The following is a 112,238-nucleotide window of genomic DNA, read 5'->3' as shown; positions in this document are numbered from 1 at the left end:
GGCCAGCTGGTTCTGCGACGCCGCCTGCATGGCGATGCCCAGCTTGCTGTACTTGAACATGGCGAACAGGCCGCCACAGAGCACGGCCGTCACGCCGATGATCACCAGCTGCTCCGCGGCGAGCACCAGGCCGCCCATGTTCAGCACCTCGCCCGCGTAGGGCACGGCCAGCGAGTGGGTGTCGGTGCCGATGTTGGGGATCATGGTGATCACGCCGCGCAGCACATAGCCCACGCCGATGGTCAGCATCACGATGGAGAAGGCCGGCTGGCCCAGGATGGGGCGGATCACCAGGCGCTCCAGCAGCACGCCGAACAGGCCCATGCCGATGACCGCAGCGAGCACCGAGACCCAGAACGGAAACCCAAGCAGCGTCATGGTCAGCAGGCCGCCGAAGGCGCCCACCATCATCAGGTCGCCCTGCGCGAAGCTCACCGTTTCGGTCGCCTTGTAGATCAGCACGAAGCCCAGGGCGATGAGGCCGTAGATGCATCCCTGGGCCACACCGCCGATCAGCAGTTGCAGCAGTTGCACGCACTGTCTCCTTTGTTGTTGTGGACACAGGGCGCTGCAATTGCTGTGGCGCAGGGTCCAACTGTGGTGCGGGTTTTATATCGGCCTTGCCTGAAACCGGCGTCAGGGTAGACCCGAGCCCGAGTCGCGCAGGCGGCAGCTTTTCTGCGTCATATTTTTAGCAAGCAAACGCTTTGCAAAAATAGGGAATGCCCGTATGCTGGCCGCATGAAATCGATCCGCATCGGCGCCGGCCTCGGCTTTTATGGAGACCACTGGGAACCGGTGGTCGCCAGCATCGAACGCGGCAGCGTGCAGTTCATCGCCAGCGACCACCTGGCCGAACTCACCCTGGCCATCCTGCAGAAAGACCGGCAGCGCGACCCGTCGCTGGGCTACGCGCGCGACGTGGTGCCCATGCTGCTGCGGCTGTGGCCGCTGATGCAGGCGCGCGGCGTGCGCTTCGTCTGCAACGCCGGCGGGCTCAACCCCATGGGCGCCGCGCAGGCGGTGCAGGCCGCACTGGCGGCCAAAGGCATGGCGCCGCGCATCGCGGTCGTGACGGGCGACGACGTGCTGCCGCGCCTGCTGGACCCCTCGGTGCCCGGTGCGGGGCTGGGCCACCTGTTCACCGGCGAGCCGGTGTCAGCGGTGCGCGAACGGCTGGTGTTCGGCAACGCCTACCTGGGTGCGGCGCCCATCGTGCGGGCGCTGGAGCTCGGCGCCGAGATCGTCATCACCGGCCGCGTGGCCGACGCGGCGTTGTTCCTCGGTCCCATCGCCCACCACCTGGGCTGGGACCTGAAGGCCACCGACGCCGCCGGTCTCGACCGGCTGGCGCAGGGCCTGACCGTGGGCCACTTGCTGGAGTGTTCCGGCCAGGGCAGCGGCGGTAACTTCGGCAGCCAGGGTGTGTGGAAGGACATTCCCGATCTCGCGCACATCGGTTTTCCCATTGCCGAGGTGTGGGACGACGGCACGGCGCTGATCACCAAGGCGCCGGGCACCGGCGGGCGGGTCAACTTCGACACCGTGCGCCAGCAGCTGCTGTACGAGGTGCACGACCCGCACGCCTACCGCTCGCCCGACGTGGTGCTGGACATGGGCGGCATCCACCTGCACGACGAGGGCCACGACCGGGTGCGGCTGACCGGCGCGCGCGGATCGGCGCCGGGCGAGATGCTCAAGGTGGTGGCGGGTTTCAGCGACGGATACAAGGCCGAGGTGACCTGGGGCTTTTCCTGGCCCGACGCCTGGGACAAGGCGCAGGCTGCCATCGCCACCATCCGCGCCCAGCTGGCCGAGCGGCGCGTGCCGCACGAGGAGCTGTACGTGGAATACCCGGGCCTGAACTCGGCGCACGGCCCGCTGGCGCCGCTGCCCCTGCCGGCGCAACTCAACCAGATGAACGAGGTCTGGACGCGGCTGGTGCTGCGCACGAACGCGAAGGCTGCCGCCGACGGCTTCGGCCGCCTGTTCCCCTGGATCGGCCTGAGCGGCCCGGCCTACACCTGCGGCTTCACCGGGCTGCACAACACCAGTGAGCTGCTGGGCATCTGGCCGACCCTGATTGCGCGGGCGGAGGTGGAACCCCATGTGCAGGTCCGGTTGCTGGAGAACACGCCATGAACCGGGTCCGCATTCCCCTGGTCCGCATCGCCCACGCGCGCAGCGGTGACAAGGCCGACTGGGTTGACTTCGGCCTGTTCGCCTGGAACGAGGCCGGTTACCGCATTCTCGAACGCGAGGTCACGGCCGAACGGGTGCGGCAGCACTTCGCGCCCTGGCTGCCTGGCGAGGTGGACCGCTGGCCGCTGCCCAACATCCTCGCGCTCAAGCTGGTGCTCAAGGGCGCGCTGCAGGGTGGCGGCGCCCGCAACCTGCGGCTGGACAACCTGGGCAAGTCGATGGCGGGGGCGCTGCTGCGCATGGAGATCGAAGTTTCCCCGGACGAACTGGAGGCGGCCATGAGTGAGCAACGGATCGGTTGGTGGGGAGAGCAGGCATGACGGCTGTCACCACCGAGGTGATCGACGACATCCACGTCGTCACGCTCAACCGCCCCGAGGTGCGCAACGCGGTCGATGGCGACACCGCACAGGCGCTGCACGCCGCCTTCCTGGCCTTCGAGGACGACCCGGCCGCCAAGGTCGCGGTGTTCCACGGTGCGCACGGCCACTTCTGCGCCGGCTGGGACCTGCAGCACGGAGCCCGCCTGGCGGCCTCGGGTGGCGCGGGGGGGCTGGACGCGCTGGACTTCCACAGCGACGACGCCCGCGCCGTCGGGCCCATGGGACCCTCGCGCCTGCGCCTGTCCAAGCCGGTGATCGCGGCGGTCAGCGGCGCGGCGGTGGCGGGCGGCATGGAGCTGGCGCTGTGGTGCGATCTGCGGGTGGTGGAAGACGACGCCTACTTCGGTGTCTACTGCCGGCGCTTCGGCGTGCCGCTGATCGACGGCGGCACGGTGCGCCTGCCGCGCCTGATCGGCATGGGCCACGCGATGGACCTGATCCTCACCGGCCGCAAGGTCGAGGCGGCCGAGGCGCTGCAGATGGGTCTGGCCAACCGCGTGGTGCCCACCGGACAGGCGCGCGAAGCCGCCATCGCGCTGGCGCGGCAGCTCGCCGCCTTCCCGCAGGCCACCATGCGCGCCGACCGCGAGAGCGCCTACGCGCAGTGGGACCTGCCGCTGGGCGAGGCGCTGCAGCAGGAGTGGCTGCGCGGTCGGGCGCGCATTCCCGATGCGCTGGAAGGTGCAACGCGCTTCGCCAGCGGCGAGGGCCGGCACGGCACCTTCTGAGCGGCGCCGATTGGCTCCCGGCCAAGCTGGAGGGCTGGCGATCATCCCGGCCATGAACGCTGCGATTCCCCACGACACCGAGGTGCTGGTGCTCCAGCACCTGCACGAGGACGGCCCCGGCCACCTGGGCGACTGGCTTGATGCGCAGGGCGTGCGCTGGTGCGTGCGCTGCACCGAGGCGGGCGAGGCCTACCCGGCGACGGTGCGGGGCCTGAAAGGCCTGGCCGTGCTGGGTGGCGCCTGGAGCGCCAATGACGACCGCCCCAGCCAGCGCCAGGCCGAGGCCCTGATCCGCGAGGCCGACGCGCTGGGCATCCCGGTGATCGGCCACTGTCTGGGCGGGCAGCTCATCGCGCGCGCTTTCGGTGGCCGGGTGCAGACGCTGGAGGCTCCGGAAATCGGCTGGCTGCCGATGCGCCACGATGGCAGCGCGGCGGCGCGCGACTGGCTGGGCGATGCGCCGGACGCGATGGTCTACCAGTGGCACTACGACAGCTTCACCGAACTGCCGCCAGGTGCGCAGCCGATCGCCGGCTCGGCGGCTTGCCCGCACCAGGCTTTCGTGCTGCGCCAGCACCTGGCGATGCAGTTCCACATCGAGATCACGGCGCAGAAGGTCGAGGACTGGATCGCCGCCCCGGGCGAGGGCTACGCACCTGCCTGCGCGGCGCACCCGGCCACGGTGCAGACGCCGGACGCCATGCGCGCAGGCACCCGGCGCCACCTGGCCGCCAGCCAGGCGCTGGCCGGGCACATCTACGACCGCTGGCGCGAGCGCTGGCCGCACTGAGGCGCGGCTGCATCTGCCCCAGGGCCGCAGAGCCCGGTACCTATACTGCGCCGGGGGGAACGGGCATGCCGCCCGCGCCACACATTCATCAATCAACGGAGTGGAGGAGTGATGCGAAACATCGCCGTCTTGCGAGGCGCGTTCGCCTTGTTGTTGGGTTTCATGGGCCTGTGTGCCGCGACGCTGGTCAGCGCGCAGCAGCCGGCAGCGGATGCGGACGACCCTTGGGAGGCCGCCAAACAGGCGGCCCAGCAGGGCCCGCTGGACATCCCTCTGGCCGGTCAGGCGAAGCTTAGGTTGCCCGCCGACCGCGTCTTCATTCCCCAACCCCACGCGACGAAGCTGCTCAATGCCATGGGCAACCCGGGAGAAGATCCCAGACTGCAAGGCCTGATCTTCCCGGCAGAGGACAAGGCCGGCTGGTTCATGACCGTGCGATACGAAAGCTCGGGCTACATCAAGGACGACGACGCCAAGGACTGGGACGCGGACGAGCTGCTCGACAGCTACCGCGATGGGACCGAGGAGAACAACAAGGAGCGCGCCAAGATGGGCGTGCCCGAGATGGAGATCCTGGGCTGGGCGCAGCCGCCGGCCTACGACGCGGTCACACACCGTCTGGTGTGGGCCATGAAGTCGCGCGACAAAGGCGACACCAGCGACACCGATCTGGGGGTGAACTACAACACCTATCTGCTGGGTCGCGAGGGCTACTTCAGCCTGAACCTGGTGACCGATCTCAACTCGCTGGAGGCGGTCAAGCCCCAGGCGCACGCGATGCTCGACGCCGTGAGCTACGACGAGGGCAAGCGCTATGCGGACTTCAACGCCAGCACCGACCATGTCGCGGAATACGGCCTGGCGGCGCTGGTGCTGGGTGTCGGCGCCAAGAAGCTGGGGCTGCTGGCCGTGATCGCTGCCTTCGTGGCGAAGTTCGCCAAGGTGGGCATCCTTGTTCTGGCTGGCCTGGGCGTGGCGCTCAAACGCTTTTTCGGCAAGAAGAGCGAGGCCTGATCCCGATCCGTCGGGGCCGGCGCCGCCGACGGATTCAGGCCATGCCCGCCGGCAGGCCCTCGCGCGGGATCGGCCGGGGCCGGCCCTCGTGGTCGATGGCGACGTAGGTCAGGCTCGCCTCGGTCACCTTCACATACTGCCCCTGGGCCGAGAAGCGTTCGGCGAACACCTCCACCTGCACGGTGATCGAGGTGTTGCCCACGCGGGTGACGTGCGAGTAGAAGCTCAGGATGTCGCCCACCCGCACCGGCTGCTTGAAGATGAACTGGTTGACCGCCACGGTCGCCATGCGGCCCTTGACGTAGCGCGCCGGCAGCACGGCGCCGGCCAGGTCGACCTGGGCCATGACCCAGCCGCCGAAGATGTCGCCGTTGCCGTTGGTGTCGGCCGGCATGGGAATGACCTTGAGCACCAGCTCGCGGCCTTCGGGCAGTTCGGTGTGGGGGCGGGGGCTTGATTCGGTGGACATGGGCACAATCTCTTGAAAACTCCCACGATTGTCCCGCATGCGCCCTTCGTCCGTCTCCCGGGCCGCCTATCCCGTGCCCACCGCCGACAGCGGTCCCGCGCCCGCCCGTTCCGACTGGGCGACCCTGCGCCGCCTGTTCCCTTACCTCTGGCAGTACAAGTGGCGCGTCATCGCGGCACTGGCCTTCATGGTGGCCGCGAAGGGCGCCAACGTGGGCGTGCCTCTGCTGCTCAAGGAGCTGGTGGACGCGATGACGATCAAACCCGGCAGCGCCATGGCGCTGCTGGTGGTGCCGCTGGGGCTGATCGTGGCCTACGGCCTGCTGCGTCTGTCCACCAGCGTGTTCACCGAGCTGCGCGAACTGGTGTTCGCCAAGGCCACCGAGGGCGCTACGCGCTCGATCGCGCTGCAGGTGTTCGGCCACCTGCACGCCCTCTCGCTGCGCTTTCACCTGGAGCGCCAGACCGGCGGCATGACGCGCGACATCGAGCGCGGCACGCGCGGGGTGCAGTCGCTGATTTCCTATTCGCTCTACAGCATCTTCCCGACCCTGATCGAAGTCGTGTTCGTGCTCACCCTGCTGGGCACCAAGTTCGACATGGGCTACGTCTGGATCACGCTGGTGGCGCTGGTGCTGTACGTGGTCTTCACCGTCACGGTGACCGAGTGGCGCACCAAGTTCCGCCGCGAGATGAACGAGCTGGAGTCCACCAGCCAGACCAAGGCGATCGACTCGCTGCTGAACTACGAGACGGTCAAGTACTTCAACAACGAGGCCTTCGAGGCGCGGCGCTACGACGAGTCACTGGAAAAGCTGCGCAAGGCCCGAATCAAGAGCCAGACCACCCTGTCGCTGCTCAACACCGGGCAGCAGCTGGTGATCGCAGTGGCTCTGGTGCTGATGCTCTGGCGCGCCACCCAGGGCGTGGCCGACGGTCACATGACCCTGGGCGACCTGGTGATGGTCAACGCGTTCATGATCCAGCTCTACATCCCGCTGGGCTTTCTGGGCGTGCTCTACCGCGAGATCAAGCAGAGCCTGACCGACCTCGACAAGATGTTCGTGCTGCTGGAGAAGGAGCGCGAAATCGCGGACGCGCCGGGCGCACAGCCGCTGATGCTGGACGGGCCGCCGGCGGTGACGTTCGAGAACGTGCGTTTCTCGTACGAGCCGGCGCGCGAGATCCTGCATGGCATCAGCTTCGAGATCCCGGCCGGCAAGACGGTGGCGGTGGTCGGACCGTCGGGCTCCGGAAAATCCACCCTGGCGCGCCTGCTTTACCGGTTCTACGACGTCACGAACCATGAGCCCGGTGGTCCCCATGGCGGCGGCCGCATTCTCATCAACGGCCAGGACATCCGCGAGGTCACCCAGTCCAGCGTGCGCCAGGCCATCGGCATCGTGCCGCAGGACACGGTGCTGTTCAACGACAGCATCGAATACAACATCCTCTACGGCCGGCCCGACGCCGGGCACGAGGCGGCGGTGGAGGCCGCCAAGGCCGCGCACATCCACGCCTTCATCGAGAAGCTGCCCAAGGGTTACCAGACCACCGTGGGCGAGCGCGGTTTGAAGTTGTCAGGCGGCGAGAAGCAGCGCGTGGCGATCGCGCGTACCCTGCTGAAGAACCCGCCCATCGTGATCTTCGACGAGGCCACCTCGGCGCTGGACTCAGCCAACGAGCGCGCCATCCAGGCCGAGCTCAAGAGCGCGGCGCGCAACAAGACCTCGCTGGTGATCGCGCATCGGCTCTCGACGGTGGTGGACGCGCACGAGATCCTGGTGCTGGTGCATGGCGAGATCGTCGAGCGCGGCACACATGCCGAGCTGGTGGCGCGCGGCGGCGTCTACGCCGATATGTGGGCTTTGCAGCAGTCCGGCTCTGATTAAGGCTTCATGCTGCCGGTGCGCTCGTACCGGGCGTGCCAGCTCAGCGCTTCTTCCAGCAGGTGCGGCGTGTGCATGCCCGCATGACCGGCCTTGGCATTGGCTTCGCTGCGCTCCACGTAGTCGAGCAGGGCAGGTTTGAAGTCGGGGTAGGCGCAGCGCTCGATGATCAGGCGCGAGCGCTGGCGCGGTGACAGGCCGCGCAGGTCGGCCAGGCCCTGCTCGGTGACGATGATCTGCACATCGTGTTCGGTGTGGTCCACGTGGCTGACCATGGGCACGATGCAGCTGATGCTGCCGCCCTTGGCGGTGGATGGCGTCATGAAGATGGAGAGGTAGGCGTTGCGCGCGAAGTCGCCCGAGCCGCCGATGCCGTTCATGATGCGCGTGCCCATCACGTGGGTGGAGTTCACGTTGCCGTACAGGTCGGCCTCGATCATGCCGTTCATGGCGATCAGGCCCAGGCGGCGGATCACCTCGGGGTGGTTGCTGATCTCCTGCGGGCGCAGCACGATGCGCTCGCGGTAGAAGTCCAGGTTGGCGTTGAACTCCTTCATCACTTCGCTGGAGAGCGAGATCGCGGTCGACGATGCCATGCGCATCTTGCCGCTCTTGAGCAGGGCGAGCATGCCGTCCTGCAGCACCTCGGTGTAGCCCTGCAGGCCGGTGAAGGGGCCGTCGTTCAGGCTTTCCAGCACCGCGTTGGCGATGTTGCCCACGCCCGACTGCAGTGGCAGCAGGTCCTCGGGCAGTCGGCCCTGCTTCACCTCGTTCTGGAAGAAGTCCATCAGGTGGCCGGCGATGCGGCGCGAGGCTTCGTCCGGCGCCGAGAAGCGCGTGTCGCGATCGGGCAGATTCGTTTCCACCACGGCGATCACCTTGGCCGGGTCGCAATGCAGATAGGGTGTGCCGATGCGGTCGCCGGCGTCGGTCATCGGAATCGGCTTGCGGTGCGGTGGGCGCTCGGTGCCGTAGTAGATGTCGTGCATGCCTTCCAGAGCCAGCGGGTGGCCATGGTTGACTTCCAGGATCACCTGGTCGGCCTGGTCCAGCCAGGTCTTGTTGTTGCCGACGGAGGTAGCCGGGATCAGGCGGCCGTCTTCGAGGATGCCGGCGACCTCGATCACCGCCACGTTCAGTTTGCCGAGAAAGCCGAACCAGACGTACTGCGCCACGTGCGAGAGGTGGATGTCGGTGTAGGCCATGTCGCCGGCGTTGATGCGCGCGCGGCAGGTCGGGTCGGACTGGTAGGGCAGGCGCATGTCCATGCCGCCCACCTTGGCCAGCGCGCCGTCGAGTTCGGGCGCGGTCGAGGCACCGGTCCACAGGCCGATGCGGAATTCGTGCCCGGCGTCGTGCTGCTGCTGGATATGCCGGGCCAGGGCCTGCGGCACCAGCTTGGGGTAGCCCGCGCCGGTGAAACCGCTCATGCCCACATGGTCACCGTGGTGGATGAGGGCGGCGGCCGCGTCGGCCGACATGATTTTCTGGCGCAGGCCGGGGTGGGCGATGCGGGAGGGGTGGATGGCGGGAGGGTTCTGGGTCATGGGTCAGTGATATTAGGGTTAACCCTAGGTTTTGGATATCGTAATGGAACCGGGCGGGCGCCAAAACCCGGAAAAACAGGGGGATGTGCACTCATGCACGGCGCGCATAATCCGCCGCCATGGAAACCAAGTGGCTGGAAGATTTTGTGAGCCTGGCTGAGACACGCAGCTTCAGCCGCTCGGCGCAGCTGCGCCACGTCACACAACCCGCGTTCTCGCGCCGCATCCAGTCGCTCGAAGCCTGGGCCGGCACCGATCTGGTGGACCGATCGTCCTACCCGACACGCCTGACCCCCGCCGGCCAGACCCTGTACGACCAGTCGCTGGAGATGCTGCAGGCGCTGCAGAGCACGCGCGCCATGCTGCGCGCCCACACGGCTGCGGCGCAGGACGTGATTGAGTTTGCCGTGCCACACACGCTGGCCTTCACCTTTTTCCCGTCCTGGCTCTCGGGCCTGCGCGAAAGCTGCGGGCCGATCAAGAGCCGGCTGATCGCAATGAACGTGCACGACGCGGTGATGCGGCTGGTCGAGGGCAGCTGCGACCTGCTGATCGCCTACCACCACACCTCGCAGCCCATCCAGCTGGACGCCGCGCGCTACGAGATGCTGCCGCTGGGCCGCGAGACGCTCTCGCCCTACGTCAAGCCGAACGACCAAGGCGAGCCCATGTTCCGTCTGCCAGGCACCACGGCGCACCCCTTGCCCTATCTGGCCTATGCCCCCGGCGCCTACATGGGCCGGGCGGTCGAGCAGGTGCTCAAGAGCAGCCCGACGCCGGTGCACCTGGACCGCATCTACGAAACCGACATGTCCGAGGGCCTGAAGGCCATGGCGCTCGAAGGCCACGGCATCGCCTTTTTGCCGGCCAGTGCGGTGCGGCGCGAGCTGCGCGCCAAGCGGCTGGTGAGCGCGGGCGAGGGGCTGGACACGACGCTGGACATCCGCATCTACCGCGAGCGCCCCGGCACCCGCAAGGCCAAGGGCTCGGTGGACGCGTTCTGGAACGATCTGGAAGCGCACCTTGGCCGCAGCGGCGGTTGAGCCGCTGGGCCGGCTCTGCCGCGGTGGGGGCGTCAGGCGGTGGCGGCCAGAGCCTCGCCCACCGCGTTGACCAGCGAGTCGATCTGTGCGGGTGTGGTGATGAAGGGCGGCGCGAGCTGGATGGTGTCGGCCCCGTAGCGCACGTAGAAGCCATTCTTCCAGCAGTGCATGGCCACCTGGTAGGGTCGCTTGGCAGGCTCGCCTGGCGCGTGCGCGATGGTCAGGCCAGCGGCCAGTCCGTAGTTGCGGATGTCCATCACGTGCTTCGCACCCCGGAGGCTGTGCACCGCCTGCTCGAAATGTGGTGCCAGCGCGCGCACTTGTGCCGGCGCGTCTTCCTTTTCAAGCAGATCCAGCGTGGCCATGCCGGCGGCGCAGCCCAGCGGGTGTGCCGAGTAGGTGTAGCCGTGCGCGAATTCGACCATGTAGTCGGGGCCGCCCGCGGCCAGGAAGGTGTTGTAAATCTCCGAGGTGGCGACCACGCCGCCCAGGGGCACGGCGCCGTTGGTGACCTGTTTGGCGAAGTTGAGGATGTCGGGTGTGACGCCGAAGGCTTCGGCACCGGTCCAGGCGCCGCAGCGACCAAAGCCCGTGATGACCTCGTCGAAGATCAGCAGGATGTTGTTTTGCGTGCAGATCTCGCGCAGGCGCTGCAGATAGCCCACGGGCGGAATCACCACGCCTGCCGAACCCGAGAAGGGCTCCACGATCACGGCCGCGATGTTGCTGGCATCGTGCAGGGCAATGATGTCCAGCAGGCGGTTGGCCAGCGCCTCGCCGCCTTCGGCGGGCATGCCCTTGACGAAGGAGCCGGCCACCGGCTGGGTGTGAGGCAGGTGATCGGCCTCAATCCCCTGGCCGAAGGTTTTGCGGTTGCCGCCGATGCCGCCGACCGAGATGCCGCCGAAGTTCACGCCGTGGTAGCCCTTTTCTCGACCGATGAAGCGGGTCTTACTGGCCTGGCCCTTGAGGCGCCAGTAGGCGCGCGCCATCTTCAGCGAGGTGTCGGCCGATTCCGAGCCCGAGCCTGTGTAGAACACATGGTTCAGGCCTTCGGGCATGTGCTGCACGATCTTCTCGGCCAGCTGGAAGGCGGCCGGGTGGCCGAACTGGAAGGCTGGCGAATAGTCCAGCGTGGCCGCCTGCTGGGCGATGGCCCGGCTGATCTCGCTGCGGCAATGCCCCAGCCCGCAGGTCCACAGCCCCGACAGGCCGTCGAGGATGCGGCGGCCCTGGGCGTCGATCAGGTGCACGCCTTCGGCGCCCGTGATGAGACGCGGGTCGGCCTTGAACTGGCGGTTGCCCGAGAAGGGCATCCAGTGGGCGTCGAGCTGGGCGGCGGTCAGGCCGGCGGTGGCTTGCAGGTCGGTCATGTCCATGGTGGCAAATCCTGTGAGGGGCAAACAGTTTGGTGATTGTGAGGCGGCCACGGTATTCTTCAAACTGCAACATGGCGCTGTTCAGTTGCAGATAAATGAAACATTGAAGGGTGGTCTTCGTGGCGCAATCCAAGGCGTGGCTGGGGCAGGTCGGCGACACCGACATCCGGCTGCTCAAGGTGTTCAAGGCGGTGGTCGACTGTGGCGGCATGGCGGCGGCCGAGCTGGAACTCAACATCGGCCGTTCCACCATCAGTCGCCATGTCAAGGACCTGGAGCAGCGGCTCGGGCTGGTGCTGTGCCGGCGCGGGCGTGGCGGCTTTGCGCTGACCGATGAAGGCCGGCGGGTGCATGCCGACACCCTGAACCTGCTGGGGGCGCTGGAATCGTTCCGCAACCACGTCGGCCAGATGCACGGTGAGCTGACCGGGACTTTGCGCATCGGGCTGTTCGACAAGACCGTCACCAACCCGGCGGCGCGAGTCGACCGGGCCCTGCGTGCCTTTCGCGAGCAGGCGCCGCAGGTGCGGCTGGACTTGACCGTGGGCGCGCTCAATGTGCTGGAACCCGGTGTGATCGATGGCCAGCTGCATGTGGCCGTGGTGCCCGACCACCGGCGTTCGCAAAGCCTGCACTACACGCCGCTGTTCGACGAGCAGATGCACCTGTACTGTGGCCGCGAGCATCCCCTGTTCGAGCAGCCGCAGGCGACGCTGGACGATGTGCGCCAGGCCGACTGCGCCGGCCTGGCCTTTCATTCGCCGAATATGGAGGTCACGCGCCGCTTCGGCCTCAAGCGCAGCGCCATGGTCAACGACCAGGAGGCCGTGGCCTTGCTGGTGCGTTCGGGCTGCTGCGTCGGTTTCCTGCCCGACCACTATGCGGCACCCTTTGTGGCGCAAGGCCTCATGCGCCGCGTGGCCCTGCCCGAACTGGGCTATACGGTGGATTTTGTGGCCGTCACCCGGGGCGCTTCATCGTCCGATCGGCTGGCGCAGACCTTCCTGCGCTGCTTGGAAGTGGCGCACGGCCTGTAGGTCCCATGGGACAATCCGCGCGATCTTTGAGCAGCCCCATGACACCCGATACCCTCACCATCACCCGCCCCGACGACTGGCACCTGCACGTGCGCGACGGCGCCGCCCTGAACACGGTCGTGCCGCACACAGCGGCCCAGTTCGGCCGCGCGATCATCATGCCCAACCTCAAGCCGCCGGTGACCACCGCGGCCCAGGCCACGGCCTACGCCGACCGCATCCGCGCCGCCGTGCCGGCCGGCGTGGCCTTCGAGCCGCTGATGACCCTGTACCTCACCGACAACCTGCCGGCCGACGAGATCGCCCGCGCCAAGGACGCCGGCGTGGTGGCCTGCAAGCTCTACCCGGCCGGCGCCACCACCAACAGCGACGCCGGCGTGACCGACATCCGCAAGACCTACAAGACCCTGGAGGCGATGCAGAAGGCCGGCGTGCTGCTGCTGGTGCACGGCGAAGTCACCAGCCCCGACATCGACCTGTTCGACCGCGAGGCGGTGTTCATCGAGCAGCAGCTCGAACCCCTGCGCAAGGACTTCCCGGGCCTGAAGATCGTGATGGAGCACATCACGACCAAGGAGGCCGCGCAGTACGTGGCCGAGGCCGACGCCAACCTGGGCGCCACCATCACCGCCCACCATCTGCTCTACAACCGCAACGCCATCTTCACCGGCGGCATCCGCCCGCATTACTACTGCCTGCCGGTGCTCAAGCGCGAAACCCACCGCCAGGCCCTGGTGGCCGCGGCCACCGGCGGCAATGCGAAGTTCTTCCTGGGCACCGACAGCGCGCCGCACCCGGCCCACCTGAAGGAGCACGCCACCGGCTGCGCCGGCTGCTACACCGCGCACGCCGCCATCGAGATGTACGCCGAGGCCTTCGAGGCGGCGGGCGCGCTGGACAAGCTCGAAGCCTTCGCCAGCTTCAACGGCCCGGCCTTCTACGGCCTGCCGCGCAACACCGGCACCATCACCCTGCGCAAGCAGAGCTGGACGCCGCCCGAGAGCTTTGCCTTCGGCGAGGCCGAGCTCAAGCCGCTGCGCTCGGGCGAGGCGCTGCCCTGGCAACTGGTGGGGTGATCGGGGCATGTGCGCCGTCGGCAACGCCGTCGCCGGCTGGCCCGCGCCCGACTGGTCACAGCCCTGGAACGCACCCTTCGCGGCCGACGGGGCGGCGGTGCGTGCGGCCTGTGAGCAGGGCGTTCCGCTGCCGCAGGCGCTGAACCGCCACATCGGCGCCGCCGGCCCGCGCTTCGTGCCGCAGGGCGATCTGCCCGAAGGCGTGGCCTACGAGCAGTTCATCTTTGAGACCGGTTCGGTGCCAACGCGCGAAGGCTTGCACGACTTCTTCAATGGCCTGGTCTGGCAACGCTTCCCCGCCACCAAACGCCTGCTCAACCGGCTGCAGGCGGCCGAAATCGCCCAGGCCGGCGTGGGCCAGGTGCGCGGGCCCGTGCGCGACGCGATCACCCTGTTCGACGAAAACGCGGTGCTGCTGCAGGCGCCCGACGCGATCTGGGAAGCCCTTGTCGCGCGCGAGTGGATCCGACTGTTCGTGGGCCTGCGGTCCCTGTGGGGGCAGACCCGGCTGGTACTGTTCGGCCACGCGCTGACCGAGAAGCTGGTCTCTCCCTACAAGTCCATCACCGGGCATGTCTACCGGGCGCCTGTGCCCCCTGAACTGGGGGGCGACGTGGCGGCCTGGGACCGCTGGCTGGCAGCGCAACTGACCTCGGCCAAGCTGGCGACCAAACCCTTCACCCCGCTGCCTGTGCTGGGTGTGCCGGGCTGGTGGCCGGCGAACCAGGACCCGGCGTTCTACGACGACGCCACCGTGTTCCGGCCGCCCCGAACCGCTTTTGCCCCGACGACATGACCTCTTCCGTCTCGCCCAACTGGTCTCACCTGAACCTCTCGCTGGACGTCGACCGCGCCACCCTGGCCGCCCACTTCCGGGAGACCGGTGTGCGCGACGTGGAGTGCCTGTTTGCCGACGTCACTGGCTACCCGCGCGGCAAACTCATGCCCGCCGCGAGCTTCGCCGGCGGCTCCGAGCTGCGCATCTGCCAGGCGATTCCGATGCAGTGCGTGACGGGCGATTACAGCTACGACCCCATCTTCCCGGACAGCGACCCGGACGTGCGCCTGGTGCCCGACCTGGCGACGCTCAAGCGCTCGCCCTGGGCCAGCGTGCCGCGCTATCTGGCGGTGCACGACGCCTACGAAATGGACGGCAGCCTGTGCGAGTTTGCGCCGCGCTCGGTGCTCAAGAACGTGGTCGCGCGTTACGCCGCGAAGGGTCTGACCCCGGTGGTGGCGCCCGAGATCGAGTTCTACCTGACCGCCGCCATGACCGACCCGGCGCAGCCGCTGGCCTCGCCCACCGGCAAAGGCGGCCGGCCCGAGGTGGGCCAGTCGGCCTTCAGCCTGAACGCGCTGAACGAGCTGGCGCCGTTCTGGGACGCCTTTCACGCCGCCATCGACGGCCTGGGCATCCGCGCCGACACCTGGCTGCACGAGGTGGGCGAAAACCAGTACGAGATCAACCTGCTGCATGGCGACCCGGTGGCGGTGGCGGACCAGGCCTTCCTGTTCAAGACCGCGGCGCGCGAGATCGCGCTGCAGCACGGGCTGAACGCCGTTTTCATGGCCAAGCCCGTCGCCGGCCAGGCAGGCAGTTCGATGCACCTGCACCAGAGCGTGGTGGATGCGCAGGGTCGCAATGTGTTCAGCCAGGCCGATGGCTCGGCCAGCGAGGCCTTCTTCCACTTCATCGGCGGCCTGCAGATCTACACGCCCGACCTGATGCTGGTCTACGCGCCCACGGTCAACAGCTACCGCCGCTACGTGGCCGGCAGTCAGGCGCCGACCAATGTGCAGTGGGGGTTCGACAACCGCACCGCCGGCCTGCGCGTGCCGGTCAGCGGCCCGGCTGCGCGCCGGGTGGAAAACCGGCTCGCTGGCGCCGACGCCAACCCCTACCTGGCCATCGCGGCCACGCTGGCGGCCGGTCTGGCCGGAATCGAAGAGCGGATGGCACCGTCCGAGCCGGTGAACGGCAACGGCTACCACCAGGCGCGCAGCCTGCCGCGAACCTTTGACGGCGCACTGGATCAGATGGCTCGGAGCCAGACCGCCAGCCGGCTGATGGGCGAGCGCTTCGTGCGCGGCTACCTGGCGGTCAAGACGCTGGAACACGACCATTTCCTGCGTGAAGTGACCGCCTGGGAACGGCGCTACCTGCTCCCGCAGGTCTGATCCCGCGCTTGAAACGGGGGCAGGGGCCCCCACTATGATCCGACCCTTGTTTCAATCCTTGGAGCCTGCATGAAACGCATCTTCCTGTTCGTTCTGACCAACGTCGCCGTGATGGCGGTGCTGATGGTCACCTCGCGCATCCTGGGCGTGGACCGCTACCTCACGGCCAACGGCCTGAACATGACCGCACTGGCGGGCTTCTCGCTGATCATGGGCTTCGGCGGCGCAACCATCTCGCTGCTGATGAGCAAGACCATGGCCAAGATGAGCACCGGTGCGCGCGTCATCAACCAGCCGCAAACGGCCGACGAGGCCTGGATCGTGCAGACGGTGCAGAAATTCGCCGAAAAGGCCGGCATCGGCATGCCCGAAGTCGCCATCTATGAAGGCGCCCCCAACGCCTTTGCCACCGGCGCCTTCAAGAACTCCGCCCTGGTGGCGGTGTCCACCGGCCTGCTGCAGAACATGACGCGGGAAGAGGTCGAGGCCGTGATCGGCCACGAGGTGGCCCACGTGGCCAACGGCGACATGGTCACCATGACCCTGATCCAGGGCGTGATGAACACCTTCGTCGTATTCCTCAGCCGCGTGATCGGCTACGCGGTGGACAGCTTCCTGCGCCGTGGCAGCGACAGCAACTCCGGACCCGGCATCGGCTACATGGTCACCACCATCGTGCTGGACATCGTGCTGGGCTTCGTCGCCGCCATCATCGTGGCCTGGTTCTCGCGCCAGCGCGAGTTCCGCGCCGACGCCGGCGCCGCCCAGCTGATGGGCCGCAAGCAGCCGATGATCAACGCGCTGGCCCGCCTGGGCGGCCTGACCCCGGGCGAACTGCCCAAGACCATGCAGGCCATGGGTATCACCGGCGGTCTGGGCAAGCTGTTCTCCACCCACCCGCCCATGGAAGAGCGCATCGCAGCGCTGCAGAAACTGTGATGTTTTCCTGGCCATGAAAAACGCGACCCAAAGGTCGCGTTTTTTGTTGGCTGATTTGCTTGGGACTCAGCGGTAGTAGCGGTCCCACTGCTCGTCGTCGCGCTCGCGCCAGCGGCGGTCGTCGTGGCGGTACGGGCGCTGGCCACCGATGCGCACCACTTCCGGCGCGTTCGAGGCCTGCGGGCGGTAGCCGGGGCCGTAGGCCGGTGCAGCACCGACCGGCATCACGCTGACCGGGACCCAGCGGCCGGGGTCCTGCGGCATCTGGGTGCTGTACTGGCGGCCTGCGTATTCGTAGACCACGTTGTAGGCCACGACGCGGTTTTCCATCACGTTCTGCGTGCTGCACTCCTGCACCGTGCGGGTGTGTGCCTGGCCTTTGCCTTCGATCTTGTTGCCCAGGATGGCGCCACCGAACAGGCCGATGGCGGTGGCCGCGGCGCGGCCGTTGCCGTCACCGATGGCGTTGCCCATCGCGCCGCCGGCAATCGCGCCCATGATGGCGCCGGCACCGGAGGTGCGGGCCGGCTCGCGCACGGTCACGTTCTGGCAGACCTGCTGCGGCACGGCAACCTGCTGGATCACCGGGGTGCTGCTGAGCACGCGACCTCGTTCGTCCTGCGCCTGTGCGGCGCTGGTGCCGGCGAGGGCCATCACGCCGGTCAGGACGGGGATCAGGAGGGAACGGGGGGAGGAGTTCATGGAGGTCTCCGTGTGTTGAAGGAGCCTCCACTGTGCGGGGCCTGTGTCAAGCCGGCCTGCACCCGGTGTAAAGCTGGCGAGCCAGTTGTAACCAGCGGTGTTCAGCCGCCGAGAACGGCTTTGCTCACCGCCTCGGCCACCTTGATGCCGTCGACCCCTGCGGAGAGGATGCCGCCCGCATAACCCGCGCCCTCGCCGGCCGGGTAGAGGCCGCGCGTGTTCAGGCTCTGCAGGTCGTCGCCACGCGTGATGCGCAGCGGCGAGCTGGTGCGGGTCTCGACGCCGGTGAGCATGGCGTCGGGCATGTCGTAGCCCTTGATCTTGCGGCCGAACACTGGCAGCGCCTCGCGCATCGCTTCGATGGCGTAGGCCGGCAGGGCCGGGGCCAGATCGCCCGGTTTCACGCCGGGCTTGTAGGACGGCAGCACTTCGCCGAAAGCCGTGGATGGTTGGCCCGCCAGGAAGTCCCCGACCTTCTGGCCCGGCGCCTCGTAGCTTTGGCCGCCCAGCTCGAACGCCCGGGCTTCGAGCTGGCGCTGCAGCACGATGCCGGCCAGCGGGTGCGTCTGGCCTTTGGCGGCCAGGGACTCAGCCTCTTTCGCGTAGCGCGGGCCGTCGGTTTCGCCGAAGGCGGCGGTCCACAACGGCAGATCCTGCGGGAAACGCGTCGGGTAGTCGGCCAGGTCGATGCCGACCACCATGCCGGCGTTGGCGTTGCGCTCGTTGCGCGAGTACTGGCTCATGCCGTTGGTGACGACGCGGCCGGGCTCGCTGGTGGCGGCGACCACGGTGCCACCCGGGCACATGCAGAAGCTGTAGACCGCGCGGCCGTTCTTCGCGTGGTGCACGAGCTTGTAGTCGGCGGCGCCCAGCAGCGGGTGGCCGGCGTGGCGGCCCCAGCGCGCGCGGTCGATCACGCCCTGCGGGTGCTCGATGCGGAAACCCACCGAGAACGGCTTGGCTTCGAGGTAGACGCCCGCGTCGTGCAGCATGGCAAAGGTGTCGCGCGAACTGTGGCCGAGCGCGAAGACGGCGTGGCGTGCGGGCATTTCGATGGCGTCGCCAGTGTCGAGCCGCTGCACGCGCAGGGCGGTGAGCCGCTGCTGGCCTTCGCCGGCCGGCGCCAGCACCACGCCCGTGACCTGGTGCTGGAAGCGGATTTCGCCGCCCAGCGCCACGATCTTCTCGCGCATGGCCTCGACCACCTTGACCAGCTTGAAGGTGCCGATGTGCGGGTGCGCCTGGTAGAGGATCTCGGTCGGCGCGCCGGCGTCCACGAACTCCTGCATCACCTTGCGGCCTAGGAAGCGCGGGTCCTTGATCTGGCTGTAGAGCTTGCCGTCGGAGAACAGGCCGGCGCCGCCCTCGCCGTACTGCACGTTGCTCTGCGGGTTCAGTACCTTGCGGCGCCACAGGCCCCAGGTGTCCTTGGTGCGTTCGCGCACCGGCTTGCCGCGTTCGAGCACGATGGGCTTCAGACCCATCTGCGCCAGCGCCAGGGCGGTGAACAGGCCGCAGGGGCCCAGACCGATCACCACCGGCCGGTCGGCCTCGTCGGCGGGCCAGCCGGCCGGCGCATGTCCGGGTGGGTGCCAGGCCATGTCGGGCGTGGGAAGGATGTGGGGGTTTTTCTCGTGCTGCGCCAGCAGGCGCGGTTCCAGCGACGGGTCGGCCAGTGCCACGTCCACGATGTAGACCGCCAGCAGGTCGGCCTTGCGCGCATCGAAGCTGCGTTTGAACACCGACAGTGTGGCGATGGCCTCGGGGGCCACCTGCAGCGCTTGGGCGGCCAGGCGGGTGAGGGCGGCCGCCGGGTGCGGCGGCGGCACGCGATCCTGGTCGGTTTCGGTGGGGGCGTCGGCGGCGCGGCGGTGCTCGGCGGGCACCTCGGCCAGGGGCAGTTTGAGTTCGGCGATGCGGATCATGGTCTCGTGGGGCTTGTGTTCATCAAGCAGAGAAGGCCGTTATTGTCGCTGGGCGTCCACAAGAACCGCTGTCACCAAATTCACCCGGGTAAAATAATTTACCCGGGTAAAATAAACCATGTCCCAGACGTTCGACCCCTCCCATCCGCCCGCCACCAAACCCCTGTGGCGCATTTATCTGTTGTTCCTCGTGCCCATGGTGCTGTCGAACATCCTGCAGGGCCTCTCGGGCACGCTCAACGGCATCTACATCGGCCAGATGCTGGGCACCCACGCGCTGGCGGCGGTCTCGGGCATGTTCCCCATCGTGTTCTTCTTCATCTCGCTGATCATCGGCCTGGGCGCCGGAGCCTCGGTGCTGATCGGCCAGGCCTGGGGCGCGCGCGAGCCGCACAAGGTCAAGGCCATTGCCGGCACGGCGATCACGCTGGGTGCAGTGATCGGCCTGGTGGCCGCGGTGGCCGGCACAGTGTTCGCGCGCGAGGCCATGGTGGCGCTGGGCACGCCCGCCGACGTGCTGGACGACGCGGTGGCCTACGCCCGCATGATGATGCTGTTCATGCCCCTGCTGCTGGTGTTCATCTTGCTCACCCAGCTGCTGCGCGGGGTCAGCGACACGGTCTCGCCGCTGCTGGCGCTGCTCATCTCGACCACGGTCGGCCTGGCGCTGACCCCGCTGCTGATCAAGGGCTGGATCGGACTGCCGCCCCTGGGCATCCGCAGCGCGGCGCTGGCGGGCTTCGTGTCGCAACTGGCGGCCTTGACGTTTCTAACGCTGCGCCTGCGGGGGCTGAACCACGTGCTGGCGCCCGACCGCCAGCTGCTGCACGCGCTGAAACTGGACCGGCCCATCCTGGGCAAGGTCTTGCGCATCGGTCTTCCCACGGGCCTGCAGATGGTGGTCATCTCGCTGTCCGAGCTGGTGATCCTGGCCCTGGTCAACGGCCACGGCTCGCAGGCCACGGCAGCCTACGGGGCGGTGACGCAGATCGTCAACTACGTGCAGTTCCCGGCGCTCTCCATCGCCATCACGGCGTCCATCCTCGCGGCGCAGACCATCGGCGCGGGCCGCACCGAGCGCCTGGGCGCCATCCTCAAGACCGGCCTGGGCCTGAACGCCGCGCTCACCGGCGGGCTGGTGCTGCTGGGCTACGCCATCTCTGGCTGGGCGCTGGGCCTGTTCCTCACGCAGGAGAGCGTGCACGCGCAGGCCCAGCACCTGCTGCACCTGATGCTCTGGAGCATTCTTGTGTTCGGCTTCCAGGCGGTGATCGGCGGCATCATGCGCGCCAGTGGCGACGTGCTGGTGCCGATGGCGATCTCGGTGTTCTGCATCCTGGGCGTGCAGCTGCCGGTGGCGTATCTGCTGGATGCGCGCCTGGGTCTGGAGGGCATCTGGATCGCGTTCCCCGTGGCCTATGTGACCATGCTGGTGCTTCAGAGCGGCTACTACCAGACGGTGTGGCGGCACCGCAAGATCAGAAAACTGATCTGAACAGGGATAATCGTGTCCGTGAAGCGCGCCAGACCGCCGCTGGCACGAGACCCGAAAGGGTGTGCTGGAGGAACGTCCGGACTGCACAGGACAGCGTAGGAGGTAACACCTCTCCACCGACCAGTCGGGCAGGGCAACCTGCAAGGCCCTAAGGTGAGGATCAGAGCAACAGAGACGAGTCCGGTGGGAGTGCCGCAAGGCAGACCAGCCGGGGTGAAACGGGCAATCTCTACGCGCAGCAATACCAAATAGGCCAGCGTTGATGTGGTTCCGCGGAGCTGGCGGGTAGGTAGCACCGAGCCGGGTGGGCGACCCCCGGCCCAGAGGAATGGCGGTCACATCCGGGGCAACCCGGGTGCACAGAATCCGGCTTATCGGCGCGCTTCACACTTTATTTCTGCATGACCAGCGCACCGTGCTTGCGCGCGGCTAGGCACGCGGCCAGGCTACTTCAAGGCCGCTTTGAGTTCCCTGATGCGCTTTTTGTAGGCCTTCTCAAGGCAGACCGGTGAGTCGCACCGCTGTGCGATGGCTTGCTGCCACGCGCGTTGGGCGTCCCCGTGTGGATTGGGTGCCGGGTGGTCGATCTCCATGAGCATGTGGTTCACCTCGAGTTCCACCACAAGCTGTTTCAGCTCGGCGTCCAGTTGTGTGAGCCTGGGGGAGCGCGCGATCATCTGTTCGGTTCGATCCGGGGGCGCCGCTCGGCCGGTGGATGCCGCTGGCTGCAGCCACTGTTTGCAGGCCGCGCTCAATGCGCCGCGTTGGGTGACACCCAAAAAGATTCGTCTGCCTGCGCAGTCCGCCACGGTCTCGCCCCAGTCGCCCGCCTCTGCCCGGTTCAGCATGCTGGGAATACGGCGCGCATGTTCTGCCAGGCATGCCTGTACTGCGTCAGTGGCCAGTTCCGAACACTGGGACGGGGTCGATGTGCATTCGACGAAAGGTGAAGGGGCTGCGCAGAGCTGGCGCGGCAGGTGCTCCTGCATGTAGACCATCCAGTCGCCGCTATCTGCCGTGCATCCTGGTTCGCTGGGCGTGCAGGCCATGGAGGCGCTCGCACAGCAGGCCAAGAAGAGGCCTGCTGCTGCGTCCAGTCGTTGTTTCCAGGGTTGTTGTTTCATCGGGGCGCATCTGTTGACGTGGGGATGCTGTATAGCAGACGTGCCAAGGGTGTGCCTGTGCGCTGCTCCGGCGTTCAGCGCGGCATCCAGCCCGTGCACAAGGCATGCGACCAATCTGTGCGCTGGCGCAGGTCGGCCTGCTGTGCCGCCGACTCGTGGTCATAGGGCACGCTGACCAGCTCGCAGAACCACCGGCCATCGCGCTTCTCGGCGATGGCGTAGCGCGCATCCGGGCTGCCGGTTTCGATGCGGTGGTAGGTCGATTGCGGGTACGGGTGGTCGTCGTCGTAGGCCGGCAGGCCCACGCTGCCGGGGTTGACGATCAGCAGGCCGCTGCCCAGACGCACCAACCGCGGCACATGGGAATGCCCGCAGGCCAGCAGGGTGATGTGAGACGGGATTCGGCCGTCCAGCCGTCCCATGATCTCGTCCGGCGTGGCCAGCCGCGCTTCTTCACCGACCGGGGTTTCCAGCAGGTACTCGATGTCGCTGCGCGGGCTGCCGTGGCACAGGGCCACGTCACGACCCAGGCGCTCGGGCCAGACTTCGCCGCGGTGCAGGCGGGGGTCACACGGGTCGGCATGGCTGGCCAGCCAGGACTTGTCGGCTTCTGCCAGCTGACTGCTGGTGTAGGCGTCGGACGGATTCTGGCGTTCCAGCGGCAGGCGCAGCACCTGCCGCTCGTGGTTGCCGGCCACATGCAGCCAGGGCAGGGGGTGCAGGCGCTGGGCTGTCTCCAGCGGTAGCAGCGGGCCGCTGAGCGTGTCGCCCAGGTTCACGACTTCGTCGACCTGGCGCCGGGCGATGTCGTCGATGACCGCGTCGAGTGCGGCCAGGTTGCCATGGATGTCGGAGACGAAGGCGATGCGCATGGGGTGGTCTTTCAGCGGCCGCCGTCGACCAACCAGCGCACGAAGCGCTCGGCCTCTTCGGCGCTCAGCCGCTCGTGGGCTGGCACGCCGCCGAACAGGTGGTGTTCGCGCAGGTGGGCCGTGAGTTTGGTGATTTCCGCTTCGTTGCCCTTGGCGGACGCGTAGCGGCTGGCGAGCTCGGCCATGGTCGGCGCCTTGCCGCGCGGCGGCGTGCCGTGGCAGCTCAGGCAGCCTTTTTCAAGAGCCAGGTTCATGCTGGCGGACGCGGTGACGGGCAGGGTGATGGCCAGAAGCAGCAGCCGGGCTGCACAGTCGCGGGGTCTCATGCGTTGAATCCTCCCAGGCTCTGGATGTGTTCGACGTGCGCCAGCATGGAGCGTTTGGCCACCGGCCACAGACGCTCGGGCACGTCGTCGTAGGCAATCTTCACCCAGTCGTCCATCGTGCCGTCGGGCATCGTCTGCATCGCGCGCGCCACCTTGGCTTCGCGTGCGAGGCGGTGGGCTTTCAGGTGGGCGATGGCAGCGCGTGCGCCGCCGTGTTCGGGCGAGGCCGGGTTGTCGGCGCTGCGCGGGTGGTCGCCCAGCACGTAGCCGTGCGCGGGCAGGATGAAATGCACACCGTGTTGCTCGCACAGCCGGTCGAGCCTGTCCAGCGAATCGAGGTAGTCGCCCATGTGGCCGTCGGGCGGGTCGATCACGGTGGTGCTGCCGTTGAGGATGTGGTCGCCGGAAAACAGCAGGCCGTCTTCCTCCAGCAGCAGGCAGAGGTGGTTGGCTGCGTGGCCGGGCGTGTGCACGACCTGCAGGGTGTGGCTGCTGAGCCGGTCACCGTCTGCACCGACCAGGACCAGGCGTTCACCGTCGGCCAGCGCGCGTTCCGGCGTGAACTGGCTGCCGGCGCGCGCGGTGGGGGCGCTGGGCAGGCCCAGGATGGGCGGTCGGCCGAGGTCGGCTGCCGCGCACAGCGCCTGCAGTCGGGGCGCGCCGGGCGAGTGGTCGGCGTGCGAATGGGTGCAGACGATGGCCCGGATGTCGCCGCCCGCAGCGCGCCAGAGGCGCTCGATGTGGCCTGCGTCGTCCGGTCCGGGGTCGATCACGATGTGACCGGTGGCCGGGTCACCGACGACGTAGCTGTTGGTGCCGGGTCCGGTCATGAAGCCGGGGTTGGGTGCGGTCAGGCGCTGCACGTTCTTGAGCAGCGGCACCGGGCGCTCGGTCTGCCAGGACAGCTCGTGCACGATCAGACCGTCGGGGCAGACCAGGGCGAGTTCGCCGAACGGCGCCTCGTGCTCCATGTGGCGCGACTCGTGGGCGTTCATCAGGCCGGCGCGCGGGCAGCTGGTAAACAGCGGCTCGTCGTTGATCGCACAGGCCTGCAACACAGCGTCCACGGTGGGATAGGCCTGCAGCCGTTCCAGCGTGCGGATGGTCGGGAAGATGATGAAGAACTGGCCGGCGGCGTGGCGCGCCAGCGCGTCGGCCGGGCGCACCCACAGCGGTTCGAACTGCTCCGATTCGTCTGCCACCGGTTCCTGGCCCTCTGGCATGCGCGCCACGAGGAAAGGCACGTCGAAGCGGCGTGGCAGGTCGCGGTCGGTGATCCAGTGCGCGAGCACGAAAACCTCCGCACCCGAGAGTGTCAGCCCTTGTTCTGCGCACTGCGCTGCGAACGGGGCCTGGCGGTCGAGTGCCGCGATCTGCGCAGTGGACAGGTGCGAGCCGTCGGCCCGGCGCGCGAGCAGGATGCCCAGTTCCTCGAAGCTCTCGCGGATGGCGGCGATGGCCTGCGTGAGGTGAGCATCGCTTTGCGTAGCCCTGCGGGTGGACTGGCCGTGCGCCTGCTCGTCGTCGGCGTCGATGCCACCGCCGGGGAACACATAGGCACCAGGCGCGAAGCTGGCCGTCATCGAACGGCGCGTCATCAGCACCTCGATGCCCTGCGGCGAATCGCGCAGCAGCAGCACGGTGGCGGCGGGGCGCACCGGGGCGGGTGCGCGCTGGGGGTGGAGCAGTTGTGTGGGGCGGACCATGCGCACATTGTGCGTGGACCGCGGGGTGATTGCCGTCGCGCGGGCTTGGGGTTTGCGAGAGCCCCTGCCGGCAGGTTCCTGGCGGATGAACTGCACCCGCTATGCCATTTGAATAAATTCAACCAGTTGGTTGACAAAGGTCGATTCGCGTCATACATTCAACCACATGGTTGAACTTCAAGAATCCCAACTCGATGCCGTCTTCCACGCCCTGGGTGACCCGACACGGCGGCAGATGCTCCATCGCCTGGCGCAGGGCGAGCAGACCGTTGGCCAGTTGGCCGAGCCGCTGAGCATGTCGCTGGCGGCGGCGTCCAAGCACATCAAGGCGCTCGAAGGCGCCGGCCTCATCTCGCGCGAGGTGTTGGGCCGCATCCACGTGTGCCACCTGAATGCCGCTCCCCTGCGCGCTGCCGACGAATGGCTGCGGCGATACGAGGCCTTCTGGAACGCCCGCCTGGATCGGCTGGAAGCGCTGTTGCTCGAAGAAGGCGCCGCGGCCTCGGCCAGCGATGCGGCGCCCTCCCGTCGGCAGCGAAGCACCGCCCCGAAAACTTCCCCCCCACCCAAACGGAGTTCACGATGACCGACTCGCATTTCAACGACCTGCGCGGTACCCTGACCGACGCGAACACGCTGCTCCTGCAGCGCCAGCTGCCCGGCTCCATCGAGCGGGTGTGGTCCTACCTGACCGACAGCGATCTGCGCCGCCGCTGGCTGGCCAGCGGAACCATGCCGCTCCACGCAGGCGCCTCGTTCGAGCTGGTGTGGCGCAACGACGACCTGTCCGGATCCAGCGCTGAACGGCCGGACGGATTTCCGGAAGAGTCCCGGGCCACCTGCCAGTTCATCGACGTCGATCCCCCGCGGCGGATGCGCTACATCTGGCCCGGCGTGGGCGAGGTGTGCATCGAACTGGAGCCGCGCGGCGACGGTGTGATGCTGACCTTGACGCACAGCCAGCTGATCGGTGAGCGCCTGATCTTGAACGTCTGTGCGGGCTGGCATGCGCACCTGGCGTTGTTGACTGCTCACCTCGAAGGCCGCCGGCCACCCTCGCTGTGGAGCACCTGGGCGCGACTTCGCCAGGAATACGAAGAGCAGCTCTGCGCCAGCGGACAGTGACCCGAGCCACCACGCCCGCGGTCAAGTCAACTGCCAGGGCCGAGCCGGGTCATTTCCGGCGAGAGGCCCTGCCACGCGATTTCGAAGCCCGGCGTCTGGCGCACCGGTGGCAGCGGTGTGGTGCGCAGTGCCCAGTGGGTGCCGGCGGTCACGCTGTCGATCACCGGCACGGGCACCTGGGCCTGCACGACCGCGGCCATGCCGGCAAGACCGGCACCTCCCAGGATGACCGCCTGCACGCCCAGCTGGTGGGCCGCGTCGCGGCAGGCCTGGGCCAGCAGACGGTGGGCGGCGGCCGGGTCCGCGGCCAATTGCGCGCCGGTGGGGGCCACGGTGTGGATACCGGCCAGCTGCTGCGCCTGACCCAGGGCCTGCGCCAGTCGTTGCAGCATGGGGCCCCAGCGCTCGCCGCCGGTGACGATGGCGTAGCGCCCGTGGCGCGCGGCCTCGATGAAGGCGGCCTCGGCCAGACCGGTGACGGGCGCCGGACTGGACTCGCGCAGCGCCATCAGGCCGGGGTCGCCGAAGCAGCCGATGAGGACCGCGTCCGGTGGTGACTGAGGTCCTGCGAGGTCGACAGCCCAGGCGTCCAGCGCCGCGTGCGCAGCCACCGCGTAGCTGGCCTCGTCGGCGATGTAGGGCGCGCCGAAGCGGGCGGTGACGGTGCGCACCGCCACGTGCGATCCGGCAGCGGCCTGCACGTGCTGCTGCAGCAGCGCGCTGACACGCTCCGAGGTGTTGGGGTTGATGACCAGCAGCCGTTTCATGAACCGAACAGCGCCAGCAGGTCCGGTGCCGCCTCCGGTGTGGACGTGAAACTGAGTTGTGATTCCAGCCGCTCCAGGTGCTCGCGCATCAGGCGCGCGGCTTCCTTGGCGTCGCGCAGCTGGATGGCGGCGAGCAGGGCGCGGTGTTCCTGGCAGCCGCAGGCGGTGGCGTCCTCGCGCGCCTGGGCGTGTGGCGCGCTGTAGGCCATGAGGATGAGCGAGGTGCGCGAGACCAGTTCGCGCAGGATGCCGCCCAGGGTCTGGTGGCCGGCGTGTTCGGCGATCTGCAGGTGGAAGTCGCCCGAGAGCCGGATGGCGCGCCGCATGTCACCGGCCTTGCGCGCGGCCTCTTCGTCGCGGATGCAGGTCTTGAGCGCCTGGATCTGGGCGGTGGTGGCCTGGGCGATGAAGCGCTCGACCAGCAGCGGCTCGATCATGCGCCGCACCTCGAACACTTCGTGCGCCTCCTGCTCGCTGGGCTCGGCAATCGCCGCGCCCCGGTTGGGCGTGAGCGTGACCACCTTCTCGTTGGCCAGCCGCACCAGCACCGGCCGGATGCGCGTGCGCGAGACGCCGAAGGCCGCCGCCAGCCGGTCCTCCACCAGCTTGGTGCCGGGCGGCAGCTGGTGGTCGAGGATGGCTGAGACCATGCGCTCGTAGATCGCCTGGTCGGACAGCGGCGTCGCGGCGGTTTTCATTTCTTCTTCAGCCAGAGGGCGAGGCCGACGGTGATGCCCATCACGGCGAAGGACACGACCGTGGTCACTGTGCCCAGCGCGTAGATGGCCGGCGTGGTGACGGTGGCTGTGAGGCCTTGCAGCTCCAGTGGCAGGGTGTTGACATCGCCGATGGCCTGCGATGTGCGGGCGATTTCGTCCCAGCTGAGGGTGAAGCCGAACATGCCCACGCCGACCACCGAGGGGCCGATGAGGGGCAGCACGACGTGGCGGAAGGTCTGCCAGGGTGTGGCGCCGAGGTCGCGCGCCGCCTCTTCATAGGCCGGGTTGAAGCGGTTGAACACCGCGAACATGATCAGCAGGCCGAACGGCAGGGTCCAGGTCAGGTGTGCGCCCAGGGCCGAGGTGAACAGGCCCAGCGCGGTGCCGTATTCCTCCAGCGTGGTGGTGGCGCCCGCGGCTTCGAGCAACCATTTGAGCCCGCCGTCGAGCAGGCGGAACTGCAGGCCGATGCCCAGCGACACGATGATGGACGGCATGATCAGGCTGGCCACGGTCACGTAGAACAGCGCATTGCCACCCGCGAGCTTCTTGCGGAAGGCCAGACCCGCCAGCACCGACAGCAACACGGTGAAGGCCATGACCACCGCGCCCAGCATCAGCGAGCGGGTGAAGGCGGCGCCGATGTCCACCGTGCCCAGGCCCTCTGCGAGCTGGCGGAACCAGTGCAGCGACCAGCCCCGCATCGGGAAGGTGAGTCCGCCCTCCGGCCCCTGGAAGGAGAGCACGAAGATCACGAACATCGGGCCGTACATGAACAGCACGAACAGGGCGAATACGATGGCCAGCGGCCAGAAACCGGCGGCGCGCGCATCGGAGACTCGGGCTTGCATGATCAGAGTTCCTTCCGGATGTCCACGAGGCGCGTCAGGCCCCAGATGATCATGAGCACCACGGCCAGCAGGATCACCGCGTTGGCCGCGGCCAGCGGGAACTGCAGGTAGCTGGTCTGCACCTGGATGATCTTGCCGACCGAGGCGATCTGCTGGCCGCCCATGACACCGATGGTCACGAAGTCGCCCATGACGATGGTGATGACGAAGATCGAGCCGATGATGATGCCGGTCTTGCACAGCGGCACGATGACGTTCCACAGCGTCTGCCAGGCGCTCGCCCCGGCGTCGCTGGCGGCTTCGAGCAGGCTGCGGTCGATGCGCATCATGCTGTTGAAGATGGGCACGATCATGAACATGGTGTAGAGGTGCACGAAGGCCAGCACCACCGAGAAGTCGGAGAACAGCAGCCATTCGATGGGCTGGTCGATCAGGCCGATGCCCTGCAGGCTCTGGTTGACCAGGCCGTTGCGACCCAGCAGCGGCACCCAGGAAATCATGCGGATGACGTTCGATGTCCAGAACGGTACGGTGCACAGAACGAAGAGCGCGGTCTGCATGCCCGAGGAACGCACGTGGAAGGCCAGGAAGTACGCCACCGCAAAGCCCAGCACCAGCGTGATCAGCCAGACCAGGAAGCTGAACTTCAGCGTGGACAAATAGGTCGAGAGCGTGACGCAGAAGTCACCGTGTTCGGTGAGCGCCGAGCAGCCCTCGAAGATGGACAGGTAGTTGCGGACCGTGAAGGCCGGGATCAGTTCGTACTCGTTGAAGTCCCAGAAGCTGACCATCAGCACCAGGCCGAGCGGGATCAGGAAGAACAGCACGAACACCAGCGTGTACGGCGCCGCCTGCCACCAGGCGTGCAGCGTTCGGTTGGGGCTGTCGGTGACGGGGGCCGTCACGGCGGTGTTCGTGCTCATGGGCTCAGAGGGCTGGGTTGTCAGGCGGCGACGAATTCATTCCACTTGCGGACCATGTACTCGTTCTCGTCCATGACCGCGTTCCAGCAGGCGATGCCACCCATGCGCGCTTCGTAGCTGCCGCCGTCGCGCACCGCACCGGCCTTGGCCAGCACGTCGCCGTTGGGGCTCTTGATGTCCTGGGTGGCGGGTTTGCCTTCCATCCAGTAGGCCCACTCGTAGGCTTCCATCTTGGACTTGGCGGTGTCCAGCACGGCGCTGTAGTAGCCCTGGCGGTTGAGGTACGCACCGGCCCAGCCGTCGAGGAACCAGTTGATGAACTCGTAGGCACCGTCGAGCTTGCGGCCCGACAGGGTGGCCGGCAGACCGAAGCCGGCGGCCCAGGCGCGGTAGCCCTCCTTGAGCGGCTGGAAGTTGCAGGCGATGCCCTTGGTGCGCACGGCGGTGACAGCCGGGCTCCACATCGACTGGATCACCACTTCGCCCGACGCCATCAGGTTCACGGACTCGTTGAAGTCCTTCCACAGCGCGCGGAACTGGCCGGCCTTCTTGGCCTCGATCAGGGTCTTGATCGTCAGGTCGATCTCGGCCTTGGTCATGTTGCCCTTGTCGGCGTACTTGTGGATGCCCATGGCCTCGACCACCATGGCGGCGTCCATGATGCCAATGGAGGGGATGTTCAGGATGGCGGCTTTGCCCTTGAATTCGGGGTTGAGCAGTTCCTTCCAGCTGTCGATCGGGCGCTTGATCAGGTCGGGGCGGATGCCCAGCGTGTCGGCGTTGTAGACCGTGGGGATCAGCGACATGAACTGGGTCGGGCTCTTGGCGAAGACCTTGCTCTTCTCGCCTTCCAGGAAGATCACCTTCTTGGGCGCGGTGCCCTGGTCGCCCACGGCCTTGCCGGCCACGGTGCCGGTGGTGAACAGGCTGGTGATCTTGTCGGCGTTCTTGATCTTCTTGACGTCGATGCCCTTGAGGTTGCCGGTCGGCACGATCTTCTTGAGCGAGAAGTACTCGGTGTCGATCAGGTCGAAACTGTTGGGCGCGGTGACGGCGCGCTTGGTCACGTCGTCGGTGGTCACGGCCACGTACTGGATCTTGATGCCGGTGTCCTTCTCGAACTTCTCGGCGATGGTCTTGTCCTGGTTCACCGCGGTGCCCAGGTAGCGCAGGGTGATCTTTTCCTGTGCGATGGCCGGCGAGAGGCCGCTGGCCAGGATGCCGGCCAAGCCGGCGGTGCCTTGCAGCAGGCTGCGGCGCGACAGGCCGTCTTGCGGGAGGTCGGTGGAATCGGACATGGAGAACTCCTTGGGTTCAGGTGGGGAGGGACAGGGGAGGGGAAAGGCAAGCAGACGGGTTCAGGCGGCGAGGGCGTGCGCCTGGGCCGGGTTCCAGCTCAGGTCGGCGCGCTCGCCGGTGGTCCAGGGGCGGTCGACAAAGCTCGCTTCGGGCAGCATCACGGACACACCCCGGTCGCCACCGTCGCCGTCGAGCTGCAGGCCCAGCAGCACGTAGGTGCCCTGGTACTCCACGTCGCTCACGGTGGCGGTCCAGCCGGTGCTGCCGGCCTCGGTCAGGCGGATGTGGTCGTTGCGCACAGCGACTTTGCCGTCGGCGGTCTGCAGCACGTTGTGGCCGCCCATGAAACGGGCCACGAACTCGCTGGCCGGCCGGTTGTAGACGGTGTGGGGCGGTCCGGCCTGTTCGATGCGGCCGTGGTTCATCACCACCATGGTGTCGGCCAGCGCCATCGCCTCTTCCTGGCTGTGAGTGACGTGGATGAAGGTCAGACCCAGCTCCTTCTGCCAGTGGCGCAGCTCGGCGCGCATCTGGATGCGCAGGAAGGGGTCGAGCGCGGACAGCGGCTCGTCCAGCAGCAGCACGCGCGGCTGGGTGATAAGGGCTCGCGCCAGCGCCACGCGCTGCTGCTGGCCACCGGAGAGTTCGCCGGGTTTGCGGTGCGCCAGGTGCCCCATGGCCACGCGCTGCAGCAGATCCTGTGCGCGGGCGTGGCGCTCGGCCTTGGCCACCCCTTTCATCTTCAGGCTGAAAGCGACGTTGTCCAGCGCCGAGAGGTGCGGAAACAGCGCGAAGCTCTGGAACATCATGGCCGTGCCGCGCGCCGCGGCGGGCAGGTTGGTGATGTTGCGGTTCTCAAGCAGGATGTCGCCGCTGGTGGTGCTCTCATGCCCCGCGATCATGCGCAGCGTGGTGCTCTTGCCGCAGCCCGAGGGGCCGAGCAGGCAGCAGTAGCTGTTGGCGGCGATGCGCAGGTTGATGGCGTCGACGGCCACGGCGCCCGGACCGTACTGCTTGGTCAGGGCGATCAGTTCGACGGCGGCGGGGGCGGGGGTTTCTGCGTCCATGCCGAGCCTGTTGCACGAGCCGTGCCAGCTGTTTTGTATGCAATTTGCACAAGATTGCATACAAAACAGCACCGGCTTTGTGCGCAGTGTGGCGCGCGAGGTGCGTGCCGGTCCGCGGCGGTGCGCATGCACCGGCACGGCGCGCACCGGGGTGGGCGGATAATCGAACCATGCGAGTGCACTTCACCAAAATGCAGGGCGCGGGCAACGACTTCGTCGTGCTCGACGAGACCCGCGGCCGCCTGGGCCTGAGCGCGGCCCAGTACCGTTTCCTGGCCGACCGCCACTTCGGCGTCGGCGCCGATCAGATCCTGTCGGTGCGCCCCGCGCCGTCGGACGGCGTGGACTTCGAGTACGTGATTCACAACGCCGACGGTGGCGAAGTCGAACATTGCGGCAACGGTGCGCGCTGCTTCGTGCGCTTCGTTCGCGACAAGGGCCTGACCGACCTGAACCCGGTCCGCGTCAAGGTGAAGCACGGCGAGATCAGCCTTTCCCTGAATGAAGACGGCCGCGTGACCGTGGACATGGGGGCGCCCATCTTCGACCTGACGCGCGTGCCCTTCGACGCCGCCGGCCAGGCGCCCACGCCCATGGGGAACTTCGAGCGCTGGACGCTGCCGCTGACCGGCGGCGACGTGGCGCCTGTGGCCGTGCTGTCCATGGGCAATCCCCATGCGGTGCTGCTGGTGGACAACGTGGACACGGCGCCCGTGTCCACCTGGGGTCCGCAGATCGAGCGCCACGTGCAGTTCCCGGCGCGCGTCAACGCTGGCTTCCTGCAGGTGGTGGACCGTACGAACGTGCGACTGCGTGTGTATGAGCGCGGCGTGGGCGAAACCCTGGCCTGCGGCACTGGCGCCTGCGCGGCGGTGGTGGCCGGCATCCGCCTGGGCCTGCTGGACGAGCGCGTCGACGTCGAGACGCGCGGCGGCCGCCTGACCATCGCGTGGCGCGACAATGCGGCGCATGACGCCCCGGTCTTCATGACCGGACCGGCCACCTCGGTGTTCGAGGGCGACATCGACGTCCCCGAGCTGGCCTGAACATCAGGATCGACACACTCCAATGACCGACCCGACCATTCCTCCGATCACCGAAGACGACATCGCCAACTACCTGGCCAACACACCCGACTTCTTCGAGCGCCATGCCGGCGTGCTGGCGGCTGTGCAGCTGAGCAGCCCCCACGGCCAGCGCGCGGTGAGCCTGCAGGAGCGCCAGGCCGAGATGCTGCGCGAGAAGATCAAGGGCCTGGAGCTGCGCTCGGCCGAGATGATCCGCCATGGTCAGGAAAACTCGGCCATCGCCGACCGCCTGCACCGCTGGACCCGCGAGCTGTTGATGACCCGCGACACGCAGGACCTGCCGCTGGTGGCGGCGCGCGAAATGGCGGCCCAGTTCAATGTGCCGCAGGTGGCGATCAAGCTGTGGGGAGTGGCGGAGGACTTCTCCGGCCAGTCCTATGCCCAGGGCGCCAGCGACGATGTGCAGGCCTTTGCCTCGTCGCTGCCGCGCCCTTACTGCGGCGCCAATCCGGGCCTGGAGGCGGCCGGCTGGCTGGTCGATCCGGGCGCGGTGGCCTCGCTGGCCCTGATTCCTCTGCGCGCCGGCGAGGGTCAGGACGCGTTCGGCCTGCTGGTGCTGGGCTCGCCCGACCCGCAGCGCTTCGCCGCCGACATGGGCACCGAATTCCTCGAACGCATGGGCGACCTGACCAGCGCCGCCCTCTCGCGCCTGCGCCCCTGAACAGGGCAGAGCCGTGGGCAGCGGTGCCGTGTCCATGAACCCTGCCGATGACGCGGCGCTGGTCGAGGCCTACCTTGCCCATGTGCGCATCGACAAGCGGCTGGCGGTGCGCACCGTTGAGCTTTACACCGGCGACCTGGCCCGGCTGGCGCAGAACGCGCAGTCCGCGGGCGTGGGCCTGCGCCAGGTGCAGAGCGGGCACGTGCGGCGCTGGGTGGCCCAGATGCACAGCGCCGGCCGCAGCGCGCGGGGCATCGCGCTCATCCTCTCCGGCTGGCGCGGCTTCTATGTGTGGCTCGGACGCCAGGGCCTAGTGACCCAGAACCCGGTGCAGGACGTGCGCGCGCCCAAGGCCGGCAAGCCCTTGCCCAAGGCTCTGGGTGTGGACGAGTCGGTGCAGCTGGCCTCGCACGTGGAAGAGGGCGACGACCCGGCGCTGGAGGCGCGCGACGCCTGCATCACCGAACTGCTCTACGGCTGCGGCCTGCGCATCGGCGAACTGGTGGGGCTGGATGTGGCGGCCAGTGGCACGGCGCGGGGCTGGATCGACCTGCAGGCGGGCGAGGCCCATGTGCTGGGCAAGGGCGCCAAGCGACGCAGCGTGCCGGTGGGCCGCTCGGCGCTGGAGGCGCTGCAGCGCTGGCTGACGGCACGCCCGGCCATGGCCGGCGACGATCCGGCGCTGTTCATCGGGCGCCACGGCACGCGCCTGACCCCCCAGCACATCCGGGTGCGGCTCAAGCGCCGGTCCCTGCTGGCCGGTCTGTCGACCCCGGTGCATCCGCACATGCTGCGCCACTCGTTTGCCAGCCATGTGCTGCAGAGCAGCGGCGACCTGCGCGCGGTGCAGGAGCTGCTGGGCCACGCCAGCATCGGCACCACACAGGTCTACACCCGGCTGGACTTCCAGCACCTGGCCCGTGCCTACGACGCAGCCCACCCGCGCGCCAAGGGGCGCGGACCCGCCAAGTCCTGACAGTGGGCCCTCAGCCGACCGGGAATACCCGCTGACGAAACAGAGCAGGGCGATTGAAAATGTTATTTGCAAATATCATTGCTCGCTTCTTTTGATTGCGCTTGCTGGCGCACACCACTGGAGACACACCCATGCCCCGACTGTTTCTGGCCTTCAAGGCTGCATTGCTGACCCTCTTTCTTGCAATGTCTGCGCCGTCGCACGCGGCCGATGACGTGATCAAGACGGTCTATCACATGAGCGAAGGCATCCCGCAGGCCTCGCGCGCCATCAACAACATCCGCAACCACCTGGCAGCCGACCCCAAGGCCAAGATCGTGGTGGTCACGCACGGTCTGGGCATCGACTTCCTGCTCGACGGCGCGACCAACCAGATGGAGCAACCCTTTGCCGGCGCCATCGGCGAGCTGGCGGCCAAGGGCGTGGAGTTCCGGGTCTGCAACAACACCCTGGTCTCGCGCAAGATCGACGCCTCCAAGGTGGCGATGGAAGCCAAGATCGTGCCGTCCGGCGTGGCCGAGGTCGCTCGGCTCCAGGCGCGCGAAGGCTTCGTCTACCTGAGACCTTGACTTCACGCGGGGCACAATCCCCGCATGAAGATCATTCGACTCAAGCCCGGTAAGGAGCGCTCGCTGCAGCGCCGCCACCCCTGGGTGTTCGACGGGGCCATTGCCAAGGGCGGCGCCGATGCCGGCGAAACCGTGCGCGTGGACAGCGCCGACGGCCAGTTCCTGGCCTGGGGCGCGTACTCGCCCAGTTCCAAGATCCGCGTGCGCGCCTGGAGTTTTGACCAGGCCCAGCGCATCGATTCCGCGTTCTTCCGCGACACGCTGCGCCGTGCCATTGCGCTGCGCGAGCGCATGGGTATCGCCAGCAACGGTCTGCGCTTGGTGCACGGCGAGTCCGACGGACTGCCGGGCCTGGTGGTGGACCGTTACGGCGACACCCTGGTGGCGCAGTTCGGCGCTGCGGGCGTGGAGCGCTGGAAGGATGTGATTGCCGATGCGCTGCTGGAACTGACCGGCTGCCCGCGCCTGTACGAACGCTCCGACGCCAGTTCGCGCGCGCTCGAGGGCTTGCCCGCGGTCACGGGCTGGCTGCGCGGTGACGGTCCCACGGCCTTCGAGCTGCAGGAACACGGCTGGCGCCTGGGCCTGGATATCGCCCTGGGACACAAGACCGGCTATTACCTCGATCAGCGCGACAGCCGCGGGACGCTGCACGACTACACGAAGCGCCTGAAGTTTGCGCAGGTGCTCAACTGCTTCAGCTACACCGGCGGCTTCTCGGTGGCGGCGCTGGCGGGCGGGGCAGGGCATGTGACCAGCATCGACTCGTCCGGCCCGGCGCTGGAACAGGCGAGCGCCAACCTCCTGCTCAACGGGCTGAATCCGGCGCAGGCCACATTCATTGATGCCGACGTCAACGCCTCGCTGCGCCAATTCGTGTCCGAAGGCCGGCAGTTTGATGCCATCGTGCTCGATCCGCCCAAGCTGGCCCCCACGGCGGCGCACGCCGAGCGTGCGGCGCGCGCCTACAAGGACATCAACCGCCTCGCGTTCAAGCTGCTGCCGCCGGGCGGTGTGCTGTTCACCTTTTCCTGCTCGGGTGGTATCGGCGTCGAGTTGTTCCACAAGATCGTGGCGTCCGCAGCCAGTGACGCCGGTGTGGACGGCGCCGTCCTGCAGCGGCTGGGCGGCGCCTGCGACCATCCGATGACCACCGCGTTCCCCGAGGGCGAATACCTCAAGGGCTTGGTCATCATGAAAAAGCTGTAGCCCCAACAAGGTCGCCCCGCTGCACTACACTCCCGGCCTGCTTTTTGCATACGGAACCCGCCATGTCGCTCATTCCCGCCACCATCCTCACCGGCTTCCTCGGCTCGGGCAAGACCACGCTGCTCAAGCGCGTGCTGACCGAGGCGCACGGCCAGAAGATCGCCGTGGTTGAGAACGAGTTCGGTGAAGAGAACATCGACAACGAGATCCTGGTGGCCGACACGCAGGAAAACATCATCCAGATGAGCAACGGCTGCATCTGCTGCACCATCCGCGACGACCTGCGCGCCACCCTGGCCGACCTGGCACAGAAAAAGCGCAAAGGCGAACTGGATTTCGAGCGCGTGGTCATCGAGACCACCGGCCTGGCCGACCCCGGCCCGGTGGCGCAGACCTTCTTCATGGACGACGAGGTGGCCGAGCAGTACTTGCTGGACTCTATCCTGACCCTGGTGGACGCCAAGCACGCCGCCGACCAGCTCAACGACCGCCAGGAGGCGCGCCGCCAGGTGGGCTTTGCCGACCAGATCTTCATCAGCAAGGCCGACCTGGTGTCCCAGGACGAGGTGGACGCCCTGATCCACCGCCTCAAGCACATGAACCCGCGCGCGCCCATGCGCCCGGTGCATTTCGGCGAGGTGGCGCTCAAGGAGGTGTTCGACCTGCGCGGCTTCAACCTGAACGCCAAGCTGGACATCGACCCGGACTTCCTGAGTGTGGACGAGCATGATCACGGTCATGACCACCACGACCATGACCACGAGCATGGCGAGCACTGCAACCACCCCTCGCACCAGCATGGTCACGCCCATGGCCACCACCATCACCACGACGACGATGTGAAAAGCTTCGTCTACCGGGCCGACAAACCGTTCGATCCGGCCAAACTGGAAGACTTTCTGGGCGCGATCGTGCAGGTCTACGGCCCCAAGATGCTGCGCTACAAGGGTGTGCTGAACATGAAGGGCACCGACCGCAAGGTGATCTTCCAGGGGGTGCACCAGCTCATGGGCAGCGACCTGGGGCCGCTGTGGGCCGAAGGTGAGGCCCGCACCAGCAAGATGGTGTTTATCGGCATCGACCTGCCCAGGGACATCTTGGTCCAGGGTCTCGATCAGGCGCTGGTCTGAGCGGGCAGCTGCGTCACAGAAGCGGAAACGGAACCCCTGATGCTGTTGGTCTCGCTTCTCCAGAGCCTGGGTTTTCCCTCGGATCCCGCGTCAGTGTCTTCGAGGGCTGCGTCGTTACAATCGCCGCCCAAGTCGGCAGCCCGCCGCCCACCCGAGTCTTCTGCACACCAGCAGAAGCAGGCCGGCGCTACCGACGTCCGCAAACGGGGTATAACCACAAACCAGCCGGTTTCGGCCGAGCAAAGCGATGCGGTCAGGGGCTCCACCCCGTCCAGCGCGCCACCCCGCCACCAGGCAGCGTCAGGCACTGAGAGGAGATCCTTTGTGAAAGCCCCGGCCCCCCCCACCGCGAAGAATCGCCAACCCGCCGCGTCAGCTGGCAAGGGGCGGTCTGCGTCTGCTGTGGCGCCGGCTTCCAAGGCAGCTGCGAAAACCGCGGCAAAGCCGGCCAGCGCCAAGACGGTGGTCGGCAAGCCCGCGGCCAAGGCCGCCACCAAAACAACTTCCCCCGCGGTGAAAAAAGCAGCTGTGCCCAAAGCTCAGGCTGCTGCCAAGCCGGTGGTGGCCCCCAAGGCCGCAGCGAAATCGGCCAGCAAGCCGGCCCCTGTCAAGGTGGCGACGCCTTCGGTCAAGGCCGTGACCAAACAGAAGGCGCCGGCCGCGCCTCCTCCCGTGGCCGCCCCGGCGCCCATCATCATCGAGCCCACGCCACGCCCCTTGGGCAAGCGGGCTGCCAAGAAAGTGATGATGGAACAGATGACACAGGCTGCGGTCGTTCCGACCCATGCCCCCAACGCCGCCAAGGCGACCTTCTCTTTATCGAACGAACGTGTGATGACTGCTCCCGCGCCCACCGCCATCCAGAAAGACCCGAAACGTGCCAACAACTGGAAGTCCCTGCCGGTCGAACAACTGACCGACCAGGACGTTCAGTCCATGCCCGATTCGGAGTACATGAACGACGTGCAGCTCGCTTTCTTCCGTCGAAAGCTGTCCCAGCTCAAGGAAGACATGCTGGCCAACGCCGGCGAAACCACCGAGCATCTGCGCGAAGACACCGTCGTGGTGCCCGACCCCGCCGATCGCGCGACGATCGAGGAAGAACACGCCCTGGAGTTGCGCACGCGTGACCGGGAACGCAAGCTGCTCAAAAAGATCGAGCAGGCCATTGCCCGAATCGACTCGGGCGATTACGGGTACTGCGAAGAGACGGGTGAGCCGATTGGTGTTGGCCGCTTGATGGCGCGCCCGACAGCCAGTCTGTCGCTGGAGGCACAACAGCGGCGCGAACTCAAGCAGAAAATGTTTGGCGACTGACAGCGACTTTTTCAGCGGAACACACTCACACCCTGATCCATGTCCAAGGACGATTCCAGCGGCGGCTTTCTGTCCAAGGTGGTGAAGTTCGTGCGTCATCCGACCACGAGCTGGGCGGATCTGGATACCCGCAGCGCCGACCGGGAGAGCGAATACAACAAGGCCGCGCTCAAGGAGATGATCGAGCGCAAGCGCCGCAACGACTTTGTGCGCAAGCGCGAGTTCGACATGCTGCGCAAGATTCGCAGCCGCGAGGGCGCCGTGGACGGGGCACAGGGCGTCCGGCCCTCCTTCTTCCAGAGCAGTCTGCCTTCCAAGCCCGACGACCGGGCGATGACGCTCAAGAAGATCGACGAGATCGAAGCCCAGATGTCGATGCAGTGGTGGAAGACCAAGGGGCCGGATTCGCTGGTGACCGGAGGGCCCAACTCCGGGGCTCACACCACCGGGGGAACGCCCCTGGAGCGCAAGGCGGACAAGCCGCTCCCCCCCAGGGAAACGGAAGAGCAGAAGCGCCTGAAGGCTCAGTACAACGAAACCGAAGCAGCGACACTGAGTGGCGGTGAAGCCACCACCTCGCCACCCCAGCCGCTGTCGGTGCCTGCAGCGAAAACGCCAGCCCCTGTACCAGCCCCGGGCAATGTGCCAGTGCTTCGCGAAACGGTTCCCCCGCCCAAATCGGGTCCAGATACTGGCCCGGTGCCATCGACCGCGCGCACCGGCCTGATGGCCCCAACCTCGGGCGCGCCGCTCGCGGGCGCCGCTCGCGGCGGGTCGGGGTCTGGCTTCTCGGCCTCGCATTTCTACGCGCTGGACGTGCACGAAATCGCCCAGGACCCGGAGGTCGAGGAGGCCGCTATCCGCTTCGCCAACGGAGACGATGCGGGCGCCGAGCAGGGGCTCAAGGACACCATCGCGGAAGGCGGGCCGCGCGAGAACCAGCTGGACGACTGGCTGGCCCTGTTTGATCTGTACCGGGCCACCGGGCAGATGGCGCCGTTCGAGAGCCGTGCCGTGGATTTTGTGAATCGTTTCGGCCGTTCGCCACCCCAGTGGTACGACATGCCGGAACTGGTGTCTTCCATGACTGGCAAGGCCTTCAAGCCGTCCGCTACGCCGACCAGGGCTTCTTGGGCCTGCGATCCCGAACTGGATGCCCATGCGGTGGGCACCTTGCAGAATGTGCTGCTTCGGGCGCCTCAGCCCTGGGTGCTGGAATGGACGGAGCTGGAGTCCATTGACGTGAAGGCGGCGAGGGCATTGCTGGGCATCTTCACACTCTGGGGTGACCAGGAAGTCGAGATCTCCTTCATTGGCGCGCCCCACCTGCGCGAGGTCCTCAAGCAACTCACGCCTTCTGGACGCCGGGACGTCGAGCAGCTCTGGTGGGAGCTGCGCATGGCTGTCTTGCGGGTGATGAACCGGCCCGACGAGTTTGAGCTGACCGCGCTGGACTTCTGCGTCACCTACGAAGTGTCACCGCCGGGGTGGGAGCGCCCACGCTGCCACTTCAAGGCCATGACCAACGGCACCGTGGACCCGGACGAAGGCGCGTCCGTTCTGGGGGAGGTGGTGCGGGAGACCGTTACTTCCGGCTACACGACGGAGTCGGGGGCCGAAGGTCCGTCGACGGAATTCAATCACCTGGGTCTGGTGGAACTGTCTGGCGAGATCCGTGGTGATCCACAGGCCACCCTTGAGGATCTGGAGCGCCGCCTGCAGGGCGCCGATGTCATGATCATTTCTTGTCGCAACCTGATCCGGGTGGACTTCTCTGCGGCGGGCACGCTTTTGAACTGGGTGGCCGGTCACCATGCATCGGGGCGGCTCGTGCAGTTCGTGGATGTGCACCGACTGGTGTCGGCATTCTTCAACGTCATCGGCATCACCGAATACGCCAAGGTCGTCGTGAGAAACGATTAGGCCCACCCCTGCCGCGCTGCGCGCGATCCCCTCAAGGGGACGGCACGGGCGGCCCGGCAGAGCCGGTTCCGCGGTGCCCTGGAACAACTTCCCCTTATTTCACGAGGCGGGCTTGAGTTCGGCCTCGTTGCCTACATTTCTTTCTCCTATGGACACTTTTCACGGAACCACCATCGTCTGCGTGCGCCGCGAGACGCCCGACGGTGTTCAGGTCGCCATCGGTGGTGACGGCCAGGTCACTCTGGGCAATGTGGTCGTCAAGGGCACGGCGCGCAAGGTGCGCAAGCTCTACCGCGACCAGGTGCTGGCGGGTTTTGCCGGCGCCACGGCCGACGCCTTTACCCTGTTCGAGCGTTTCGAGGCCAAGCTGGAGAAGCACCAGGGTCATCTGGTGCGCGCAGCCATCGACCTCACGCGCGACTGGCGCACCGACCGGGTGCTGCGCCGCCTCGAAGCCATGCTGGCGGTCGGTGACCGCAGTGCGGCCCTCATCATCACCGGCAATGGTGACGTGCTGGAGCCCGAACACGGTGTGGTCGCGATCGGATCGGGTGGTGCCTACGCCCAAGCGGCTGCGCGTGCGCTGGTCCAACACACGGCACTCAGCGCCGAAGACGTGGTGCGGCAGTCGCTCGCCATCGCGGGCGAAATCTGTATCTACACCAACATGAACCACACGGTCGAGGTGCTCTGAACATGTCCTCCATGACACCGCAGGAGATCGTCTCCGAGCTCGACCGTTTCATCATCGGCCAGAACGGCGCCAAGCGCGCTGTCGCCATCGCGTTGCGCAACCGCTGGCGTCGCCAGCAGGTCGACGAGAAGCTGCGACCTGAGATCACCCCCAAAAACATTCTGATGATCGGCCCGACCGGCGTGGGCAAGACCGAGATCGCGCGCCGCTTGGCCAAACTGGCCGATGCGCCCTTCATCAAGGTCGAGGCCACCAAGTTCACCGAGGTGGGCTATGTGGGCAAGGACGTCGACAGCATCGTGCGCGACCTGGTCGAGATCGCGGTCAAACAGACGCGCGAGGCCGACATGCGCAAGCAGCGCATGCGCGCCGAGGACGCCGCCGAGGACCGCATCCTCGACGTTCTGCTGCCGCCTCCGCGCGGCGCCTCTGGTGAACCGCAACCCAACCCCGACAGCACGGCCCGCCAGACCTTCCGCAAGAAGCTGCGCGAGGGGCTGCTGGACGACCGCGAGATAGAGATTGACCTCGCCGAATCGGCGCCCGCCATGCAAGTCATGGGGCCGGCTGGCATGGAAGAAATGGCCGAGCAGCTGCGCGGCATGTTCAGTCAGATGGGGCAGGAACGCCGCCGCAAGCGAAAGCTCAAGATCGGCGAGGCGATGAAGCTGCTGATCGACGAGGAAGCCGGCAAGCTGGTCAACGAAGAAGACGTGCGCACGCGCGCGCTGCACAACACCGAGCAGAACGGCATCGTCTTCATCGACGAGATCGACAAGGTGGCCTCGCGCAGCGAGTCGGGTGGAGCCGAGGTGTCGCGCCAGGGCGTTCAGCGCGACTTGCTGCCCCTGGTCGAAGGCACCACCGTGTCGACCAAGTACGGCATGGTCAAGACCGACCACATCCTGTTTATTGCCAGCGGGGCCTTTCACCTGGCCAAGCCGAGCGACCTGATTCCGGAGCTGCAGGGGCGGTTTCCGATCCGGGTGGAGCTGCAGTCGCTGTCGGTGGACGACTTCGAGGCCATCCTCACCAGTACCCACGCCAGCCTTGTCAAGCAGTACCAGGCGCTGCTGGCCACCGAGGGGGTGACGCTGGAGTTCAAGCCCGATGGCATCCGCCAGCTGGCTCAGATTGCCTGCGATGTGAACGAACGCACCGAGAACATCGGAGCCCGGCGGCTGGCGACGGTGATGGAGCACCTGCTGGACGAGGTCAGCTTCGGTGCCACGTCCCTGCAGAACAGCGCGGTGGTGATCGACGAAGCGTATGTGAACGGCCGGCTGGCCGAACTCAGCCGCAACGAGGACTTGTCCCGCTATATCCTCTGACATTCGCTCCCGGCATGCAGTCCCGGCCGCCCTCAGGGTGGCCGGGACTTTTCATTGGCCCGGAGCGGGGCCATGACCACACCACTGGCCGTCCGTCGCCCACCCTGTGTGTAACAGGGTTTTCAACCATCACATTCACAGCACGCTGTAAGTGCTTGCTTTTGCTGCGTATTTTGAAGTTGAAATTGCTTCAAAATGTGTTCTAAGTGATTGATTTCATTGAAAAAAAACGGCCAGCCAAGGCTTGCAGCCACTGCTTTTCCTGCTACAGTGGAAAAAAGTGCAATTAAGTGGTGAAAAGTGTTTTAGCAGGGTGATTTCCGGTGTTCCAAGGCGCTTCCTCTCTCAGTCTCGATGCCAAAGGCCGGCTGTCCATGCCGACCCGGCACCGCGACGCCCTGGGCGCCCAGTCCGGTCAGCTGACCATCACCAAACACCCCCACGGCTGCCTGATGGTATTCCCCCGCGACGAATGGGAGAAGTTCCGCGCCCGCATTGCGTCGCTGCCAATGGATGCGCAGTGGTGGCGCCGCATCTTTCTGGGCAACGCCATGGACGTTGAAATGGACGCCTCGGGCCGGATCCTGGTCTCGCCCGAACTGCGCACTGCCGCCGGCATCAGTCGCGAAGCCGTGCTGCTGGGAATGGGTTCCTACCTGGAGTTGTGGGATGCGCAGTCCTACGCCGCCAAGGAGGCCGAGGAAATGCAGAAACCCATGCCTGATGTCCTCAAGGACTTCAGTTTCTGAGGACGGCGGTGAACGACCCATGGGTACACCAAACCGTGTTGCTGAACGAGGCTGTGGAAGCACTCTCCGTTCGGTCGGACGGGCATTACGTGGACGCTACCTTCGGCCGCGGTGGACATTCGCGAGCCATCCTGGGGCGGCTTTCTGCATCCGGGCGGCTGACGGCGTTCGACAAGGACCCGCAGGCGATCGGGGTGGGCGAGGCGTTGGCGGCAGCCGATCAGCGGTTCGCCATCCGGCACCAGGGCTTCCGGCAACTGGGCGAGCTGGGGCCGCAAAGTGCGGACGGGGTGTTGATGGACCTGGGGGTGAGTTCTCCCCAGATCGACGACCCCGAAAGGGGTTTTTCTTTTCGTCACGACGGTCCTCTGGACATGCGCATGGACACCACGCGCGGGCAGAGCGTCGCCCAATGGCTGGAAACGGCCGATGTGTCCACCCTGTCGGAGGTCATCCGTGAATACGGCGAAGAACGGTTTGCTCAACAGGTTGCAAAGGCGATTGATCGTCGCCGACAGGAACGGGGCCCTCTTCGAACCACCCGCGAGCTGGCCGAAGTCGTGGCTGGCGCGGTCAAAACCCGCGAGCCGGGCAAGGACCCTGCAACGCGCACATTTCAGGCTTTTCGGATTTTCATCAACGCCGAGCTTGAAGAGCTGCAACAAGCGCTAGAGGACAGTCTTCATGTCTTGCGTCCCGGAGGTCGACTGGTCGTGATCAGCTTCCACTCGCTGGAAGACCGCATGGTCAAACAGTTCATGGCGCGCCATTCGCGCACCGTGGTGGACCGGCGCGTGCCTTTCGCCGAGCCGGCGCCGACGCGCCTGGCCGAGGTTCACCGCGTGATGCCTTCGCAAGCCGAGGTCGAGGGCAATCCGCGCGCGCGCAGCGCCGTGATGCGTGTGGCCACGCGCACGGAGGTGCCCGCATGATCCGGCTCAACCTCATGCTGCTGGCGGCCGTGATGGCCAGTGCCTTCTATCTGGTGCACACCCAGTACGAGTCGCGCCGCCTGTACACGGCGATCGACAAGGCCAATGCCCAGGCGCACCGCCTGGCGGCCGATCATGAGCAGCTGCAGGTACAAAAGCGCGAGCAGGCGACGCCGGCACGGGTCCAGCAGCTGGCTGTGCGACAGCTGAAGATGCGCCCGGTCACGCCGGGCATCACCGAGTACGTCACGGTCAGCGAGCCGGCGCCTGCCGGTGCGGTGGAGGGCTCGCGATGAGCAAGTCCGGACACCGCGCCATCAACTACAGCGCCAGCCCCTTGCTGGCGAGCAAGACGCCGGTGTGGCGCAGCAAGTTCATCGTGGCCTTGCTGGCGCTGGCGTTTGCAGGCCTGGGCGCGCGCGCGGCCTACGTGCAGGTGTTCGGCAACGAGTTCTTCCAGCGCCAGGGCGAGGTGCGCTTTGCCCGGACGCTGGAGCTGCCGGCCAACCGGGGCCGGGTGCTGGACCGCAACGGCCTGATTCTGGCCTCCAGTGTGGTGGCGCAGAGCATCTGGGCCATTCCCGAGGACGTGGACAAGTCCGATCCCAAGCTCAAGGACCTGGCGAAGCTGCTGGAGATGCCGCTAAAGGATCTGAGGAAGAAGCTGGCCAACGAGGACAAGACTTTTGTCTGGGTCAAGCGCCAGGTCGACGAACCGGTGGCCAAGGAGATCGCGGCCCTGGGCATCAAGGGCATCTACCAGCGCCGCGAGTACAAGCGCCAGTACCCCGAAGGGGAGGCCGCGGCGCATGTGGTGGGCTTCACCAACGTGGAAGACCGTGGCCAGGAAGGCGTGGAGCTGGCCTTCAACTCGCAGCTGGCTGGCAAGGCCGGCTCGCGCCGGGTGATCAAGGACCGCCTCGGACGTGTGATCGAGGACGTGCGCGACGTGATTCCGCCGGTCGACGGACCGGACCTGCAGCTGTCCATCGACAGCAAGGTCCAGTTCTTCGCCTATGAGAAGCTGCGCGAGGCGGTCAAGGAGAACAAGGCCAAGGCCGGCAGCGTCATCGTGCTGGATGCCCAGACCGGTGAGGTGCTGGCATTGGCCAACTTTCCCAGCTACAACCCCAACAAGCGCGTCAACCTCAGCGGCGAGCAGTTGCGCAACCGCGTGCTCACGGACAGCTTCGAGCCGGGCTCCACGATGAAGCCCTTCATCGCGGCGCTGGCGCTGGAGAAGGGCATGGTGCGGCCCACCACGCAGATCCAGACCGCACCCGGGCGCATCACCATCGGCGGTTCCACCATCAGCGATGCCCACCCGCACGAGGTGCTGACGGTCAACGAGATCATCCAGAAGTCGAGCAACGTCGGCACCGTCAAGATGGCGATGCAGATGCATCCGCGCGAGATGTGGGAGACCTACGCCCAGGCCGGCTTCGGCCAGAAGCCGCAGGTGCCCTTCCCTGGCGCGGTTTCAGGTCGTCTGCGCCCGTACAAGACCTGGCGCCCCATCGAGCAGGCCACCATGAGCTACGGCTACGGTTTGTCGGCGTCGCTGTTCCAGCTGGCGCAGGCCTACACCATCTTCGCCCGCAACGGCGAGCTGATCCCTGTGAGCATGCTCAAGACCGAGACGCCTGCCACCGGCGTGCGGGTGTTCAGCGAGAAGAATGCGGTGGCGGTGCGCAAGATGCTGGAACTGGCCACCGGCCCGGGCGGCACGGCGCCCAAGGCCCAGACCATGGGCTATTCCGTGGGCGGCAAGACCGGCACGGCCCACAAGCAGGAAGGCAAAGGCTACTCCGCCAACAAGTACCGCAGCTGGTTCGTGGGCATCGCGCCCATTGAGCAGCCGCGCATCGTGGTGGCGGTGATGATCGACGAACCGTCCAACGGGGTCTACTTCGGCGGGCTGGTCGCGGCGCCGGTGTTCAGCGAGACGGTGCAGCAGACCCTGCGCATCCTCGGTGTTCAGCCAGACATGAATGTCAAGCCGCAGATCGTGACCGAAGTGGTCGAGGAGTCGTTCTGATGTCTCAGCACAGCGATCCCCGCCACATTGCCCACTGGTTGCGCGAGCGCGTGACCGGCGAGCTGCAATGCGACAGCCGCCGGGTGCATCCGGGCGATGCCTTTGTGGCCTGGCCGGGCTTTGCCACCGACGGCCGCCGGTTTGTGCCCGCCGCACTGCAGGCCGGTGCAGCGGCAGTGCTGGTCGAGGCGGATGGTGTCGAGGATTTCGGCTTCAATGACGAACGGGTGCGTGCGGTGCCCGGTCTCAAGGCGCTGGCGGGCCCGATTGCGAGTGCCTACCACGGTGACCCCAGCGCGTCGCTCGACCTGGTGGCCTTCACCGGCACCAACGGCAAAACCTCCTCGGCCTGGTGGATGGCTCAGTTGCTCAACGCCGTGGGGCGCGGGTGCGCGGTGGTCGGCACCCTGGGCATCGGCCGCCCGCCGGTGCCCGGTGAGCGCAGCCACACCATGGTGGCGACCGGACTGACCACGCCCGACCCCGTGCTGCTGCAGGCCCGGCTGCGTGGCATGGTCGACGAGGGGCTATCGGCCTGTGCCATCGAGGCCTCGTCCATTGGCCTGGTCGAGGGGCGTCTCAACGCCTGCCAGATCCGCGTTGCCGTGTTCACCAACTTCACGCAGGACCATCTGGACTATCACCGAAGCATGGCCGACTACTGGGAGGCCAAGTCCCGGCTGTTCCACTGGCCCGGGCTGACGCACGCCGTGGTGAACGTCGACGACGACCAGGGCATGGCGCTGGACCAGGCCCTGGCCGGTCGCCCGTCGCTGACCCGCTGGAGTGTCGGCATCGAGCGCTCGGCACGCCTGATGGCGCGCGACATCCGCTACACCGACCACGGCATGCGCTTCATGGTGGTCGAGCACGACGCCCATGGTGCCGAGGTGGACCGTGGCGATCTCGCGTTGGACCTGATCGGGCACTACAACGTGTCCAACCTGCTGGGGGTGGTCGGCGCCGCGCGTGCCCTGGGGGTGTCGCTGGGCGAGGCCCTGCGAGCCTGCGCCGTGCTGAGTCCGGTGCCTGGACGCATGGAGCAGGTGCCGGCCGTGACAGGCCAGCCGCTGGTGCTGGTGGACTACGCCCACACCCCAGATGCGCTGGAGAAGGCGCTCCGAGCCCTTCAGCCCATGGCCCGCCAGCGCGGAGGCGCCCTGTGGGCCATCGCCGGTTGTGGCGGTGACCGCGACCCGGGCAAGCGCCCGCTGATGGCCGCTGTGGCCGAACGCGAAGCGCAGCGCGTGGTGCTGACCAGCGACAACCCGCGCACCGAAGACCCGGCCGAGATTCTGCGGCAGATGGCTGCGGGGCTGGCGCATCCGGCGTCGGCGCAGATCGAGGCCGACCGCGCCCAGGCGATCACGCAGGCGGTGGCGGCGGCCGGTGCGCGTGACGTGCTGCTGATCGCAGGCAAGGGACACGAGGACTACCAGGAGGTCATGGGCGTCAAGCGTCCGTTCTCCGATCTGGAGCAGGCGCAGTTGGCCTTGGCCAAGCGCATGGCGGCGGGAGGTGTGGCATGAAGGCGCTGCAGCAACTGCTGCCCCGCCTGACCGGTGCGCGCACGGTGGGCGAGCTGCCGCCGTCGATCCGCCGGGTGCACACCGACACCCGCAGCCTGCAGCCGGGCGACCTGTTCGTGGCGCTCAAGGGCGAGCGCTTCGACGCCCACGATTTCCTGCCTCAGGCCCAGGCCGCTGGCGCTGTCGCGGCCATCGCCCACGCAGGCCTGGCAGTGGCCGGCCTGCCGGGTGTCGAAGTGCCGGACACGCGCCTGGCCCTGGGCGAGTTGTCGCGACTGTGGCGCGAACAGTTTTCGCTGCCGCTGATCGCCGTGACCGGCAGCAACGGCAAGACCACAGTGACGCAGATGGTCGCGTCCATCCTGCGGGCGGCGGCGGGCGATGCGGCTCACGCCACTCATGGCAACCTGAACAACGACATCGGAGTGCCATTGACCCTGCTCAAGCTGCGGCCGGAACACCGGCTGGCCGTGATCGAGCTGGGCATGAACCATCCCGGCGAAATCCCCTACCTGGCCGCCCTGGCTCAGCCCACGGTGGCCCTGGTCAACAACGCGCAGCGCGAGCACCAGGAGTTCATGGGCACGGTGGAGGCGGTGGCGCGCGAAAACGGTGCGGTCATTGCGTCCCTGCAGGTCAGTGGTGTGGCGGTGTTTCCTTCCGACGACGAGCACACAACCCTCTGGCGCGGGCTGGCCGGCGGGCGCCGCGTGCTCACCTTCAGCGACACCGATCCGCAGGCCGATGTGCGGGCACTGCGGGCCGAATGGCGCGACGGCGCCTGGGCGCTGGACTTCGCCACCCCGTCCGGCGCAGGCATCTGCCGGCTGCACATCGCCGGGCGCCACAACGTGCGCAACGCGCTGGCTGCGGCCGCCTGCGCGCTCGCCGCAGGCGTGGCACTTCAAGATATCGAGCGTGGCCTGGAGGCTTTCGAGCCGGTGGGCGGACGCTCTCGTGCGCTTGCGCTCACCTTGGGCGGCCGCGCGCTGACCCTGGTCGACGACACCTACAACGCCAACCCCGATTCGGTGGTCGCTGCCATCCGCGTGCTGGCCGAGCTGCCGGCGCCGCGCCTGCTGGTGCTGGGCGACATGGGCGAGGTGGGTGAGCAGGGCCTGGCCTTCCATCTGGAGGTGCTGCGCCACGCCATGGCCTCGGGCATCGAAACCGTGCACTGCACCGGCGACTGGATGGCGCAGGCAGTGCACGCCATGCAGGCTGCCGGCGAGACCGCGCCGCGCCACTGGACCGACGTGTCGGCCCTGGTCGCGCACGTATGCCACGCGGTGTCGGCACCGCAGCCTTCGCCGGTCCTGAGCGTGCTGGTCAAGGGGTCGAGGTTCATGCGCATGGAGCGGGTCGTGCAAGGGCTGCAGGCCCTCGCGACACCGGACGAACAGAACAACAACCACAAGGACACCTCACATGCTGCTTAGCCTGGCCCTCTGGCTGCAAAGCCTGGGACCCGAATTCGGGTTCCTGCGGGTCTTTCAGTACCTCACGTTCCGCGCGGTGATGGCCGCGCTGACGGCGCTCATCGTCGGCCTGGTGGCCGGCCCGTACTTCATCCGCCGGCTGACCGCGCTCAAGATCGGCCAGCCGATCCGCGGCTACGCGATGCAGACCCACCTGAGCAAGAGCGGCACCCCCACCATGGGCGGCGTGCTGATCCTCTTCTCCATCGCGCTGTCCACTTTTCTCTGGTTCGACCTGACCAACCGTTTCGTCTGGATCGTGCTGGTGGTGACGCTGGGCTTTGGCGCCATTGGCTGGGCGGACGACTGGCGCAAGGTGGTGCACAAGAACCCAGAGGGCATGCGCTCGCGAGAGAAGTACTTCTGGCAGTCGTTGATCGGCCTGCTGGCCGCGTTCTACCTGGTGTTCAGTGTCTCGGGCACGACCAACCTGCGGGTGATCGAATTGTTCTTCCAGTGGGTGCTCTCGGGCTTCACCGTCGAGCTGCCACCTCAGGCCGGGCTCATGGTGCCCTTCTTCAAGGAGATCAGCTACCCGCTGGGCGTGTTCGGCTTTGTGGTCATGACCTACCTGGTCATCGTCGGCGCCAGCAACGCGGTCAACCTGACCGACGGGCTGGACGGTCTGGCGATCATGCCGGTGGTGATGGTGGGTTCGGCGCTGGGTGTGTTTGCCTACGTGACGGGCAGCTCGGTGTTCTCCAAGTACCTGCTGTTGCCCTACATTCCCGGTGCGGGCGAGCTGCTGATCTTCTGCGCCGCCATGGCCGGTGCTGGCCTGGCCTTCCTCTGGTTCAACACACACCCAGCCCAGGTGTTTATGGGCGACGTCGGTGCGCTGGCCCTGGGTGGCGCGCTGGGCACCATCGCCGTGATCGTCCGGCAGGAAATCGTGCTGGCCATCATGGGTGGCATCTTCGTGGTGGAGGCCCTGTCGGTGATGCTGCAGGTGACCTGGTTCAAGTACACCAAGAAGAAATATGGCGAAGGCCGGCGCCTGTTCCAGATGGCGCCGCTGCACCACCACTTCGAGAAGAAGGGCTGGAAGGAGACGCAGGTCGTGGTCCGCTTCTGGATCATCACCATGCTGCTGTGTCTGGTCGGCCTGTCCACCCTGAAGCTGCGTTGATCCTGCGATGAACCATCTTCAAGACCAACACGTCCTCATCCTCGGCCTCGGCATCTCCGGGCTGTCGATGGCGCGCTGGTGCGTGCGCCACGGTGCTCAGGTCACCGTGGCCGACACGCGAGAGAATCCGCCGTCGCTGGCAGCGTTGCATGCGGAGTGCCCGTCGGCCACCTTCGTCCAGGGTGCCTTCGACGACGCCCTGCTGGCACGTGCATCCTGGAACGCGATCGCGCGAAGCCCGGGTCTGCCGCCCGAGCAGTTGGCGCCCGCCCGCACATGGGCACAGTCGCACGGGGCGGCGTTTGTCGGCGAACTGGACTTGTTCGCGCAGGCGCTGTGCGACCTGTCCAAACGCGAGGTGCTTCCCTACCGGCCCAAGGTGCTGGCCATCACCGGCACCAACGGCAAGACCACTGTGACCTCGTTGACCGGACTGCTGCTGCAGCGCGCCGGGTTGCGCGTGGCCGTGGCGGGCAACATCGGCCCGGCGCTGCTGGACGTCCTGTCGGCCGCGCTGGATACCGAACGCGAAGGCACGGAGCTGGACGCCGCGCGCGCGGCCCTGGCCGAGCGGGAGGTCGCGGACCAGCCTCCTGCCGCAGCTCCGGTGGAAGCTGTGCCGGCGCCTGACACCGACGAGGCGCAGGACGAACCGGAAACGGCGGAGCCGACCGACGCCGCGGCCGAAGACGAAGGGCCGACCCTGCTGGTGCCGCCACCGCCACCCGAACCCGAGCCGCCCCACCTGCCACAGGCCTGGGTGCTGGAACTCTCCAGCTTCCAGCTCGACGGCACCGCTGGCGGCGCCTGGGATCGGGTGCCCACTGCCGCCACTGTGCTGAACATCACCGAAGACCACATCGACTGGCACGGTTCCATGGCTGCCTATGCGCAGGCGAAGTCCGCGGTCTTCGGCGCACAGGCCCTCATGCTGCTCAACCGGGAAGACACGCTGGTCACCGCGATGAAGCCCGGCATGGTCACGGTCAAGATCAGTGGCCGCAATCGCCAGCAGCCGGCCCGTCCCTGGACCAGTTTTGGCCTGGACACGCCGGTGCGAGCGGGCGACTGGGGCATCGAGTCGGTCAACGGCATGGATTGGCTGGTGCGCGCGCTGGCCCTGGACGAAACGCGCCAACGCGGGCGCGGCCAAGACGCCGACGAGGAGGTTTACTTCCAGCGCCTGATGCCGGTCGATGCGCTGCGCATCCGCGGTCGCCACAATGCCGCCAACGCGCTGGCGGCGCTGGCCTTGGCCACTTCCACCGGCGCGCCGCTGGGTCCCATGCTGCACGGCCTGCGGGAGTACCGCGGCGAGCCCCACCGTGTCGAGCCGGTCGCCATCCTGGACGACGTTGAGTACTTCGACGACAGCAAAGGCACCAATGTCGGTGCCACACTGGCCGCCATCCGCGGCCTGGGCGTGGACCGGCACCTGGTGGTCATCCTCGGGGGTGACGGCAAGGGACAGGACTTCAGCCCGCTGGCCGAGCCGCTGGCCCGGCACGCGCGCGCCGTGGTTCTCATCGGGCGCGATGGCCCGAAGATTCGCGATCAGATCGCCGACGCCCTGCAGCAGGGTGGTGTGTCGATGGTCGAGGCAGAGACCATGCCCGGCGCGGTGACCCTGTCCGCCCAGCTGGCCAAGGCCGGTGACGCGGTGCTGATGTCGCCCGCGTGCGCGAGTCTGGACATGTTCCGCGATTACAAGCACCGCGCCGACGTGTTCATCGAGGCGGTGCGTGCGCTGGCCGATGAGCGCGGCGTGAGCCTGGAGGGGCCGTTGTGAAGGTCGCCCTCTCCAGTTTCCTGCAGCGCCTGCGCACGTCCCTGGGCGGCAAGATGCCCACGCTCGTGGGCCTGGGCAACGCCCTTGGCGCCGATGGTCTGCCGGTGCGCCTGTCCAGCCGGACGTACGCCGGCCTGCGCCAGCGGCCCGTGCGCGAGCTGGGGTTCGACCAGCCCCTGCTGTGGGTGGTGGTGGCCCTGTTGGCCTGGGGCCTGGTGATGGTCTACTCGGCCTCCATCGCGTTGCCCGACAACCCGCGGTTCGCCAACTACGCCCAGACCCACTTCGCGCTGAGGCACGGACTCTTCATTGCGATCGGTCTGGTGGCGGCGCTGATCGCCTTCCAGGTGCCGATGCAAACCTGGGAGCGCTATGCCCCCTTGCTGTTCGCTCTGGCCCTGCTGTTGTTGGTGGTGGTGCTGATTCCCTTCATCGGCAAAGGGGTGAACGGTGCCCGGCGCTGGATTCCCTTGGGTGTGATCAACTTCCAGCCTTCCGAGCTGGCCAAGCTCACCATCCTGCTGTACGCGGCCGACTACATGGTGCGCAAAATGGATGTGAAGGAGCGCTTCTTCCGCGCTGTGGCGCCCATGGCTGTGGCGCTGGCGGTGGTGGGCATGCTGCTGCTGGCCGAACCCGACATGGGGGCGTTCATGGTGATCGTGGTGATCGCCATGGGCATCCTGTTCCTGGGCGGCGTCAACGCCCGCATGTTCTTCCTGATCGTGCTGGTGGTGGTGACCGCCTTCGCGCTGATGGTGATGATGAGCGAGTGGCGGCGAGAGCGCATCTTTGCCTACCTCGACCCTTGGTCCGAACAGTACGCCCTGGGCAAGGGCTACCAGCTCTCGCACTCTCTGATCGCCTTCGGCCGCGGCGAGATCTTCGGTGTCGGACTCGGCGGCAGTGTGGAGAAGCTGCATTGGCTGCCCGAGGCCCACACCGACTTCCTGCTTGCGGTGGTCGGTGAGGAGTTCGGCCTGATCGGCGTGACAATCATCATCGCCTCCTTCCTCTGGCTGGTGCGCCGCATCGTGCTGATCGGCCGCCAGGCGATTGCGCTGGACCAGGTGTTCGCCGGACTGGTGGCGCAGGGCGTGGGGCTGTGGATCGGCTTCCAGGCCTTCATCAACATCGGTGTGAATCTTGGCGCCTTGCCCACCAAAGGACTGACCCTGCCTCTGATGAGCTACGGCGGATCGGCCATCCTGCTCGAGCTCGTGGCGCTGGCCATCGTGCTGCGGGTGGACCACGAGAACCGTCTCCTGATGAAAGGGGGGCGGTCATGAGCAACGCCAAGCAGGCGCAGCCTTGTGCCCTCATCATGGCCGGCGGCACCGGTGGTCATATCTTCCCCGGCCTGGCTGTGGCAGAGGCCCTGCGCGCAAAGGGCTGGCGTGTGCATTGGCTGGGCACGCCGGGCAGCATGGAAAGCCGGCTGGTTCCGCCCCGTGGCATTCCGCTGGAGCTGATCGATTTCGGTGGTGTGCGGGGCAAGGGACTCGCGACACTGGCCTTGCTGCCGCTGCGCCTGCTCAAGGCGTTTGCGCAGGCCTTCGCCATGGTCGGGCGCGTGAAGCCCGACGTGGTGGTCGGCCTGGGTGGGTACATCACTTTCCCGGGCGGCATGATGGGCGTGCTTCGCGGCAGGCCGTTGGTGCTGCACGAGCAGAACTCGGTGGCAGGCATGGCCAACAAGGTGCTCTCGGGCGTCGCCGACCGAGTCTTCACCGCCTTCCCGAACGTCTTCAGTAAGGCCGAATGGGTGGGCAACCCGCTGCGGGCCGAGTTCCTGCGGCAGGCTGCGCCAGCCGAGCGCTTTGCGGGCCGCAGCGGCCCCCTTCGGCTGCTGGTGGTGGGTGGCAGCCTGGGCGCAAAGGCGCTCAACGACACGGTGCCGCAGGCGCTGGCGCTGCTGCCCGAAAGCGAACGCCCGGTGGTGGTCCACCAGAGCGGCGAGAAGCAGATCGAGGCGCTGAAGGCCAACTACGCCGCGGCCGGTGTGCGGGCCGAGCTCACGCCATTCATCGACGACACCGCCGCCGCCTTTGCCGACGCCGACCTGATCGTGTGCCGGGCCGGGGCCTCCACGGTGACCGAAATCGCTGCCGTGGGCGCCGCGGCGCTGTTCGTGCCCTTCCCGCACGCGGTGGACGACCACCAGACCACCAATGCGCGCTTTCTGGTCGGTGCGGGTGGCGCCTGGCTGGTTCCCCAGACCGAACTCACGCCGTCGTCGCTGGCCGAGCGCCTGCGCACGGTCGACCGTGCGCTGCTGATGGAGATGGCCGGAAAGGCCAAACAGATGGAAAAGACACAGGCTGTGGCCGCCGTGGTGGCGGCCTGCGAGCAACTCGCGAAGGTAAAGGCGTCATGAAGCACGCGATCCGGCACATCCATTTCGTGGGCATCGGTGGCTCTGGCATGAGCGGCATTGCCGAGGTGCTGCTCAACCAGGGCTACGTGATCTCGGGCACCGACCTGGGCGAGAACGCGGCCACGCGCCGGCTGGTCTCGCTGGGTGCCACGGTGCACAAGGGCCACGATGCAAAGTTCATAGAAGGGGCTGACGCCATCGTCACGTCCACCGCCGTCAAGGACGACAACCCCGAGGTGGTCGCGGCGCATGCAAAACTGATCCCGGTGGTACCGCGTGCGGTGATGCTGGCCGAGCTGATGCGCATGAAGAAGGGTGTGGCGATTGCGGGTACGCACGGCAAGACCACAACCACCAGCCTCGTGGCCAGCGTGCTGGCGGCGGCTGGGCTGGACCCGACCTTCGTGATCGGCGGGCGCCTGAACAGCGCAGGCGCCAACGCGCAGCTGGGATCCGGCGAGTACATCGTGGTTGAGGCAGACGAGTCCGACGCCTCGTTCCTGAACCTGCTGCCGGTGCTCTCGGTCGTCACCAACATCGACGCCGACCACATGGACACCTACGGTCACGACTTCGGCAAGCTCAAGTCGGCCTTCGTGGACTTCCTGCACAAGATGCCGTTCTACGGTGCGGCCGTGGTCTGCACCGACGATCCGGCGATCCGCGACATCCTGCCTCAGATCGCACGTCCAATCACCGGCTACGGCTTCTCTGAAAACGCACAGCTTCGGGCGGTGGATGTGCAAGCGGTGGGCGGACAGATGCATTTCACCGTTCTGCGCGACGATGGCCAGCCGCCGCTCCCGGTGGTGCTGAACCTGCCGGGCATGCACAACGTACTCAATGCGCTGGCCGCCATCGGCATTGCCGAGGAGTTGGGCGTGCCGGACACGGCGGTGCAGCAGGCGCTGGCGGAGTTCAAGGGGGTGGGGCGGCGCTTTCAGCGTTACGGCGAGGCGGCCTTGCCCTCGGGAGGCATCGCCACCCTGGTCGACGACTATGGCCACCACCCGGTGGAGATGGCTGCAACGCTGGCAGCAGCACGCGGCGCCTTCCCTGGCCGCCGCCTGGTGCTGGCCTTTCAGCCGCACCGCTACAGCCGCACCCGCGACTGTTTTGAGGACTTCGTGAAAGTGATCGGCCAGGCCGACGCCGTGCTCCTGGCCGAGGTCTACGCCGCCGGCGAGGCACCCATCGTGGCGGCCGATGGCCGTTCGCTGACACGTGCGCTGCGCGTGGCCGGCAAGGTGGAGCCGGTGTTTGTCGACGACATCGCCGACATGCCGCAGGCGGTGCTGGACAACGCGCGCGACGGTGATGTGGTGCTGTGCATGGGCGCTGGTTCGATCGGCGCGGTGGCCGGGCAGGTGGTCGATCTGGCCGGCAAGGACAAGGTGTGAACGTGGAAACGCTTGTGAACTCCATCGATGTGAAGGCGCTCGGCAAGGTGGCCGTGTTGCTGGGCGGCCGCTCCGCCGAACGCGAGGTCTCGCTGATGTCCGGCACCGGTGTGCTGGCCGCGCTGAAGTCCAAGGGGGTGGATGCGCACGCCTTCGACCCGGCCGAACGCGACCTGTCCGACCTCAAGCGCGAAGGTTTTGACCGCGTCTTCATCGCATTGCACGGCCGTTTCGGTGAAGACGGCACGGTGCAGGGCGCGCTCGAGCTGCTGGGCATTCCCTACACCGGCTCGGGCGTCATGGCCTCCAGCGTGGCCATGGACAAGCTCATGACCAAGCGCATCTGGATCGCCGAAGGCCTGTCGACGCCGGCCTGGCGCCAAGTGCACAGCGCGGCCGAGACACGCGCCGCCTTCGAGGCGCTGGGCTCGCCGATGATCGTCAAGCCGGTGCGCGAGGGCTCGACCATCGGCCTGACCAAGGTGCTGACCGCCGAGCAGTGCGATGCGGCCTACGCGCTGGCCTCGGGCCAGGACCCGATGGTGATGTGCGAGCAGTTCATCGCCGGCGACGAGGTCACGATTCCGGTGCTCGGCACAGGGGCTGCGGCCCGCGCGCTGCCGGTGATCCGCATCGTGGCACCCGACGGCAACTACGACTACCAGCACAAGTACTTCACCGACGACACGAAGTACCTGGTGCCCTGCGGCCTGCCCGAGGGCGAGGAGGCGGCGATCCAGGCCCTGGTGCTCCAGGCCTTCCGCGCGCTGGACTGCCGCGGCTGGGCGCGCGCCGACGTGATGATCGACGCGAAGACCCGCCAGCCCTACCTCCTGGAGATCAACACCTCGCCCGGCATGACTGGCCACTCGCTGGTGCCGATGTCGGCGCGCGCGACCGGCCTGTCCTACGAGGACCTCTGCCTGACTGTGCTGGCGACCGCGTCGCTGGACAACGCGAAGGCCTGAAGCCCACACCATGCAGCACACCGACCTGCCCTTGGACATCCGACTCATGACCGTGGTCACGCGTGGCCTGGTCGTGGTCTTTGTCCTGCTCTGCCTGGGCGCGGTCGGCACCTGGATCGCTCGCCACCCGGCCTGGACGCTCAAGGGCATCAGCGTGCAGGGCGACCTGGGCCACCAGAACGCAGTCGGTCTGCGGGCGCAGCTCGCGACCCCGCTGCGCAAGCTGGAGGGCAGCTTCCTGACCCTGGATCTGCAGCAGGTGCGCCGCATGTTCGAGGCCGTGCCCTGGGTGCGACACGCCAGGGTGCAGCGCGAGTTTCCCAACCGCTTGCGGGTCACGCTTGAAGAGCACGAGGCGGTGGCCTGGTGGGGCCAGTCCGGCTCGGGCCAGTTGGTCAGCCGCCTGGGCGAAGTGTTCGAGGCCAGTCCCGACGAAGGCGACGGCCTGCCCGAACTGGCGGGTCCGACCGAACAGGCCCCGCTGGTGTGGGCGCTGTACCAGCAGCTTTCTGAAGAGGTGGCCCGGCTGGACCGGACCCTGGTCCGGCTCGAACTCAACGAACGGGGCAGCTGGCGCGCCGAACTGGACAACGGCACCCGCCTGGAACTCGGGCGGGGCAGCAGCGACGAGTTGCTCGCGCGCACGCGCCGCTTCACCACCACGGTGGGGCAGCTGGCGCAGCGCTACCCCGGCGCCCTGCAGTCGGTGGACCTGCGTTACCCCAACGGCTACGCCCTGCGTGTGCAGGGCGTGACGACCGTGACCGAAGACACCCCTGCGACCCCTACACAAAACCGCTGAACAGACAACGATCATGGCCAAGGAATACAAGGATTTGGTGGTGGGACTGGACATTGGCACTGCCAAGATCATGGTGGTGGTGGCCGAAGTCCAGGCCAACGGTGAGCTCAAGCTGGCGGGACTGGGTGTGTCCGCCAGTCACGGCCTCAAGCGCGGCGTGGTGGTCAACATCGACGCCACCGTGCAGAGCATCCAGCAGGCGCTCAAGGAGGCCGAGCTGATGGCCGACTGCCGCATTGCCCGCGTCTACACAGGCATCACCGGCAGCCACATTCGAGGCATCAACAGCAGCGGGATGGTGGCCATCAAGGACCGCGAAGTGACCACGGCCGACGTGGCGCGCGTGATCGAGACTGCCAAGGCGATCAACATCTCGACCGACCAGCGCCTGCTGCTGGTGGAGCCGCAGGAGTTCGTGATCGACGGCCAGGAAGTGAAGGAGCCGATCGGTATGAGCGGCATCCGGCTCGAAGCCAAGGTGCACATCGTCACCGGGGCCCAGAGCGCGGCCGAGAACATCATCAAGTGCGTGCGCCGCTGTGGCCTGGAGGTGGACCAGCTGATGCTCAACCCGCTGGCCTCCAGCCAGGCGGTACTGACCGACGACGAGAAAGACCTGGGCGTGGCCCTGGTGGACATTGGCGCGGGCACCACGGACGTGGCGATTTTCGCGGGCGGCGCGATCCGCCACACGGCGGTGATTCCCATCGCTGGCGACCTGATCACCAGCGACATCGCGATGGCGCTGCGCACACCGACCAAGGACGCGGAAGACATCAAGGTCGAGAGCGGTTGCGCCAAGCAGCTGTTGGCCGACCCGGACACCCAGGTCGAGGTGCCCGGTCTGGGCGACCGTGGTCCGCGCATGCTCAGCCGCCAGGCCCTGGCCGGCGTGATCGAGCCGCGCGTGGAAGAGATCTTTGCGCTGGTTCAGCAGGTGGTGCGCGATTCGGGCTTCGAGGAAGTGCTGTCCTCGGGCATCGTGCTCACCGGCGGCAGCGCGGTGATGCAGGGCATGGTCGAGCTGGGCGAGGACATCTTCCTCAAGCCGGTGCGGCGTGGCGTGCCGCAGTACACGAGTGCCCTGTCGGACATGGTGGCGCAGCCGCGGGCCGCCACCGTCATGGGACTGCTCGAAGAGGCGCGGCTGGCCCGCGTGCGAGGTCACAAGGTGGCGCAGAAGGCGGGCTCGATGCAGAGCGCGCTGGACCGCGTGAAAAACTGGTTTGTGGGGACCTTCTGATGAACACGATCAACGCCGGAACCCGCCGTCTCGACCGCTGCCGCGAATGCACCGGGCCGCCTGGCTGAGGGTTCTCCTCGACAGCTTTCAACCCCACCCTTAAATACAATCGAAACCATGCCCGAACCCCAGCGGAAAAGGGCCACACAGGAGAGTGACATGAGCATCGAAATGATCGAAGTGGAAGAGTTCAACATGGGCACCCAGATCAAGGTCATCGGCGTCGGCGGCGGCGGTGGCAACGCGGTGGACCACATGATCGAACGCCACGTCCAGGGCGTGGAGTTCATCTGCGCCAACACCGATGCGCAGGCGCTCACGCGCAGCCTGGCCACCCGCACGATCCAGCTCGGTGGCACCGGTCTGGGCGCCGGCAGCAAACCCGAAAAAGGCCGCGAGGCGGCCGAGCTCGCGGTCGACGAGATCCGCACCGCCATCAACGGCGCGCACATGCTGTTCATCACCGCCGGCATGGGCGGCGGTACCGGCACAGGTGCTGCGCCGGTCATTGCCCGCGTGGCCAAGGAGATGGGCATCCTCACGGTGGGCGTGGTGACCAAGCCCTTCGACTTCGAAGGTGGCAAGCGCATGCAGAACGCCGACGCCGGCCTGGCCGAGCTGGAAGCCAATGTGGATTCGCTGATCGTGGTGCTCAACGACAAGCTGCTGGAAGTGCTGGGCGACGAGGTCACGCAGGACGAGGCTTTCGCGCATGCCAACGACGTGCTCAAGAATGCGGTCGGCGGCATCGCCGAAATCATCAACGAGTACGGCAATGTGAACGTCGACTTTGAGGACGTGCGCACCGTGATGGGTGAGCCCGGCAAGGCCATGATGGGCACGGCCACCGCCAGCGGCCCGGACCGCGCCCGCATCGCCGCCGAGCAGGCGGTGGCCTGCCCGCTGCTCGATGGTGTGGACCTGTCCGGCGCCAAGGGCGTGCTGGTGCTGGTCACCGCTTCGAAGGGCAGCCTGAAGCTCAAGGAGTCGAAGGAGGCGATGAACGCCATCAAGGCCTACGCCGCACCGGATGCGCACGTGATCTACGGCGCCGCCTACGACGAAAGCCTGGGCGACGAAATGCGCGTGACCGTGGTGGCCACGGGCCTGAGCCGCGTCGGCGCCCGCCGCACCGCACCACCCCTGCAGGTGCTGCGCACCGGCACCGACAACACCCCGTTCACCGTACCCACGGTCAATACCGCGGTGGCCGGCGCCGGTGCTGCGCAGCCCAACTACGAGACCATGGCCGTGCCCAGTGTCTGGCGCACCAACCGCACGCAGGCGGCGGCCAAGGTCGACGCACTGGCCTCGGGCGGTATGGACGACTTCGAGATCCCGGCGTTCCTGCGCAAGCAAGCCGATTGATCCAGTCCCTTCGCTATGGCCGGCATAGTTTTTCCGGCCCGCGCGAAGGGTGGCTGAAACCTACAATCGCTGGATGCTTGCCCAAAGAACGCTCAAATCCCTGACCAAGGCGGTCGGCGTCGGCCTGCACGGTGGCCAGCGGGTGGAGCTGACGCTGCGGCCGGCGGCGCCGGACACCGGTATCGTGTTCCGCCGTGTCGACCTGCCCGAGCCGGTGGACATCCCGGTCACCGCGGAGTCCGTGACCGACACCCGGCTGGCCTCGACCATCTCCAACGGAGGCGTCAAGGTCAACACCATCGAGCACCTGATGAGCGCCTGCGCCGGGCTCGGGCTGGACAACCTCTACATCGACATCACGGCCGAGGAAGTGCCCATCCTCGACGGGTCGTCCGCGTCCTTTGTCTACCTGCTGCAGAGCGCGGGCATCGCGCTGCAGAACAAGGCCAAGCGCTTCATCCGCGTGAAGAAGCCGGTCGAGGTGCGCGAGGGTGAGGGCCGCAACCTGAAGTGGGCGCGGCTGGACCCGTTCCACGGCTACAAGCTCGCGTTCGAGATCGAGTTCGATCACCCGGCGGTGAACGCCACCGGCCAGCGCGTCGAGTTCGACATGGGCAGCGGCCGCTATGCGCGTGAGATCGCCCGCGCCCGCACCTTCGGGTTCACTCGCGACGTGGAGATGATGCGTTCGCGCGGCCTCGGTCTGGGCGGTGGTCTGGACAACGCCATCGTGATGGACGACGTGAAGGTGCTCAACGCCGACGGCCTGCGCTACTCGGACGAATTCGTCAAGCACAAGATCCTCGACGCCATTGGCGATCTTTACATCGTGGGCAAACCGCTGCTGGCGGCCTACAGCGCCTTCCGCAGTGGCCACGCGATGAACAACCAGCTGCTGCGTGCCCTGCTGGCCCAGCCCGATGCCTACGAGATCGTGAGCTTCGAGCATGAGCGCGAAGCGCCGCTGGGTTTTGCCCAGCTCGCGCCGGCCTGGTGATCGGACCCGTCCGCAACCACCGGTCATGCTCTTGCTGCGTTTCGTCCTGGTCCTGTTGCTGATCGGTTCCGGCGTGTGTTTCGCCGCCTACGCCGTCACACGCGACACCCGCTACCTGCGCTGGGGCTGGACGGTCCTGAAGGTGGCGCTGGCCGCTGCCCTTGGCTTCTTCGGCATCCTGTTTCTTGAGCGCATTCTGTAAATCGTTGCCCAGCGTTCAGCTGGCAAGCGTGACCCCTGACCAGTGAGGCCGTGGAACCGGCTCTGCCGGGCCACAGGCATCGCCCCCTGGGGGGTGACGCCGCAGGCGGCGCGGGGGGGTCAATAGTTCCGCCCGCCCTTGTAGGCCGCGTGGGTGCGCGCCCGGGTCGGTGCCACCTTGTTGATCGCGGCCACGCTGCGGGCCACCTGCGCGTGGGTGATGCACAGCCCCAGGGCGTCGGCCGCGTCTTTGCCGGGCAGGCCCGGCAGCTGCAGCAGGCGCTTCACCATTTCCTGCATCTGCGCCTTGTCCGCACGTCCGTAGCCCACCACCGCCTTCTTCAGCTGCAGCGCGGTGTATTCGGCCACCGGCAGGCCGTTGGCCACCAGGGCCGTGAGACAGCAGCCCCGCGCCTGGCCCAGCAGCAGCGTGGCCTGGGGGTTGACGTTCACGAACACGATCTCGCAGGCCGCCACGCCGGGCTGGTAGCGCTGCACCACCTCGCCGATGCCGTCGAAGAGGATCTTCAGCCGCTCGGGCAGCAGGGCGCCGTCCTTGGGGCTGGTCTGGATGGTGCCGCTGGCCACGTAGTGGAGCGCTGCCCCTTCCGCGTCGACCACGCCAAAACCGGTGCACTGCAGACCGGGGTCGATGCCGAGGATGCGCATGGCGTGTGGCTCAGAGATCGAAGGTCCAGCGGACCGAGTGGAAGAACACCGGCGCCGCGAAGCACAGGGCGTCGACCCGGTCGAGCACACCGCTGGCGCCGGTCACCGAGCGGCCCGCGGCGCCCCAGTGGGTCACGCCGCGGTCGCGCTTGATGGCCTTCATGACCAGATGGCCGAGCGAGCCGGCTGCGCAGGCGATCAGCGCCATGGCCAGCGCCCGCCCGGGTTTGAACGGGGTCAGGCCGGCGAGCGCGGCGCCCAGCAGGCCGCCCGCCACCAGGCCTGCGGCCCAGCTGCGCCACTGGAAGCTCTCGCTGATGGCCGGTGCCACCGGCCGGTCCAGCCGGCGCGCCACCAGGTGCTGCACCAGCATGCAGGTCTGCACCACCAGCACCAGGAAGACCACCAGAAAGGCCATCCGGCCCTCGAAGCCACGGAACTGCAGCAGCAACAGGGCAGGCACGTGGCTCATGCCGTAGACGCAAACCATGATGCCCCACTGCAGCTTGGCGTTGCGCTCCAGGAAGCGCTGCGGGTCGTTGCCCAGCGCGCTCACCACCGGAATGGCAAGGAACACGTAGACCGGGATGAAGACGGTGAACAGGTTGAACTCGCGGTGCCAGACCAGCGCGTACTGCAGCGGCAGCACGATGAAGAAGGCCAGCACCAGGCTGCGGTGATCCCCCCGCCGGGTGGGTGAGAGGCTGATGAACTCGCGCAGCGTGAAGAACGACACGATACCGAACAACACGATGGCCACGTGCTCGCCCGCCGCCCAGGCGAGCCAGAAGACCAGGGTCATCAGCCAGGAGTTGCGCAGCAGGGTGTTGTAGTCCTGCAGGCGGTGGTGCTGGCGCTCGTCTATCTCGGCCTGTCGCCGCTCGCGCAGCGACAGCAGCACGGCCGCACCGCTGGCCAGGGTCAGCAGCCCGAACAGGACGACGAACAGCAGGCTGACCTGTTGCTCACCACTGAGGCTTCTGAGGAAGGAGGTCATGTGAGGCCTACACGTCGCGCAGGGTGATGACGGCGTCCCGGGCGCGTCGCAGGAAATCGGCGCGCTCTTCGTCGGCGCAAAGCTTCAGCGGCTCACCAAAAGTCACCGAACACAGCACCGGTACGGGGATGACCTCGCCCTTGGGAATCACGCGTTGCACGTTGTGGATCCAGGCTGGCACCAGCACGACGTCCGGAAAGCGTTTGGCCAGGTTGTACAGCCCGGACTTGAAGGGCTGCGGTTCTTCGCCGTGGCCGCGCGTGCCCTCCGGGAAGATGATCAGCGAGTCGCCGCTGTCCAGCGCGTCGATGAGCGGCTGCAGCGGATCCTCCTCGCCCTTGCGCTCGCGCTCCACATAGACCGCGTTGAACACCGCGGTGGTGATCCAGCGCTTGAAGGTGGAGGCGGTCCAGTAGTCCCGGGCCGCGATGGGCCGCGTGATGCTGCGCAGTTCGCTGGGCAGGGCTGCCCAGATCAGCACCAGGTCGGCGTGGCTCTGGTGGTTGGCGAAGTAGATGCGCTGCTCGGCTTTGGGCGGGCAGCCGTGCCAGCGCGCCTGGGCGCCGGTGAGTGCGCGCACCAGCCCGAGCAGGAACATGCCCATGGCCTGGGCGCGCCAGTTCATGGCGGGCTCACATCGCCCATGCGGGCCACGATGGTGGCGGTGCGCCGGGACAGGTAAGCGGAGCCCGGGCGGGTCTCGAAGAACTTGGGGCTGGGCAGCATCACGGCCAGCCGGGCGGCCTCGTAGGCGCTGAGCTTGCTGGCTGGCTTCTTGAAGTAACGCTGGGCGGCCGCCTCGGCGCCGAACACCCCTTCGCCCCATTCGACGCTGTTGAGGTAGATCTCCAGGATGCGCCGTTTGCTCAGCAGTGCTTCCAGCGTCAGGGTCAGCACCAGCTCCTGGCCCTTGCGCAGCAGGTTGCGCTCGCCCGAGAGCAGCAGGTTCTTGGCCAGTTGCTGGGTGATGGTCGATCCGCCGAGGATCTTGGCGGGCTTGATGGCTTTGATCGCGGCCTCCGCGGCCTCGGGCTTTTTCGCCAGCTTCTTCTCGATCTGCTCCTGGCGTTTCTCGATCAGCTCCTGCCGGCGTTCGTTCTTGGCCCAGGCCGCCTCGATGGCCTCCCAGTCCACACCGCCGTGCTCGGCAAAGCCTGCGTCTTCGGAGGCCATGACGGCACGCTTGAGATTTGGGCTGATCTCTTCGTAGTCGACCCACTGCGAGGACCAGCGCCATTCCTTGTCGGCGGTGGTCAGGCTCTCGGCGGCCACGCGCCAGGCCTCCGAGCGCATGAAGGCGGTGCTTTGCGGGTCGATCACCAGCATCAGCGCGATCCGCAGCACGAAGAACAGCTGCAGTGCCACGCCCGCCAGCAGCATCCACAACAACCAACGCCCGAACGAACGCATCACCACTCCTGACCTACTGCGAACTCATCTGGGTCTGCAGGCCCGCGTCCCGGGTGAACCGGAAGCGCGACACCACCACGATCTGGTCGGCGCGCCGGCGCATGGCCTCGTTGAACTTGCCGAACTTCAGGCTGCGCACGATGGACTCGGCACGCCGGTCCAGCGTCAGGGTGCCCGAGGTCTGGACCACCTCGGTGTCCAGCACGGCGCCGGTGTGGTTGACCGTGATCACCATGGTCAGCTCACCGTAGAGCTTGCGCCCAGCCAATTCCGGGAAGTTGGTGGTTCCGCGGTCTTCGATCTTGCGCCGCAGTTCGTCGTAGTAGATCGCGTAGACCTCTTCTCGTGTGGCTGGGCTGATGTAGCGCTTACGCGGACGGGCGTTCTCTTCGTTGATGCGCTTTTCGATCTCGGCCAGGCTCTTTATCAGCAGTTGGCGGCGCTGTTCGCGTTCGACCGATTCGGGGCTGGGATTGACGGCCTGCAGATCGGGTGGCGGCAAACTGGCCAATTGCTGCCTGATCTGGGCCAGTATCTGGCTCTGGCGCTCCTTGAGCGCCTCGATCATCTCCTCGTCCTTCTCGGGGGTGTCGCCAAGCCGGGCCTCCTGCATGGACGGCAGGGGCGAGGTGGCGCGGCCTTTTTCCGCGTCGCCACCTCCGGCCAGGGAGGACTGCGCAATGGCCTGCGCCTTGTCCGGCCGGTCATTGCTCTTCGCGTTGACCAGGATCACCTCCAGCGGCGTGTCCTGGAACACACGGTTGAAGCCCTCGGGGTCGACGAAACGCACCGTGAGCAGGGCGGCGTGCACCGCCACCGAGATGCCCAGGGCGATCTGGAGCGTGCTCAGCCGCCGCAGGAAGTTCAGAACCGGATTCACGGGCGCGATTATCCGTGCAGCCTCAAGACGCCGACGCAGGGTCGGTGGCACCGGCCTCGGCTTCGTTGACATCGATGGCCAGGGCCAGCGGCGCGGCCAGTTCTTCGTCCTCGGCGTCCGCCGATTCTTCCAGTGCTTCAACCGCCCCATCCAGCCGCTCGATCACGGTGCCTGACACATCCAGCGCGATCTCGTCGATGGCGCCCAGGCGCACGCGCACATGGGCGCCGCGCGGCAAACCCTCGGCACCCAGTACCGGCAGCACCAGCGGCAGCGTGTCGGCGCGCACCAGGTTGTCCTTGATCAGGGTGGCCGTCAGTTCGGTGGTGCCGGTCTGCTGCAGGTGCTTGAGCGTCCAGAAGCGTTCCATGCCGTTCTGGAAGCCGTTGTAGGCGGTGTAGGCCGCGTCGAAGCCGCTGATGATGGCGAACAGGTTGGCGTCCTTGGGCTTGAACGGCGCCGCCAGCGCGGCCGTGGTGCCGTGGCGCGCGCAGGCGATGATCTGCCACTGGTTGACCAGGTCCACATAGCGGCGCAAGGGCGAGGTGCTCCAGGCGTAGGCCTTGACGCCGATGCCCGCGTGCGGCGCGACCTTGGTGCCCATGCGCACCTTGACGCCGGGTGCCAGGCTGGCCTGGCTGCGGTAGATGCCGGGCACGCCGCAGGCGGCCAGCCACTGGCCCCAGGTGCTGTTGGCCAGGATCATGGCCTCGGCCACCATCAGGTCGAGCGGGGCGCCGCGCGAGCGGGTGCCGATGAGCACGGTCTCGCTGCCGTCGGGCTCGTCGCCCGCCACACCCTGGAGCTTGAAGGTGTAGTCGGGCCGTGTGAAGGTCTCGGGCTTGCCGCGCACCACTTCGCGCTGCGCTTTCAGGTGTTTCGCCAGCCGGAAGATGAAGGCCAGCTGCGGTTGCAGGGCGGCGATCTCGTCGCTCGCCGTTCCCACAGAGGCCTCCCCGGTCAGCCAGGCTTCGGTGATCACGCTGTCGAGCTGGTCGTGGCGCAGGTTGTGGGCGATGGGCACGCGCTCCAGCACCGTGCGGCTGTCCTTGAGCTCCAGAGTCGCTTCGTCAACGCTCACATAGAGCGACACCGCCGGGCAGTCGCGCCCGGCCTCCAGCGTGTAGCTCTGCACCACGGTGTCTGGCAGCATGGTGATCTTGTGGCCCGGCATGTAGACCGTGGACAGGCGCTGGCGCGCCACGTGGTCGATGGCGTCGTCGGGTTTGATGGCCAGGCCCGGCGCCGCGATGTGGATGCCCAGCGTGACCGTGCCGCTGCCCAGGCCTTGCAGCGAGAGGGCGTCGTCGATCTCGGTGGTGTGCGAGTCGTCGATGGAAAACGCCTGCACCGCCGCAACGGGCAGCTCGTCGGTGATGGCTGGTGCCTGCAGGGCTGGAAAGCCCGTGCCCTTGGGGAACTGGTCGAACAGGAAGCGCTGCCAGTGGAACTGGTAGGCGCTGGTGATGGCGCCTGCTTTTTCCAGCAGGGCCAGCGGGTTGAGGTGGCTGCTGCGCGCGGCCTCGACCACGGCCTTGTATTCGGGCGCGTTCTTGTCGGGCTTGAAGAGGATCTTGTAGAGCTGCGCGCGCACCGGCTCCGGGCAGCTGCCGGCCACCAGTTCGGCGGCCCAGGCGTCGATCTGGGCCTGGATCTGTTTCTTCTTTTCAATGGCGGCGAGCGCCTGGGCCACGATCTCGGCCGGCGCCTTCTTGTAGCGGCCCTTGCCGGCGCGGCGGAAGTAGTGCGGCGCGCCCTGCAGGCAGATCAGCGCCGCGACCTGCTGCTCGGTGGTGGCCGGGTCGCTGAAGTAGTCGGCCGCCAGGTCGGCGAAGCCGAACTCGTCCTCAGGTGCGAATTCATAGGCCAGCTCCAGCTCCATGGACGCGGCCAGAGCCGTGGCGGCAGGCATGAGCTGGGCCGGGGCGGGTTTCTCGAAACGCAGCAGGGTGTTGGCCAGCTTGACCTTCACGCGCTTGCCCGAATCCAGCTCCACCTGCAGGGAGCTCTCGGCTTCGGACATGAGGCGGCCGGTCATCAGCTTGCCGGCTTCGTCGAACAGAATGTGCATGGGCGAGATTGTCCCACGCAGGGCAGGGCGCCCCGCGCCTCAGCCCGCCAGCCGGAGAAACCTGAGCAGCCGGTCGATGTGGCGGTCGAAGTCGGAAATCGCGTGGTCGCCTTCTGGTAGGCGGTGGATGCTGCCACCTGCGCAGAAAGTCATCATTTCTCGCCAGTCCAGCACCTCGTCCTTTTCGGAGATGAGCGCAAACAGGCGGTCGGGGGTGGCAGGCCGACCGGGTACCAGCCGGGTGATGTCGCTGGCCAACGTTGCCAGCTCGTCGACGAACTCGGCCCGGAAGAAGATGTGTTCGTCCGGGTTCTGCCAGACCGGGTGCTCGCCGATGTATTTCGCCAGATCGCGCTGCGGAAATGGCGCCGGGTTGAGCAGGGCCGCCAGGCAGCACCGTTGCAGCGACAGCCAGCGGGCGTAGAAGCCGCCCAACGAGGAGCCGATGACGGCCATGCGGTCGGCGGGCCAGTCGTCTGTGAGTCGCCGCATCAGGTTCGCTGCTTCGCGCGGGGACGGCGGCAGTTGCGGGCAGCACCAGGCCACGCCCGGGTGCTGCAAGCGCACGCGCTCGGCCACCAGCAGGGCCTTGGCCGATTGCGGCGACGAACGGAAGCCGTGCAGGTAGAGCAGGTGTGTGACCGGAGGATGGGGTGGGGTGTGCATGCCAGAAGGATAATGTGTGCCTCATGGCCGCCGTACTCGACAAACCCTCGCTCTGGCAACGCATCCGACCCATCTTCCAGGGCTTCGACGGACCGCTGGCATTGGCCATCTTGCTGCTCGCCGGTGCGGGGCTGATGACCATGTATTCGGTCGGCTTCGACCACGGCACGCGCTTCACCAGCCACGGCCGCAACATGCTGCTGGCCGCCGTGGTGCTGTTCACCGTGTCGCAGGTGCCGCCCCAGCGGCTGATGGCGCTGGCGGTGCCGATGTACGTGGTGGGCGTGATGCTGCTGCTGGGGGTGGAGCTGTTCGGCATCACCAAGAAGGGTGCCACGCGCTGGATCAACGTCGGCATCGTGATCCAGCCCAGCGAGCTGATGAAGGTGGCCATGCCGCTGATGCTGGCCTGGTGGTTCCAGCGCCGCGAGGGCATGCTCAAACCGCTGGACTTCGCCATGGCGGGGCTGCTGCTGGCGGTGCCGGCCTTCCTGATCCTCAAGCAGCCGGATCTGGGCACCACGCTCCTGGTGCTGGCCTCGGGCCTGGCGGTGATCTTCTTCGCCGGCCTGAGCTGGAAGCTGATCATCCCGCCGGTGCTGCTGGCGGCGGTCGGCATCGTCACACTGATCATCATGGAGCCGCAATGGTGCGCGCCCGACGTCGACTGGAAAGTGCTGCACGAGTACCAGCGCCAGCGCGTCTGCACCCTGCTGGACCCGTTCAAGGACCCGCTGGGCAAGGGATTTCACATCATCCAGGGCATGATCGCCATCGGCTCCGGAGGTGTCTGGGGCAAGGGCTTCATGCAGGGCACGCAGACCCACCTGGAGTTCATTCCCGAGCGCACCACCGACTTCATCTATGCCGCGTTCTCCGAGGAGTTCGGTCTGGTGGGGACCTTGTGCCTGATGGCGGGTTTCATCTTCCTGATCGTGCGCGGCCTGACGGTCGCGATGGAGGCTCCGACCCTGTTTGCGCGCCTGCTGGCCGGCGCGATGACACTCAACATCTTCGTCTACGCCTTCGTCAACATGGGCATGGTCAGCGGCATCCTGCCGGTGGTGGGCGTGCCGCTGCCGTTCATCAGCTATGGCGGCACAGCCATGGTGACCATGGGGGTGGGATTGGGCATCCTGATGTCGATCGCCAAGTCCAAGCGGTTGATGCAGTCATGATGAACGCGGCCTTTCCCGTGGCGGTCGTCGGCGCGGGCAACATGGGCGGTGCCATGGTCGAGCGCCTGTGCGAAGCGGGGACGGCCGTGATGGTGTGCGATACCGATCCCGCGCGGCAGCGGCAGGCGCTGGCGGCTGGCGCCGAACTGGCCGACACGCCATCGCTGGCGGCTTCCGGGCTCGCCCGCGACGGCGTGCTGATCGTCTGCGTGGTGGATGCGCAGCAGTCGCGCGAGGTGCTGTTTGGCACCGATGGGGCGGTTTCTCGCATGCGAGAAGGCCAGGCTGTGATGCTCTGCCCCACCATCGCGCCGCAAGACACTGAGGCCCTCGCCGCCGGTCTGGCGGAGCGTGGCATCGGCTGCATCGATGCCCCAATGTCCGGTGGGCCGGCGCGGGCGCGCAACGGCAGCATGAGCCTGATGCTGGCCGCGCCAGCAACCCTGCTGCAGCGCCACGAAGCGCTTCTCGCCCGGCTGTCCTCGCGCCGTTTCGTCATCAGCGAGCGCGTGGGCGACGGTGCCCGGACCAAGCTGGTCAACAACCTGCTGGCGGGCATCAACCTGGTCGGCGCGGCCGAGGTGCTGGCGCTGGCCGACCGCCTGGGGCTGGACCTGGGCACCACGCTGGACGTGATCGAACAGTCCAGCGGCCAGAGCTGGATCGGCTCGGACCGTATGCGCCGGGCGATTGCCGGCGATTTCGAGCCTCGCGCCCACATCACCCTGCTTGAAAAGGACACCCGACTGGCGGTCGAGGCCGCCCGGCAGGCCGGCTTCGATGGCCCGCTGGGCGCCCGGGCGGCGGCCGTGTTCGCCCAGGCCCACGCCGCCGGCTTGGCCGACCGCGACGACGGCGCCCTGCTGCCGCTGCTGCGCGGGCAGGCCGGGCAATCCCACTGATCCGCCCGGGGTCACGACCGGCGGCAGGCGCTCTGGCGCCCGGCTTCCTACAATCGAGCCCATGATTGCTCGCGAACCCACCCTGGCCCGACTGGCCACCGCAGAAAGCCTGTTGCTCACCCCCTACGGTCTGAGCATGTCCCACCTGCAGCGCGCGCTGGGCGAGATGACCTCGCACGGCGTCGACGACGCCGACCTCTATTTCCAGACCACGCGCAGCGAGGGCTGGAGCCTGGAGGAGGGCATCGTCAAGACCGGCAGCTTCAGCATCGATCAGGGAGTCGGCGTGCGCGCCGTCAGCGGCGAGAAGACCGCCTTCGCCTATTCGGACGACCTGTCCTGGGACTCGCTGCTGGACGCCGCTCACACGGTGCGATCGATTTCCGGCCAGGGACAGAGCCGCAAGGTCCGTGTGCCGGCCGCCAAAGCCTCGAAGTCGCGCTCGCTCTACCCGGGGCTCGATCCCATCGGCACCCTCGACAGCACGGCCAAGATCGCCCTGCTGGAGAAGGTGGAGAAACTGGCCAAGGCCCGCGACCCGCGCGTGGTGCAGGTGATGGCCGGGCTGGCTGCCGAGCACGACGTGGTGCTGATCGCGCGCGCCGACGGCACGGTGGCGGCCGACGTGCGGCCGCTGGTGCGCCTGTCGGTGACTGTGATCGCCGAGCAGAAGGGGCGTCGCGAAATGGGCACCTCGGGTGGCGGCGGCCGTTTCGGCCTGGCCTATTTCGACGACGCCACGGTGAACGGCTATGTGGAAGAGGCCGTGTCCTCGGCTCTCACCAACCTCGAAGCCCGCCCAGCACCCGCTGGCGAGATGACCGTGGTGCTCGGCCCGGGCTGGCCCGGCGTGCTGCTGCACGAGGCCGTGGGCCACGGGCTGGAGGGCGACTTCAACCGCAAGGGTTCCAGCGCCTTCAGCGGCCGAATCGGACAGCGCGTGGCGGCCAAGGGCGTGACCGTGCTCGACGACGGCACCATCGCCGACCGCCGCGGCTCGCTCAATGTCGACGACGAAGGCCACACGACGCAGAAGAACGTGCTGATTGAGGACGGCATTCTCAAAGGCTACATCCAGGACGCGATGAACGCGCGCCTGATGGGCGTCAAGCCCACCGGCAATGGCCGTCGTGAGAGCTACGCCCATGTGCCGATGCCACGCATGACCAACACCTACATGCTGGGTGGCGACAAGGCGCCGGAAGAAATCGTCGCCTCGATCAAGAAGGGCCTGTACGCCACCAACTTCGGCGGCGGCCAGGTGGACATCACCAGCGGCAAGTTCGTCTTCTCCGCCAGCCAGGCCTACTGGGTCGAGAACGGCAAGATCCAATACCCGGTCAAGGGTGCGACCCTGGTGGGCAGCGGCCCCGAGTCGCTCAAGAAGATCAGCATGATCGGCAACGACATGCGGCTGGACAGCGGCGTCGGTACCTGCGGCAAGGAAGGCCAGAGCGTTCCGGTGGGCGTGGGGCAGCCGACGCTGCGCATTGATGGCCTGACAGTGGGCGGTACGGCCTGATCAAGGTCTGTCAGAAGCCCGTCAATAGTCCTGTGCTACATTCGCCCCCTATGCAATCCCGCGCCGCCATCTTTTTTGGCTTTTACTTTTGGTTCTCTGTCCCCGGCGGACGAGAGGCAAGGGTGTAAGCGCGCCAAGCAACCCAAAACCTCCGAAACCGCCGGGCCCACAGCCCGGCGGTTTTTTTTCAGCCTTTCACCTTCCAACCTGCGAGGAGCTTTCGATGAACGCCAAGACCACTGCCGCCAGCGATGCCTGGTATGCGCGGCCTGCCGACAAGACCAGCCAGACCGACGACCAGCGCATCAAGGACATCACTGTGCTCCCGCCGCCCGAACACCTCATCCGCTTCTTCCCCATCGCCGGCACGCCGGTCGAGACCCTGATCAAGCAGACCCGCAGCCGCATTCACGACATCCTGCACGGCCAGGACGACCGCCTGCTGGTCATCATCGGCCCCTGCTCGATCCACGACCCGGCCGCTGCGCTGGACTACGCGCGCCGCCTCAAGCCGCTGCGCGAGCAGTACGCCGACACGCTGGAGATCGTGATGCGGGTGTATTTCGAGAAGCCGCGCACCACGGTGGGCTGGAAGGGTCTGATCAACGACCCTTACCTGGACGAAAGCTACCGCATCGACGAAGGCCTGCGCATCGCGCGCCAGCTGCTGATCGAGATCAACCGCCAGGGCCTGCCGGCGGGCAGCGAATTCCTGGACGTGATCAGCCCGCAGTACATCGGTGATCTGATCAGCTGGGGCGCCATCGGCGCGCGCACCACGGAAAGCCAGGTGCACCGTGAGCTGGCATCCGGCCTGTCGGCGCCGATCGGCTTCAAGAACGGCACCGACGGCAACATCAAGATCGCTACCGACGCCATCCAGGCGGCCGCGCGCGGCCACCACTTCCTGTCGGTGCACAAGAACGGCCAGGTCGCCATCGTGCAAACCAATGGCAACAAGGATTGCCACGTCATCCTGCGCGGGGGCAAGGCACCCAATTACGACGCCGCGAGTGTGGCTGCGGCCGTCAAGGAGCTGGAAGCCGCCAAGCTGACGCCGCGCCTGATGGTGGATTGCAGCCACGCCAACAGCAGCAAGCAGCACGAGAAGCAACTGGAGGTGGCGCGCGACATCGGTGGGCAGATGGCCGCTGGCAGCCGGAGTGTGTTCGGGGTGATGATCGAAAGCCACATTGAGGCCGGCGCCCAGAAATTCACGCCGGGCAAGGACGACGTGAACAAACTGGCCTACGGACAGAGCATCACCGACGCCTGCCTGGGCTGGGGCGATTCGGTGCAGGCGCTGGAAATCCTTTCCCAGGCGGTGGCTCGCCGGCGGACCGCACGCTGACAGTCCGTTCCTGGCAAAGCTCACAGGACCCTGTCGCCAACGGGTGTGTCCGCCTATGAGGACGATGGTCTAATGTGAGCAGCACGCGGTGCGCATCGTGGGCGCTGCGCGGGCTTGGGTGGCAAGCCACAGGGGGTGTGTTTGGAGCAGCCAGTTCTGGGTCTGGGATTGTTGGGTTTTTCCGATGCAGTGGGACTGCGCCTGCAGGAGTGGGCGGCCCAGACGCCTGCCGGTTGGCCCCAGTGGCGCACTTGCGATCCACACCTGGCTGACGCCTGGATGATCGCTGGCGATGCCGTAGACGTGCTCGGTCGCGACGAACTGGTGATCCGTCATCCCCACGGCAGCGGTGAGCGCCTGACCCTCAATCGCGCCGAGGTCGACCGGCCGCTGGCGTTTGCTACCCCACTGCCCGAAGGGTTTGCGTCGGCGGAGTTTTTCGAAGCCGAGAGTGAAAGCAGTGTGCGCCAGCGCCTGCAGCGTTTTGAGGCCTGGCTGCGACCCCTGCGCACCCAGTTTGCCCTCGGCGCGCGGATATACGACCACATGGATCAGATGCGTGCCGGTGGTGTGGTCCACCTCTCGGCGGCTGACCGGCTGCTGGCGGTCATCGACATTCAACGCTGGCAGGCGTCCCTGCTGATTCCGGCTCGTCCGGTTGACCTGGCGATGGCTGATTGGACCTTCGGTGCCAAGCTGTCGCTGGAGGTGCCGCCGTCGTTCATTCGTCTTCCTCTGCACCGCGTGATGTGGAACTACGCGGTGCGAACCCGGCGCGACGTGTTGCCCCACCGGTACCGCGAGCAGAGTCTGTACCTGCGCCGGGTGCCGCGCCTGCCGGCGCACTGGTTCGGCGAGTTCCACCTGGTGCTGATGCGCGAACTGATGGAGCGGCCGGCCACGTTCGCCCAGTTGCGTGAGCGGACCTCGGCGTCGGATCCGCACCTGGCGCGCCACTTGGCGGCGCTGTACCACGGAGGTGCGCTGACGACCGATGTGGACAGTGCCCGCCGGGCCGAAAGAGACAACCGGCGCTCGATGGTGGCCCTGCGGTTTGACCATGTCGACGCCGACCCGTCCTCGCGTCAGCACAACCCGGACTCGGTGGCGCCGTCCAGCCTCCTGCGCCAGGCGGTTCATTCGCCACTGCGTGTGTCGACGGGCGCACAATGAGAATGTAAGAAGAGGCCCGGTTTCCGGGCCGCTGTGTTCATCCCTAGCCGTCAGGAGTATTCCCATGCGCAGCCAAGTCATCGTGACCTGGGGCGAACCCGCCACCTACCGCTTCGACCTTGAAGAGGTCCAGCCCATGCCGCACGACCAGGCGCGCGCCTGGCTGGACCAGCAGTTCACGGCATTCGACTGCGAGCCCATCCGCCTCACCGGCAAGGTGCTCACGGCCGACAAGGTGCTCAGTGTGGCGCAGGCGGCCGGGCAGGACCGCTTCCGTGATGTCGCACATCGAGAATGGGCGATGGAATTTGCTCGCGCCAGTAGCGCCGCTCTCGCCAAGCCGACCGTCACGGTCGACCTGGGCACCATGTCGGTCGGTTACTGAGCCGTTGACCCCAGGGCCGTGAGCAGGCGGGTGTGGATGCCGCCGAAGCCGCCGTTGCTCATGCAGACGATGTGGTCCCCGGCCTTGGCGGCCGAGGTCACCTGTTGCACCAGCTCATCGATGGTCGGGGCGACCGAGGCACGTCCACCCATCTGCGCCAGCGCCTCGCGCGCATCCCAGTCCAGCCCGCCTGAGTGGCAGAACGCGAGGTCAGCCTGTTCAAGGCTCCAGGGCAGTTGCGACTTCATCGTGCCCAGCTTCATCGTGTTGCTGCGCGGCTCGAACACCGCCAGGATGCGCCCCCCCGCTGGACCCAGACGCCGGCGCAGCCCGTCCAGCGTGGTGCGGATGGCGGTGGGGTGGTGGGCGAAGTCGTCGTAGACGGTGATGGCGCCGCCTTCACGGGCCGCAGTGCCACGGACTTCCATGCGCCGTCGCACGTTCTGGAACTGGCCCAAGGCCTTCGCCGCGTCGGACGGTGACACCCCCACGTGCTGTGCAGCGGCAATGGCTGCCAAGGCATTCAGTTGGTTGTGCTCTCCAGTAAGTGCCCACTCCACCCGGGCCATTACCTGGCCGCGTTCGAGTACGTCGAAGGCGTGGGGCTCGCCGACCGCGCTGAAGTCGCTGACGGTGGAACCGAAGCTGCGCACCTCGCTCCATTGCCCCATGTGCAGCACCCGGTCCAGGCTTTCTTCGAGGCCGTTGACGACCAGCCGGCCGCTGCCGGGCACGGTGCGCACCATGTGGTGGAACTGCCGCTCGATCGCGGCCAGGTTGTCGAAAATGTCGGCGTGGTCGAACTCGAGGTTGTTCAGGATGGCCGTGCGCGGGCGGTAATGCACGAACTTGCTGCGCTTGTCGAAGAATGCAGTGTCGTATTCGTCGGCTTCAATGACGAAGAGTGGGCGGCGGGGCTCCTGTGCGCTCAGCTCCGTGTCCCCCGCCCGCTGCGCGGGCTCCTCGTTTACCTGCGCTGAGCGCACAGGCGCCCCGCCGCCCAGCCTCGCCGAGACGCCGAAGTTCATCGGCACACCGCCCACCAGGAAGCCGGGCTCCAGGCCGTTGGCTTCCAGGATCCAGGCCAGCATCGAGGTCGTGGTGGTCTTGCCGTGTGTGCCGGCGACGGCCAGCACATGGCGTCCCTGTAGAACATGTTCGGCCAGCCACTGCGGGCCGCTGGTATAGGGGGCGCCCGATTCCAGAATGGCCTCCATCAGTGGGAACTTCGGGCTGCCGTCGGCCAGTCGGGCGCGGCTGACCACGTTGCCGACCACGTACATGTCCGGGGCCAGCGCCATCTGGTCGGCAGAGAACCCCTCGATCAGGTCGATGCCCAACGCACGCAGCTGGTCGCTCATGGGGGGATAGACCCCAGCATCGCAGCCCGTGACGCGGTGGCCAGCTTCGCGTGCGAGTGCGGCCAGACCGCCCATGAATGTGCCGCAAATGCCCAGGATATGAATGTGCATCCGGCGATTCTAGGGGGCCACCCGTGCACAATCGCGGGCCATGGACAGCTTCCGCACCGACACGTCCGCCGAGATTGCCTCGGTGGCGGCGCGCCTGGTGGTCGACGAGGGTCTGGAATACGCGGCAGCCAAGCGGCGCGCGGCCAAGCAGCTCGGTCTTCCGCCTTCGCGCACCCCCTGGCCCGACAACCAGATGCTGGAAGAGGCGGTGCGCGAGCACATTGCCATCTTCTGCGCCGACACCCAGCCCGCCGAGCTGCGTGAGCTGCGTGAGCTGGCGCTGGTGTGGATGGATCGGTTGGCCGCTTTCAGGCCGCATCTGTGCGGAGCGGTCTGGCATGGAACCGCCACCCGCCAAAGCGACATCTATGTGCAGCTGTACTGTGACGATCCGAAGTCGGCGGAATGGGCGCTGCTGGATCACCGTGTGGAGTACCACCCAGGGACAGCGGCCAGCGATGCCCAAGGCGAGCCGGTCGAGGCCCTCACGCTGAGGCTGCGCTGCGAGGCACTGGAACAATGGGTGCTCCTGCACCTGCTGGTACTTGACCACGACGCTCTGCGCGGCGCGCTCAAGCCCGACGCACAGGGGCGGAGGCCCCGGGGTGATGCACAGGAGGTGAGGAGCTTGCTGGCCGACGCCCCAGGCCCACAGAGGGGAGTAGCATGAACCGCCGGACCCTGTTGATGGGGGGGCTGGGTGCAGCCGCTGCCGCGGCTGGTGCGGGTGTGGCCTGGTGGCGGCTGCGTCCTGGGCCTGTGCTTGGTGAGGCCGAAACCCAGTTCTGGGCGAGCGCGTTTCCTGATGTGGCAGGCGCTCCGGTGCCCATGGCGAACTTCAAGGGGCGTCCTCTGATCGTGAACTTCTGGGCCACCTGGTGCCCGCCTTGTGTGGAGGAACTGCCGCTCATCAACGCCTTCTACCGGGAGCACTCGGCCCGTGGTTGGCAGGTGCTGGGGTTGGCAGTGGACCAGTCCGCACCGGTGTCGAGGTTTCTGTCCCGGCTGCCCCTGGACTTTCCCGTGGCGCTGGCCGGCTTTGCCGGCACTGACCTGGCCCGGAGCCTGGGCAACCCCAGCGGGGCCTTGCCGTTCAGCGTGGTGTTTGGTGCAGACGGGGCGACGCTGCATCGCAAGCTGGGCAAAGTCAGTGCCGAAGAGCTGGCACAGTGGGCCCGGCTGGGCTGACTCCGCTGCAGCACCGGTGTTGCCGGTCAAACGTTGCGAACAGAATTAAAAAACGGTTAAAGTCCCGCCAACTTGGACCAGTTTGCGTGCCAGCCGCGGGACGCTACCCGCTTCTTGGGGCGTGACGAACGGCGCTTCCAGTGTGATCCACCTCGTGTACACTGCGCACCCCGGCAAGTCGGCAGCGCTTCGTTTGATTGAAAATAAGCGAAGTTTGACCAACTTGACTGCAATTCGTTGGAGAAATCATGGATCTTAGAAAACTGAAGACACTGATCGACCTGGTGTCCGAGTCGAACGTGTCCGAACTGGAAATCACCGAAGCCGAAGGCAAGGTGAGGATCGTCAAGAGTGCTCCAGCGGCCGCAGTGGCCCAGGTTGTCGCCGCAGCGCCCGTGGCTGCGGTCGCGCCCCCCGTGGTGCAGGCTGTGGCCGATGCTGCGTCTGCGGCGGCTCCTGCCGCCGCGCCGGCTCAGGTTGGACACACTGTCAAATCGCCCATGGTCGGCACCTTCTACCGCGCGTCCAGTCCTGGTGCCAAGCCCTTTGCCGAGATCGGGCAGACCATCAAGGAAGGCGAGACCATCTGCATCGTCGAGGCCATGAAGATCCTCAACGAGATCGAGGCCGACAAGAGCGGCACCATCACGCAGATCCTGGTCGAGAACGGCCAGGCGGTGGAATACGGCCAGCCGCTGTTCATCATCGAATAAGGGGATCTTCGCCCCATGTTCAAGAAAATCCTCATCGCCAACCGCGGCGAAATCGCCCTGCGTGTGCAGCGCGCCTGCCGCGAGATGGGCATCAAGGCCGTGATGGTGTATTCCGAGGCCGATCGAGACGCCAAGTACGTTCGGCTGGCCGACGAGGCGGTCTGCATTGGCCCGGCGCCGTCGGGCCAGAGTTACCTCAGCATGCCGGCCATCATTTCGGCCGCCGAGGTCACGGACGCAGAAGCGATCCACCCGGGCTACGGCTTCCTGTCGGAGAACGCCGATTTTGCCGAACGCGTCGAGCGCAGCGGTTTCACCTTCATCGGCCCGACCCCCGAGTCCATCCGCATCATGGGCGACAAGGTCTCAGCCAAGCAGGCCATGATCCGCGCGGGCGTACCCTGCGTGCCTGGGTCCGAAGGTGCGCTGCCGGACGATCCGGCCGTGATCAAGAAGACCGCCAAGGCGGTGGGCTACCCGGTGATCATCAAGGCGGCAGGGGGCGGCGGCGGTCGCGGCATGCGCGTGGTGCACACCGAAGCTGCGCTGATCCATGCGGTGCAGACCACCAAGGCGGAGGCCGCGGCGGCCTTCGGTAACCCCGAGGTGTACATGGAGAAGTTTCTCCAGAACCCCCGGCACATCGAGATCCAGGTGCTGGCCGACACGCACCGCAATGCGGTCTACTTGGGTGAGCGCGACTGCTCGATGCAGCGGCGCCACCAGAAGGTGATCGAGGAGGCGCCGGCGCCGGGCATCCCGCGTCGCCTGATCGAGAAGATCGGTGACCGTTGCGCCGCTGCGTGCAAGAAGATCGGTTACCGCGGTGCGGGCACCTTCGAGTTCCTGTACGAAAACGGCGAGTTCTACTTCATCGAGATGAACACCCGCGTGCAGGTGGAGCACCCGGTGACCGAGTGGATTTCGGGCGTGGACATCGTGCGCACCCAGATCGCGGTCGCAGCCGGCGAGAAGCTGCCGTTCACCCAGCGTCAGATCCAGCTCAAGGGCCACGCCATCGAGTGCCGTGTCAACGCGGAAGACCCCTACAAGTTCACCCCGTCGCCTGGGCGCATCACCACCTGGCACATGCCCGGCGGGCCGGGTGTGCGTGTGGACTCGCACGCCTACACCAACTACTTCGTGCCGCCCAACTACGACTCGATGATCGGCAAGATCATCGTGCACGGCGACACGCGCGAACAGGCGCTGGCGCGCATGCGCACCGCCTTGTCCGAGTGTGTGGTCGAGGGCATCAAGACCAACATCCCGCTGCACCGCGAGCTGATGGTCGACGCCAGCTTCGTGGCTGGCGGCACCAACATCCACTACCTCGAAGAGTGGCTGTCGCAGCGTGAGCGCTGACCTGTCGCTGTACGAGCTGGTGCTGCTGGTCCCCGAGGCCGGCGTCGAGCCGGTTGGCGATGCGCTGGTGGCGCTGGACGCGCTGAGCGTCTCGGTCGAGGATGCCGATGCGCTGACCCCGGCCGAGCAGGCGCTGTTCGGTGAACCCGGCATGCCGCCACCCAAGGAAGGCTGGAACCGCTCGCGCGTGGTCGCGCTGTTTCCTGACGAAGCGGCGGCGCGAGAGGCCGCGGAGTTGCTGCTGCCGCAGGACTTCTTCGAGGGCTCACAGGTGATGGGCGTGCGCGCCGTGGCGGACCAGGACTGGGTGCGCCTGACCCAGTCGCAATTCGATCCGGTCGAGATCACGCCGACATTCTGGATCGTGCCGACCTGGCACGAACCGCCTGCCGCCGCGCAGCGGGTGATCCGGCTCGACCCCGGCCTGGCCTTCGGCACGGGCACCCACCCGACCACCCGCATGTGCCTGCGCTGGATCGCTGCCCATGCGCCGCGGGGTCAGCGCGTGCTCGACTACGGTTGCGGCTCGGGCATCCTGGCCATCGGCGCGGCCAAGTTCGGCGCCGAACCCATCGTGGCGGTCGACATCGATCCGGCCGCCGTCGAGTCCACGCGGCTCAACGCCGATGCCAACAGCGTGGTTCTGCGCACCGGCTTGCCCGACGCGGTAGACGGGCATTTCGATGTCGTGCTGGCCAACATCCTGGCCACGCCGCTCAAGGTGCTCGCGCCTTTGTTGTGCGAGCGCGTGAAGGCGGGTGGGCATCTGGTGCTGGCCGGCATCCTGGCGCGTCAGGAGGACGAGCTGCGCGAGGCTTATGCGCCCTGGGTGCATCTGAGCGTGAGCGACGAGGAAGACGGCTGGATTCTCATGACCGCCCACAAGGCGTGAAGCGCCTCCGCTGCAGGGCGCGGCGCGGGTGCCTGCAATAATTGCCGCATGAGTTTCACCACCCGCTGTCCGGCTTGCGGAACGACCTTCCGGATCGTTCCTGATCAGCTCAAGATCTCCGACGGCTGGGTGCGTTGCGGGCACTGTTCCGATGTGTTCGATGCCACGCTGTTCCTCGAAGGAGAGCCGGTGGCTGCGCCAGCGCAGGTGTCGACCCCTTCCGTCGCCGTCATCTCGGAGCCACCAGTCCCTGTTGCTCATGACGACACGGATGGCGAATGGCTGCTGCACCCGGGGTCATCGACCGATGGGCGGCCGTCAGGGCCGGCTCCTGCAAAGGTCGACGACGGCTTCTCCGACGAGTTGCGCCGGTTTGCTGCGCAAGCCAAGGACGATGTCCAGCAGACTTCCGCAATCCCCGTCGCACCCCCGGATCCTGAACCGATGTCCGCCAAAGAGGCCGCTGCGGCGCTGGTGAGCCAGCTGCCTCCTGCGCCTCTTCCGGTGGTCGAGGCACAGCCGCCTGCGTTGGCGCCAGAACCGGAGCCGGATGACGATGTGCCGGTGCTGGCAGAACCCAGTTTCGTCCTGCAAGCCCGGCGGAAGGCTTTCTGGCAGTCACCGGGAGTGCGTGTGTCCCTGGTGGCGGGGTGCTTCGCGCTGTTGGCCGGGCTGCTGGCCCAGTGGGGCGTGCACGAACGAGATCGGTTGGCGGCCCGGTATCCGTTCACGATGCCTCTGTTGACCGCGCTGTGCCGACCGCTGGGCTGCAGCATCGGCCCGGCCCGTGACATCGAGGCGGTGGCCATCGACAGCTCCAACCTGGTGCGCCGTCTGGGCAATTTCTATTCCTTCGACCTGGTGCTCAAGAACAGCGCCGCGCTCCCGCTGGCGGTGCCGGCGCTCGAACTGAGCCTGACCGACACCCGCGACAACGTGATCGTCCGGCGGGTGTTTCTTCCGGCGGAGCTGCCGGGCGCGCCCGAGGTGTTGCCAGCGAAAGGTGCGGTGTCCATGAGCCTGCGGCTGTCCATTGCCGACAGCGGCGTGTCCTCCATGACGGGCTACCGGGCCCTGGTGTTCTATCCCTGATCCATTCTTTTTTTCATCATGTCAATCCTCATCTGCGGCTCCCTGGCGTTCGACACCATCATGACCTTCGAAGGTCGTTTCGCCGAACAGATCCTGCCCAGCCAGCTGCACATCCTCAACGTGTCCTTCCTGGTGCCCGGCATGCGCCGTGAGTTCGGTGGCTGTGCCGGCAACATCGCCTACGGCCTGCGGCAACTGGGGTCTGACGCGGTGCCGCTGGCCATGGTTGGCAACGATGCGCACGACTACCTGTCGCGGCTGCAGGGCCTGGGCGTGGACACGCGCTTCATCGGCACGACGGCGGACAACTACACCGCGCAGGCGATGATCATGACCGACCGCGACAACAACCAGATCACGGCGTTCCATCCCGGTGCCATGTCGCAGGCCCATGAAAAACGCGTGCCGGTCGATGCGGGCATCCGTCTGGCGATCATCGCGCCCGATGGTCGCGACGCCATGCTGCAGCATGCGCAACAGCTGCACGATGCGGGCATTCCCTTCGTGTTCGACCCCGGTCAGGGCCTGCCGATGTTCAACGGCGAGGAGCTGCGCCACTTCGTATCGATGGCCAGCTGGGTGGCGGTCAACGACTACGAAGGCAAGATGCTCAGTGACCGCACGGGGCTGAGCTTGTCGGAGATCGCCGGTCAGGTCCGGGGGCTGGTCGTGACGCTGGCCGAGCACGGCTGTGACGTGTATGCAGAAGGGCGCCAGACCCGGGTGGCCGGCGTGCCGGCCAGCGCGGTGGTGGACCCGACCGGTTGTGGCGACGCGTTCCGTGCCGCGCTGCTGCACGGGCTGTCGCAAGGCTGGTCGCTGGAGCGCTGCGCAGAGCTGGGCAACCGCCTTGGCGCCACCAAGATCGCCAGCAGGGGTGGTCAGAACTACACGCTCTGACTGGGCGCTGCAATGAAAAAGCCCGGCGTTTTCACGCCGGGCTTGTCAATCATCCCGAAGGATGACTCAGGGCTTGCTGGACGTGGGGAACGGCCAGGCAGCCTGAGGGTTCAGCTTGGTTTGCGCTGCAGGTGCCGCAGGGGCTGCCGGCTTCTTGGCCGGCTCAGCTTTTTTTGCGGGGGCTGCCTTCTTGACGGCGGCCTTCTTGGGGGCAGCGGCTTTCTTGGCCGGAGCGGCCTTCTTCGGTGCAGCAGCCTTCTTGGCCGGAGCGGCCTTCTTCGGTGCAGCAGCCTTCTTGGCCGGAGCGGCCTTCTTCGGCGCAGCAGCCTTCTTGGCCGGAGCGGCCTTCTTCGGCGCAGCAGCTTTCTTGGCCGGAGCGGCCTTCTTCGGCGCAGCAGCCTTCTTGGCCGGGGCGGCCTTCTTGGCCGGAGCGGCGGCCTTCTTCACAGCGGCCTTTTTGGCCGGGGCTTTTTTCGCAGTTGCCATTGTTTTCTCCTTGATCAAGTTGCAAAGAGCACTTCGCGCGGCAGATCTCCGCGGAAGTGATTCAGGGCCCTGGCGCCGTGGATGCATCCACGGAGGGCGCCAAGGCCTTGAATCCTGTGACAAAGCCCTGCCCCGGACGCCGGAACGTCTGGGGCAGGGCTTTGTGATTCGGTGAACATGAGATGAGGCATCAGTCCCAGGACAGCGCTCCGCCGGACTGGTATTCGATGACGCGGGTCTCGAAGAAATTGCGTTCCTTCTTGAGATCGATCATCTCGCTCATCCAGGGGAACGGGTTCTCTTCGTTCGGGAACAGCGGCTCCAGGCCGATCTGTGTGGCTCGACGGTTGGCGATGTAGCGAAGGTAGCCCTTGAACATGGAGGCGTTGAGCCCCAGCACGCCGCGCGGCATGGTGTCTTCGGCGTACTGATACTCCAGATCCACTGCCTTGAGGAACAGCTCCTTGATCTCGGCCTTGAACTGCGGTGTCCAGAGCATCGGGTTCTCGAGCTTGATCGCGTTGATCAGGTCGATGCCGAAGTTGCAATGCATGGACTCGTCGCGCAGGATGTACTGGTACTGCTCGGCGGCACCGGTCATCTTGTTCTGACGGCCCAGCGCGAGGATCTGCGTGAAGCCGACGTAGAAGAACAGGCCTTCCATCAGGCACGCAAACACGATCAGCGACTTGAGCAGCGTCTGGTCGGCCTCAGGCGTACCGGTCTTGAAGTTGGGGTCCATGATCGCGTCGATGAACGGAATCAGGAACTCGTCCTTGTTGCGGATGGACTGTACCTCGTGGTACGCGTTGAAAATCTCGCCCTCATCCAAGCCCAGGCTCTCGACGATGTACTGGTAGGCGTGGGTATGGATGGCTTCTTCGAACGCCTGGCGCAGCAGGAACTGGCGGCACTCGGGCGCCGTGATGTGGCGGTAGGTGCCCAGGGTGATGTTGTTGGCGGCCAGCGAATCGGCGGTCACGAAGAAACCGAGGTTGCGCTTGACGATGCGGCGCTCGTCTTCTGTCAGGCCGTTCGGGTCTTTCCAGAGCGCGATGTCGCGGCTCATATTCACTTCCTGCGGCATCCAGTGATTCGCGCAGGTGGCGAGGTACTTCTCCCACGCCCATTTGTATTTGAACGGCACCAATTGGTTGACGTCGGTCTGGCCGTTGATGATGCGCTTGTCGGCCACGTTCACGCGGCGCTGTTCGCTGCTGCGCGAGGCGGCAGAAGAAGAGGAAGCGGGGGAGGACACTGCGGCTTGCGCACCCGATGAGGTGGGTGGCAATGTTTGAAGAGCGGGCTTCGAGGAGGGAGTGACTTGTTCGTCCCAGGTCAGCATGGTGGTGTCCAATTCAGCGGATTATCGAAGTGTCGGCATGAAATGCAAAGGACTCATGCGCGCGATGAATGTTTTGTGTTGCGGTGTCGCATCGAAAAAGCACACGGTGCGACAGCTTCATCACGCGCATGAGCGCAGGCATCACTGGCAGGCTTCGCAGCCCGGGTCGTCGATCGCGCAGAACTTGATGTCGGTCGCGGGCTCGGCGGCAATTGCCGCAGCAGGTGCTGCGCTCATTGCGGGTTCGCCACCATGGGCCGACACCGCGTTGAGCTGGCCGGTGCGCCCCGTGGATTTTTCAGCGTGCGTGGCCGAGGTGGTGCGCAGGTAGTAGGTGGTCTTGAGACCGCGCAGCCAGGCGAGCTTGTAGGTCTCGTCGAGCTTCTTGCCCGAGGCGCCGGCCATGTAGATGTTCAAGCTCTGCGCCTGGTCGATCCACTTCTGGCGGCGCGCCGCGGCTTCGACCAGCCACATCGGTTCGACCTCGAACGCGGTGGCGTAGAGCGCTTTCACGTCCTGCGGCACGCGGTCGATGGGACGCAGCGAACCGTCGAAGTGCTTCAGGTCCATCACCATCACGTCGTCCCACAGACCCAGGCGCTTGAGGTCCTTGACCAGGTAGCTGTTGATGACGGTGAACTCGCCCGACAGGTTGGACTTGACCGAGAGGTTGCCGAAGCACGGCTCGATCGAGGCGTCCACGCCGATGATGTTGGAGATGGTCGCGGTGGGCGCGATGGCCACGCAGTTGGAGTTGCGCATGCCGTCGGCTGCGATCTTCTTGCGCAGGGCGTCCCAGTCCAGCGTGGCCGAGCGGTCCACATCCACATAGCCGCCGCGCTCGCGCGCCAGCAGGTCCAGCGTGTCGGGCGGCAGGATGCCCTGGTCCCACAGGGAGCCGCGGTAGCTGCTGTAGCGGCCGCGCTCGCGCGCCAGTTCGGTCGAGGCCCAGTAGGCGTAGTAGCAGATCGCTTCCATCGAGCGGTCGGCGAATTCAACCGCCTCGTTGGAGGCGTAGGGAATGCGCATTTCGTACAGCGCGTCCTGGAAGCCCATCAGGCCCAGACCGACCGGGCGGTGGCGCAGGTTGGAGTCGCGCGCCTTCTTGACCGCGTAGTAGTTGATGTCGATCACGTTGTCGAGCATGCGCATCGCCGTGTTGATCGTCTTCTGCAGCTTGGCGTGGTCAAGCTGGCCGTTGCTGAGGTGGCGGTGCAGGTTGACCGAGCCCAGGTTGCAGACGGCGGTTTCGGTGTCGCTGGTGTTGAGCGTGATTTCGGTGCAGAGGTTGGAGCTGTGCACGACGCCGGCGTGCTGCTGCGGGCTGCGCACGTTGCAGGCGTCCTTGTAGGTGATCCAGGGATGGCCGGTCTCGAACAGCATCGAGAGCATCTTGCGCCAGAGGTCGGTGGCCGACACCTTCTTGTAGGGCTTGATCTCGCCGCGGGCCGCCTTCTCCTCATAAGCGAGGTAGGCCTTCTCGAAGTCGGCGCCGAACAGGTCGTGCAGGTCGGGCACGTTGTTGGGCGAGAACAGGCTCCACTCGCCTTTTTCCATCACGCGCTTCATGAACAGGTCGGGAATCCAGTTCGCCGTGTTCATGTCGTGGGTGCGGCGGCGGTCGTCGCCGGTGTTCTTGCGCAGCTCCAGGAACTCTTCGATGTCCAGGTGCCAGGTCTCCAGGTAGGTGCAGACCGCGCCTTTGCGCTTGCCGCCCTGGTTCACCGCGACGGCGGTGTCGTTGACCACCTTCAGGAAGGGCACGACGCCCTGCGATTCGCCGTTGGTGCCCTTGATGTGGGCGCCGAGCGCACGCACGCGGGTCCAGTCGTTGCCCAGGCCGCCGGCGAATTTGGACAGCAGTGCGTTTTCCTTGATCGATTCGTAGATGCCGTCCAGGTCGTCGGGCACGGTGGTCAGGTAGCAGCTGGAGAGCTGCGAGCGCAGCGTGCCGGCGTTGAACAGGGTGGGCGTGGACGACATGAAGTCGAACGAGGACAGCACCTCGTAAAACTCGATGGCGCGGGCTTCGCGGTCGATCTCGTTGAGCGCCAGGCCCATGGCCACGCGCATGAAGAAGGTCTGCGGCAGCTCGATGCGGCTCTTGCGCACGTGCAGGAAGTAGCGGTCGTACAGGGTCTGCAGGCCCAGGTAGTCGAACTGCAGGTCGCGCTCGGGCTTGAGCGCAGCGCCCAGGCGGGTCAGGTCGAACTGCAGCAGCTTTTCGTCCAGCAGCTCGTTCTGCACGCCCTTCTTGATCGCTTGCGGGAAGTAGTCGGCGTAGCGCTCGCCCATCTGTGCGGCCGGCACCTCTTCGCCCAGCACCTCCTTGACCACGGTGTGCAGCAGCAGGCGCGCGGTGGCGTAGGTGTAGTCCGGGTCTTTTTCGATCAGGGTGCGGGCGGCCAGGATGGCGGCCTTGTAGACCTCCTCGATCGGCACTCCGTCGTACAGGTTGCGTTTGGTCTCGGCCACGATGGGGTCGGCCTTGACGTCCTTGCCAAGGTTGGCGCAGGCCGCCTCGATCAGACCCTGCAGGCGCGCGATGTCCAGCGGCACACGCTGACCGCCGTCCATCACATGCAGCGTGGCTTCGGCGGGCTTGGCCGCTTCGGCCTGGTGGGCGCGTTCCTGCGCCCGGCGCTCGCGGTACAGCACGTAGGCGCGGGCGACCTCATGGTGGCCACCGCGCATCAGGCCCAGTTCGACATGGTCCTGCACGTCCTCGATATGGAAGGTGCCGCCGCCGGGGCGCGAGCGCATCAGTGCGCGCACCACCGTCTGGGTCAGTGCGTCCACAGTCTCGCGCACGCTGGCCGACGCCGCGCCCTGGGTGCCGTGCACCGCCAGGAAGGCCTTCATCATGGCCACCGCGATCTTGCTCGGCTCGAACGGCACGACCGCGCCGTTGCGACGGATGATCTGGTACTGGGTGAGCACGGAGGCGCCAGCGGGCTCGGCGGAGGAGCCAGTGCTGCCGGTGGGCATGTGGGGGGTGTTGGGGGAGGCGACGGGCGTGGCGGTCAGCATGGTTCCTCTTTCGTTTGTGTTGTGGCGCCGATGGTTCGGCTGGTGCGGCGCACACTATATCTGGTGTCTGGTGGTGGTTCAAGCCACTACCGGTAGTGTGTCGAGAAAAAGCGTGTCCTTTTTCGTCAGACAAAAACGGGCCATCGGGCATGCGATTCGCTCAGGTCCGGCGTGACGCGGCGTCGGTGTGTGGTGCGGGTGCCGGAATCAAGCAGGCGCGCGCATTTCCCGCGGATTTCGTGTGGAACTCCGCGCGATTGCTGGAGATGTGCTGCAAGGGAGAACGCTGTTCAGGCTGCGGACGAGGGGGCCTGATCGAATGTGGCGATCACGCACTCGGGAAAGCACCGAGGGTCCCAGGCCAGGCCGCGCTGCAGACGTGCCCAGTCGAAACCGGGGCCGGGGTCGAGCTTGCGACCCGGGGCGATGTGCTCGTGTCCGGCGATGTGGGCGATCGGGTAGCGGCCGGCGAGATGCCGGCACAGGTCGGTCAACGCCCGGTACTGCACGTCCTCGAAGGTCTGGCCTTCAAGGCCTTCGAGCTCAATACCGATCGAGTCGTCGTTGCAGCGCTCGCGGCCTCGCCAGCACGACACCCCCGCGTGCCAGGCACGCCGGTCCGCGTCCACGAACTGCATCACCTGCCCGTCGCGGCGCACAAAAAAATGCGCCGAGACCTCCAGGCCCCGGATCTGCTCAAAGTACGGGTGACCCGACCAGTCGAGCTGGTTGGTGAACAGTTGTTCGACTTCCGGTCCCCCGTACTGTCCGGGTGGCAGGCTGATCGAATGCAGGACGATGAGGTCGACCACGACGCCTGCGGGGCGGTCGTTGGCGTTTGGCGAGACCACCTGCTGCGCGGTGCGAAGCCAGCCCCCCGACCAGTCGCCTGTTTCAGTTGGTGCTGTCGTCATCGTCGGACGGCATGGTGATGCCCAGGCGCTGGATGCGGTAGCGGATCTGCCGCAGGTTGAGCCCGAGGCGGTTGGCCGCGGCCGTGCGGTTGTAGTCGCATTCCTTGAGCGCCTTGAGCAGGACCTGTCGCTCCTGCTCGTCCAGGTAGCTCTGCAGATCGTCAGGGATGGTGTCTGGCTGGGTGGTCTGCGCTTCAGCGGCATCAGCGTGTGCGCTGCGCGCCGCGGTGTCTGCAAAGCCGGTGTCCGTGGGGTCGTCCGGGTCTGCGAAGTCCTGCGCCTGCAGCTGGCTTCCAGTGCTCAGCGCCAGCGCGCGCTGCAGCAGATTTTCGAGCTCGCGGACGTTGCCTGGCAGCTCGCGGGCCTGCAGCCAGGCGAGGGCGTCGCCGGTGAGCGTGGGGATCGGCTGGCCGGCCTCGCTGCAGATGCGGTGCAGCAGGGCATCGACCAGCAACAGCAGGTCTTCCCGCCGTTCCCGCAGCGGTGGCGTGCGCAGGCCGATCACGTTGAGCCTGTAGAACAGGTCCTGCCGGAACTCGCCGTCTCGGACCAGGGTCGCCAGATCCTTGTGGGTGGCGCTGACCAGACGCACATCGACCGCTTCCTCCTGCACGCCGCCCAGCGGGCGCACGCGCCGCTCCTGGATCACGCGCAGCAGCTTGGCCTGCATGCCCAGCGGCAGGTCGCCGATTTCGTCAAGGAACAGCGTACCGCCCTTGGCGGCCTGGAAGTAGCCTTCCCGGTCGTGGCTGGCACCGGTGTAGGCGCCCTTGCGCGCGCCGAAGAACTCGGCCTCGATGAGGTTGTCAGGGATCGCTCCACAGTTGACGGCCACGAACGGGCCGTCGGAACGGTGGCTGCACTCGTGCACGGCCCGCGCCACCAGTTCCTTGCCGGTGCCCGATTCGCCCAGGATCAGCACCGGGGCCATGCTGGTGGCGACCTTTTCAATGCGCTGGCGGATCTGCTGCATGGTCGTCGACGCACCAACGATGCGCCGCAACGCCTGCACGCCGGCCGGTGGCGGGGGGGCGGTGCGCTGTGTCTCGCTCGCCGTTCCGCGGCGCGCCGCGCCGGCCGCCGGATGGCGCTGGCTGTGCAGGGCCGCCTGCACGGCTGCGCGCAGCTGTTTGAGGTCCACCGGCTTGGTCAGGTAGTCGAAGGCACCGCTCTTGAGGGCCTCGACCGCGTTTTCGGCCGAGCCGTAGGCGGTGATCACGATGGTCCTTTCAGTGCGCTGTTGCTCGCCGAGTTCGCGCAGCAGCTCCAGGCCCAGGCCGTCGGGCAGGCGCATGTCGGAGATCAGCACATCGAAGCGTCGCTGGCCCAGCCATTCCCGTGCCTGGGCGAGGTCGGACGCCGGCACCACCTCGTGGCCTTCGCGCAGCAGGGTGAGTTCGTACAGGGTGCGCAGGTCCGGTTCGTCGTCGACGACCAGCACACAGGCGGTGGAGGAGGCAGACATGGGCGCTCAGAGCGTGGACAGGGACGGGGGTCCGTTGGTGGACGGGCGCGAAGGGGGGGGCATCGAGTCCCCAGGAGGATAGGTCAGGCTCTGCTGGACCGGGGCCCGCGCGCCGCCTTGCAGGGTCGGGGCCAGTATGTAGAACTCGTTGCCCTCTTTCTGGTCGAGCCGACTGCGCTGGTAGGCGATCTGCGCACCGTAGCGCTCGCACAGTTCCCGGCAGATGTACAGGCCCAGCCCGCTGGACCGGCTCTCGGACGAGAAGAAGGGTTCGAACAGGTGCTTGAGCACGCCCGGTTCCAGCGGCGCGCTGTCGCTCCACACCGAGATGCGCACCCGGTCGTGCCCGCTGGGCTGCGTGATCACCCGCACCGAAGAGGGGCGCCGGCTGGCGTGGCGCAGGGCGTTGTCCAGCAGGTTGATCAGCAGGCGCCGCAGGTGCTCGGGGTCGAACGCGATGTGCACGCCCGGCGCGTGAGGGTGCACACCCAGCACGCCTTGGGCCTGCGCCCCGCGGTTCCACTCGTGGGTGATGTAGCGCACTGTCTGGTCCAGGGGCAGGGCGGGCGCCGTTTCACCCTGGCTGGGCTGCGCCCTGGCCACGTTGAGGATGTCGTCCACGATCTTGGCCAGGCGCTGCGCGTTCTGGTCGATCATGCGCGTCAGGCGCTTCTGCCCGGCTTCGGTGACCTCTTCGTCCAGCAGCGCGTTGGCCTGGCTGATGGCCGACAACGGGTTGCGGATCTCATGTGCCACGGCGGCCGACATGCGACCCATGGAGGCGAGCTTTTCGGTGCGCACGCGCGCCTCGACCTCGCGCAGGTCTTCGAGGAACAGCACGCAGAGCTCGGTGGGGCGTGCGCTGTGGGCACTGGTCAACCGCGTGCGCGCGAACAGGCGGTGGGTGGTGAGTTCGTCCAGGTCCACACGGACCTCGGATTCGAGCTCCTGGCCCCGCAGGAAGGTCTGGTCCACCAGTCGTGCCAGCTCTTCCCAGCCGGAGCGCGCCGACAGCAGCAGCTTGGCGGCATGGGGGTAGGCCTCGCCCATGAGCATGCCCTGCGCCGCCGGGTTGGCGTTGCGCACCACACCGTGGCGGTCGACTACCAGCACTCCTTCGCTCAGGCTCTCGATGATCAGCTCGTTGACCTGGGCCTGGGTGCGGGCGGCGGCCTGGCTGCTGCGGGCGCGGGCCTCCTCGCGCGCCAGCCGCTGCGCCAGCTGGCTGGCCAGGAAGGCGACCAGGAAAAAGCCGGTCCCCGTCAGACCCGATTGCAGGAAGCGTGAGGTCGACACCTCGCTGAGCAGCGGGGCGCTGATCGCAGCTTCGCCCAGCAGGAACAGCGTGACCACGGCCGCGGTGGCCAGTGCCAGCGTCATGGAGCCCAGGATGGAGGCCATCAGCACCGGCAGGGCGAACAGCGGGGTGTAGTTGATGCCGGCCTGCTCGAAGTACTGCAGCACGCTGAAGACGGTCAGGTCGACCCCGATGGTCAGCAGCCATTGAACGCCCAGGGCCTGCCCCGGGGCCGGAGGGCGTGTCATGAACAGCACGGCCAGCGCCGCGCTCAGGTGCAGCGCGCACACTGCCACCAGCCACGATGGTCCGGCGCCCGGGCTGCGCAGCAGAAACACCTGCAGCGCCAGCAGCACGAAGGCGATGAGCACCCGGGCGCGCATGAACGCGCGCCACAGGCGCACGTAGGCCCGCACCTGGTGGTGACGGTCCTGCGCGTTGCCGCCGGCTTCCAGTGTGGAAAACCAGGACGGAGCGAAATGGGAATGCGGTTCCTTGGGCATGTCAGAGCAGGGGCCGCGTGCCGCGCATCACCGCACCGAGGCTTCGTGCTGGCGGCGGTGTTCTGCGCAGCAGTAGCGGCCCCGGTGGCCTTGCACCACTTCCGCTTCGGGCACATGGGTGCCGCACTGGGCGCAGGCGATCATGGCCACCGGACCGCGCGGCGCCCTGGTCTTGGGCGCGTTGTCGTTGCGTTCATCGTTTTGGCGGTTGTTGCGCCAGATCCAGAACGCGAACAGCAGCACCAGCAGGACCAGCAGGTATTTCATCGGGTCACCCGGCGCGCTGCAGCACCACTTCGAGCACGAAGCGCGAGCCGGCATACCCCAGCAGCAGGAAGCCGGCCCCCAGGTACAGCATGCGGATGGCCACCCGGCCGCGCCAGCCCAGGCGCCAGCGCCCCAGCAGCAACACGCCCATGGTCAGCCAGGCCAGCACCGAGAACGCGGTCTTGTGATTCCACACCCAGCGCTGGTTGATCAGCTCGGAGAACCACCCGCCCACCACGAGCGTGGCGGTGAGCAGCACGAAGCCCGCGGCCACGAAGCGGAAGGTCAGGCGCTCCAGGGTCAGCAGCGGCATGGTGGTCTCGCCGGTGGTGCCCATGCGCATGGCCTTGTCGGCACGCTGCATCAGCCAGGCGTGGACGACGGCGGCAGCGATCAGGCCGTAGGAGGCGATGCCCAGCGCCCAGTGCAGTGGCATCCAGCTGGACGACAGGGCGTGGTACTGCGCGCCCGGGAAAAACAGCGCCAGCAGCACAGCCAGGGTGCCCAGCACCGCCAGCGTCCAGCGGGCCTTGAGCTGGGGGTACATGCGGCTCTCGATCAGGTAGACCGTGAGCACCAGCCAGGCCGTCACCGAGAGCGCGGGGGCGAATCCGAAGCGGGCTGGCGTTTCCAGCAGGGCGGTGCCGAGCACGAACAGGTGCAGCACCCAGGCAGTGGCCAGCACGCCCCGGGTCTGCTTTTCCGTCAACCTGGGATGCGCCCATGCCAGAAAGGCGTACGCCAGCGCCGCGACCGCCGACAGCAGCGCTGCGGGCGGGTTGGAGGTGAGGGCGGGCAGGAAGGTCATGAGGGTAATGGCGGCCGGTGACCGATGGGCGGGCGGCTAAAATCGCCTTCGGAGTTTAAAGCGTCTTGGCCGTGCGAACCGCCGGTTCCGCCACGCGACCGGACCCTGGCGTCACACCGCCATCACCCCCACTTCCACACCGCACCATGGCCTCAGCCCTTTCCGACCGCCTGTCACGCATCGTCAAGGAAATGCGGGGCCAGGCCCGCATCACCGAGAGCAACGTCACCGACATGCTGCGCGAGGTGCGCATGGCCTTGCTGGAGGCCGACGTGGCCCTGCCGGTGGTGCGCGACTTCATCGCCCGCGTGAGGGAAAAAGCCTTGGGCCAGGACGTGGTGGGTTCGCTCACCCCCGGCCAGGTGCTGGTCAGCGTGGTCAACCGCGAACTGGCGGCCACCATGGGCGATGGGGTGTCGGACATCAACCTTGCGGCCCAGCCGCCGGCGGTGATCCTGATGGCCGGCCTGCAGGGCGCGGGCAAGACCACGACCACCGCCAAGCTGGCCAAGCACCTGATCGAGAAGCGCAAGAAGAAGGTGCTGACCGTCTCGGGCGACGTCTACCGCCCGGCCGCCATCGAACAGCTCAAGACCGTGACGGCGCAGGCCGGGGCCGAGTGGTTCCCGAGTTCGCCCGACCAGAAACCGCTGGACATTGCGCGCGCCGCGCTGGACTACGCGAAGAAGCACTACGTGGATGTGCTGCTGGTGGATACCGCAGGGCGCTTGGCCATTGACGAAGCGCTGATGCGCGAGATCCAGGAACTGCACGGCGCGCTCAACCCGGTCGAAACCCTGTTCGTGGTCGATGCCATGCAGGGCCAGGACGCGGTCAACACCGCCAAGGCCTTCAAGGAAGCGCTGCCGCTGACCGGCATCATCCTGACCAAAATGGACGGCGACTCGCGCGGTGGTGCTGCGCTGTCGGTGCGCCAGGTCACGGGCGCGCCGATCAAGTTCGCCGGTGTGTCCGAAAAGATCGACGGCCTGGAGGTGTTCGACGCCGAGCGCCACGCCGGCCGTATCCTGGGCATGGGCGACATCGTGGCCCTGGTCGAGCAGGTCACCGCCGGTGTGGACATGGCGGCCGCGCAGAAGCTGGCCGCCAAAGTCAAGAGCGGCGAGGGCTTCGACCTCAACGACTTCCTCGACCAGCTGCGACAGATGAAGCAGATGGGCGGCCTGTCCAGCCTGATGGACAAGCTGCCCGGCAACCTGGCCGCCAAGGCCAGCGAGGCCGACCTCAGCCGTGCCGAGAAGGACATCAAGCGCAAGGAAGGCATCATCTGCAGCATGACGCTGGCCGAGCGCCGCAAGCCCGAGATCATCAAGGCCACGCGCAAGCGCCGCATCGCTGCCGGTGCCGGCGTGCACGTCCAGGAAGTCAACCGCCTGCTCAAGGAGTTCGAGCAGATGCAGGGCATGATGAAGAAGATGAAGGGCGGCGGGCTGATGAAGATGATGAAGCGCATGGGCGGCATGAAAGGCATGCCCAAGCTGCCCGGCATGGGTTGACCGAAGTCAAGCAGATCACGCGCTCCCCCGCCCATACTCGCGTCCCATGTGGACGGCCCTGAACCTGTTGATCGCGGTGCTTTGTGTGGCGGTGGCGCTGTGGCTGCGGCCCTGGCGCATGCTTCGCGGCCCCCTGTTCACGCCCGCGCTGGCGTCCCTGGCGCTGCTGCCCTGGTTGTGGCTGCTGCCGCAGAAGATGCCGCAGGGCCTGCAGGTGCAGCTCTCGGGCGCCTGCCTGCTGGTGCTGATGCTCGGCTGGCCGCTGGCGGTGCTGGTGTTGGCCGGTATCGCGGTGGTGGTCTGGGCCGTGGGGCAGGCGGCGCCGCTGGCGGTGCTGCAGCAGTGGGTCTGGATCGGGCTGGTGCCGGCGACGCTGGCGCTGGGCATCGGGGCGGTGCTGCGCCGCTGGCTGCCCCCCAACCCGTTTGTCTACACCCTGGGGCGTGCGTTCGTGGGCACCGCCGCCGCGGTGTTTCTCTCCGGTCTGTTGTTCGAGGGGCTGCAGTGGCTGGCCGATGAGCCCGCCCGCGACCAGTCCCTGGTGGCGCGCTGGCTGATGGCATGGGGCGACGCCTTTCTGACCGGCATGTTCGGCGCCATCTTCGTGGCCTTCGTGCCGCAGTGGCTGGCGACCTGGTCGGACCAGCGCTACCTGCAACCGCCCAAATCATGAAAAAAGCCGCCCGTGCGGGGCGGCTTGGGGTGTTCGCGGGCGAGTGGTTTACGCGGCCTTGAGCGCCAGGCGGCTGGCATGGCGCCAGGCGCGGCGCAGCACGGCAGGCGACCACGACTCTTCGGGGATCAGCAGCGCGCCGCGGTTGCGCACCCAGGTGCCTAGGCCCACATGGCCGGTCAGCACCGTGACGGGCACCGACAGCAGCAGCGGCAGGGCCACCGGCAGCAGCCAGGGCAGGGCGTCGGGGTTGATCAGGCTGGCCAGCGCCAGCAGCGAGGCGACCGCCAGCGACACCGGCGCCAGGCGAGCCAGGGCATCGCCCCAGGCCACGCCCACGGCTTCCCGCGGCGGCGACTTCCACTCCAGCTTGATGCCGGTGATGGCCACCACGACAAAGATGGAGTGACCCACCATACGGATCGGGGCCAGCAGCACGGCCATCACGCTTTCCAGCACGGCGCTGCCCAGCAGCAGACCGGTGCCGCCGTAGCTGCGCTGCTCGCCCTTGAGCAGCACGGCCAGCACCCCCAGCACGCGCGGCAGGAACAGCAGGCACAGGGTCCAGGCCCAGAGGCCGCCGGCCTTGCCGGGCATCGCCTGCCAGGCGTCGGGCAGGCTGGGACCGGAGACCAGCATGGCCATGCCCAGCAGCAGGAAGGCCAGCCACATCGGGGCCGAGAGGTAGGACATGGTGCCGATGGCGAACATGGCGCGGTGCACGCGGTGCAGGCCGGGTTCGGCGATCAGGCGCGCGTTCTGCAGATTGCCCTGGCACCAGCGGCGGTCGCGCTGCAGCTCGGACAGCAGGTCGGGCGGCTGCTGCTCGTAGCTGCCTGTGAGGTCGGAAACCAGCCAGACGTGGTAGCCGGCGCGGCGCATCAGGGCGGCCTCTACGAAATCGTGGCTCATGATGCCGCCGGCCATGCCGCCCGTGCCCTTGATCGGCGCGAGCGCGCAGTGCTGCATGAAGGGCTCGATGCGGATGATGGCGTTGTGGCCCCAGTAGTGCGACTCGCCGAGCTGCCAGAACTGCATGCCCAGGGTGAACAGGCGGCCGGTCACACGGCTGGCGAACTGCTGGGCGCGGGCGTGCAGGGTCTGGTGGCCGATGGCCTGGGTGGCGGTCTGGATGATGCCGGCGTCGGGGTGGGCTTCCATCAGCTTGACCAGCGAGGTCAGGCAGTTGCCGCTCATCACGCTGTCGGCGTCCAGCACCACCATGTAGCGGTAGTCCTTGCCCCAGCGGCGGCAGAAGTCGGCCACGTTGCCGGCCTTGCGGTGGGTGCGGCGCTTGCGCAGGCGGTAATAGACCTCCACGGCCGGCTGGCCGGGCTGCGACACCAGGGCGGCGCGCAGCTGCTCCCAGGCCTCGCGCTCGGCGCCGATGATCGAGGCGTCGTTGCTGTCGGACAGCACAAAGACGTCGAACTGGCGCGCGTGGCCGGTGGATGCCAGCGACTCGCAGGTGGCGCGCAGGCCGGCGAACACGGTGGCCACGTCCTCGTTGCAGATCGGCATGATGATCGCGGTGCGCGCCTCGGGGTTCATCGCGTGGTCGCGCACAGAGGCCGCCGAGATCGAGTGCCGGTCGCCGAACAGCATCACCCAGGCGCCCATCAGCGCGGTGACGAAGCCGGTCACCACCCAGACGGAGAGCACCACGAACAGAACGGTGTACAGGCCCTGCAGCCAGGGCGTGCTGCCCGGTGGATGGGCGGCGCTGAACAGCACCGCGGCCAGCACCGTGCTCACCACCGTCAGCAGCAGGAAGGCCAGGCGGCGGCGTTCGGCAGCGCGTTGCCATTCGGCCATGGGCACGACGGTGCGGGGCTCGCGGGGCGGCAGCAGGCGGCTGGCCGTGGCCAGCGCGCCTGTACCCAGGCTGTTCCAGAAACCGCGCCAGGGCCGGGGTGCCATGGAACCGCGGTTGAGCGGCGGTGCGGTCACCGCGTTGGGGTGGCGCTCTTCGCGCAACAGGCTGCGGGCGTGCAGGGGCGCGCTCACTCGGGCAAGACGGCGTGTGTCCATGTTTCGCTCAGGGTGTTGTTCTGGTGTTGGAGGAAGACGCGCAGCTCGACCGGACGGGCCGGGTCGAGCCGCTCGACGCGCAGGGTGACGCGCCAGCCGCGCTGGGTGGGGTTGGGGTAGGCCAGGGCTTCGACGATGCGGCCGTTGGCATCGGCGCTGGCGACGGCGCGCACGGCGGCATCGGCCGGCAGGGCCTCGAGCGCCGGGCCGGCGAAGTCGAGCACGAACTGCGGCTGGCGCTGCTGTTCGCCGGCGCTCAGCTTGGTGTAGCCGTAGCCGCGGCGCGACTGCACCACCCAGGCACCGGGCGGGGTCTGCTGGGCATCGCCCTGCCAGGACAGTTCGTAGGCGAAGTCCAGCGGCTGGCCGGGCTCCGGCAGCGTGGCCGGCACCCAGTAGGCGACGATGTTGTCGTGGGTCTCGTCGGGCGTGCGCAACTGCACCAGCTCGACACGGCCCGCGCCCCAGTCGCCCAGCGGGCGCACCCAGGCGCTGGGCCGGCGCTCGTAGCGGGCCTCGATGTCCTCGTAGCTGGCGAAGCGCCGGTCCCGCTGCATCAGGCCGAAGCCGCGCGGCTGGCGCATGGTGAAGCTGCTGACCGAGATCTGGGCGGGGTTCTGCAGCGGGCGCCACAGCCACTCGCCGTCGCCGGTGTGCATCATGAGACCGTCGGAGTCGTGCACCTCGGGGCGGAAGTCGTTCGCGTTGGGCTGGTTCTCGCCGTGCAGGAACATGCTGGTCAGCGGCGCCAGGCCCAGGGTGTTCACCGGACTGGCGCCCACGCGCAGGAACAGCCGGGAGGTGACGGTCATGGTGGTGCTGGCACCGGGACGGATCACGAAACGGTAGGCGCCGCTGGCGCGCGGCGAGTCCAGCAGGGCCAGCACGGTGACCTCGGTGGCGCCGGGCGCCGGGCGCTGCAGCCAGAAGTCGGTGAAGCGCGGGAATTCCTCGCCCTGGCCGCCCACGGTGTCGATGGCCAGGCCGCGCGCCGACAGACCGTACTGCTGGCCGGCGCCGAGCGCGCGGAAGTAGCTGGCGCCCAGGAACACCACCAGTTCGTCTTTGTAGGCCGGGTTGTTCAGCGGGTAGTGCAGGCGGAAGCCCGCGTGCCCCAGGTCACCCCAGGCCGTCGGGTCGACCGTGTTGCGGCCCATGTTGTAGTCGGCGCTGCGGTAGGGCAGGTCGGTCACGCCCTCGGGCGATAGCTCGTGCAGGCGCACGGCCTGCTTCTGGTACAGGCCCAGGTGAAAGAACTGGGCCTCGAACGGCAGGGACTGGTCGCGCCAGAGCGAGCGCTCGGTGCGGAAGCGGATGTCGCGCATCTGGTCGTAGTCGAGCGCGGCCAGGTCGGCGGGCAGCTTGTCGCCAACCGGTTGAAACGGCACCTGGGCGCGCTGGCGGGCGAGTTCGCCCAGGGCGTTCCAGTCCATGGCATGAACCGCGCTCCAGCCCGCGGCCAGCCACGCAAACAGCAGCGCACCCAGGCCTCGCTGGAGCGCGCGCGAAGAAGAAATACGGGAAATGGTTGACCAAGGCATGCCCTTTAAGGGCAAACCCTATGCCAGGTCAAAAATTCGCAAAAGAATCAACGACTTATCTGCAAAGTCGGTGCAGAGCCACCGCTTCAGGCGGGAAAAGGGCCGTGCACAGGTCCTTTTTGTCGCCGTTCGGCGACAGCGTCAGCCGACGACGGGGAAAAATCTTTATGAATCAAAGCTTTGTGCTTGTCACAAAGCGGCGACAGGGTCTGTTCCGTCGCCACCTTCGGCATCGCTCTTGAACAGGCCAGGCGTCAGCGCGTGTTTCTGCAGCAGTCGGTAGAACTCGGTGCGGTTGCGCTGCGCCAGCCGGGCCGCGTCGGCGACGTTGCCGTCGGTCATCTTCAGCAGGTCGACGAGGTACTCGCGCTCGAAGCGCTGGCGCGCCTCGGCAAAGCTCAGCACCTCGACCGAGGGCGTGCGCAGCGCGCGCTGCACCAGGGCCAGCGAGACCAGCGGCGTGGTCGAGAGTGCGCAGACCTGCTCGACCACGTTGTAGAGCTGGCGCACATTGCCCGGCCAGCTGGCCATGGTCAGGGCCTTGAGCGCCTCGGGCGCAAACCCGGAACTGCGCTTGCCGTACTTGGCGGCCAGCTGTGCGAGGAAGTGGTTGGCCAGCAGGGGGATGTCCTCGCGCCGCTCGGCCAGGGTCGGCAGGTGCAGCGTCACCACGTTGAGGCGGTAGTAGAGGTCTTCGCGGAACTGGCCCTGGGCCATGGCAGTTTCGAGGTCGCGGTGTGTGGCCGAGATGATGCGCACGTCCACCGGGATCGACTGGCTGGAACCCAGCGGGCGCACGGCCTTTTCCTGCAGCACGCGCAGCAGCTTGACCTGCAGCGCCGGCGGCATGTCGCCGATCTCGTCGAGCAGCAGGGTGCCCCCATCGGCCGCCTGGAACAGGCCCTTGTGGTTGGCATGGGCGTCGGTGAAGGCGCCCTTCATGTGGCCGAACAGCTCGGATTCAAGCAGGGCTTCGGGAATCGCGCCGCAGTTCACCGCCACGAAGGGCTTGCGCGCACGCCGGCTGGCGCGGTGGATGGCGCGCGCCATCAGCTCCTTGCCGGTGCCGCTGTCGCCGCGCAGCAGCACGCTGGCGTCGCCCTGCGCCACCAGGCGCGCTTCGGCCAGCAGGTCGGCCATGCGGCTGGAGCGGCTGACGATCTCGGCGCGCCAGGTCTCGTCGGCCGGGCTGGCGGGCAGCGTGGGCGCGCTCAGGGCCAGGGCCTGGGCGATGCGCTCCAGCAGCTCCTTGGCTTCGTAGGGCTTGGTGAGGTAGGTGAACACGCCGCGCCTGGTGGCCTCGACCGCATCGGGGATGGTGCCGTGGGCGGTCAGCAGGATCACCGGCAGCGAGGGGTGGCGGTTGCGGATCTCGTCGAACAGTGCCAGGCCGTCCTTGCCCGGCAGGCGCACGTCGGAAAGCACCAGTTGGGGGCGGTCGATGTCGAGCTGGCTGAGCGCCGCTTCGGCGGACCCGACCGCGGTGACCTGGTAGCCCGCCGCGCCCAGCCGCATGGACAGCAGCCGCAGCATGTCGGCGTCGTCGTCGACGACCAGCAGGCGGGCGCGGGCCGGGCTGGTGGTCATGGCAGCAGACGGTTGCCCCCGGGCGCGGGCACGCGCGGGGTGAGGCTGCGCTCGATCGCGCGCATGGCTTCGAGCCGGTCGTTGAGCACGTCGATGCGGCGCTGCGATTCGCGCAGCTGCTGCGCCAGCCGGTCGGCCTGGTCCTCCAGCCGCCGGGCCTCGTGCAGCCGGCCGGCCAGCAGCCGCGCCAGCGGGCGCAGCTCGATGGCTTCGGGCGCATTGCTGGCGGCCACCCGCTGCAGCAGGCCAAGCGCGCGTGCGGTGTCGACGGGCACGTGGGTCTGCGACAGCACCAGGGCCAGCTGCATCTGCCGTTCGGCCGAGGCGCCGGGCTCTCCGATCTGGGCCTGCTCGGCTGCGAGTTCGCCTGGGCCCATGGTGCGCAGGCGGTCGGCGTAGAGCAGGGCCGCCGCGAGCGGCGAGGTGGCGGCTGGCGGCGTGGCAGGCGCCGTGCCGCGGGAGGCGGCCGCTGGTTCGGGGGGCGGCGGTGGCGGGATGAGCGGCTGCGGGCCTTGTTCGGGTGCGGAACTGGGCAACGGTGGTGGTGGCGGCAGGCCGACCGGAGCTCCGGGTGGGGTGTTGCAGGCGGCGAGCACCAGCGCCAGGCCGAGCACCGGCAGGGCCCTGAGGGGTGTGGCGGTGCGGCGCAGGCGCGTGGGCCGGAGGTCAGGATGCATGGGGAAGTTCGATGCGGAAGTGGGCGCCGGGGCCGTCGGGCAGGAGTTCGATGCGGCCCCCGTGGGCCAGAATGTACTCGTGCACGATGGACAGGCCGATGCCCGTGCCCTTGACCGCGTCGGCGGGCTGTCGTTCGCCGCGGTAGAAGGGTTCGAAGATGCGGCCCCGGTCGTCGGGCGCCACTCCCGGGCCCTGGTCCTGCACGTCGATTTGCACGCGGCCGGCTGCGGTGGCCAGCGCCACGCGGATCTGTCCGCCAAAGGGCGAGAAGCGGATCGCGTTGGACAGCAGGTTGCCGATGGCCGAGGCCATCTTGTCGCGGTCGACCGGCAGCACCACGTCGGGGCCCTCCACCTGCACATCGAGCTGGTGCGACTGCCAGCGCAGGCGCTGGGCCTCGACCTGGCTTTCCACCAGTGCGCGCATGTCGGTGGACTCGCGGCGCAGCTGGCGCGCTTCGAAGGCGGCGGCGTTGAAGCGCAGCAGCGCCTCGATCTGCTGCTGCAGTGCCTGGGTGTTGCCCTGCAGGATGCGCACCACCTCGGCCTGGTCGGGGTTGAGCGAGCCGGCCACGCCGTCGCCCAGCACGGCCACGCCTTCGTGCAGCGAGGCCAGCGGCGTCTTGAGCTCGTGCGAGATGTGGCGCAGAAAGCGCGCCTTGTCGGCGTCCAGCTCGGTCAGGCGCAGCCGCAGCCACTCCAGCTGCTGGCCCACGCTGCGGATGTCGGGCGGGCCGGGCACCTCAATGGGTTCGTCCAGCCGGTTCTCGCCCAGGCCGACGATGGCTTTTTCCAGCCGCCGCAGCGGGCGCGCCAGCCAGATGCCGAAGCCGATGGCCATGGCCACCGCCAGCGTGATCGATCCGCCCACCTGCATCGCCAGCTGCTGGCGGTTGCGCTCGAAGCGCGTCTGCAGCGAGGCGTTGCGGCCGCCGATGATGGCCTGCACCTGCTGGGCGATGGCGGCGCTGTGACCGTCCAGTTCGCGGAAGGCGCGGGCCACCTCGCGCTCACGGTCCAGCGCGGTTTCGGGGGTCCCGTCCAGCAGGGCGGTGACCTCATCGAGCTGCTGGCGCCAGCTGCGCACCAGGTCGGGCGAGACCTCGTTGTCCTGCAGCCGCACCAGGATGTCGCGCGCCTGGCCCGAGGCTTCCTCGAAGCGCTGACGCAGCTGCGCGTCGCGCAGCACCAGCGACTGGCGTGCCGAACGCTCCATGGCCACGCTGCGTTCCGACAGCGACTGCGCCGCTGTGGAGAGCTCGATGGCCTGCGTCGCCCCGTCCCGGCTCTGCGCCATCAGGCTTTCCAGGGTGAACAGCGCGCGCAACGCGCTGGCCCCCAGCAGGGCGCCGATGAGCAGGAACGCCAGCAGCAGCAGCTGCGGGAACGAAAAGCGCAGCCACTTCATGGGTTCAGGCGGGCTCGCGCAGCAGCACCTCGCCACGCAGCGAGTGCGGCAGCGCCTGGGTGATCTTCACGTCGATCATCTGGCCGATCAGGCGAGTGCTGTTCGGGCCGCCGTCGAAGTTGACGATGCGGTTGCACTCGGTGCGGCCCATCAGCTCGGCCGCGTTCTTGCGCGACGGACCTTCGACCAGGATGCGCTGCACCGTGCCTTCGCGGCTGGCGCTGATGCGGCGCACGTTCTCTTCGATCGTGGCCTGCAGGTGCTGCAGGCGCTTGAGCTTGACCTCGTGCGGCGTGTCGTCGGGCAGGTTGGCGGCGGGGGTGCCGGGGCGCGGGCTGAAGATGAAGGAAAAACTGCTGTCGTAGCCGACGTCGGTGATGAGCTTCATCATCTTCTGGAAGTCCTCTTCCGTCTCGCCCGGGAAGCCGACGATGAAGTCGCTGCTCATCGACAGGTCGGGGCGGATCGCGCGCAGCTTGCGGATCGTGCTCTTGTATTCCATGGCGGTGTAGCCGCGCTTCATGGCCATGAGGATGCGGTCCGAGCCGTGCTGCACCGGCAGGTGCAGGTGACTCACCAGCTTGGGTACTTTGGCGTAGGTATCGATCAGGCGCTGGGTGAACTCGTTGGGGTGGCTGGTGGTGTAGCGGATGCGCTCGATGCCGGGGATGTCTGCCACGTACTCGATCAGCATCGCGAAGTCGGCGATCTCATCGGTGTCACCCATCTGGCCGCGGTAGGCGTTGACGTTCTGGCCCAGCAGCGTCACTTCCTTGACGCCCTGGTCGGCCAGGCCGGCCACTTCCACCAGCACGTCCTCGAACGGGCGGCTGACCTCTTCACCGCGGGTGTAGGGCACCACGCAGTAGCTGCAGTACTTGCTGCAGCCTTCCATGATGGACACGAAGGCCGAGGCGCCTTCCACGCGCGCGGGCGGCAGGTGGTCGAACTTCTCGATCTCGGGGAAGCTGATGTCCACCTGCGGCTGGTTCAGCCGGCCGCGCGCCTTGAGCATTTCGGGCAGGCGGTGCAGGGTCTGGGGGCCGAACACCACGTCCACGAAGGGCGCGCGCTTGATGATCTCGGCGCCTTCCTGGCTGGCCACACAGCCGCCCACGCCGATCAGCACGCCCTTTTTCTTCAAGTGCTTGACCCGGCCTAGGTCGGAGAACACCTTCTCCTGAGCCTTCTCGCGCACCGAGCAGGTGTTGAACAGGATCAGGTCTGCCTCTTCGGGGTCCTGGGTTTTCTCGAAGCCCTCGGCGGCACCGAGCACGTCGGCCATCTTGTCCGAGTCGTACTCGTTCATCTGGCAGCCGAAGGTTTTGATAAAGACTTTTTTAGACATATGGCTACCCCCTGCGCCGCTGGCGCGGCTTCCCCCTGGAAGGGGGACCACGCCTGTGGCCCGGCGGAGCCGGTTCCACGGCGTGTGCTGGACAGGGGTCCTGCAGTGGTGGGGTTGGAGGGGTTACTGGCCGGCGCGCTTGCGCTTCTCGGCCGCTTCGGCTTCGGTCAGGATCCAGACCTCGTGGACCATGCCGTGGGACTCGACGGTGTAGTTCACCAGCAGCTCCTTGCCGACGATGGCGCCGGAGAGCACAAGCAGGTTGTCGGGGCCCTTGATGCGGGCGCCAGGTGAGAGCTGGGCAGCCTTGCCGTCCATCGTGATGACCGGCGGCTGGGTCACGACCAGGGTGCCGCGCAAGGCGCTGGCGGGGAAGTTGCGCGGGGCGTTCTGGGCCAGGGCCAGCGAACACAGACCCAGGCCGGCGAGGGCCAGCAGGGCCCGTCGGGAAAGGATAGTCACACAGCGGTTCATGGTGTAGATCCAGAGGCTGAAATCAGGGGTGCCGATTGTCTCATGGGGGCATGCGGTCGGTGGCGGCGCTCCGCCGCCGTCCTTTGTACAGTGCCCTTCTTTCTGTCACTCCGTGGAGAACGCATGGCCCGTCTGCCGCCCCTGCCGCCTGAGACCACGCCCGAACTCAAGCCGCACTTCGACTTCTTTCTTGGCACCCTCGGGTTCACCCCCAACAGCGTGCTGACCATGCAGCGCAAGCCCAAACTGGCCCAGGCGCTGGCGGTGATGAATGCGGCGGTGATGGACCCTGCGGGCGAGGTGGACCTGGGCTTCCGCCGCCTGATCGGGCATGTGGTGAGCAAGGTGTCGGGCTGCCTGTACTGCCAGGCCCACACCCTGCTGGGGGCGAAGAACTTCGGCGTCAGCGAGGCCAAGCTGGCCGACGTCTGGACCTATGCCACCAGCCCCCACTACAGCGACAAAGAGAGGCTGGCGCTGGACTTTGCCCTGGCCGCCGCCGCCCAGCCCAACGCCGTGACCGACGAGCAGTTCGCCGAACTGCAGCGGCACTGGAGCGACGGCGAAATCGTCGAACTGCTGGGGGTGGTGGCGATGTTTGCCTTCCTCAACCGCTGGAACGACACCATGGCCACGCCGCTGGAGGCGGTGCCCGAACAGCTGGCGGTGCAGACCCTGGGCGGACAGGGCTGGTCGGCCGGCAAACACGGCAGCTGAGGTCGCATGGGCGTGCGCGTCGTCTGGTTCAAGCGCGACCTGCGCCTGCACGACCACCTGCCGCTGGCCGAGGCGGCGCGCGCTGGCCCGGTGCTGTGCCTGTATGTGGTGGAACCCGCGCTGTGGGCGCAGCCCGACGCGTCGGCGCGGCAATGGGGCTTCGTGCGCGAAAGCCTGCGCGACCTGCGCCGTGCGCTGGCCGAACGCGACGCACGCCTGCAGGTGGTGGTGGGCGACGTTGTGGCGGTGCTCGACCGCCTGCACGCGCTGCAGCCCATCGAGGCGCTGCACGCCCACGAAGAAACCGGCAACGGCTGGACCTTCGGGCGCGACCGCGCCGTGGCGCGCTGGTGCCGGGCGCACGGCGTGGCCTGGCGCGAGTGGCCGCAGAACGGCGTGGTGCGGGGCCTGCGAGAGCGCGACGGCTGGCAGGCGCGGCGCGACGCCTTCATGGCCGCGCCGGTGGCCGAACCGCCACCGCGCTGGCTGAACGTCGATCTTCCGTGGAACGAGCCGCCGCCGCGCGATGCGCTCGCGGCCGTGCTGACCGATGCCGATGCGCCGCAGCGCCAGCGCGGTGGCCGCACCGAGGGCCTGTTGGCGCTGCAGCGCTTTCTGGCCGAGGGTGGGGCCGACTACCGGCGCGGCATGTCCTCACCCCTGACCGCGCCCGACGCCTGCTCGCGCCTCTCGCCCCACCTGGCCTGGGGCAACCTGAGCGTGCGCGAGGTGGACCAGGCCACGCAGGCGCTGCTGGCCGCAGCGCCCCTGGACCGCGCCCAGCGCCAGGGCCTGCAGGCCTTCCGCAGCCGCCTGGCCTGGCACTGCCACTTCATGCAGAAGCTCGAATCCGAGCCCGAGCTGGAGTGGCGCAACCTGCACCGCGGCTACGACGGCCTGCGCGAAGACGAGTGGTCCGACGAGCGCTTCGCGGCGCTGGTGCAGGGCCGCACCGGCTGGCCGCTGGTGGACGCCTGTGTGGCCATGCTGCGCGAGACCGGCTGGCTGAACTTCCGTATGCGCGCGATGCTGGTCTCGGTCGCCGCCTACCCGCTGTGGCTGCACTGGCGCACCGTCGGCCACTGGCTGGCGCGGCAGTTCGTGGACTACGAACCCGGCATCCACTGGAGCCAGCTGCAGATGCAGAGCGGCACCACCGGCATCAACACCACGCGGGTCTACAACCCGGTCAAGCAGGCGCGCGACCAGGACCCGCAGGGGCACTTCGTGCGACGCTGGCTGCCCGCGATGCGGGCGGTGCCCGACGCCTGGCTGTTCGAGCCCTGGCGCATGCCGGCCGAGACGCAGGCGCGCTGCGGCGTGGTGGTGGGGCGCGACCTGCCGATGCCCGTGGTGGACCTGGACACCGCCCTGCGCGGCGCCAAGGCACGGGTGCACGCGCTGCGCGCCCGCCCCGAGGTGCAGGCGGGCGAGGCGGCGGTGGTCGAACGGCACGCCTCGCGCGCCGGGCGGCGCGAGCAGCCGGCGCGCCGGCGCAGCGCGGCCGAGCGGTCGCAGCAGGAGCTGTTCTGATGGCCGGCGTGCTGATCGCCTGGTTCCGCAACGACCTGCGTCTGCACGACAACCCCGCGCTGCAGCGGGCGATCGCGCGTTGCCATCGCGACGGGCTGTCCCTGCTGCCCGTGGCCTGGCACGGGCCGTCGGCGCCGGGGGCGACGCGCTGGGGCTTTGATCGTGTGGGCCCGCACCGCCAGGCCTTCCGTGCGCAGGCGCTGGCCGGCCTGGGACAGGCGCTGCGCGATAGGGGCAGCGACCTCATGGTGTGCCACGGTGCATTCGCACAGGTGCTGGCCGACCTGGCCCGACAGGTCCGGGCGGTGGGTCTGGTGGCTCAGGCCATCGATGCCCCCGAGGAACAGGCCGAGCTGGCGGCGCTGCGCGCGCAGGGGCTGGACGTGGACGCGGTGGAGCATGGCGGTCTGTTCGACGCCGCGCAGCTGCCCTGGGCGCCGGAGGCCGTGCCCGAGGTGTTCACCGCGTTCCGCCAGGGCGTGGAGCGCCTCGGTCTGAAACCCCCGGCGCCGCTGCCCGTGCCGGCGACCCTGCCGCCCTGGCCGGACAGCGTGCCACGCCCGGCGGTCGCGGTCGCGGACGGCCTCCTGCCCCCGGGCGCCACCGACGGGCGCTCGTCCTTTCCTTACGGTCTGCCGGCCTGGCGGGGCGACGAGGCCGCCGCACGGGAACACCTGGGCCGCTACCTCGCCAGCGACCGGCCTTCCGTTTACAAGGCCACGCGCAACGCGCTGACCGGACGCGACTTCGCCAGCCACTGGTCACCCTGGCTGGCGAACGGGGCCCTTTCGGTGCGGCAGGTGGTGGTCGAGCTGCGCGCCATGGAGGCCGAGCGGGGTGCCAGCGACGGGAGCTATTGGCTCTGGTTCGAGCTGCTCTGGCGCGAGCATTTCCGCTGGATGCTGCGCCGCCATGGCCGTGCGCTCTTTCGGACGCAGGGGCTGCGGCAATCCGCGCCGAGCGCCGCGTACGACGCCGAGGCCTTCGCCCGCTGGTGCGAGGGCCGCACCGGTCTTCCTCTGGTGGACGCGGCGATGCGCGAGCTGCGCCACACGGGCTTCCTGTCGAACCGGTTGCGGCAGATCGTGGCCAGCGCACTGATCCACGAGCTGCGCGGCGACTGGCGGGCGGGGGCGGCCTGGTTCGAAGCCTGTCTGATCGACTTCGATGTGCACAGCAACCAGGGCAACTGGGCCTACATCGCCGGCGTCGGCACCGACCCGCGCGGGGGGCGCCATTTCAATCTCGACAGGCAGACCCGCGAGCACGACCCCGACGGGGACTACCAGCGCCTCTGGGCCGCCGGCGCCGCCGGGTGACTCACTTCCAGCGCAGCGGTTCGATGTGCACGCTGCCCAGCGTGCTGCTGAGTGTGATCGTGCCGTCCTGGATCAGCGCCTGCAGCTGCATGCTGCGTTCGGCCATCGCCGCCAGCGCCGGCGCCGCCTCGGTCGGCAGGCGCCAGACCTGCAGCCTGTCCAGCCGGGTCAGCTTGTTCTCGATGCCTTTCCACCACACATCGGCGGCCGAACTGAAGGCGTAGACGATCACCGCGTCGGCCTGGCTGCAGGCCTTGGACAGCGGCTTGTCCTCGGGCTGGCCGACCTCGATCCACAGGCGCTTGCGGCCGGTGAAGTCGGTCAGCGAGGCGTCCGGGTCGTCCGGGTCCGACAGTCCTGCGCCGAAGGCCAGGGTGCCGTCGCCGCCGCAGGTGTCGTTGAGTTCGTGCGCCTGCAGCGCCAGCGCCACCAGCCGGACCATCATGCGTTCGTCGGTCTCGCTCGGGTGGCGGGCCAGCGTGAGCGCATGGTCGGCGTAGTAGCCGTGGTCGATGTCGGCGATGGACAGGTTCGCCTTGAAGATGGTGGACTTGATGGCCATGGGCATGCGCAGGCCAGTGCCTGGCCGTGTCGGAAGAGCGGGGAGGCCGGCAGTGTAGCCCCGGCCAGGCTCAGAACCCGGTTTCGCGCACCAGCACGGCAAAGGCCTGGCGCAGGTAGGGCAGCACCGGTGCCTCGCTGCGAACACGGATCGTGAGCTGTCCACGCCAGCTGTGCTGCTGCAACGACGCGATGCCGGACGCATCGACGGGTGTGAGCTGCACCCGGTACACGGCCCGCTCGGGCACCATGGTCCGCGCCTGCTCCCGCACCAGCACATGGCCACCCAGCTGGGCCGACAGCTCGGGCCGGGGCAACACCCGGCTGGCGTCGCGGTCGATGCCCTGAACCCGCAAGTGAACGGCGGGGCCGCTGGCCGAGTCGGTGACGAACAGGGCTTCGTCGCCAATGGCGACGCGTTGCACCACTTCCTCCGGCACCCAGGTCTCGACCAGCCAGGGGGAGCCCTCGCGCACCAGCACGCCCAGCCGCTCGCGCTTGCCCAGCCACTGGCCCGCCTGCAGGTCCGGGTCCAGGTCGTGCAGCCGTCCCGCCCACGGCGCGGTCGGGGCGTGCTGCACCAACTCGGTCTGCAAGGCGGCGTATTCGGCCTCGGCGGTCGTCAGCGCCTCCTGCACCACCTGCCACTGCTGGCGTGCGTCGGCGTCGAAGCCGGAGGCGCCCACCTGCAACCGCAGGTTGTCCAGCCGGGCGCGCAGCGCGGCTTCGCGCATGCGCAGCTCGGGCTGCTCCAGCCGCACCAGCACCTCGCCGGCCGGCACCGTGTCGCCGTTCTTCCAGGGCAGGGCTTCCAGGCGGGCCGCGCTGGGCGCGTGCAGCGGCCAGACCTCGGCCGGTCGCAGCAGTCCGCTGACCTGCACGCGTCCGGGCCAGGGCAGCGCCAGCAGCAGCGCCAATCCAGCCAGCAGCGCCAGCAGCCGGGGGCCACGGCCGCCGCGCCGGATGGCGTCGCGGCGGGCCTGCCAGGCCTGCCATTCCGAGCGCAGCGGGCGCAGCACGAACCAGGCCAGTTCGACCGCGAACAGCAGGACGCCCAGCAGCTTGAAGAACAGGTGGTAGACCATCAGGGCAATGCCGACGAACAGCACCAGCCGGTAGAGCCAGGTGGCCCAGGCAAAGGCCAGCAGGGCGCGGTGCCGGCGCGGGCTCAGGTGTTCGGGTGGTTCCTCGCCGAGCGCAAACAGGCGTTCGCGCAAGTGCCAGCGCGCCAGGGCGAAGCTGCGCTCGTGCAGGTTGGGAAAGTCCAGCCAGTCGCACAGGACGAAGTAGCCGTCCATGCGCATGAAGGGGCTGGCGTTGATGGCCAGTGTCGCGACCCAGGAGGTGGTGGCCAGCACGAAGGCCGCCGAGCGCAGCGACCCCTCGGGCAGCAAGGCCCACGCCAGGGTGGCCCAGGCGGCCACCGCCAGTTCGGTGGCAATGCCGGCGGCGGCCACCTGCAGCCGCTGGGTGGGGTTGGTCAGGCGCCAGGCGTCGTTGGTGTCGGTGTAGGCCACCGGCCACATCACCAGGAAGGCCACCCCCATGGTGGGCACCCGGCAGCCGTGGTGCTTGGCGGTGAACGCATGCCCGAGCTCGTGCAGCAGCTTGACGCCGAACAGCGCGACGCCATAGGCCGCCAGGCCCTGCAGGTTGAAGTGGTCGACCAGGGTGGACGTGAACACGTCCCAGTGGCGCATCACCTCGGCCATGCCGAGCAGGCCGGCGGCCAGGGTGAGCCAGAGGAAGAAGGGGGAGGCGACACGGGAGGCCAGCGGCGACCAGCGCCCGAGCCAGGCATCGGGCCGTGCCAGTGGAATGCGGAAGAACAGGTAGTGGTGCAGCAGCCAGCTGACCAGGTTGCCGCGCTGGGCCGCCCGCCGCGCCGCCATCTCGCGCGCCGCGTCCGGGCCGCCGGGCACCGTCAGCTGGTTGCGCACCAGGAAGTCCTCCATCGTCTTCACGTCCTGGTCGTCCAGGTGCAGCGTGGTGTCGGCACAGACCTCCTCGGCGATGCGCTGCGGGCTTGCCAGCGTCCAGCGGCGCAGCATCTCGAAGCTGGGCCAGTCGATGCGGAAGAACAGGTTGCGGGCCGGATCGTGCAGGGTCCAGCTGGGCTGGCCGTCGGCCAGCACCGGACCGGGCAGCAGCGCCAGGTCCTCGCGCAGCAGTGCCAGCGTGCCGCTCACAGGCCCACCGTGCCGCGCAGGCTGGCCAGGGGGCGGCGCATCACCCAGTAGGCCAGCGGACTCCAGCCGCCGTCGATGCGGGCGGTGCCCTTGAGGCCCACGCGCTGATCGGTCGGCTCGCTGATCGTCGCGCGCAGCCGGTAGGCGTAGCTGCCGTCGGGGCGCTGCACCGCGTCGTGGGCCACATAGCGCACGGTCGCCGACACCGGGGAGAGCGGGTTGGCGCTGAGGTAGAGGCGCACGGTGTCGCCTGTCTCCAGCGGGATGGCGTCACCGATCGGCAGCCAGGCCTCGACTTCGCGGTCATCGGGCGCCGCAATCCGCAGGACCCGTTCGCCCGTGGAGACGGGGCGTCCCAACCATTCGGACGGGTCGTCCAGCAGCACCACGCCGGCCTGAGGGGCGGTGACGCGGGCGCGGCCGGCCTGGGCCTGCAGGTACTCCAGCTCGGCCCGCTTCTCGGCGATCTTGCCGGGCAGCAGGGCCAGCTGCATCTTGGACTTCGGGTCGTTCAGGGCCTGCTGCGAGGCCTGGCGGTACTCGGCTTCGGCGGTGGCCAGCACCTGCGCGGCCACCGCCACCCGGCTCTGGATCAGGGCTTCGTCCAGGCCGAACAGCGGCTGGTCGCGCTCCACCTGCTGGTTGGGCTGAACGTGGAACACGTCCAGCACGCCGTCCATCGGTGAGCGCACGGTGACGGGGTGGGCAGGGACCAGCTCGCCCGGGGCCATCACCGTCATGCGGACCGGCATCAGGGGCAGCAACAGCGCCAGCGCAAGCCAGCGAGAGCGCGCCTGGCGCCACCAGGGGCGGGCCGGGTCGTGCCGCAGTTGATGTCTGGCGCGGCGAAACCATCCGCGCCAGCCGGCGGCGGCCGACGGCTGCAGGACGCGCTGGGCGTGTTGCCAGCTGTCGGTCCATTCCGTCAGCAGCTGCAGGTCGGTCTGGGACCAGGCGGCGTCCCGCGCCAGCAGCAGGGCCTCGGCCGGGTGGCCGGACAGTACCGGCAGGGGCAGCCACAGCGCGTGGGCCGGCCACCACTCGGCCCAGTCGGCGGCCAGGTCGGCGGGCAGGCCGGCGGCGGTGACCGTGCCGGCCTGGGTCGGGGTGGTGGCCGCCAGGTGGCGCGCCAGCCGGTCCAGCCATTGCACATATGGGGCGTTGGCTTCGGGTTGCAGTACGCCCGACAGGGCCTTCACGCCAGCGTCGGCGTTCCACAGCGCCGCCTGCCGGAAGGCCACGAGGTGGTGGGTCTCGTTGACCAGCAGGAAGCCCAACTCTTCGATCGAGCCGGCTCTGCGCGCCCGGCGCGATAGGTCCAGCAGCACCGCCAGCGCATGGGCGGTGCTCACCGACGGGTGGTGCGCGTCGGCCATCAGCCGGGTACCTTCGCCGCTGGCGCCGGGCGGTCCGGCGCCGCTGCGCCGTCACGGGACTTGAGTGGCTGACTCCATGACATCTCGCCCCGTGCCTCCCGCCGCAGTTGTTCGCTCAGTCCGGCACGCCCTGCGGGCGCCTGGTCTTTGCCCAGGTGCAGCTTGAACTTGGTGGTGACCGAGTTGCCTCGATCGTCCCGCGCGCTGATCTGGATCTCGAAGTCTTCCGAGACCCCGGGTGGTGGTTTGATCGAGAACGCGCCGGTGCGGGCGTCGAACACGATCCAGTTGGGCAGCGCGTCTCCATTCGTCAGTTGGGCGGACAGTGTGACCGTCGCCTGTGCATCCGAGTGCACGAAGGTGTCGAACGGCAACGAAATGCGCGTCGTCAGTCCCCCCTGCACAAACTGGTCTGTGATCTCCCTGTTGAGGTTGAGGCCCGCTGCGGCGTTTGGATCCACCGGAATCTGGAACCCGGTCGGCTGCGTGCGCAGATCCGTCGGCGAGGTGTTCCAGTCCGGACGAAGCCACGACAGGACATCCAGGACCAGAGGCGACTGGCTGGTCATGCCGGCGTCCGGCAATGCGGAGTTGAAGCGCTGGGGCGCTGACTCGGCGGGTGGCTCCACCGGCTCCGGTGCCATCGCGGGTGCAGGCGCCTGCACCACCGGAGCAGGGGCCGGGGCCGGGGCTGCAGGTGGTACGGGTGGCGGTGCAGGCGGCGTTGACGGTGCTGGCGCCGGGGAAGGAGCGGGTGCTGGCGCAGGCGCGGGCTCGTTGACCGGCGTGACCGTGACCAGCACGGTGACGTTGACGCTGCCGCCGTTGCCATCGGAGACGGTGACGACAAAGGAGTCGTCGCCGGTGAAGTTCT

Annotated in this window: 103 protein-coding genes and 1 other RNA gene (1 of these 104 only partly in view); 61 read left to right on the top strand and 43 right to left on the bottom strand. The window is 67.6% G+C overall.

Annotated features, from left to right (window positions below):
• Window positions 1–534: the 5' portion of a branched-chain amino acid ABC transporter permease gene (locus ACFOPI_RS12425; protein ID WP_382174263.1), read on the bottom strand. The gene continues 342 nt to the left of window position 1, outside the view; only the first 534 of its 876 coding nucleotides appear in the window; its start codon is at window positions 532–534; its stop codon lies off the left edge, out of view.
• A gap of 207 nt (window positions 535–741) precedes the next feature.
• Here ACFOPI_RS12425 and ACFOPI_RS12420 point away from each other — a divergent pair, with 207 nt between their 5' ends.
• The 5 genes from ACFOPI_RS12420 to ACFOPI_RS12400 all read left to right on the top strand — a co-directional run bounded on the left by ACFOPI_RS12420 (window position 742) and on the right by ACFOPI_RS12400 (window position 5,117).
• On the top strand, window positions 742–2,142 hold the full coding sequence (locus ACFOPI_RS12420; protein WP_382174262.1) for an acyclic terpene utilization AtuA family protein: 1,401 nt from the start codon (window positions 742–744) through the stop codon (window positions 2,140–2,142).
• Window positions 2,139–2,522 carry an AtuA-related protein gene (locus ACFOPI_RS12415; protein ID WP_382174260.1) on the top strand — a complete coding sequence of 128 codons (384 nt, stop codon included), beginning with the start codon at window positions 2,139–2,141 and terminating at the stop codon, window positions 2,520–2,522. Before ACFOPI_RS12420 ends, ACFOPI_RS12415 begins: the two co-directional genes overlap by 4 nt.
• The gene (locus ACFOPI_RS12410) at window positions 2,519–3,313 is read left to right on the top strand and encodes a crotonase/enoyl-CoA hydratase family protein (RefSeq protein ID WP_382174258.1); all 795 of its coding nucleotides are present in this window, start codon (window positions 2,519–2,521) and stop codon (window positions 3,311–3,313) included. The genes ACFOPI_RS12415 and ACFOPI_RS12410 overlap by 4 nt, the downstream gene beginning before the upstream one ends.
• A 52-nt stretch (window positions 3,314–3,365) precedes the next feature.
• Window positions 3,366–4,103, top strand: a complete 738-nt coding sequence (locus tag ACFOPI_RS12405) for a type 1 glutamine amidotransferase (RefSeq protein ID WP_382174257.1) — start codon at window positions 3,366–3,368, stop codon at window positions 4,101–4,103.
• Between the two features lie 111 nt (window positions 4,104–4,214).
• On the top strand, window positions 4,215–5,117 hold the full coding sequence (locus ACFOPI_RS12400) for a DUF2167 domain-containing protein (protein WP_382174255.1): 903 nt from the start codon (window positions 4,215–4,217) through the stop codon (window positions 5,115–5,117).
• Window positions 5,118–5,151: 34 nt separating this feature from the next.
• Here ACFOPI_RS12400 and ACFOPI_RS12395 read toward each other — a convergent pair whose 3' ends face one another.
• Window positions 5,152–5,586 (bottom strand): acyl-CoA thioesterase, encoded by a 435-nt coding sequence (locus ACFOPI_RS12395; RefSeq protein WP_382174254.1) that lies wholly within the window; start codon window positions 5,584–5,586, stop codon window positions 5,152–5,154.
• A gap of 37 nt (window positions 5,587–5,623) precedes the next feature.
• Between ACFOPI_RS12395 and ACFOPI_RS12390 the strand changes: the two genes are divergently transcribed.
• Window positions 5,624–7,477 (top strand): ABCB family ABC transporter ATP-binding protein/permease, encoded by a 1,854-nt coding sequence (locus ACFOPI_RS12390; RefSeq protein ID WP_382174253.1) that lies wholly within the window; start codon window positions 5,624–5,626, stop codon window positions 7,475–7,477.
• Here ACFOPI_RS12390 and ACFOPI_RS12385 read toward each other — a convergent pair.
• On the bottom strand, window positions 7,474–9,021 hold the full coding sequence (locus ACFOPI_RS12385) for an acetyl-CoA hydrolase/transferase family protein (RefSeq protein WP_382174251.1): 1,548 nt from the start codon (window positions 9,019–9,021) through the stop codon (window positions 7,474–7,476). The genes ACFOPI_RS12390 and ACFOPI_RS12385 overlap by 4 nt on opposite strands.
• Before the next feature lie 119 nt (window positions 9,022–9,140).
• Between ACFOPI_RS12385 and ACFOPI_RS12380 the strand changes: the two genes are divergently transcribed.
• On the top strand, window positions 9,141–10,064 hold the full coding sequence (locus ACFOPI_RS12380) for a LysR substrate-binding domain-containing protein (RefSeq protein ID WP_382174249.1): 924 nt from the start codon (window positions 9,141–9,143) through the stop codon (window positions 10,062–10,064).
• A gap of 32 nt (window positions 10,065–10,096) precedes the next feature.
• Here ACFOPI_RS12380 and ACFOPI_RS12375 read toward each other — a convergent pair whose 3' ends face one another.
• Window positions 10,097–11,443 carry an aspartate aminotransferase family protein gene (locus ACFOPI_RS12375; protein ID WP_382174247.1) on the bottom strand — a complete coding sequence of 449 codons (1,347 nt, stop codon included), beginning with the start codon at window positions 11,441–11,443 and terminating at the stop codon, window positions 10,097–10,099.
• A gap of 119 nt (window positions 11,444–11,562) precedes the next feature.
• On the opposite strand from ACFOPI_RS12375, the gene ACFOPI_RS12370 reads away from it, so the two are divergent.
• From ACFOPI_RS12370 to htpX, 5 genes are all read left to right on the top strand, one after another.
• A complete protein-coding gene (locus ACFOPI_RS12370) occupies window positions 11,563–12,480 on the top strand; it encodes a LysR family transcriptional regulator (RefSeq protein WP_382174245.1) in 918 nt (305 codons plus the stop codon).
• A gap of 38 nt (window positions 12,481–12,518) precedes the next feature.
• Complete coding sequence (pyrC, locus tag ACFOPI_RS12365) at window positions 12,519–13,556, top strand: dihydroorotase (protein ID WP_382174243.1); 1,038 nt, start codon at window positions 12,519–12,521, stop codon at window positions 13,554–13,556.
• 7 nt (window positions 13,557–13,563) lie between these two features.
• Entirely contained in the window at window positions 13,564–14,352 is a 789-nt protein-coding gene (locus ACFOPI_RS12360) for a DUF3025 domain-containing protein (protein ID WP_382174242.1), read from the top strand.
• A complete protein-coding gene (locus ACFOPI_RS12355) occupies window positions 14,349–15,734 on the top strand; it encodes a glutamine synthetase family protein (protein ID WP_382174241.1) in 1,386 nt (461 codons plus the stop codon). The genes ACFOPI_RS12360 and ACFOPI_RS12355 overlap by 4 nt, the downstream gene beginning before the upstream one ends.
• Before the next feature lie 69 nt (window positions 15,735–15,803).
• A complete protein-coding gene (htpX, locus tag ACFOPI_RS12350; protein ID WP_382174239.1) occupies window positions 15,804–16,673 on the top strand; it encodes a protease HtpX in 870 nt (289 codons plus the stop codon).
• 66 nt (window positions 16,674–16,739) lie between these two features.
• Here the strand turns inward: htpX and ACFOPI_RS12345 are convergent, their stop codons facing one another.
• Together ACFOPI_RS12345 and ACFOPI_RS12340 are read right to left on the bottom strand one after the other, a co-directional pair.
• Window positions 16,740–17,375: a glycine zipper 2TM domain-containing protein gene (locus tag ACFOPI_RS12345; protein ID WP_382174236.1), complete on the bottom strand. Its 636-nt coding sequence runs from the start codon at window positions 17,373–17,375 to the stop codon at window positions 16,740–16,742.
• A 101-nt stretch (window positions 17,376–17,476) separates the two neighbouring features.
• Window positions 17,477–19,300: an NAD(P)/FAD-dependent oxidoreductase gene (locus tag ACFOPI_RS12340; protein WP_382174234.1), complete on the bottom strand. Its 1,824-nt coding sequence runs from the start codon at window positions 19,298–19,300 to the stop codon at window positions 17,477–17,479.
• Between the two features lie 118 nt (window positions 19,301–19,418).
• Between ACFOPI_RS12340 and ACFOPI_RS12335 the strand changes: the two genes are divergently transcribed.
• Both ACFOPI_RS12335 and rnpB read left to right on the top strand, forming a co-directional pair.
• Window positions 19,419–20,795, top strand: coding sequence for an MATE family efflux transporter (locus ACFOPI_RS12335; RefSeq protein WP_382174232.1), 1,377 nt, complete (start codon window positions 19,419–19,421; stop codon window positions 20,793–20,795).
• Between the two features lie 20 nt (window positions 20,796–20,815).
• Window positions 20,816–21,185: RNase P RNA component class A (gene rnpB / locus ACFOPI_RS12330), an RNA gene on the top strand.
• 56 nt (window positions 21,186–21,241) lie between these two features.
• Here rnpB and ACFOPI_RS12325 read toward each other — a convergent pair.
• The 4 genes from ACFOPI_RS12325 to ACFOPI_RS12310 all read right to left on the bottom strand — a co-directional run bounded on the left by ACFOPI_RS12325 (window position 21,242) and on the right by ACFOPI_RS12310 (window position 24,823).
• On the bottom strand, window positions 21,242–21,919 hold the full coding sequence (locus tag ACFOPI_RS12325) for a hypothetical protein (RefSeq protein WP_382174230.1): 678 nt from the start codon (window positions 21,917–21,919) through the stop codon (window positions 21,242–21,244).
• Between the two features lie 74 nt (window positions 21,920–21,993).
• Window positions 21,994–22,791, bottom strand: a complete 798-nt coding sequence (locus tag ACFOPI_RS12320; protein ID WP_382174229.1) for a metallophosphoesterase family protein — start codon at window positions 22,789–22,791, stop codon at window positions 21,994–21,996.
• 11 nt (window positions 22,792–22,802) lie between these two features.
• Window positions 22,803–23,117: a c-type cytochrome gene (locus ACFOPI_RS12315; RefSeq protein ID WP_382174228.1), complete on the bottom strand. Its 315-nt coding sequence runs from the start codon at window positions 23,115–23,117 to the stop codon at window positions 22,803–22,805.
• On the bottom strand, window positions 23,114–24,823 hold the full coding sequence (locus ACFOPI_RS12310; protein ID WP_382174227.1) for an MBL fold metallo-hydrolase: 1,710 nt from the start codon (window positions 24,821–24,823) through the stop codon (window positions 23,114–23,116). The genes ACFOPI_RS12315 and ACFOPI_RS12310 overlap by 4 nt, the downstream gene beginning before the upstream one ends.
• 166 nt (window positions 24,824–24,989) lie before the next feature.
• Between ACFOPI_RS12310 and ACFOPI_RS12305 the strand changes: the two genes are divergently transcribed.
• Window positions 24,990–25,409 (top strand): ArsR/SmtB family transcription factor, encoded by a 420-nt coding sequence (locus ACFOPI_RS12305; RefSeq protein ID WP_382174225.1) that lies wholly within the window; start codon window positions 24,990–24,992, stop codon window positions 25,407–25,409.
• Window positions 25,406–25,948 (top strand): SRPBCC family protein, encoded by a 543-nt coding sequence (locus ACFOPI_RS12300; RefSeq protein ID WP_382174223.1) that lies wholly within the window; start codon window positions 25,406–25,408, stop codon window positions 25,946–25,948. Before ACFOPI_RS12305 ends, ACFOPI_RS12300 begins: the two co-directional genes overlap by 4 nt.
• Window positions 25,949–25,974: 26 nt before the next feature.
• Here ACFOPI_RS12300 and ACFOPI_RS12295 read toward each other — a convergent pair whose 3' ends face one another.
• Genes ACFOPI_RS12295 through ACFOPI_RS12270 form a run of 6 tightly spaced genes read right to left on the bottom strand, consistent with a single transcriptional unit; the run spans window position 25,975 to window position 31,574 of the window.
• A complete protein-coding gene (locus ACFOPI_RS12295) occupies window positions 25,975–26,715 on the bottom strand; it encodes an aspartate/glutamate racemase family protein (RefSeq protein WP_382174221.1) in 741 nt (246 codons plus the stop codon).
• The gene (locus ACFOPI_RS12290) at window positions 26,712–27,413 is read right to left on the bottom strand and encodes a GntR family transcriptional regulator (protein ID WP_382174219.1); all 702 of its coding nucleotides are present in this window, start codon (window positions 27,411–27,413) and stop codon (window positions 26,712–26,714) included. Before ACFOPI_RS12290 ends, ACFOPI_RS12295 begins: the two co-directional genes overlap by 4 nt.
• A complete protein-coding gene (locus tag ACFOPI_RS12285) occupies window positions 27,410–28,285 on the bottom strand; it encodes an ABC transporter permease (protein WP_382174218.1) in 876 nt (291 codons plus the stop codon). The genes ACFOPI_RS12290 and ACFOPI_RS12285 overlap by 4 nt, the downstream gene beginning before the upstream one ends.
• Window positions 28,286–28,287: 2 nt before the next feature.
• Window positions 28,288–29,208: an ABC transporter permease gene (locus ACFOPI_RS12280; RefSeq protein WP_382174216.1), complete on the bottom strand. Its 921-nt coding sequence runs from the start codon at window positions 29,206–29,208 to the stop codon at window positions 28,288–28,290.
• A gap of 20 nt (window positions 29,209–29,228) precedes the next feature.
• The gene (locus ACFOPI_RS12275) at window positions 29,229–30,506 is read right to left on the bottom strand and encodes an ABC transporter substrate-binding protein (RefSeq protein ID WP_382174215.1); all 1,278 of its coding nucleotides are present in this window, start codon (window positions 30,504–30,506) and stop codon (window positions 29,229–29,231) included.
• Window positions 30,507–30,566: 60 nt separating this feature from the next.
• On the bottom strand, window positions 30,567–31,574 hold the full coding sequence (locus tag ACFOPI_RS12270) for an ABC transporter ATP-binding protein (RefSeq protein ID WP_382174213.1): 1,008 nt from the start codon (window positions 31,572–31,574) through the stop codon (window positions 30,567–30,569).
• A gap of 170 nt (window positions 31,575–31,744) precedes the next feature.
• Here ACFOPI_RS12270 and dapF point away from each other — a divergent pair, with 170 nt between their 5' ends.
• From dapF to ACFOPI_RS12135, 27 genes are all read left to right on the top strand, one after another.
• Window positions 31,745–32,620, top strand: a complete 876-nt coding sequence (gene dapF / locus ACFOPI_RS12265; RefSeq protein ID WP_382174211.1) for a diaminopimelate epimerase — start codon at window positions 31,745–31,747, stop codon at window positions 32,618–32,620.
• Between the two features lie 22 nt (window positions 32,621–32,642).
• Window positions 32,643–33,323, top strand: a complete 681-nt coding sequence (locus ACFOPI_RS12260; protein ID WP_382174209.1) for a DUF484 family protein — start codon at window positions 32,643–32,645, stop codon at window positions 33,321–33,323.
• Between the two features lie 34 nt (window positions 33,324–33,357).
• On the top strand, window positions 33,358–34,299 hold the full coding sequence (locus ACFOPI_RS12255) for a tyrosine recombinase XerC (protein WP_382174207.1): 942 nt from the start codon (window positions 33,358–33,360) through the stop codon (window positions 34,297–34,299).
• A gap of 131 nt (window positions 34,300–34,430) precedes the next feature.
• Entirely contained in the window at window positions 34,431–34,868 is a 438-nt protein-coding gene (locus ACFOPI_RS12250) for a DsrE family protein (RefSeq protein WP_382174206.1), read from the top strand.
• Between the two features lie 24 nt (window positions 34,869–34,892).
• Window positions 34,893–36,077 (top strand): class I SAM-dependent rRNA methyltransferase, encoded by a 1,185-nt coding sequence (locus ACFOPI_RS12245; protein WP_382174204.1) that lies wholly within the window; start codon window positions 34,893–34,895, stop codon window positions 36,075–36,077.
• 62 nt (window positions 36,078–36,139) lie between these two features.
• The gene (locus ACFOPI_RS12240; RefSeq protein WP_382174202.1) at window positions 36,140–37,207 is read left to right on the top strand and encodes a CobW family GTP-binding protein; all 1,068 of its coding nucleotides are present in this window, start codon (window positions 36,140–36,142) and stop codon (window positions 37,205–37,207) included.
• Window positions 37,208–37,669: 462 nt separating this feature from the next.
• Window positions 37,670–38,524, top strand: a complete 855-nt coding sequence (gene dksA, locus ACFOPI_RS12235; RefSeq protein ID WP_449272024.1) for an RNA polymerase-binding protein DksA — start codon at window positions 37,670–37,672, stop codon at window positions 38,522–38,524.
• A gap of 39 nt (window positions 38,525–38,563) precedes the next feature.
• Window positions 38,564–40,447 (top strand): STAS domain-containing protein, encoded by a 1,884-nt coding sequence (locus ACFOPI_RS12230; RefSeq protein WP_449272022.1) that lies wholly within the window; start codon window positions 38,564–38,566, stop codon window positions 40,445–40,447.
• 148 nt (window positions 40,448–40,595) lie between these two features.
• Entirely contained in the window at window positions 40,596–41,141 is a 546-nt protein-coding gene (gene hslV, locus ACFOPI_RS12225) for an ATP-dependent protease subunit HslV (RefSeq protein ID WP_066153541.1), read from the top strand.
• A 2-nt stretch (window positions 41,142–41,143) separates the two neighbouring features.
• The gene (gene hslU / locus ACFOPI_RS12220; protein ID WP_382174197.1) at window positions 41,144–42,472 is read left to right on the top strand and encodes an ATP-dependent protease ATPase subunit HslU; all 1,329 of its coding nucleotides are present in this window, start codon (window positions 41,144–41,146) and stop codon (window positions 42,470–42,472) included.
• 323 nt (window positions 42,473–42,795) lie between these two features.
• Complete coding sequence (mraZ, locus tag ACFOPI_RS12215; protein ID WP_382174195.1) at window positions 42,796–43,221, top strand: division/cell wall cluster transcriptional repressor MraZ; 426 nt, start codon at window positions 42,796–42,798, stop codon at window positions 43,219–43,221.
• Window positions 43,222–43,229: 8 nt separating this feature from the next.
• Entirely contained in the window at window positions 43,230–44,153 is a 924-nt protein-coding gene (gene rsmH / locus ACFOPI_RS12210; protein WP_382174194.1) for a 16S rRNA (cytosine(1402)-N(4))-methyltransferase RsmH, read from the top strand.
• A complete protein-coding gene (gene ftsL / locus ACFOPI_RS12205) occupies window positions 44,150–44,449 on the top strand; it encodes a cell division protein FtsL (RefSeq protein ID WP_382174192.1) in 300 nt (99 codons plus the stop codon). The genes rsmH and ftsL overlap by 4 nt, the downstream gene beginning before the upstream one ends.
• Window positions 44,446–46,191 carry a peptidoglycan D,D-transpeptidase FtsI family protein gene (locus ACFOPI_RS12200; RefSeq protein ID WP_382174190.1) on the top strand — a complete coding sequence of 582 codons (1,746 nt, stop codon included), beginning with the start codon at window positions 44,446–44,448 and terminating at the stop codon, window positions 46,189–46,191. The genes ftsL and ACFOPI_RS12200 overlap by 4 nt, the downstream gene beginning before the upstream one ends.
• Complete coding sequence (locus tag ACFOPI_RS12195) at window positions 46,191–47,720, top strand: UDP-N-acetylmuramoyl-L-alanyl-D-glutamate--2,6-diaminopimelate ligase (protein ID WP_382174188.1); 1,530 nt, start codon at window positions 46,191–46,193, stop codon at window positions 47,718–47,720. The genes ACFOPI_RS12200 and ACFOPI_RS12195 overlap by 1 nt, the downstream gene beginning before the upstream one ends.
• Entirely contained in the window at window positions 47,717–49,159 is a 1,443-nt protein-coding gene (locus tag ACFOPI_RS12190) for a UDP-N-acetylmuramoyl-tripeptide--D-alanyl-D-alanine ligase (protein WP_382174186.1), read from the top strand. The genes ACFOPI_RS12195 and ACFOPI_RS12190 overlap by 4 nt, the downstream gene beginning before the upstream one ends.
• The gene (gene mraY, locus ACFOPI_RS12185) at window positions 49,149–50,327 is read left to right on the top strand and encodes a phospho-N-acetylmuramoyl-pentapeptide-transferase (protein WP_382174185.1); all 1,179 of its coding nucleotides are present in this window, start codon (window positions 49,149–49,151) and stop codon (window positions 50,325–50,327) included. Before ACFOPI_RS12190 ends, mraY begins: the two co-directional genes overlap by 11 nt.
• Before the next feature lie 7 nt (window positions 50,328–50,334).
• Window positions 50,335–52,116: a UDP-N-acetylmuramoyl-L-alanine--D-glutamate ligase gene (gene murD / locus ACFOPI_RS12180; RefSeq protein WP_382174183.1), complete on the top strand. Its 1,782-nt coding sequence runs from the start codon at window positions 50,335–50,337 to the stop codon at window positions 52,114–52,116.
• Between the two features lie 53 nt (window positions 52,117–52,169).
• Complete coding sequence (gene ftsW, locus ACFOPI_RS12175) at window positions 52,170–53,405, top strand: putative lipid II flippase FtsW (protein ID WP_382174943.1); 1,236 nt, start codon at window positions 52,170–52,172, stop codon at window positions 53,403–53,405.
• Window positions 53,402–54,493 carry an undecaprenyldiphospho-muramoylpentapeptide beta-N-acetylglucosaminyltransferase gene (gene murG, locus ACFOPI_RS12170; protein ID WP_382174181.1) on the top strand — a complete coding sequence of 364 codons (1,092 nt, stop codon included), beginning with the start codon at window positions 53,402–53,404 and terminating at the stop codon, window positions 54,491–54,493. Before ftsW ends, murG begins: the two co-directional genes overlap by 4 nt.
• Window positions 54,490–55,893 carry a UDP-N-acetylmuramate--L-alanine ligase gene (murC, locus tag ACFOPI_RS12165; protein WP_382174179.1) on the top strand — a complete coding sequence of 468 codons (1,404 nt, stop codon included), beginning with the start codon at window positions 54,490–54,492 and terminating at the stop codon, window positions 55,891–55,893. Before murG ends, murC begins: the two co-directional genes overlap by 4 nt.
• A 2-nt stretch (window positions 55,894–55,895) precedes the next feature.
• A complete protein-coding gene (locus ACFOPI_RS12160) occupies window positions 55,896–56,861 on the top strand; it encodes a D-alanine--D-alanine ligase (protein WP_382174178.1) in 966 nt (321 codons plus the stop codon).
• Between the two features lie 10 nt (window positions 56,862–56,871).
• The gene (locus ACFOPI_RS12155) at window positions 56,872–57,663 is read left to right on the top strand and encodes a cell division protein FtsQ/DivIB (RefSeq protein WP_382174176.1); all 792 of its coding nucleotides are present in this window, start codon (window positions 56,872–56,874) and stop codon (window positions 57,661–57,663) included.
• A gap of 13 nt (window positions 57,664–57,676) precedes the next feature.
• The gene (gene ftsA, locus ACFOPI_RS12150) at window positions 57,677–58,906 is read left to right on the top strand and encodes a cell division protein FtsA (RefSeq protein WP_066252986.1); all 1,230 of its coding nucleotides are present in this window, start codon (window positions 57,677–57,679) and stop codon (window positions 58,904–58,906) included.
• Between the two features lie 159 nt (window positions 58,907–59,065).
• Window positions 59,066–60,274: a cell division protein FtsZ gene (ftsZ, locus tag ACFOPI_RS12145; RefSeq protein ID WP_382174174.1), complete on the top strand. Its 1,209-nt coding sequence runs from the start codon at window positions 59,066–59,068 to the stop codon at window positions 60,272–60,274.
• 73 nt (window positions 60,275–60,347) lie between these two features.
• The gene (gene lpxC, locus ACFOPI_RS12140; RefSeq protein ID WP_066252982.1) at window positions 60,348–61,271 is read left to right on the top strand and encodes a UDP-3-O-acyl-N-acetylglucosamine deacetylase; all 924 of its coding nucleotides are present in this window, start codon (window positions 60,348–60,350) and stop codon (window positions 61,269–61,271) included.
• A gap of 25 nt (window positions 61,272–61,296) precedes the next feature.
• Window positions 61,297–61,473, top strand: coding sequence for a hypothetical protein (locus ACFOPI_RS12135; protein ID WP_382174172.1), 177 nt, complete (start codon window positions 61,297–61,299; stop codon window positions 61,471–61,473).
• A 119-nt stretch (window positions 61,474–61,592) separates the two neighbouring features.
• On the opposite strand, the gene ruvC is transcribed toward ACFOPI_RS12135, so the two are convergent.
• Genes ruvC through ACFOPI_RS12100 form a run of 7 tightly spaced genes read right to left on the bottom strand, consistent with a single transcriptional unit; the run spans window position 61,593 to window position 68,165 of the window.
• Complete coding sequence (gene ruvC / locus ACFOPI_RS12130; protein ID WP_382174170.1) at window positions 61,593–62,141, bottom strand: crossover junction endodeoxyribonuclease RuvC; 549 nt, start codon at window positions 62,139–62,141, stop codon at window positions 61,593–61,595.
• 10 nt (window positions 62,142–62,151) lie between these two features.
• Window positions 62,152–63,138: a phosphatidate cytidylyltransferase gene (locus tag ACFOPI_RS12125; protein WP_382174168.1), complete on the bottom strand. Its 987-nt coding sequence runs from the start codon at window positions 63,136–63,138 to the stop codon at window positions 62,152–62,154.
• Between the two features lie 7 nt (window positions 63,139–63,145).
• Window positions 63,146–63,763 (bottom strand): lysophospholipid acyltransferase family protein, encoded by a 618-nt coding sequence (locus ACFOPI_RS12120; protein ID WP_382174166.1) that lies wholly within the window; start codon window positions 63,761–63,763, stop codon window positions 63,146–63,148.
• Entirely contained in the window at window positions 63,760–64,548 is a 789-nt protein-coding gene (locus ACFOPI_RS12115) for a transglycosylase domain-containing protein (protein ID WP_382174164.1), read from the bottom strand. Before ACFOPI_RS12115 ends, ACFOPI_RS12120 begins: the two co-directional genes overlap by 4 nt.
• Window positions 64,549–64,561: 13 nt before the next feature.
• A complete protein-coding gene (locus tag ACFOPI_RS12110; protein WP_382174162.1) occupies window positions 64,562–65,428 on the bottom strand; it encodes an energy transducer TonB in 867 nt (288 codons plus the stop codon).
• A gap of 22 nt (window positions 65,429–65,450) precedes the next feature.
• Entirely contained in the window at window positions 65,451–67,499 is a 2,049-nt protein-coding gene (locus ACFOPI_RS12105; protein ID WP_382174160.1) for a ribonuclease catalytic domain-containing protein, read from the bottom strand.
• 39 nt (window positions 67,500–67,538) lie between these two features.
• Window positions 67,539–68,165, bottom strand: a complete 627-nt coding sequence (locus ACFOPI_RS12100; protein WP_382174158.1) for a YqiA/YcfP family alpha/beta fold hydrolase — start codon at window positions 68,163–68,165, stop codon at window positions 67,539–67,541.
• 23 nt (window positions 68,166–68,188) lie between these two features.
• Here ACFOPI_RS12100 and rodA point away from each other — a divergent pair, with 23 nt between their 5' ends.
• From rodA to ACFOPI_RS12070, 6 genes are all read left to right on the top strand, one after another.
• Window positions 68,189–69,343, top strand: coding sequence for a rod shape-determining protein RodA (gene rodA / locus ACFOPI_RS12095; RefSeq protein ID WP_382174156.1), 1,155 nt, complete (start codon window positions 68,189–68,191; stop codon window positions 69,341–69,343).
• Window positions 69,343–70,245, top strand: coding sequence for an NAD(P)-dependent oxidoreductase (locus tag ACFOPI_RS12090; protein ID WP_382174154.1), 903 nt, complete (start codon window positions 69,343–69,345; stop codon window positions 70,243–70,245). The genes rodA and ACFOPI_RS12090 overlap by 1 nt, the downstream gene beginning before the upstream one ends.
• Before the next feature lie 61 nt (window positions 70,246–70,306).
• Window positions 70,307–71,767 carry a metalloprotease TldD gene (tldD, locus tag ACFOPI_RS12085; protein ID WP_382174152.1) on the top strand — a complete coding sequence of 487 codons (1,461 nt, stop codon included), beginning with the start codon at window positions 70,307–70,309 and terminating at the stop codon, window positions 71,765–71,767.
• A 223-nt stretch (window positions 71,768–71,990) separates the two neighbouring features.
• A complete protein-coding gene (locus tag ACFOPI_RS12080; protein ID WP_382174150.1) occupies window positions 71,991–73,118 on the top strand; it encodes a 3-deoxy-7-phosphoheptulonate synthase in 1,128 nt (375 codons plus the stop codon).
• A gap of 279 nt (window positions 73,119–73,397) precedes the next feature.
• The gene (locus tag ACFOPI_RS12075; RefSeq protein WP_382174148.1) at window positions 73,398–74,291 is read left to right on the top strand and encodes a hypothetical protein; all 894 of its coding nucleotides are present in this window, start codon (window positions 73,398–73,400) and stop codon (window positions 74,289–74,291) included.
• A 64-nt stretch (window positions 74,292–74,355) separates the two neighbouring features.
• Window positions 74,356–74,676 carry a hypothetical protein gene (locus ACFOPI_RS12070; RefSeq protein ID WP_382174146.1) on the top strand — a complete coding sequence of 107 codons (321 nt, stop codon included), beginning with the start codon at window positions 74,356–74,358 and terminating at the stop codon, window positions 74,674–74,676.
• On the opposite strand, the gene mpl is transcribed toward ACFOPI_RS12070, so the two are convergent.
• Window positions 74,670–76,148: a UDP-N-acetylmuramate:L-alanyl-gamma-D-glutamyl-meso-diaminopimelate ligase gene (gene mpl, locus ACFOPI_RS12065; RefSeq protein ID WP_382174144.1), complete on the bottom strand. Its 1,479-nt coding sequence runs from the start codon at window positions 76,146–76,148 to the stop codon at window positions 74,670–74,672. The genes ACFOPI_RS12070 and mpl overlap by 7 nt on opposite strands.
• A 40-nt stretch (window positions 76,149–76,188) precedes the next feature.
• Between mpl and ACFOPI_RS12060 the strand changes: the two genes are divergently transcribed.
• From ACFOPI_RS12060 to ACFOPI_RS12030, 7 genes are all read left to right on the top strand, one after another.
• Window positions 76,189–76,818: a hypothetical protein gene (locus ACFOPI_RS12060; RefSeq protein ID WP_382174143.1), complete on the top strand. Its 630-nt coding sequence runs from the start codon at window positions 76,189–76,191 to the stop codon at window positions 76,816–76,818.
• Window positions 76,815–77,336 carry a TlpA family protein disulfide reductase gene (locus ACFOPI_RS12055; protein WP_382174141.1) on the top strand — a complete coding sequence of 174 codons (522 nt, stop codon included), beginning with the start codon at window positions 76,815–76,817 and terminating at the stop codon, window positions 77,334–77,336. Before ACFOPI_RS12060 ends, ACFOPI_RS12055 begins: the two co-directional genes overlap by 4 nt.
• Before the next feature lie 248 nt (window positions 77,337–77,584).
• Entirely contained in the window at window positions 77,585–78,049 is a 465-nt protein-coding gene (gene accB / locus ACFOPI_RS12050) for an acetyl-CoA carboxylase biotin carboxyl carrier protein (RefSeq protein WP_382174139.1), read from the top strand.
• A gap of 15 nt (window positions 78,050–78,064) precedes the next feature.
• A complete protein-coding gene (accC, locus tag ACFOPI_RS12045; protein WP_382174137.1) occupies window positions 78,065–79,414 on the top strand; it encodes an acetyl-CoA carboxylase biotin carboxylase subunit in 1,350 nt (449 codons plus the stop codon).
• Between the two features lie 7 nt (window positions 79,415–79,421).
• The gene (prmA, locus tag ACFOPI_RS12040; RefSeq protein ID WP_382174940.1) at window positions 79,422–80,306 is read left to right on the top strand and encodes a 50S ribosomal protein L11 methyltransferase; all 885 of its coding nucleotides are present in this window, start codon (window positions 79,422–79,424) and stop codon (window positions 80,304–80,306) included.
• 48 nt (window positions 80,307–80,354) lie between these two features.
• Window positions 80,355–81,398 (top strand): zinc-ribbon and DUF3426 domain-containing protein, encoded by a 1,044-nt coding sequence (locus ACFOPI_RS12035; protein WP_382174135.1) that lies wholly within the window; start codon window positions 80,355–80,357, stop codon window positions 81,396–81,398.
• Between the two features lie 18 nt (window positions 81,399–81,416).
• Window positions 81,417–82,298 carry a carbohydrate kinase family protein gene (locus ACFOPI_RS12030; protein ID WP_382174133.1) on the top strand — a complete coding sequence of 294 codons (882 nt, stop codon included), beginning with the start codon at window positions 81,417–81,419 and terminating at the stop codon, window positions 82,296–82,298.
• 66 nt (window positions 82,299–82,364) lie between these two features.
• Here ACFOPI_RS12030 and ACFOPI_RS12025 read toward each other — a convergent pair whose 3' ends face one another.
• The 8 genes from ACFOPI_RS12025 to ACFOPI_RS11990 form a co-directional block, all read right to left on the bottom strand.
• Window positions 82,365–82,871 (bottom strand): histone, encoded by a 507-nt coding sequence (locus ACFOPI_RS12025; protein ID WP_382174132.1) that lies wholly within the window; start codon window positions 82,869–82,871, stop codon window positions 82,365–82,367.
• 103 nt (window positions 82,872–82,974) lie between these two features.
• Entirely contained in the window at window positions 82,975–84,129 is a 1,155-nt protein-coding gene (locus ACFOPI_RS12020) for a ribonucleotide-diphosphate reductase subunit beta (RefSeq protein WP_382174130.1), read from the bottom strand.
• 141 nt (window positions 84,130–84,270) lie between these two features.
• On the bottom strand, window positions 84,271–87,117 hold the full coding sequence (locus ACFOPI_RS12015; RefSeq protein ID WP_382174938.1) for a ribonucleoside-diphosphate reductase subunit alpha: 2,847 nt from the start codon (window positions 87,115–87,117) through the stop codon (window positions 84,271–84,273).
• A 332-nt stretch (window positions 87,118–87,449) separates the two neighbouring features.
• Window positions 87,450–88,073 carry a 1,6-anhydro-N-acetylmuramyl-L-alanine amidase AmpD gene (ampD, locus tag ACFOPI_RS12010; RefSeq protein ID WP_382174128.1) on the bottom strand — a complete coding sequence of 208 codons (624 nt, stop codon included), beginning with the start codon at window positions 88,071–88,073 and terminating at the stop codon, window positions 87,450–87,452.
• Window positions 88,054–89,538, bottom strand: a complete 1,485-nt coding sequence (locus tag ACFOPI_RS12005; protein WP_382174126.1) for a sigma-54-dependent transcriptional regulator — start codon at window positions 89,536–89,538, stop codon at window positions 88,054–88,056. The genes ampD and ACFOPI_RS12005 overlap by 20 nt, the downstream gene beginning before the upstream one ends.
• A gap of 6 nt (window positions 89,539–89,544) precedes the next feature.
• Window positions 89,545–91,338, bottom strand: a complete 1,794-nt coding sequence (locus ACFOPI_RS12000; protein ID WP_382174124.1) for an ATP-binding protein — start codon at window positions 91,336–91,338, stop codon at window positions 89,545–89,547.
• A gap of 27 nt (window positions 91,339–91,365) precedes the next feature.
• The gene (locus ACFOPI_RS11995; RefSeq protein WP_382174122.1) at window positions 91,366–91,605 is read right to left on the bottom strand and encodes a PP0621 family protein; all 240 of its coding nucleotides are present in this window, start codon (window positions 91,603–91,605) and stop codon (window positions 91,366–91,368) included.
• A gap of 4 nt (window positions 91,606–91,609) precedes the next feature.
• The gene (locus ACFOPI_RS11990) at window positions 91,610–92,413 is read right to left on the bottom strand and encodes a cytochrome C assembly family protein (protein ID WP_382174120.1); all 804 of its coding nucleotides are present in this window, start codon (window positions 92,411–92,413) and stop codon (window positions 91,610–91,612) included.
• Window positions 92,414–92,559: 146 nt separating this feature from the next.
• Between ACFOPI_RS11990 and ffh the strand changes: the two genes are divergently transcribed.
• The gene (gene ffh, locus ACFOPI_RS11985) at window positions 92,560–93,930 is read left to right on the top strand and encodes a signal recognition particle protein (RefSeq protein ID WP_382174118.1); all 1,371 of its coding nucleotides are present in this window, start codon (window positions 92,560–92,562) and stop codon (window positions 93,928–93,930) included.
• 46 nt (window positions 93,931–93,976) lie between these two features.
• Window positions 93,977–94,603, top strand: a complete 627-nt coding sequence (locus tag ACFOPI_RS11980; protein WP_382174116.1) for a hypothetical protein — start codon at window positions 93,977–93,979, stop codon at window positions 94,601–94,603.
• Between the two features lie 48 nt (window positions 94,604–94,651).
• Here the strand turns inward: ACFOPI_RS11980 and mdoH are convergent, their stop codons facing one another.
• From mdoH to ACFOPI_RS11945, 7 genes are all read right to left on the bottom strand, one after another.
• Window positions 94,652–96,634, bottom strand: coding sequence for a glucans biosynthesis glucosyltransferase MdoH (gene mdoH, locus ACFOPI_RS11975; RefSeq protein ID WP_382174114.1), 1,983 nt, complete (start codon window positions 96,632–96,634; stop codon window positions 94,652–94,654).
• Window positions 96,607–98,175: a glucan biosynthesis protein G gene (locus ACFOPI_RS11970; RefSeq protein WP_382174112.1), complete on the bottom strand. Its 1,569-nt coding sequence runs from the start codon at window positions 98,173–98,175 to the stop codon at window positions 96,607–96,609. The genes mdoH and ACFOPI_RS11970 overlap by 28 nt, the downstream gene beginning before the upstream one ends.
• 189 nt (window positions 98,176–98,364) lie before the next feature.
• Window positions 98,365–99,762 carry a sigma 54-interacting transcriptional regulator gene (locus ACFOPI_RS11965; protein ID WP_382174110.1) on the bottom strand — a complete coding sequence of 466 codons (1,398 nt, stop codon included), beginning with the start codon at window positions 99,760–99,762 and terminating at the stop codon, window positions 98,365–98,367.
• Complete coding sequence (locus tag ACFOPI_RS11960; RefSeq protein WP_382174108.1) at window positions 99,759–100,439, bottom strand: hypothetical protein; 681 nt, start codon at window positions 100,437–100,439, stop codon at window positions 99,759–99,761. The genes ACFOPI_RS11965 and ACFOPI_RS11960 overlap by 4 nt, the downstream gene beginning before the upstream one ends.
• Window positions 100,429–101,847, bottom strand: a complete 1,419-nt coding sequence (locus ACFOPI_RS11955) for a HAMP domain-containing sensor histidine kinase (RefSeq protein ID WP_382174107.1) — start codon at window positions 101,845–101,847, stop codon at window positions 100,429–100,431. The genes ACFOPI_RS11960 and ACFOPI_RS11955 overlap by 11 nt, the downstream gene beginning before the upstream one ends.
• Window positions 101,848–101,851: 4 nt before the next feature.
• On the bottom strand, window positions 101,852–103,195 hold the full coding sequence (miaB, locus tag ACFOPI_RS11950) for a tRNA (N6-isopentenyl adenosine(37)-C2)-methylthiotransferase MiaB (RefSeq protein WP_382174106.1): 1,344 nt from the start codon (window positions 103,193–103,195) through the stop codon (window positions 101,852–101,854).
• Between the two features lie 123 nt (window positions 103,196–103,318).
• Window positions 103,319–103,657, bottom strand: coding sequence for a hypothetical protein (locus tag ACFOPI_RS11945; protein WP_382174104.1), 339 nt, complete (start codon window positions 103,655–103,657; stop codon window positions 103,319–103,321).
• A 135-nt stretch (window positions 103,658–103,792) separates the two neighbouring features.
• On the opposite strand from ACFOPI_RS11945, the gene ACFOPI_RS11940 reads away from it, so the two are divergent.
• Genes ACFOPI_RS11940 through ACFOPI_RS11930 form a run of 3 tightly spaced genes read left to right on the top strand, consistent with a single transcriptional unit; the run spans window position 103,793 to window position 107,238 of the window.
• Window positions 103,793–104,386: a carboxymuconolactone decarboxylase family protein gene (locus tag ACFOPI_RS11940; protein ID WP_382174102.1), complete on the top strand. Its 594-nt coding sequence runs from the start codon at window positions 103,793–103,795 to the stop codon at window positions 104,384–104,386.
• 6 nt (window positions 104,387–104,392) lie between these two features.
• Window positions 104,393–105,919, top strand: a complete 1,527-nt coding sequence (locus ACFOPI_RS11935) for a cryptochrome/deoxyribodipyrimidine photo-lyase family protein (protein ID WP_382174100.1) — start codon at window positions 104,393–104,395, stop codon at window positions 105,917–105,919.
• Complete coding sequence (locus ACFOPI_RS11930) at window positions 105,919–107,238, top strand: DASH family cryptochrome (protein ID WP_382174098.1); 1,320 nt, start codon at window positions 105,919–105,921, stop codon at window positions 107,236–107,238. The genes ACFOPI_RS11935 and ACFOPI_RS11930 overlap by 1 nt, the downstream gene beginning before the upstream one ends.
• Window position 107,239: 1 nt before the next feature.
• Here ACFOPI_RS11930 and ACFOPI_RS11925 read toward each other — a convergent pair whose 3' ends face one another.
• From ACFOPI_RS11925 to ACFOPI_RS11910, 4 genes are all read right to left on the bottom strand, one after another.
• Window positions 107,240–107,800, bottom strand: coding sequence for a YaeQ family protein (locus ACFOPI_RS11925; RefSeq protein WP_382174096.1), 561 nt, complete (start codon window positions 107,798–107,800; stop codon window positions 107,240–107,242).
• A 70-nt stretch (window positions 107,801–107,870) separates the two neighbouring features.
• Entirely contained in the window at window positions 107,871–109,988 is a 2,118-nt protein-coding gene (locus ACFOPI_RS11920) for an HlyD family efflux transporter periplasmic adaptor subunit (RefSeq protein WP_382174094.1), read from the bottom strand.
• A complete protein-coding gene (locus ACFOPI_RS11915) occupies window positions 109,985–111,364 on the bottom strand; it encodes an efflux RND transporter periplasmic adaptor subunit (protein ID WP_382174092.1) in 1,380 nt (459 codons plus the stop codon). The genes ACFOPI_RS11920 and ACFOPI_RS11915 overlap by 4 nt, the downstream gene beginning before the upstream one ends.
• Window positions 111,364–112,238, bottom strand: an 875-nt coding sequence (locus tag ACFOPI_RS11910; RefSeq protein ID WP_382174090.1) for a putative Ig domain-containing protein, incomplete at its 5' end; no start/stop codon positions are given. The genes ACFOPI_RS11915 and ACFOPI_RS11910, both read right to left, overlap by 1 nt.

The organism is Hydrogenophaga luteola (genome assembly GCF_042648585.1).
Taxonomy (GTDB): Bacteria; Pseudomonadota; Gammaproteobacteria; order Burkholderiales; family Burkholderiaceae_C; genus Hydrogenophaga; species Hydrogenophaga luteola.
This window is presented reverse-complemented; position numbering and strand designations above follow the sequence as displayed.

Bases quoted from the DNA above. Each gene is read 5' to 3' on its own strand.
- ACFOPI_RS12105 (WP_382174160.1), bottom strand. From the start codon at position 67,499: ATGCACATTCTGTTCGACGAAGCCGGCAAGCTGATGACCGGCCGCCTC.
- mpl (WP_382174144.1), bottom strand. From the start codon at position 76,148: ATGCACATTCATATCCTGGGCATTTGCGGCACATTCATGGGCGGTCTG.
- tldD (WP_382174152.1), top strand. From the start codon at position 70,307: ATGATTGCTCGCGAACCCACCCTGGCCCGACTGGCCACCGCAGAAAGC.
- ACFOPI_RS12200 (WP_382174190.1), top strand. From the start codon at position 44,446: ATGAGCAAGTCCGGACACCGCGCCATCAACTACAGCGCCAGCCCCTTG.
- ACFOPI_RS12230 (WP_449272022.1), top strand. From the start codon at position 38,564: ATGTCCAAGGACGATTCCAGCGGCGGCTTTCTGTCCAAGGTGGTGAAG.
- ACFOPI_RS12270 (WP_382174213.1), bottom strand. From the start codon at position 31,574: ATGGACGCAGAAACCCCCGCCCCCGCCGCCGTCGAACTGATCGCCCTG.
- ampD (WP_382174128.1), bottom strand. From the start codon at position 88,073: ATGACGACAGCACCAACTGAAACAGGCGACTGGTCGGGGGGCTGGCTT.
- ACFOPI_RS12345 (WP_382174236.1), bottom strand. From the start codon at position 17,375: ATGAACTCCTCCCCCCGTTCCCTCCTGATCCCCGTCCTGACCGGCGTG.
- ACFOPI_RS12255 (WP_382174207.1), top strand. From the start codon at position 33,358: ATGAACCCTGCCGATGACGCGGCGCTGGTCGAGGCCTACCTTGCCCAT.
- ACFOPI_RS12310 (WP_382174227.1), bottom strand. From the start codon at position 24,823: ATGGTCCGCCCCACACAACTGCTCCACCCCCAGCGCGCACCCGCCCCG.
- lpxC (WP_066252982.1), top strand. From the start codon at position 60,348: ATGCTTGCCCAAAGAACGCTCAAATCCCTGACCAAGGCGGTCGGCGTC.
- ACFOPI_RS11930 (WP_382174098.1), top strand. From the start codon at position 105,919: ATGGCCGGCGTGCTGATCGCCTGGTTCCGCAACGACCTGCGTCTGCAC.
- murG (WP_382174181.1), top strand. From the start codon at position 53,402: ATGAGCAACGCCAAGCAGGCGCAGCCTTGTGCCCTCATCATGGCCGGC.
- ACFOPI_RS11970 (WP_382174112.1), bottom strand. From the start codon at position 98,175: ATGCCTTGGTCAACCATTTCCCGTATTTCTTCTTCGCGCGCGCTCCAG.
- murD (WP_382174183.1), top strand. From the start codon at position 50,335: ATGAACCATCTTCAAGACCAACACGTCCTCATCCTCGGCCTCGGCATC.
- accC (WP_382174137.1), top strand. From the start codon at position 78,065: ATGTTCAAGAAAATCCTCATCGCCAACCGCGGCGAAATCGCCCTGCGT.
- hslV (WP_066153541.1), top strand. From the start codon at position 40,596: ATGGACACTTTTCACGGAACCACCATCGTCTGCGTGCGCCGCGAGACG.
- accB (WP_382174139.1), top strand. From the start codon at position 77,585: ATGGATCTTAGAAAACTGAAGACACTGATCGACCTGGTGTCCGAGTCG.
- ACFOPI_RS12025 (WP_382174132.1), bottom strand. From the start codon at position 82,871: ATGCATCCACGGCGCCAGGGCCCTGAATCACTTCCGCGGAGATCTGCC.
- dapF (WP_382174211.1), top strand. From the start codon at position 31,745: ATGCGAGTGCACTTCACCAAAATGCAGGGCGCGGGCAACGACTTCGTC.
- ACFOPI_RS12285 (WP_382174218.1), bottom strand. From the start codon at position 28,285: ATGCAAGCCCGAGTCTCCGATGCGCGCGCCGCCGGTTTCTGGCCGCTG.
- ACFOPI_RS12410 (WP_382174258.1), top strand. From the start codon at position 2,519: ATGACGGCTGTCACCACCGAGGTGATCGACGACATCCACGTCGTCACG.
- ACFOPI_RS12275 (WP_382174215.1), bottom strand. From the start codon at position 30,506: ATGTCCGATTCCACCGACCTCCCGCAAGACGGCCTGTCGCGCCGCAGC.
- ACFOPI_RS12380 (WP_382174249.1), top strand. From the start codon at position 9,141: ATGGAAACCAAGTGGCTGGAAGATTTTGTGAGCCTGGCTGAGACACGC.
- ftsW (WP_382174943.1), top strand. From the start codon at position 52,170: ATGCCCACGCTCGTGGGCCTGGGCAACGCCCTTGGCGCCGATGGTCTG.
- ACFOPI_RS11940 (WP_382174102.1), top strand. From the start codon at position 103,793: ATGGCCCGTCTGCCGCCCCTGCCGCCTGAGACCACGCCCGAACTCAAG.
- ACFOPI_RS12355 (WP_382174241.1), top strand. From the start codon at position 14,349: ATGACCTCTTCCGTCTCGCCCAACTGGTCTCACCTGAACCTCTCGCTG.
- ACFOPI_RS12250 (WP_382174206.1), top strand. From the start codon at position 34,431: ATGCCCCGACTGTTTCTGGCCTTCAAGGCTGCATTGCTGACCCTCTTT.
- ACFOPI_RS12405 (WP_382174257.1), top strand. From the start codon at position 3,366: ATGAACGCTGCGATTCCCCACGACACCGAGGTGCTGGTGCTCCAGCAC.
- ACFOPI_RS12070 (WP_382174146.1), top strand. From the start codon at position 74,356: ATGCGCAGCCAAGTCATCGTGACCTGGGGCGAACCCGCCACCTACCGC.
- ACFOPI_RS11915 (WP_382174092.1), bottom strand. From the start codon at position 111,364: ATGGCCGACGCGCACCACCCGTCGGTGAGCACCGCCCATGCGCTGGCG.
- ACFOPI_RS12020 (WP_382174130.1), bottom strand. From the start codon at position 84,129: ATGCTGACCTGGGACGAACAAGTCACTCCCTCCTCGAAGCCCGCTCTT.
- ACFOPI_RS12125 (WP_382174168.1), bottom strand. From the start codon at position 63,138: ATGACCTCCTTCCTCAGAAGCCTCAGTGGTGAGCAACAGGTCAGCCTG.
- ACFOPI_RS12080 (WP_382174150.1), top strand. From the start codon at position 71,991: ATGAACGCCAAGACCACTGCCGCCAGCGATGCCTGGTATGCGCGGCCT.
- ACFOPI_RS12300 (WP_382174223.1), top strand. From the start codon at position 25,406: ATGACCGACTCGCATTTCAACGACCTGCGCGGTACCCTGACCGACGCG.
- ACFOPI_RS12060 (WP_382174143.1), top strand. From the start codon at position 76,189: ATGGACAGCTTCCGCACCGACACGTCCGCCGAGATTGCCTCGGTGGCG.
- ACFOPI_RS12375 (WP_382174247.1), bottom strand. From the start codon at position 11,443: ATGGACATGACCGACCTGCAAGCCACCGCCGGCCTGACCGCCGCCCAG.
- ACFOPI_RS12055 (WP_382174141.1), top strand. From the start codon at position 76,815: ATGAACCGCCGGACCCTGTTGATGGGGGGGCTGGGTGCAGCCGCTGCC.
- ACFOPI_RS12420 (WP_382174262.1), top strand. From the start codon at position 742: ATGAAATCGATCCGCATCGGCGCCGGCCTCGGCTTTTATGGAGACCAC.
- ACFOPI_RS12155 (WP_382174176.1), top strand. From the start codon at position 56,872: ATGCAGCACACCGACCTGCCCTTGGACATCCGACTCATGACCGTGGTC.
- ACFOPI_RS12325 (WP_382174230.1), bottom strand. From the start codon at position 21,919: ATGAAACAACAACCCTGGAAACAACGACTGGACGCAGCAGCAGGCCTC.
- hslU (WP_382174197.1), top strand. From the start codon at position 41,144: ATGTCCTCCATGACACCGCAGGAGATCGTCTCCGAGCTCGACCGTTTC.
- ACFOPI_RS11955 (WP_382174107.1), bottom strand. From the start codon at position 101,847: ATGAAGTGGCTGCGCTTTTCGTTCCCGCAGCTGCTGCTGCTGGCGTTC.
- ruvC (WP_382174170.1), bottom strand. From the start codon at position 62,141: ATGCGCATCCTCGGCATCGACCCCGGTCTGCAGTGCACCGGTTTTGGC.
- rodA (WP_382174156.1), top strand. From the start codon at position 68,189: ATGGCCGCCGTACTCGACAAACCCTCGCTCTGGCAACGCATCCGACCC.
- ACFOPI_RS12120 (WP_382174166.1), bottom strand. From the start codon at position 63,763: ATGAACTGGCGCGCCCAGGCCATGGGCATGTTCCTGCTCGGGCTGGTG.
- ACFOPI_RS12415 (WP_382174260.1), top strand. From the start codon at position 2,139: ATGAACCGGGTCCGCATTCCCCTGGTCCGCATCGCCCACGCGCGCAGC.
- ACFOPI_RS11960 (WP_382174108.1), bottom strand. From the start codon at position 100,439: ATGCATCCTGACCTCCGGCCCACGCGCCTGCGCCGCACCGCCACACCC.
- ACFOPI_RS12245 (WP_382174204.1), top strand. From the start codon at position 34,893: ATGAAGATCATTCGACTCAAGCCCGGTAAGGAGCGCTCGCTGCAGCGC.
- ACFOPI_RS12335 (WP_382174232.1), top strand. From the start codon at position 19,419: ATGTCCCAGACGTTCGACCCCTCCCATCCGCCCGCCACCAAACCCCTG.
- ACFOPI_RS12290 (WP_382174219.1), bottom strand. From the start codon at position 27,413: ATGAAAACCGCCGCGACGCCGCTGTCCGACCAGGCGATCTACGAGCGC.
- ACFOPI_RS12190 (WP_382174186.1), top strand. From the start codon at position 47,717: ATGAAGGCGCTGCAGCAACTGCTGCCCCGCCTGACCGGTGCGCGCACG.
- ACFOPI_RS11980 (WP_382174116.1), top strand. From the start codon at position 93,977: ATGTGGACGGCCCTGAACCTGTTGATCGCGGTGCTTTGTGTGGCGGTG.
- ACFOPI_RS11965 (WP_382174110.1), bottom strand. From the start codon at position 99,762: ATGACCACCAGCCCGGCCCGCGCCCGCCTGCTGGTCGTCGACGACGAC.
- ACFOPI_RS12090 (WP_382174154.1), top strand. From the start codon at position 69,343: ATGAACGCGGCCTTTCCCGTGGCGGTCGTCGGCGCGGGCAACATGGGC.
- mdoH (WP_382174114.1), bottom strand. From the start codon at position 96,634: ATGGACACACGCCGTCTTGCCCGAGTGAGCGCGCCCCTGCACGCCCGC.
- ftsZ (WP_382174174.1), top strand. From the start codon at position 59,066: ATGAGCATCGAAATGATCGAAGTGGAAGAGTTCAACATGGGCACCCAG.
- ACFOPI_RS11925 (WP_382174096.1), bottom strand. From the start codon at position 107,800: ATGGCCATCAAGTCCACCATCTTCAAGGCGAACCTGTCCATCGCCGAC.
- ACFOPI_RS11935 (WP_382174100.1), top strand. From the start codon at position 104,393: ATGGGCGTGCGCGTCGTCTGGTTCAAGCGCGACCTGCGCCTGCACGAC.
- ACFOPI_RS12015 (WP_382174938.1), bottom strand. From the start codon at position 87,117: ATGCCCACCGGCAGCACTGGCTCCTCCGCCGAGCCCGCTGGCGCCTCC.
- ACFOPI_RS12000 (WP_382174124.1), bottom strand. From the start codon at position 91,338: ATGCCCAAGGAACCGCATTCCCATTTCGCTCCGTCCTGGTTTTCCACA.
- ACFOPI_RS12360 (WP_382174242.1), top strand. From the start codon at position 13,564: ATGTGCGCCGTCGGCAACGCCGTCGCCGGCTGGCCCGCGCCCGACTGG.
- ACFOPI_RS12295 (WP_382174221.1), bottom strand. From the start codon at position 26,715: ATGAAACGGCTGCTGGTCATCAACCCCAACACCTCGGAGCGTGTCAGC.
- pyrC (WP_382174243.1), top strand. From the start codon at position 12,519: ATGACACCCGATACCCTCACCATCACCCGCCCCGACGACTGGCACCTG.
- ACFOPI_RS12320 (WP_382174229.1), bottom strand. From the start codon at position 22,791: ATGCGCATCGCCTTCGTCTCCGACATCCATGGCAACCTGGCCGCACTC.
- ACFOPI_RS12115 (WP_382174164.1), bottom strand. From the start codon at position 64,548: ATGCGTTCGTTCGGGCGTTGGTTGTTGTGGATGCTGCTGGCGGGCGTG.
- ffh (WP_382174118.1), top strand. From the start codon at position 92,560: ATGGCCTCAGCCCTTTCCGACCGCCTGTCACGCATCGTCAAGGAAATG.
- miaB (WP_382174106.1), bottom strand. From the start codon at position 103,195: ATGTCTAAAAAAGTCTTTATCAAAACCTTCGGCTGCCAGATGAACGAG.
- ACFOPI_RS12005 (WP_382174126.1), bottom strand. From the start codon at position 89,538: ATGTCTGCCTCCTCCACCGCCTGTGTGCTGGTCGTCGACGACGAACCG.
- ACFOPI_RS12395 (WP_382174254.1), bottom strand. From the start codon at position 5,586: ATGTCCACCGAATCAAGCCCCCGCCCCCACACCGAACTGCCCGAAGGC.
- ACFOPI_RS12385 (WP_382174251.1), bottom strand. From the start codon at position 9,021: ATGACCCAGAACCCTCCCGCCATCCACCCCTCCCGCATCGCCCACCCC.
- htpX (WP_382174239.1), top strand. From the start codon at position 15,804: ATGAAACGCATCTTCCTGTTCGTTCTGACCAACGTCGCCGTGATGGCG.
- ACFOPI_RS12075 (WP_382174148.1), top strand. From the start codon at position 73,398: ATGATCGCTGGCGATGCCGTAGACGTGCTCGGTCGCGACGAACTGGTG.
- ACFOPI_RS12340 (WP_382174234.1), bottom strand. From the start codon at position 19,300: ATGATCCGCATCGCCGAACTCAAACTGCCCCTGGCCGAGGTGCCCGCC.
- ACFOPI_RS11995 (WP_382174122.1), bottom strand. From the start codon at position 91,605: ATGAAATACCTGCTGGTCCTGCTGGTGCTGCTGTTCGCGTTCTGGATC.
- ACFOPI_RS12240 (WP_382174202.1), top strand. From the start codon at position 36,140: ATGTCGCTCATTCCCGCCACCATCCTCACCGGCTTCCTCGGCTCGGGC.
- ACFOPI_RS12195 (WP_382174188.1), top strand. From the start codon at position 46,191: ATGTCTCAGCACAGCGATCCCCGCCACATTGCCCACTGGTTGCGCGAG.
- ACFOPI_RS12100 (WP_382174158.1), bottom strand. From the start codon at position 68,165: ATGCACACCCCACCCCATCCTCCGGTCACACACCTGCTCTACCTGCAC.
- ACFOPI_RS12030 (WP_382174133.1), top strand. From the start codon at position 81,417: ATGTCAATCCTCATCTGCGGCTCCCTGGCGTTCGACACCATCATGACC.
- ACFOPI_RS12035 (WP_382174135.1), top strand. From the start codon at position 80,355: ATGAGTTTCACCACCCGCTGTCCGGCTTGCGGAACGACCTTCCGGATC.
- ACFOPI_RS12280 (WP_382174216.1), bottom strand. From the start codon at position 29,208: ATGAGCACGAACACCGCCGTGACGGCCCCCGTCACCGACAGCCCCAAC.
- ACFOPI_RS12400 (WP_382174255.1), top strand. From the start codon at position 4,215: ATGCGAAACATCGCCGTCTTGCGAGGCGCGTTCGCCTTGTTGTTGGGT.
- ACFOPI_RS11990 (WP_382174120.1), bottom strand. From the start codon at position 92,413: ATGACCTTCCTGCCCGCCCTCACCTCCAACCCGCCCGCAGCGCTGCTG.
- ftsL (WP_382174192.1), top strand. From the start codon at position 44,150: ATGATCCGGCTCAACCTCATGCTGCTGGCGGCCGTGATGGCCAGTGCC.
- ACFOPI_RS12305 (WP_382174225.1), top strand. From the start codon at position 24,990: ATGGTTGAACTTCAAGAATCCCAACTCGATGCCGTCTTCCACGCCCTG.
- ftsA (WP_066252986.1), top strand. From the start codon at position 57,677: ATGGCCAAGGAATACAAGGATTTGGTGGTGGGACTGGACATTGGCACT.
- ACFOPI_RS12135 (WP_382174172.1), top strand. From the start codon at position 61,297: ATGCTCTTGCTGCGTTTCGTCCTGGTCCTGTTGCTGATCGGTTCCGGC.
- ACFOPI_RS12260 (WP_382174209.1), top strand. From the start codon at position 32,643: ATGACCGACCCGACCATTCCTCCGATCACCGAAGACGACATCGCCAAC.
- ACFOPI_RS12390 (WP_382174253.1), top strand. From the start codon at position 5,624: ATGCGCCCTTCGTCCGTCTCCCGGGCCGCCTATCCCGTGCCCACCGCC.
- murC (WP_382174179.1), top strand. From the start codon at position 54,490: ATGAAGCACGCGATCCGGCACATCCATTTCGTGGGCATCGGTGGCTCT.
- mraY (WP_382174185.1), top strand. From the start codon at position 49,149: ATGCTGCTTAGCCTGGCCCTCTGGCTGCAAAGCCTGGGACCCGAATTC.
- ACFOPI_RS12315 (WP_382174228.1), bottom strand. From the start codon at position 23,117: ATGAGACCCCGCGACTGTGCAGCCCGGCTGCTGCTTCTGGCCATCACC.